Origin of the sequence: Enhydrobacter sp. (assembly GCA_025808875.1) — a bacterium.
GTDB lineage: Bacteria > Pseudomonadota > Alphaproteobacteria > Reyranellales > Reyranellaceae > Reyranella.
In genome coordinates this window covers 4,665,779-4,778,391 of the sequence record CP075528.1, presented here as the reverse complement: position 1 = coordinate 4,778,391, position 112,613 = coordinate 4,665,779, and the positions used below count along the sequence as shown (strand labels likewise).

Genomic DNA, 112,613 nt, shown 5'->3' with positions numbered 1-112,613 from the left:
TCTCGATGCCTTGTGGCAAATGCTCGGTTTCTTCCTGGGCTGGATGAAGGCACCGGGCCGCGGCCGGGCACTGGGCGTCGGCGAGGTCAAGTTCACGGGGATGATCGTGCCCACCGTCAAGAAGCTGACCTATCACGTACATCTCAAGCGGGTGATCCTGCGCAAGCTGGTGCTTGGGATCGCCGACGGTTTCGTGCACGCCGACGGCACGCCGGTCTTCGAAGTGACCGGTCTCAAGGTCGGGCTTTTTCAGGACGGCTCGGTTTCAGCGGCGGCGGTGGGCTGACATGAAGCGTGTCGTCGTCACCGGCCTCGGCGTGGTCTCCTCGATCGGCAACAATGCCGCCGAGGTCACGCAAGCGCTGAAGGATGGAAAGTCGGGCATCGAGTTCGTACCGCAATACAAGGAGCTCGGCTTTCGCAGCCAGGTGGCTGGCACCATCAAGCTCAATCCCGAGGAACTGATCGACCGCCGCCTGATGCGTTTCATGGGCAATGGCGCGGCCTACGCCTACCTTGCGATGAAGGAGGCGATCGCCGATTCGGGCCTGAGCGACTCTGAAATCTCCAATCCGCGCACCGGCGTGGTCGCGGGTTCCGGCGGGCCAACCACCGGCGCGATCGTGCAGGCGGCCATCACCACCAAGGAGAAGGGCCCCAAGCGGGTCGGTCCGTTTCAGGTGCCGCGCGCCATGTCGAGCACGGTCTCCGCGAATCTGGCGACGGCCTACAAGATCAAAGGCCTTTCCTATTCGATCAGCTCGGCCTGCTCGACGTCGGCGCATTGCATCGGCAATGCCGTCGAATGCATCCAGCTCGGCAAGGTGGACCGCATGTTCGCGGGCGGCGGCGAGGAGCTCGACTGGACGCTGTCGGTGTTGTTCGACGCCATGGGAGCCATGTCGTCGGGCTACAACGACGCACCGCAACGCGCGAGCCGGGCCTACGACAAAGACAGAGATGGGTTCGTGATCTCCGGGGGCGGCGGCATAGTGGTCCTCGAGGATCTCGACGTGGCGCGTGCGCGGGGAGCGAAGATCTATGCCGAGGTGATCGGCTATGGCGCGACCTCGGATGGCGCCGATATGGTGGCGCCCTCGGGCGAGGGCGCGATCCGCTGCATGAAGCTCGCCATGGAAGGCTTTCCCGGTGCGGCCCGTCGCAACGCCCCGGTCGACTACATCAATACCCACGGGACCTCGACGCCTGTGGGCGACATCACCGAACTCGACGCCATACGCGCCGCCTTCGGTGATAGACTTCCTACCGTGAGCTCGACCAAGTCATTGACCGGTCACAGCCAGGGCGCCACCGGCGCCCACGAGGCGATCTATTCGCTGCTCATGCTGAAGCACGACTTCGTCGCGCCTTCGATCAATATCGAAAACCTCGATCCAGGCGCCGAAGGCTATCCCATCGCGCGCCAACGAATCGATGCGGCGGGCCTGCAGACGGTGATGTCGAACAGCTTCGGATTTGGCGGCACCAACGCCTGCCTGTTGTTTTCGCGCTACGACAACTGAGAGGGGCCGATGTCGGACGACCGTTCCCTCTCCGCCGCTCCCGATGCCTCCGGCAGCGGCGGTGGCGCATCGACTGAGCCTCCCAGTGCGCCGGTTTCGAAGCCCGCCGAGATCACGTCCGTGCCGAGGCTGATGGCCGGCAAGCGCGGCTTGATCATGGGCGTCGCCAACGAGCGGTCGATCGCGTGGGGTATCGCGCGGGCACTGCATGCCGCCGGCGCCGAAATGGCCTTCACCTATCAAGGCGCCGCCTTCGGCAAGCGCGTACTGCCGATGGTCGAGAAGCTCGGCGCGCGGATCGTCGAGGAGGCCGACGTCGACGACGAGCCCAGTCTCGACCGTCTGTTCGACCGCCTGAAGAAGGAGTGGGGCCAACTCGACTTCGTGGTCCATGCCATCGCTTATTCGGACAAGGAAGAGCTGAAGGGCCGCTACGTCGACACGACCAAGGCGAATTTCCAGAAAAGCCTCACCATCTCCTGTTATTCCTTCACCGAGATCGCACGGCGGGCGCTTCCGCTCATGGCCGACGGTGGCAGCCTGCTGACGCTGACCTACGAGGGCGCCGTGCGGGTGATGCCGTCCTACAACGTCATGGGTGTCGCCAAGGCCGCGCTCGAGGCGAGCGTCCGCTACCTCGCCGCCGATCTCGGTCCGCAGGGCGTGCGCGTGAACGCGATCTCCGCCGGCCCGATGCGCACGCTCGCGGGGGCGGTGATCGGCAGCGCGCGCTATGTCTACCGGCTGTCACGCGAGGCCTCGCCGCTGCGCCGCAACGTCGAACTCACCGACGTGGGCGGCGCGGCACTTTACTATCTTTCGGATCTCAGCGCCGGCGTAACGGGCACTGTGCACTACGTCGATGCTGGTTATCATGCGATGGGCATGCCGCCTTCTGGTGTCGGCGGCAACGGCGACGACAACGGCCAGTAGCGGCTCAGCCGATCACGATATCCAGGGTCGCGGCGAGGGCGCCGGCTTCGATGCCCGGCGCCGGCCGCAGCACCATTTCCACACGCTCGAGCTGCCTGGGATCGCGGGCGATTTCGCGAAAGATGAAATCCCGTTCGTTCTGCGCCTCCCCTGCGACGTAGAACTGAGTCGTGAGACCCCGCCCGGCGGCAGGCATCACCTTGACATGAATATGGGGTGCCCGGCCGGGATACGCGACGGGCTTGAGCGTCCGAAAGCCGTAACCGCCGTCCGACCGGGTCAGCACGCGCCCGAATCCCTGGAACGCCGCATCACGCCGCTCGCGACCGCGCTGGCGCGGGTGATCGTAAATGCCCTGCGCATCGCACTGCCAAATCTCGACACGCGCGCCCGACAACGGCCGCCCGCCGACATCCAGCACGCGACCATCCAGATGGATCACCGTTCCCATCGCGCTCGCCTGATGTCCTCGCACCTGGACGAGATCGTTGTCCGTGTCGATGGGAAGGACCGTCGGGTAGAATGGCCCCTCGGTCTGCGACGGCGTCGCCGCGAGGCCGGCAGCCGTGGCGCCCATGCCGGGGAGCGTCGCGGCAACAGCGCCAAGCAGCAACGCGCGGCGCGAGGGGATCAACGGGGGCATCGACGTACTTGCCCGAACAAAAACGGCGGCCGTGTGGCCGCCGTCCTCGTTACGCCGTCGCAGCCTACTCGCCGGCCGCGGGCGCTGCCGCTTCTTCCCGCGGTTTGTTTGAAATGTCCTCGCCGGTTTGCTGGTCGACCGCCTTCATGCTGAGGCGGACCTTGCCACGGTCGTCGACGCCCAGGACCTTGACCTTGACCTGGTCGCCCTCCTTGATGACGTCGGTCACCTTGGCGACCCGGCGCGGCGCCAGTTCAGAGATGTGGACGAGGCCATCGCGGGCGCCGAGGAAGTTGACGAAGGCGCCGAATTCGACGGTCTTCACCACCTTGCCGTTGTAGATCACGCCCACCTCGGGTTCGGCCACTATGCCCTTGATCCAGTCGATGGCGGCCTGGCCCTGCTTGGCGTCGACTGCGGCGACCTTGATGGTGCCATCGTCCTCGATGTCGATCTTGGTGCCCGTGGTCTCGGTGATCTCGCGGATCACCTTGCCGCCCGTGCCGATCACTTCGCGGATCTTGTCCTTCGGGATCGTGAATTGGGTGATGCGCGGCGCGTTCTGGCTCACCGCGTCGCGCGCGCCGCCCAGGCCCTTGGCCATTTCGCCCAGGATGTGGATACGACCGTCCTTCGCCTGCGCCAGCGCCACTCTCATGATCTCTTCGTTGATCGAGGTGATCTTGAGATCCATCTGCAGCGAGGTGATACCCTTCTCGGAGCCGGCCACCTTGAAATCCATGTCGCCCAAGTGATCCTCGTCACCCAGGATGTCGGAGAGGACGGCGAAGCGGTCGCCTTCCTTGATGAGGCCCATGGCGATGCCCGCGACGGGACGCTCCATCGGCACGCCAGCGTCCATCAGCGACAGCGAGCCGCCGCAGACCGAGGCCATCGAGGACGAGCCGTTCGACTCGGTGATCTCCGACACGATGCGGATCGTGTAGGGGAACTTGTCCTTGCCGGGCAGCAGCGGGCGAATCGCGCGCCACGCCAGCTTGCCATGGCCGATCTCGCGGCGCCCCGGCGAGCCCATGCGGCGCACCTCGCCGACGGCGTACGGAGGCATGTTGTAGTGGAGCATGAAGGCTTCGCGATACTCGCCCTCGAGTGCGTCGATGATCTGCTCGTCCTGGCCGGTGCCGAGCGTGGCAACGACCAGCGCCTGTGTCTCGCCGCGGGTGAACAGTGCCGAGCCGTGCGCACGCGGCAGGACGCCGACCTCGGCCACGATCGGACGCACCGTCTTGGTGTCGCGCCCGTCGATGCGCCGACCAGTGTCGAGGATCGCGCCACGTACCACGTCGGCCTCGAGGTTGCCGAAGGCGTCGCCGAACACGGCGAGCTCGTCGTCCTTGCCCTCGAACAGCTTCCTGGCCTCGTCCTTCACCGCCGAAATCTTCTGCTGGCGGGCCTGCTTCACGGTCTCGGCGTAGGCCTCGACCATCTTGCTGCGTATTTCGACCTTGAGCTTGTCAGCCACGGTCCTGGCCGCCGCCGGCGGCTCGGTGAGCGGCAGCGGATCCTTGGCCGCGTGCTCGGCCAGCGCGATAATCGCCTCGATCACCGGCTGGAAGGAGCGATGACCCTCCATCACGGCCGACAGCATCACGTCCTCGCCAAGTTCCTTGGCCTCGGACTCGACCATCAGCACGCCTTCCTGGGTTCCGGCAACGACGAGGTCGAGGTCGCTCTTCTCGATCTGCTCCAGGGTCGGATTGACCACGAACTTGCCATCGACGTGGCCGACGCGTGCCGCGCCGATCGGACCCATGAACGGGCACCCCGAGATGGTGAGCGCCGCCGACGTCGCGACCATCGAGACGATGTCGGGATCGTTCTCCATATCGTGCGCCAGAACGGTGATCACGACCAGCGTCTCGTTGCGGTAGCCTTCGGCGAACAGCGGACGAATCGGACGATCGATCAGGCGCGAGGTCAGCGTCTCCTTCTCCGAGGGACGACCTTCGCGCTTGAAGAAGCCGCCGGGAATCTTGCCGGCGGCGAACGCCTTCTCCTGATAATTCACCGTCAGCGGGAAGAAATCGAGGCCGGCCTTCGGCTTCTTGTCATAGACCACGGTGGCCAGCACCGTGGTGCCGCCGTAAGTCGCCAACACCGCGCCGTCCGCCTGGCGCGCGATCTTTCCGGTCTCCAACACCAGCTTGCGGCCGGCCCAGTCGATCTCCTTGCGGAACACCTTGAACATATCGGACATATCCATCTTCCTTTCCTGCACGGCCGCACGCCCCCGTTTGGCGACAGCCGCCCACCGGCGCCCTTGCGCCGGCAGGACCGGGATAGGCCTTTGCAACAGCCCCTGCCTTCCCGGCTACTGCGATGTCGCGACGGCCGGCCGAACTCACGGGGACCGGACGACGCGACGCGAAACGGCCCTGTCCTGCGGACAGGGCCGGTGGCTCAACGACGCAGACCCAGACGTTCGATCAATGTCTCGTAACGCTTGGAGTCCCTTGCCTTGAGATAGTCGAGCAGACGACGGCGCTGACCGACGAGCTTCAGCAGGCCGCGGCGCGAGTGATGATCCTTCGCGTGGCCCTTGAAGTGCTCGGTGAGGTTGGTGATGCGCTCGCTCAGGATCGCGACTTGCACTTCGGGAGAGCCGGTGTCGCCATTCCCCTGAGCATACGCACTGATCAGCTCCGCCTTGCGCGCGGCTGTGATCGACATCGGTCATCTCCATAGACTTCAAAGGTTGAAGACGCGCACCGGCCTGACGGCGGAACCGTCGGAACGTGCCAGCGCCACCAACGTGGCCTCGTGCACTGCGCGAACCATCGCGCCCGACGGCGGTGCGTCCCTGGGCAAGAGCACCGGCTGGCCTTGGCGCAGCCGATCCGCTTGGGCTCCCGTCAGGGCCAGCGCCGGGATGTCGTCCAGCGCGGTCGCAACGGGGGCCAAGACCCCAAAGAGCGCGGGAATATGCCCGAGGGTCTCCAGTTTGGAAAGCGAAATGGCCCCGTCTTCCCGGAAGGGTCCGCAGACGGTGCGGCGCAACGCCGCGAGACACCCGACGGTGCCAAGCGCACGCGCCATGTCTCGCCCTAACGCCCTGATATATGTGCCTTTTCCGCAAGCAACCACGAATTCGGCATGGTCCGGATCGGGGCGGCCGACCAATTCGAGCCGCTCGACGAGTACCCGGCGTGGAGCAAGCACAACTTCCTGACCCGAACGGGCCAGATCGTACGCTCGCCGTCCCGCGACCTTGAGCGCCGAGAAGGCTGGCGGAAGCTGCTCGATCTCTCCGGTGAAGGCCGACAATACCGACCGGACAGCGTCGTCCGACGGCCGTGCGGCGCTGATCCCCACCACCTCGCCTTCGGCATCGTCGGTCGAGCGCGCCTCGCCGAAGCGCAGCATGAAGCGATACTCCTTTCGGCCGTCCATCACGAACGGCACGGTCTTCGTCGCCTCACCAAGCGCGACCGGCAGGACGCCGCTTGCCAATGGATCGAGCGTCCCGCCGTGCCCGGCCTTCTGGGCGCCGAAAGCGCGGCGCACGCGGCCCACCGCCTGCGTCGAACCCACGCCGATCGGCTTGTCGAGAACGACCCAGCCATCAACCTTCTCGCCCTTTCGTCTGCGCGCCATGCGGCCCCTTTAGGCCGACAATTCGATATGCGCCAGCGCGGCCTTGAGGCAGTGTGGCGCCCATGGAGCGGGGGAGTTGGTCGGATCGCACTCAGCGATCCGCATTGTTCGGGCTTTTCTTCGTCTCGGGCGCGGCGGCGCTGATCTATCAGACGGCTTGGCATCGCCTTCTCGGCCTGTTCGCCGGAGCAGACACGATCGCCGCCGCTCTTGTCGTCGGTGCGTTCCTGCTGGGCCTCGGCGTCGGCAGCCTGGCTGCCGGCCTGTATGCCGATCGGCTGACGCGGCGGGCGGCACTGCTCGCCTTTGCCTTGTGCGAGGTCGGCATCGCCATCTTCGCCGTCGCCAGTCCCTGGCTGTACTACGACGTCATCTATCGCGAACTGTTGCCGCTGTCGTCATCGCGCGGCGTCATCTTCGCGATCGTGTTCGCGGGGCTGCTCTGGCCGACGTTCCTGATGGGTTGCTCGCTGCCCTTTCTGTCAAAAGCGATCGTCACGCAGATCTCGGGGTCGGCGCAGCTCATTGGCTGGCTCTATGGCCTCAATACGCTGGGCGCGGGCGTCGGCGCCTTCGTCGGTGGCTGGTTCCTGATCGGTACCATCGGCTTCGACAAGGCCGTCCATGTCGCTGCCGCGCTCAACCTGCTCGTCGCGGCGGGGGGCGTTGCACTCGCCCATACGGTCGACATGGCCGACGCCGCACCACACACTCGCCGGTCGACCCAGGTTCCAACGACCGATGCCGTGGTCTGGCGATGGTCGATCCTGGTGTTCATCAGCGGCTTCCTGATCGTGGCGCTACAGATCGTCTGGTATCGACTGATCGGCGTTCTGCTGCAGTCCAACGGCTACAGCTTCTCGCTGGTTCTGGCGATCTTCCTGCTGGGTGACGCGATCGGCCTGCTGGTGGGCTCCAAGGTCATCGATCGCATCGCCGATCCACGCCGGTTCTTCTTCCTCATGCAGGGTTGGGCGACCGCGCTGGCGCTGACCGGAGCGTGGTTCGTCTATCTCGCCATCGGTGCGGGAATTCTGCCGTCGAGTTTCGTCGACCGCGACATCATGGGGCCGAACACAGCCGATCCAGCCCTCATCGTCCTTCTTCTGGCCGTCGTCGTGCTTCCGGGCTCGTTCATCATGGGGTTCTCCTTCCCGGTCGTTCAGAAAGCCGTGCAGCGCGATCTCGAACGGCTCGGCAGCAGAGTGGGGTTGGTGCAACTCGCCAACATCGTGGGCAACAGCGCGGGTAGCCTGGTTGCGGGGTTGCTGCTGCTCGACATCGTCGGCACCGCGGGCACCTTGAAGCTGTTGGTCGCGATCGGCCTCGCCTTCGCCGCCCTGCAGATCGTCGGTGCGCGCTGGCGCAGCGTCGCCTACGTGCCGGCGGCGTTGCTCGTAGCGGGACTGGCGGCATTCCCCGACGGCGAGACGTTCTGGCGACGTCTGCATGGCGTCACCACGGAGAGGACGATCATCGCGGAGGACAAGACGGGTCTCAGCGTGCTGAAAATGTCCGACACCGACAGCGGGCGCCTCTACATCCAGGGACACTCCCAGAGCCGGCTGCCGTTCGACACCGTTCATGTCTTCCTGGGCGCGATCGGTCCGCTCGCGCATCCGGCGCCGCGGCGCGTGCTCGTCATCGGTTCGGGCACCGGCGGGACCCCCTACGCCGCGGGCCTTCATCCGCAAACCGAGCGCGTCAAGGTCATCGAGATCGTGGCACCGGTGATCGACACGCTTCGCGCCTACGTCGGGGCGGGCGGACATTCCGGGATCGATTCGTTGTTGACCAATCCCAAGTTCGAGGTCGTGGTGGCCGACGGCAGACATGCGCTGTCGCTCGACTCGTCGCTCTACGACGTGATCGAGGCCGACGCGATCCTGCCAAAGACGGCGTTGTCGGGCCTGCTCAACTCGCAGCAGTTCTTCGAACAGGTTCGCGGCCGCCTGGCTCCCGGTGGCATCTATGTCCAGTGGGCGCCGACCGAGCGCTCGGTCGAGACTTTCCGATCGGTGTTTCCCTACGTGACCATGGTGCATCCCGCGCTGCTCGGCAGCGACCGGCCGCTTCCGTACGATCGCGATCGGATCCTACGCCTGCTGGCGCGACCCGAGATCGACGCCCATCTGCAGGCAGCACGCGTCGACCGTGTCGAACTGCGCCAGTGGTTCTTCGACAAGAAGGTCGAACCGCTCAACGCCGGACGCATCGCGCCCGCGCGCGCGCCAAACACCGACTTCTTTCCGCGCGACGAGTACTACCTCAATCGTCCTTGATGTCGCGCGCCACGTCTGGGCGGCGCAGCAGGGCGCCGACCCGGTCGGCCTCGTCGAAGGTCTTGTCGAGCTCGAATCTGATTTCCGGTGCATAGCGCAACCCGGCGCGCTCGCCGACACGCGCCCGGAACCACGGCGCGGCACGGCGCATCGCCGCCACGAGGCGCGCTTCATCCTGGCCGCCCAACGGCATGACGAAAGCGACGGCGTTGCGCAGATCCGGGCTGACATCGACGGAGGTGACGGTGATGGACGCGCCCCGCAGGTCGGGGTCGCGCATGTTGCCGCGCTCGAGAAGTTCGGCGAGCAGGTGCCGCAACTCCTCGCCGACCCGCAATTGGCGCTGGCTATGACCGCGACCCTCGCGATCGACGGAGCGACGCCTCGACATGACCCAGCTTTCCCTGCAACGAGAAGTCCGGTCGACTCCTACAGGGTCGGCCGGACTTCCTCGACTTCGAAGCATTCGATCACGTCGCCGACCTTGATGTCGTCGTAGTTCTCGAACGCCATTCCACACTCGTAGCCGTTCTGCACCTCGCGGACCTCGTCCTTGAATCGACGGAGAGTCTTGAGCGTACCCTCATGGATGACCACATTGTCGCGCAACAGCCGGACCTTGGCGCCGCGCTTGACCAAGCCTTCCGTGATCATGCAGCCGGCGACATTGCCGACCTTGGTGATGCGAAAGACCTCGCGGATCTGCGCATTGCCGAGGAACGTCTCCTTGTAGGTCGGCTCGAGCAGGCCGACCATGAGCTGCTGGATGTCCTCGGTGACCTTGTAGATGATGCTGTAGTAGCGGATGTCGATCTTGTCGCGCTTGGCGATCTCGCGTGCCTGCGCGTTGGCGCGCACGTTGAAGCCGATGATGAGCGCGCCGGATGCCTTGGCCAGAGTAAGGTCGGCTTCGCTGATGCCACCGACGCCGTTGTAGATCACCCGCGTCGTGACCTTGTCGGTCGACAGACGCGATATGGCGCCGGCGAGCGCCTCGGCCGAGCCCTGCACGTCGGCCTTGATCAGGACAGGCAGCTCCTTGGCGGTACCCTCGCGAATGCCCTTGATCATCTCCTCGAGAGTGCCGCGTCCGCCGGCAGCCCGGGCAAGCTGGGCCTGCCGATCCCGGCGGGCGCGGAATTCGGCGATTTCGCGAGCTCGCGCCTCGTTCTCGACGACGTGGAACTCGTCGCCCGCCTGTGGCGTGCCGTCAAGACCCAGGATCTCGACCGGGAACGCGGGGCCGGCGGCCTCGACATTGTTGCCGCGATCATCGACCAGGCGGCGCACGCGTCCCCATACCGCGCCGGCGACCAGCACGTCACCGACCCGAAGAGTGCCCTTTTGGACCAGCACGGTCGCGACCGAGCCCCGGCCGGGTTCCAGCTTGGCCTCCACCACGACGCCGTCGGCAGAACGGTCAGGGTTCGCCTTGAGCTCCAGCACTTCGGCCTGCAGCAGGATGGCTTCCTCGAGCTTGTCGAGATTCGTCTTCTTCGTGGCCGAGACCTCGATCGACTGGATTTCGCCGCCGAGCTGCTCGACCTGCACTTCGTATTGAAGCAGCTCAGTGCGAACCTTGTTGGGGTCGGCGCCGGCCTTGTCGACCTTGTTGATGGCGACGATCATCGGCACGTTGGCCGCCTTGGCGTGGGCGATCGCTTCCTGTGTCTGCGGCATGACGCCGTCATCTGCCGCCACCACCAGCACCACGATATCGGTAACCTTGGCGCCGCGCGCGCGCATCGCCGTGAAGGCTTCGTGGCCGGGCGTGTCGAGGAACGTGATCTTCTGGCTCGACGGCAACGTCACCTGGTAGGCACCGATGTGCTGGGTGATTCCACCGGCTTCGTGCGCGGCCACGTCGGTCTCGCGCAACGCGTCGAGCAACGACGTCTTGCCATGATCGACATGGCCCATGATGGTGACCACCGGTGGCCGCGGCTGCATCGATTCCGGCGCGTCGACCGCATCGGTGAGGCCGGTTTCGACATCGCCCTCGGCAACGCGCTTGGGGCGATGGCCCATTTCGGTCACGACCAGCTCGGCCGTATCGGCGTCGATCGCCTGGTTGATCGTCGCCATCACACCCATGCGCATCAACGCCTTGATCACGTCGGCGCCGCGCTCGGACATGCGCGCCGCCAGATCCTGGACCGTGATCGATTCGGGAATGGTGACCTCGCGATAGACCTTCTGCTGCGGGGCATCGTAGGCATTCTCGCGACGCCGGTCGCGCTCGAGGCGACGACGAGCCTGCGCCACGGACCGGCTGCGGAACTCGTTCTCGCCCTCGACGGCACGGGTGACGTCGATCTTGTCGGAGCGGCGTTTCGGTGCCTCGCGACGCGTGCCTGGCGGCTGCGGCAGGCGCTTGTTGACCGGCGTCCGCTGCAATGGCTGCAGGGGCGGTCGCGGCCGCTGCGGCGCGCTGATCGGTCTCGGCGCGATCCCTGGTGCGTCAGCGGATCGGCGAACATCGGGGGTCGATGCACCGACGCCGCCTGTGTTGATCTCCTGGGCCTGCCGAGCCATTGGCGTTTGCGGTGCACCGGCCGCCTGATCGAGGCGACGCTGAACTTGCGCCTCTGCCTTGCGCTTGACCTCGTCCTCGGTGCGCTTGCGAGCCTCTTCCTCGGCCAGCCGCTTCTTGTGTTCCTCGTCAGCCTTGCGCCGCGCTTCCTCCTCGGAGGCGCGACGGACAGCCTCCTCGGCAGCCCGCTGCCGTGCCAGCTCCGCGTCGCGGTTGGCCCCTTCCAGAGCGCGCTCGCGGGCCTTCTTCTCTTCCTCCGTCAGCGTACGCAGGACGATGCCGCCACGCCCTGTCTCGCCCGTCGAACGGGCGGGAGCGGGGCGGGCCGCAGCGGGCGCGGCGGAAGTGCCGCCCGCGCCGAGTTTCAGGGTTCGGCCCGACGACGCAGCTGGCGCGGGCTCGGGCGCCGCAACCGGCGCCGGCGATGCCGGCGCAGCCGCAGTGCCCGGCCTCTTGATCGGCTTCTTGACCTCGACCGTCACCGACCGCGTACGGCCATGCGAGAATTTTTGCCGAACCTGCGTCTCGCCGCCCTTGGCCGCAGCCGCGGCCGAACGGGTCGAGGTCGACAGCGTCAGCGGCTTGGTCGGCTTGCTCTGTTCTTTCTGTTCCGTCATGTCGACTGTTGTCCTTGCTCCACACCGGCCCGTCAACCGGCGCCATTGTGGCGATATCGGCACCAACGTGCCGCGCCGCCCTTGATCCGCTCAATGAACCTGCCGGCTGCATCGTCGCGCGCCACCGCCACATAGACGGCCCGTTCGCGGCCGAACACGCCGCCCAGCGCCCCCTCGTCGCCGAGCCGCGCAACCGGAATGCCCTTCACCGACAGCTTGGCCACGCCGTCTCCTGCAGCCTGCTCGGGCAGCACCAGAAGCCCCACCTCGCCCTGCGCCATCATCTCCTCGACCTTCACGAAGCCTGAAACCGCGCGACCGGCCCGCCTCGCCCGCGCGAGATCGGCCAATGTCCGGCCGAGCATCAGGCGCTCGACTCGCTCGGCGAGGTCGGCCGGCGCGCTGACCGCTGCACGGGCGGATCTGGCGAAGAGGTTCTTCGCCACGGCGCGTTCGACCAGCTGCCGTTCGGCTCCCACCCACATACCACGGCCGGGCAACTGCCGTCCGAGATCGGGCACCACCTCGCGGTCGGGACCGACCACGAAGCGCACCATCGCTTCCGGCGGTGCCTCCGCGCCGGTCACGATGCAGGTTCGCCGCACGCCAGACGGCGGGGGCGAGAGATGGGGTTCCTGCATGGGTGTGACAAGGATCAAGGAAGAATGTCTCCCCTCAGGCCTTGGCCGTTTCGGCAGGTTCGCTCTGCTCCACGAACCAGTGCTCGCGGGCCTTCATGATGATGGCATTGGCGGTTTCCGCGTCCATCGCGCTCTCGCCCACGATCTCACGCAACTCATCGGAGGCGAGGTCGGCGAGGTCGTCGAGGGTTTTCACCCCCTTGTCGCCAAGTGCCACCAGCATTGCGAGGTCCAGTCCTTCGACCGAGCGCAGTTCCTCGGCAACTCCCAACGCTTCGAGCCGAGAAGCCAGTTCCGCGTCGCGCCTTTCGATGAACTCGCGGGCACGACGCTGCAGCTCCGTGGCAATGTCCTCGTCGAAACCCTCGACCCGCGTCAACTCCTCGATCGGAACATCGGCGACGTCCTCGACCGTGGCGTAGCCCTCGGCCACCAGAAGATGGGCAATCACGTCGTCGACATCGAGCGATGCCTTGAAGAGCTCGGTCCGCTCGCGGGTCTCCTTCTGGCGACGTTCGCTTTCCTCGGCCTCGGTCATGATATCGATCTCCCAGCCGGTGAGCTGGGAGGCGAGCTTGACGTTCTGGCCGCGACGGCCGATCGCCAGGCTGAGCTGATCGTCCGGCACGACGACCTCGGCCTTGTTCTTCTCCTCGTCCATCAACACCTTGCTGACCTCGGCCGGCGCCAGGGCGTTGACGATGAAGTTGGCAGTGTCGGCCGACCACGGAATGATATCGACCTTCTCGCCCTGCAGCTCCTGCACGACGGCCTGCACACGGCTGCCGCGCATGCCGACGCAAGCGCCGATCGGGTCGATCGAGCTGTCGTGAGACAGCACCGCGATCTTGGCCCGACTGCCGGGATCGCGGGCTACCGCCTTGATCTCGATGATACTGTCGTAGATCTCCGGCACCTCCTGGGTGAAGAGCTTGGCCATGAACTGCGGATGGCTGCGCGACAGGAAAATCTGCGGACCGCGCGGCTCCTCGCGCACGTCGAAGATGTAGGCGCGCACCCGGTCGTTCACGCGCAGACTCTCGCGCGGGATCGTCTCGTCGCGGCGGATGACGCCCTCGGCGCGCTGCAGGTCGATGGTGATGTTGCCGTAATCGACGCGCTTGACGACGCCCGACACGATCTCGCCGACACGGTCCTTGAATTCCTCGTACTGCCGCTTGCGTTCGCTCTCGCGCATGCGCTGAGTGATGACCTGCTTGGCGGTCTGCGCGGCGACGCGGCCGAAATCGATCGGCGGCAGTTCATCGGTGAGGAAGTCTCCGACCTGGGCTTCCGGGTTGCGCCGCTGGGCCTCGACGAGCGCCACCTGGACGTTCTCGTTCTCGATCGGATCGGCGACCTGCATGTAGCGCAGAAGCTTGATCTCTCCGGTCTTGCGGTCGATCTCGGCACGGATGTCGTGCTCCAGCCCGTACTTGGCGCGGCCGGCCTTCTGGATGGCCTGCTCCATCGCCTCGAGCACCTCCTCGCGTTCGATGCCTTTCTCGCGGGCCACCATGTCGGCGACCTGGAGCATCTCCAGACGCGGAATGTCGGCGGTCGTTGCCATGTCTGTCGTCCTCTCGTTCAGTGTGCTTGAGCCGCGCCGTCCTGCGCGCGGCGATGTTCTTCGATCAATCGGTCGGTCATTTCGAGCTTGGCGCGGGTAACGGCAGCAAGCGGCAGGCTGGTTTCCCGGCCGTCCTCGAGCCGCAGCTTCACCGCTTCGTGCTCCAGCCCCAACAATGTTCCCTTGAAGCGTCGCTGTCCGTCGATAGGCTGGCCGACCTCGACGCGGGCGATGTGGCCGGCCCAGCGGACGTAATCCCGGGGCCGGGTCAGCGGTCGGTCGATGCCGGGCGAACTCACCTCGAGCGTATAGGCACCCGGAATCGGATCCTCGACGTCCAGCACGGCCGACAGCGCGCGCGACACCGTTGCGCAATCCTCGACGTCCATCGACCGACCGTCTGCCGGCTCGATCATGATCTGCAATATGCCGCCGCCCCGACTCATCGCGACGCGAACCAATTCGTACCCCATGCCGGAGATGGTTGGGGCGACGATGTCTTCGATCCGATGCAGCAAGTCCGTCACGTCCAGGACCAAACTTCGTGTTACGGCGCGCGAAACGGCACAAACAAAAAGAGCGGGTTTTCGGCCCACTCTTCTTCTTTGGTTCGTCCCGCGAACCCGATGAGGATGGCGCGGGTATAGGCGGCTTGGCGCCAACTAGCAAGAGATTCCGCAATCTCTCACGATGGCCGAAAACCGCCAGTTCCCGGCAAGGGGCCGTGCGAAAATGGCAGCCGGAGGAGCGATGCGGCTGGGCTATCACGGTTGGTGGGTTGTCTTTTGCGCCTTTGTCATTGCCCTCTACGGGTGGGGGCTGGGCTTCTATGGATTGAGCCTATATCTGGTAGCCTTGCAAAAGGACCATGGCTGGTCCCCCGCCACTATTTCGGCTGCCATCACCTTCTATTACGTCGCCGGCGCCTTCATGGTCATGCAGGTCGGCGACCTGATCCAGAAGCGGGGCGCCCGGGTCGTCGTTTTCGTCGGCTCTGCCTGCCTCGGCCTCGGCGTCCTCAGCCTGACGGTTATCGACCGGCCGTGGCAACTCTACCTCGCCATGATGCTGATGATTCCGGGCTGGGCGGCAATGGGCGGCGGGGCGATCAACACGATTGTCGCCCAGTGGTTCAGCCGCCGACGCGGGTGGGCCGCCAGCCTTGCCCTCAACGGCGCCACCTGCGGCGGCCTGCTGTTTGCGCCGGCCTATGCCTGGGCCATCGACACGCTTGGCTTCCAGCATGCGACAGTCGTCGCCGTCGCGGTCGTTCTCCTGACCCTGTGGCCGCTTGCCGGCGTCATCCTGAGGCCGCGCCGTGCAGGCGAACACGACTTCGGCGACGAGATGGCAAGTGTTGCGGAACCGACCGGCGAGCCGATGACGCGGCGCGCGTTGCTCGCCCATCCACGCTATCTCACAATGGTCGGAGCGTTTTCCCTCGGTCTGCTCGCGCAGATCAGCTTCATCGCCCACCAGGTTGCCTTCCTCGAACCGAACCTCGGCCTCAAGGCGGCCGGTTGGGTCGTCAGCGTCACGGCATTGTCCGCCCTGATCGGCCGCGTCCTGGTCGGACTTGTCATAGACAAGGTGGATCGGCGACGGGCCAGCGCAGTGGTCTTCGGTGTGCAGGCCATCTCGATGGCTGTATTGCTGGGCAGCGAGTCGGTCGCCGGCCTCTATATCGGCTGCATCCTGTTCGGCTTCGGTGTCGGCAACCTGATCACCTTGCCGGGGCTCATCGTCCAGCAGGAGTTCCCGCGCCGCGACTTCGCACGGGCGGTGAGCCTGAACGTGGCGATCACTCAATTGGCCGCGGCGACAGGGCCGACGATCCTCGGCGCACTCCGCGAACTGTCGGGCGACTATCGCAGCTCGCTGATGGCGTGCCTCATACTGCAAGCAGTGGCGGCGCTACTCGTCCTCGTTCGACCGGGGCGGCGGCAAGGCGACGCCTGAGACGGAGGAAGACCGGCTTGTGGCCGGCAAGCATCTTCTGCTCGTAGCGCGTCGGCGGCCAATCCGCCGGCCGCTCGCGCCAGTCGGCCGGGCGCTCGGCCAGCCATTCGAACGCCTCGTGCAGGCAGGCGTGTTCCACCATCCAGGCGAGATAGTCCTGATCGTCGGTGGCGAGTCTGAGTTCGGCGCCGGGCTTCATGAGACGTGCCAGCGTGTCGAGCGTCGCGCGTTGCACGAACCGGCGCTTGCGATGACGGACCTTGGGCCACGGATCTGGGAAGAGCACGAAGACGCGCGACAAGGATCGCTCGGGCAGAGCCGCCAGGACGAGCCGGGCATCGTCGGTGAAAAGTCGTATGTTGGCTACGCCGGCACGCTCGATGTGAGAGAGACACTTCGCAACACCGTTGATGAAGGGTTCGCATCCGATCAAGCCGGCATCTGGATTTTGCTCGGCCTGCCACACCAGATGCTCGCCGGCGCCAAAGCCCACCTCGAGCCAAATCCCGAGGGGAGGCACGCGACCGAACAGATGCTCGAGATCGAGCTCTTGCGGCGGAGCAGGCAGCTTGAGTTCGAGGCGGGGCAACAACGTGCCGAGCAGGGATTCCTGCCACGCCCGCAGCTTCTTGCCCCGACGACGACCGTAAAGCGTGCGTCGACGGGCTTCGGTCATCGCCGCGCTTACATCACGACGTCGATCAGGTACGGGCCCCTGGTCGACATTGCATAGGTGAGCTGCTTGTTCAGTTCGTCGAGATCGTGCGCTTTCGCTCCCGGCACCCCCATTCCCTTCGCCAGCATCGTGAACTCGAGAGTGGGACGGTCGAGAGTGAGCATGTCGATCGCACGGGGCCCCGGATTGGCCGCACCGACATCGGCAAGTTGGCTGTAGAGGATCTTGTAGTTGCGATTCGAAAAAATCAGGACGCAGACGTCGAGATTCTCGCGCGCCATGGTCCACAGCGCCTGGATCGTGTACATCGACGAACCATCGCCGATCATGCAGATGACCTTGCGGTCGGGACAGGCCACTGCAGCACCGACTGCGACCGGCGCGCCGAAGCCGATCGAGCCGCCCATGTTGTTCAGCCAATCGTGCGGCGGTGCGCCGACGCTGAATGGGAAGAACCCGCGGCCGGTAGTCACCGATTCGTCGATGACGATGGAGCCCTCCGGCATCGCCGCGCCCAGCGCCTGGCCGAGGCCATCGAGGGTGAACTTGCCGGTCGGCCGCGCCGGGCGATTGGCCGGGGCGACGTCCGGCTTTTCATTCATCGCGTCGAGTTCGGCAGCCAATGCCTCGAGCGATCCGATCGGATCACCGTCGACCGCGCAAAGCGTGCTGACGTCGCAACCCTCCGGCACCAGCACGGACGGCTTGCCAGGATAGGCGAAGAATGCCGCCGGCGCCTTTGCGCCACACAGCACCATATGTTTGGTGCCCTTCAACATCTCGAGAGCTGTTTCGACGACGAAGTGCAGCCGCAGGACGGGCACGCGGCCAGCGCCACGCTCGATGCGCGCCGTGCCGCCGGCGGCTTGCACCTTGCAGCCCGTCTTGGCAGCAATCTTGCCGGCGAGTTCCAGTCCCCGCGCGCGCAACGATCGACCTCCCAAGAAAAGCATGGCCGAGGCACCGCCTGATTTCAGTGCCCGCGCCGCCGCGACGACGGTGTCGTTGGACGGCTTTTGCGGTAGCGGCGTCTCGGGCGTGTCGGCGACCCCATCGGCCTCGGTCCAGGCCGTGTCGGCGGGAAGGATCAGCGTCGCGATCTGGCCGGGCGCCACACGCGCCGCCTGGATGGCGGCGGCACCGTCCTTGGCCACGGTCTTGGCGGTCGGCGAAGTCCTGACCCAATGCGAAAAAGGCTTCGCGATCCCCTCGATGTCGGCGGTCAGCGGCGTATCGTACTTGATGTGATACAGGGCATGCTCACCGACGATATTGACGATGCCGGAGCCCGCCTTCTTGGCGTTGTGCAGGTTCGCCGCCGCATTCGCCAATCCCGGACCAAGATGCAGCAAGGTCGAGGCAGGCTTGTCGGTCATGCGGTAGTAGCCGTCGGCCGCGCCGCTGCACACGCCCTCGAACAGACCCAGGACGCAACGCATGCCTTCGACTCTGTCGAGCGCGCCGACAAAATGCATTTCGGATGTACCGGGATTGGCGAAGCAAACCTCGACGCCACCCTTGACCAAAGTCCGCACCAAGCTTTCCGCACCGTTCATCGACGCCCTCCGTCACACCCGGCCATTGCGCAGGCCGGCACCCTAGGCGGTTGGGGATCGGCAAACCATTGCGATTGTTGGCAAATCTCTATGCGCAGATGTTCATTCTTTATTCTCAATCGTTTGTTCGGTATTGTTCGATGAAAATCTGAGGAAATTCTCGATGAGCCACTCGGTCCCCTCCGACAGCTCGCCATTCGAACCTTGCTTTCTGGTTGCTCCCGAACTGGTCTTGTTCGATCGCAGTGACCTTCCGATCTACGTGACGCCCGACGGCAAGTGGGGTGACGCCGGCCTGGACCAGACCGATCATGGCATTGCCCTCGACTGCCTGTTCGGCGAGTCGGGCACAGTTCACATATTGGCGGCGCCGAGTTCCACTATCGCAATCGATCTCCCGGCCGCCGACAACGATCCGCTCGTCGAACTCGACGCGATCGTCGATGGCGTCATCCTGCCGACATGCGAAGTCCCGCTGGACGATTTCGCATGCGCACCGCTCAACATTGCCGAAAGCGAAGGCGGCAATCCACTCGTCGTCATACTGCACGATCAATGGGGCTGGGATCCAGGCACGACCGACTGGGCGATGGATCTTCACAGCTAAACCTCGCGAGAGCGAATATCGCGGACCCGTCGGGCCGGGGCGGGTAGTATTCGACGATCAAGGGGGGACTCGTGTCCAATCAAGCTACTTAACCATCCCGAGATCTTCGATGCGCCCGACATGGAGTACGCACGACAGATCATCCTCACGGCGGAAGGGTCGACGACCGACGAACGCTGGACGACCGAAACGCCCTACGTTGCCGACCTGATCGGCGGTGCTGTCGATGTCAGGCGCGACACGCTCCCCATCGACTATGGCTGCGGAATAGATCGCCTCGCTCGCGAGCTCATAGGGCGACATGGCTGCCAAGTCCTCGGGGTCGACATCAGCGCGCGCATGCGCGCCTTGGCCGTCGACTACGTGCAGTCTGACCGCTTCTTCACCTGTGCGCCCGAAATGCTCGACGCCCTTGTCGCTCGCGGACTGCGCGCCGATGCCGCGATCTCCATCTGAGTGTTGCAGCACTGTCTCGAACCCGTTACCGACATTTCGCTCATGAATCGGGCATTGTCGCCGGACGGCAAGCTGTTCGTGCTGAACAATATCTATCGTGCCGTGCCGACCAAGGGGCAAGCCCGGGTCAACGACGGCATCGACATCAAGGCGCTGCTGCAGGAGCATTTCGTCCTGGAGCGCGAGGGCAGGCCCGCCGAATCGATCACGCCACGCGACTTGCGCGACATCATCTTCTGGGCGTCGTTTGGCCAACGCCGCTGATGCCGCTCAGCGCGCGTCCCCGAGTTCGAGCCGCACGAGGTTCACCCAGTAGGCTGCGCCTGTCGTCAGGATGGCGTCGTTGAAGTCGTAGAGCGGCGTGTGAACGTGATGACAGCCGCCTTCTTCGGTGCCGCCATTGCCAATCATGACGTAGGCGCCCGGCTTCTTCTCCAGCATGAAGGCGAAGTCTTCCGCGCCAGTAATGGGTGGCGTGTCGGGATCGACGTTCTCGCGGCCCACGGTCAACGCCGCCGCCTCGACCGCCAAGGTCGTCTGCTCGGGCGAATTGATGAGCGGCGGATAGCGGCGGAAGTACTTATAGTCGGCCTCGCAATCGCCCGCCTGCGCCAGCCCTGCCGCGACCTCGCCCAGCCGGCGCTCGAGCAGGTTGCGCACCTCGGCGGTGTAGCTGCGCGCCGTGCCCCGCACCAGCACGTCGGACGGAATGACGTTGGGCGAGCCGAACGTGCCGGCGTGGATATGGCCGACGCTCAGCACGGCAGTTTGTGTCGGTGGCACGTTGCGGCCCACGATGCCCTGCGTTGCGAGCATGAACTGCGCGGCAACCATGGTCGGATCGGTGCCGCGATGGGGCATGGCGCCGTGGCCGCCGGTGCCCTTGAACGTGACCTGCCAGGAATCCGACGCCGCCAGCATCGGGCCGGGACGTATGGCGAAGCGGCCGGTCGGCAGACCTGGCATGTTGTGCATGCCGTAGACGGCATCGCAGTTGAAGCGCTCGAACAGCCCTTCTTCGATCATCACGCGCGCCCCGCCTTCGCCTTCCTCGGCGGGCTGGAAGATGAAATGCACCGTGCCGGCGAAATCGGGCTTCTTCGCCAGATGGCGGGCGGCGCCCAGCAGCATGGCCGTGTGCCCGTCGTGCCCGCAGGCATGCATCTTGTTGGCGTGCACCGACGCGTGGGCGAACTCGTTCTTCTCCTGCAAATGCAGCGCATCCATGTCGGCGCGCAGGCCGATCGTCTTCTGACCCGGCCGATTGCCCTTGAGCGTTCCCACCACGCCGGTTCTGGCGAGGCCACGATGGATCTCAATGCCCCAAGACTGCAGCTTGTCGGCCACGATCTGCGACGTGCGCTGCTCCTCGAAAGCCGTTTCGGGATGACGATGGATATCTCGGCGGATCGCCGTGAGTTCGCTGACCTGGTCGGCCAGCAGGTCTGGGGTGCAGTGGGTCATGTCGACAGACTAGCGACCCTCAGTTCAAAGGAAAACACACCCAAAAGAAAACGGCGAAGCCGGTGTTACCCGACTTCGCCGCTTCATACGTCCCCGAAAGAGCGCTCGTCACGCTCTTCCCGAGGGGCGCGGCCAACCGCGATCCCGTGAAGGACCACGAAGGGCCAGTGGAGTTGCGAAATCCCCGTTCGCCACCACCATCCTCGGGTGCGGGCCGTCCAGGCGCCCGGACTTCCGCAACGAATCCCCGGCTGCTTTTTCCTGCCAGCACTCTCCCTCGCGAAGGGCGTGCGCCGTCCCGTCGGACGAGTTCGCAGGGCACTCCGAAGACCCTTCAGCGGCTTTCGCCACCGCGAGGAGCCTTCCGGCCCCCCTCCACGTGATGCGACCACCACGCTTCGTGAGACGAACATTCCGCCTCGCCCCGCAAGCTCGCAAGTTCGGTTTTGCCGGACTTTCGGTGGATTGGCTGCATAACGAGGATCGAATCCCGACACCACAAGGGAGGGTGGCGCCGGGGGCCCCGACGCGCTAAATCCGCGCCCGCGATGATTCTCTTTCCCGCCATCGATCTGAAGGACGGCAAGTGCGTGCGCTTGCTGCGCGGCGACATGGCCCGTGCGACCGTCTTCAACGACAGTCCCGCGGCGCAAGCCAAGGTCTTCGCCACCGCCGGCTGCGAATGGCTGCATCTCGTCGATCTCAATGGAGCGGTCGAAGGCCATCCCGTCAATCGCGATGCCGTCGCCGAGATCCTGAATTCGGTCGATGTGCCGACGCAACTCGGTGGCGGCATCCGCACCATCGAGAACATCGCGCGCTGGTTCGAGGCGGGTGTGAAGCGCGTCATCTTGGGCACGGTGGCTGTGAAGGAGCCGGGGCTCGTGAAGGCCGCATGCCGACAGTGGCCGGGGCAGATCGCTGTCGGCATCGATGCCCGCGACGGCATCGTCGCCGTCGATGGCTGGACCAAGCAGAGCACGATGCGCGCCCTCGATCTCGCGCTACGATTCGAGGACGCTGGCGTGGCTGCCATCATCTACACCGATATCGACCGCGACGGCGCGATGGGGGGGGTCAATGTCGATGCCACAGTGACCCTGGCCCAGCACTTGACGACACCCGTCATAGCCTCTGGTGGCGTAAGCTCGCTCGACGACCTGCGGGAGCTGAGGCCCGCGGAGGAGTTCGGCATCGTCGGAGCCATCGTCGGCCGGGCCCTCTACGACGGCCGCGTGACGGTACCCGATGCGATCCGGGTCTTGAGGGGGGATTGAGCCAGCCATGCTCAAAATTCGCATCATTCCCTGCCTCGACGTGAAGGACGGCCGCTCGGTGAAAGGAGTGCAGTTCGTCGACCTTCGCGATGCCGGCGATCCGGTCGAGCAGGCGCGCGCCTATGATGCCGCCGGGGCCGACGAGCTCACCTTCCTCGACATCACGGCGAGCCACGAGAACCGCGACACCATTTTCGATGTCGTCACTCGCACCGCGGACCAGTGCTTCATGCCGCTCACCGTCGGCGGCGGTGTGCGCACCATCGAGGATATCCGCAAGCTGCTACTGGCCGGAGCCGACAAGGTGTCCATCAATTCGGCCGCCGTCACCCGGCCGGACTTCGTCCGCGAGGCCGCCCAGAAGTACGGTGACCAGTGCATCGTGGTCTCGATCGATGCGCGCCAGACTGCGCCCTGCCGGTGGGAGGTCTTTACCCATGGTGGGCGCAAGGGCACGGGGCTCGATGCGATCGATTGGGCGCGACGCATGACGGACCACGGCGCCGGCGAGATCCTGCTGACCTCGATGGATCGGGATGGCACCAAGTCGGGCTTCGACCTCGAGTTGACCCGTGCAGTCTCGGATGCGGTTGCGGTGCCTGTCATCGCCTCCGGAGGTGTCGGCTCGCTCGATCACCTGGTCGACGGCGTCTTGAAGGGCGGCGCTTCGGCCGTGTTGGCTGCTTCGATCTTCCATTTCGGTGAATTCACCATCGCCCAAGCCAAGGAACATTTGGCGCGGGCCGGCGTCCCGATTCGTCAAGTCTCGCGCAAAGCCTGATATTGCGATAGTATTCGACGAGACGCCCGACCAAGAGGCGCCAGAGGTTCCCCTCCCCATGGCCAAGAAGAAGAAAGCCAAGAAGAAGGCGCTGAGAATGCAGCGCGGCACCGCTCTCAGCGGCGCCCATGAGCACGTCCTCGACCGACTGTACGTCGTGATCAACAGTCGCAAGGGTGCCGATCCGGACACTTCCTACACGGCACGACTGTTCAGCCGCGGCCGGGCGCAGATCGCCAAGAAACTTGGAGAGGAGGCGGTGGAGACGCTGATTGAGGGCATCAAGGGCGACCGTCCCAAGCTCGTGGGCGAAAGCGCCGACATGCTCTACCATCTGCTGACCCTGTGGGCGGCCAGCGGTGTCAAGCCCGCTGCCGTCTGGACTGAGCTTGCGCACCGCGAAGGCTTGTCGGGACTTGTCGAGAAGGCGGCGCGCAAACACAAATGAAGGCGGCCATGTCGCCTTATGATCGCAACAACGTCTTCGCCCGCATCCTGCGTGGCGAGGCGCCTTGCCGGAGGCGCTACGAAGACGAGTTTGTGCTGGCGTTCGACGACATCAACCCGAAGGCGCCGGTTCACGTGCTGATCATTCCCAAAGGTGAATATGTTTCGATCGCCGACTTCACTGCCAACGCGCCCGCCGACATGATCGTCGGCTTCTGGAAAGCGGTCGTGAAGCTCGCCCGCGAGCTCGGCATCGAGAGCGGGTTTCGGGTCGTCTCGAATCATGGCAGGGATGGCGGACAGGTCGTCTTTCATTTCCACGTTCATCTCGTCGGGGGCCGGGCCCGGGTATGATCGCGCGCCGCCTGCTCGCGCTTGTCGTCGCATTCGTCGTCGCGTGGCCGGCGGCGGCCCAGCATGAATGGTATGCCTCGGGCAGCAAGGAGCGCTCGGTCCGCTTCAGTGGCGCCGAGGGTGTGGCACTGTCGGGCACCCTGCTTCTGCCCGCGGTCAGCGAAATCCAGCGCGTGCCGGGCGTTGTCCTGATAGCCGGCAGCGGGCCGACCGATCGCAATGGAAACAATCCGCTGGTCCATACGCGCATCGACACGCTGAAACTCGTCGCCGAGCGGCTGGCGCAAGCGCGCATCGCCACGCTGCGCTATGACAAGCGCGGCATCGGAGCCTCGACGCCGACACCACGCACACTCGAAGAGCAGGAACGCTTCTTCACATGGCAGAACTTGGTGGGCGACGTGCAGGCGGCACAAGCCGAGTTGCTGCAGCACGACGAGATCAAACCCTATGCGACGGCGTTGCTCGGCCACAGCGAAGGCGGCGACTTGGCGCTCGCCGCCGCAGGCACCGCGCGCATCCGTCCCCATGCGATCGTTCTCGCCTCGACGCCGGGCCTGACGCTCGAGGAAATCATCCGTCGCCAGTTGGCGCGCAGCCACCCCACGCTCGTTCCGGCGGCCGATCTCGCAATGGCGGCGATTCGAGCGACGGGGCGGGTGCCGGCCGACGTCCCGCCCGAGCTTACCCGACTCTTTCCTGCCTATGTCGGACCCTACTTGAAAGGGGCGTTGGCGTTCGATCCAGCCCAGGCGCTGGCGGTTCTCGACATCGCCTGTCTCCTGGTCCACGGTGCAGCCGACAAACAGGTGGTGCCTCTCGGCGACATCCAGCCGCTGCTCGACGTGCTCGCCAAGCGCAAGGCTCCGGGTGAAGTCATGATCGCACCCGGCGTCAGCCACAATCTGAAGCGCGTATTCGGACCGACCGACCCCGGTTTCTCGGGCCCACTGGCCCCTTCTGTCGCCGACAAGATCGCCACGTGGCTGGTGTCCGTGCTGGGCGCTTGATCGGCCGCGGAAGCGGGTCGATCATCGCCGGCGAAGGGGAGGATGGCGACATGGCAGTGGCGGTGCGTCCGTTGGCGGGAGCGGTCGGTGTGGAGATCTCGGGTGTCGATCTCAGTCGACTGGACGAGGCAACCTTCGCCGCCATCGAGCAAGCATGGCATCGACATTCCGTCATCCTGTTACGCGGGCAGACGCTCAGCGACGAGGACCTGCTCGCCTTCAGTCGACGCTTCGGCGAGTTGGATCCGCCGCCCAATCAGGAGCGCGGCCGCATCAGCCCGCCGGACTATCCCGACATCTATGTGGTTTCCAACGTGCTGGACGCCCGGGGCGACCCGATCGGCGCGCTCGGTGCGGGCGAAGCCGTCTGGCACACGGACATGAGCTATCTCGACCTGCCGCCGGATGCGTCGATGCTCTATGCGCTGGAAATTCCGCGCACGGGCGGCAACACTTGGTTCTGCGGCATGCAGGCCGCCTGCGACGCGCTGCCGGCGGACCTGCGTCGCAAGATCGAGGGGCGGCGCATAAAGCACGACGGCACTTACAATTCCGGCGGTTACTTGCGCAAAGGTGTGACACCGACCGACGATCCTCTGGCGGCGCCGGGCGCCTGGCATCCCGCCATCCTCCGGCACCCGGCCAACGGGCGGCCAACCCTCTATCTCGGCCGGCGGCGCAACTCCTACATCGAGGGATATTCGCCCATCGACTCCGATGCCGTGCTCGACGCGCTGTGGGCGCACGCCACGCAGCCGGAGTTCCTGTACGAACATGTCTGGCGACTGGGCGATCTCGTGATGTGGGACAACCGTTCGACCATGCATCGGCGCGATCCCTTCGATGCCGCCGCACGGCGCGTCATGCATCGGACCCAGATCAAGGGCCGCAGCAAACCCCTCGCCTTCGCTGCTTGACGCGAACGACTCGACAAAGAGGAAACGCCATGCGACGGCAAAAGAAATTCTATGCTTGGGGCTACGCCGACGAGGACCTCTCACCCGAGGAGATCAAGCCCTGGGAAGCCGAGATCGCCCAGCGCTATGGCATCGACAGTTTCGACGTCACCCCACCACCCAAGGCGGACGAGATCTCCCTGCGTGCGCCGCGCGTCGACATTCCTTCCGCGCTGCAGACGATCGTACGCAACGATCACCTGACACGGCTGGAGCACAGCTATGGCAAGGCGGGCTTCGACACGACACGCATGTTCATGCGGTCGGTGCCGAATCCGCCCGACGCAGTGGCATTCCCGGAGAACGAGCAGGACGTCGTGCGTGTCCTCGAATGGTGCGACAGGATCGGCGCCAAGGCGATCCCCTATGGCGGCGGCTCGTCGGTGGTGAAGGGAATCGAGCCCGCTGCGTCGTTCGACAAGGCCGTAACGATCTCGATGCGCCACATGGACAAAGTCCTGGAGGTCGACGACGTGAGTCAGGCGGCGCGCATTCAGGGCGGCATTTACGGTCCGGCGATCGAGGACCATCTGCGCGCCTCACCTCTCACGATGCGTCACTACATGCAGGCCTACCGCTGCTCCACGCTCGGCGGCTGGATCGCGACACGCTCGGGCGGTCACTACGCCACGCTTTACACGCACATCGACGACTTCGTTGAGAGCACGCGCGTGGTCACACCGGCCGGAACGCTCGAGACGCGGCGGCTGCCGGGCTCCGGCGCCGGCCCCAGCCCCGACCGCCTGTTCATCGGCTCGGAAGGCATTCTCGGCATCATCACCGAGGCCTGGGTGCGGTTGCGTGCGAAGCCAACCTTCCGCGCCTCCGCCTCGGTGCGGTTCAAGGACTTCTTCGCCGGCGCCGATGCGGTGCGGAGCATCACCCAGGCCGGACTCTATCCCGCCAACTGCCGATTGCTCGAAGCGCGCGAGGCACTGCCCGGCATTCCGTGGAGCAGCGAGGAAGCCGTGCTCGTTCTCGCCTTCGAATCGGCCGACCATCCGCTCGACGCCTGGATGAAGCGGGCGCTGGAACTCTGCGCCGAGCATGGCGGCGTTGCCGATCCCGGCGGCGGCGACGACGAGAACGCCCACCGCAGCGGCGCCGCCGGCGCCTGGCGCAACCGCTTCATCCGCGCGCCGCACTACAGTGAACACGCGGTCGCTCGCGGCATCCTTTCCTCGACCTTCGAGACGTCGATGACATGGGAGCGCATGCGCGACTTCCACGGCAAGGTCACGGCGATCGCCCGGGACACAATCAAGCGCGTGACCGGCCGCGACGGCACGGTCACCTGCCGATTTACCCACGTCTATCCGGACGGGCCGTGCCTCTACTTCACCTTCGGCGGCATGCTCGACAAGCGAAAGCAGCTCGAGCAGTTCATGGAGGTGCTGAGCACCTGCACGGCCGCGACCGTCGAACATGGCGGCACGACCACGCATCATCATGCGGTTGGCCGTTTTCACCGGCCGTTTTACGATCGGCAGCGGCCGGAACTCTTCGCGCGGGCATTGCGGGGCGCCAAGCGCGAACTCGATCCGAAGGGATTGATGAATCCCGGTGTGCTGATCGACGCCTGACTCGGGCGTCATGCCGCAGTGGTGATGCGATAAGACGTACCTCGCGCGAATGAGAGGTCGTCTGCCCGGGCATTTGCCGCTAGGAACAAGCGCGCACCATGCCGATTCGCCACACCTTCTATCACCCCGACCGGCTCGTCGTTGGCGTCGCCACGGGAGAAGTGACGCTGATCGATATCGTCGGCTTCGCGCGCGCCATCGCCGAAGCGGGCCTTGTCCACTATCGCAAGATTCTGGATGTGATCGAGGCGCGACCGGCATTTACCGAGGCCGAGCTGAAAGCCTTCGCACAGTACGCCCGCGAGTACCCGGTTCCTGGCAAAAGAGGCGCGTTGGCCTTCGTCGTCGGCGGGAATCGCGGCGGGTTTGCGCAACTCTTCGCCAGCATCGAAATCGCCGGCCGGCCGGCCCAGCTCTTCCGCAGCATCCACGAGGCACGCAAGTGGCTCGCGGAGAATCCGCCCGACGACTGAGTCACGCCGCCATCGCCGCGCGCGGCTGCGGACGGCGGTAGGAGAGCGCCTCGGCGACGTGCAGCCGACGTACTGAATCCGAACCGTCGAGATCGGCCAAGGTGCGCGCGACGCGCAAGGTGCGATGCCAGGCGCGGGCCGACAGGCCGAGGCGCTCGGCGGCGCGCGCGAGCAGCGCACGGCCCTCGGCGTCGGGCTCGGCGATGGCGGCGAGCAGGCTGCCGTCGGTGTCGGCGTTGCAGCGCGGCTTGGCCCAGCCGCGGGCGAAGTCGCTCAACAGGCCGGCGGTCGGCTCGGGCTCGATCTCAGTGAGCTTGCCTTTGGCGTCGAGCTCCTTCAGCCGCTCGCGCTGCACGGCGCGCGCGGCGGCGACGCGCGCAGCGACGTCGGCGGAGCTCTCGGCCGGCGGCGGCAGGGCGAGATCGGCGGCGTCGACCCGCGGCACGTCGATGCAGAGATCGATACGGTCGAGCAATGGGCCCGACAGTTTGCCCTGGTAGTCGAGGCCGCAGCGCGGCGCGCGGCCGCAGCCCTGCCCCGGCTCCATCAGATGGCCGCAGCGGCAGGGGTTCATCGCTGCAACGAGTTGGAAGCGCGCGGGATAGGTGACGTGGGCGTTGGCGCGCGCCACGCTCACGCGGCCACTTTCCAGAGGCTGACGCAGCGCCTCGAGTGTGGCCCGGCTAAACTCCGGCAATTCGTCCAGGAAGAGTACGCCATGGTGCGCGAGCGAGACCTCTCCCGGCCGGGCACGGGAGCCGCCGCCGATCAGCGCCTGCAACGTGGCCGAATGGTGTGGATCGCGGAATGCCCGGCGGCGGTTGAGCCTGCCGTCGCCAAGGTCGCCCGCCAATGATCGCACCATCGTTGCTTCCAATGCCTCTTCGGCCTCCAACTGCGGCAGAAGGCCGGGCAGGCGCGAAGCCAGCATCGACTTGCCCGAGCCCGGTGGGCCGATCATCAGAAGGTTGTGGCCTCCCGCCGCCGCCACCTCGAGGACGCGTTTGGCGGTTTCCTGGCCTTTGACCTCCGCCAGATCGGGGTAGCTCGGCGTCCCCTCGGCGAGCCGCGCTTCCGGAGGTGACAGCATCTGCTGACCGCGCAGGTGATTGATCAGGGCCAACAGTGAGGGCGCAGCGACGACCCCGGGCCGCTCCTCGTCGTTGGCGGCCTTGTCGAGCCCGCCCCACGCCGCTTCGCCACCGCAGGATGCCGGGCAAATCAGGCCGCGGCCGGCCGCATTGGCCGCGATCGCTGCCGGCAGCGCCCCTGGAACGCGGCTCAGCGAGCCGTCGAGCGCCAGTTCACCCAGCACGACGTAGCCTGCAATACTTTCCTTGGCGATCACGCCCATGGCAGCAAGCAGACCAAGCGCGATGGGCAGATCGTAGTGACTTCCCTCCTTGACGAGATCGGCGGGCGACAAATTCACGCTCACGCGCTGTGGTGGCAACGCCAATCCGAGCGCGCGAAGTGCCGCCCGAACGCGCTCCCTGCTTTCGCCGACCGCCTTGTCGGCGAGGCCCACCATGGCGAAGGCGAGCTGGCCAGGGGCGATCATCACCTGGACGTCGACCGGCACGACATCGATGCCCTGAAACGCCACCGTCCGCACTCGCGCCTGCATGTCTTGCTCCGCTCTCGGTCGGAGAACAACTAGAGAACTTCATAGATATATGTAAAGCACGCGAAAGTTGTAGTTGGTTTCAGCGTCCCTAGCCTTGATGAAGGTGGCAGGCGACGGCACGGCCGTCACCCAACTCGCGCATCGGTGGATCGGCGCTACGACAAACGTCCATCGCCTTGGGACAGCGCGTATGGAACCGGCAGCCAGGCGGCGGACGCATGGCCGAAGGCACCTCGCCCGGGATGATCTGCTGCGGCCGGCTCGCCTCGATCTCCGGATCGGGGATCGGGATCGCCGCCAGCAGCGCTTGGGTATAGGGGTGCAGCGGATCCTTGTAGAGCTGGTCGCGGGTGGCGATTTCGACGATGCGGCCGAGATACATCACCGCGACGCGATGGCTGATATGGCGCACCACGGCGAGATCGTGGGCGATGAAGATGTAAGTCAGGCCCAATCGTTCCTGCAACTCCTGGAACAAATTCACGACCTGCGCCTGGATCGAGACGTCGAGTGCCGATACGGGTTCGTCGCAGACGATGAGCGACGGCTCGAGCGCCAGTGCGCGGGCAATGCCGATCCTCTGGCGCTGGCCGCCCGAGAATTCGTGCGGGTAGCGGTCGGCCATGTCGGGCAGCAGCCCGACCATGTCGAGCAGGCGCGCCACCCGGTCGCGGTAAGCCGCGCGATCGCCGGCCAGGCCGTGCACCTCGAGCGGTTCGCCGACGATCTCCGACACCTTCATGCGCGGATTGAGCGAGCCGAAAGGGTCCTGGTAGACCATCTGCAGCCGCCGTCGAATCGGTCTCATGCGACCGCGATCATGGGCAGAGATATCCTCGCCCTCGAAGACCACCTTGCCGGAGGTGATGTCGAGCATTCTGAGCACGGCAAGGCCCGTGGTGCTCTTGCCGCAGCCGGACTCGCCAACGAGGCCCAGCGTCTCGCCCCGGCGCACCTTGAACGAAACGCCGTCCACCGCCTTCACCGAACCGACCTGCTTGCGCAACACCGCACCGGCCATGACCGGGAAATGGACCTTCAGATCCTCGACCTCGAGGACGAAATCAGACGCTGAGCCGGTCATGGAAATGGCAAGCTGAAAGATGGTCGGGTGCGCTCTGAACGAGCTGAGGCCGCGTGACGCGGCAGATGTCGGCGGCACGGCTGCAGCGCGGCGCGAAGGAGCAGCCCGGCGGCAGCCGGGCGAGATTGGGCGGTTGGCCCTCGATCGGCACCAACCGGGCACCGGCCGCCTGGTCGAGGCGCGGCACCGAGGCCATCAGCCCGATCGTGTAGGGGTGGCGGGGACGGGCATAGATTTCGCGCGCCGGCCCGGCCTCGACGATGCGGCCGCCATACATCACGCAGACCCGGTCGGCATAGCGCGCCACGACGCCCAGATCGTGCGTGATCAGGATCAGCGCGGAGTTGGCAGCGCGCGTCAGCTCCTTCAGGAGCGCCAGGATCTGCGCCTGCACCGTGACATCGAGCGCCGTGGTGGGCTCGTCGGCGATGATGAGCTGCGGCTCGCAGGCGAGCGCCATGGCGATCATGGCGCGCTGGCGCATGCCGCCGGAGAACTGGTGCGGGTAGGATTTGATACGGCTCCTGGCATCCGGCATGCGGACACGGCCGAGAAGTTCGACCGCCTTGTCCATGGCGGCCGCCCACGGCGTCTTGCGATGCAGGTTGATCGGCTCGGCGATCTGCAAGCCGACCGTCAGCGACGGGTTCAACGAGCTCATCGGCTCCTGGAAGATCATCGCGATGCGATTGCCGCGGATGTCGCGGATGGCCCGGTCGTCGAGCTTCAGCAGGTCGCGGCCGTCGAACACCACCTCGCCGGACACGATCCGGCCCGGCGGATTGGGGATCAGGCGCAGCACCGACATTGCCGTGACGCTCTTGCCCGAGCCCGACTCACCGACAATGGCGAGCGTCTCGCCCGCCGCAAGGTCGAAGGAAACGTCGTCGACCGCCTTGACGGTGCCGCGCTCGGTGCGGAACTCGGTCGACAGATGGCGGACGCTGAGCAGGGGCGCGCCCATCAGGCGCGCCCCCGATACGCATGAATTCTACTCATCGGGCAATGCTCAGTAGCCCATCTTCTTCTTGAGGTCCTGGTCGACCCACAGGCGCGAGTAGATGGGGCCGGGACGCACCGCGCCGGCACGCAGCTCGCCCTGGTAGTTCTTCACCCACGGCCACCATGCCGTGTAGATGTACGGCGTGGGCAGCCAGATGTAGGGCGCCTTGTCGAGGATCTCGACCGTCATCTCGCGCAGCATCTTCTGCCGCTCGCCCTCGTCGCGCGTCGCGTAGACCTTGTCCATGCGCGCGTCGTAGGCCGCCTCGGACCAGCCCGACGGATTCCACTGCTGCCCCGTGGTGAAGCTCTTGCGGATGGTCGTGGTCGGATTGGTATGGCCGTTGTTCATCATGTAGCCGACGGCCAGCGTCCGCGAAGTCATGGCGCTCAGGAAGGCGCCATACTCCATGGGCTGGATCTCCATCTTGACGCCGACCTGCTCGAGGTAGGCGGCGACCAGCGGCAGCAGGTCCATGTGGTCGGGGCTGCAGGAGCAGACCTGGACCTTGAAACTGAAGCCGTTGGGATGGCCGGCCTCGGCGAGCAGCTTCTTGGCCTTGGCCGGATCGTACTTGTAGAGTTCCTGCACCGACGGGGGCATCTCGTTCAGCGGCTGGAAATAGCCGACATAGTCGGGATGCATCGGATAGGCGAAGAGCTCGGCATTGCCGCCATAGTACTCCTTGACGATCTCCTGCTTGTTGACCGCCATGTTGAGCGCGCGCCGGACGCGCACGTCCTTGAACGGGCTGTCGACGTCGACGCGGAACGACAGGAACGTGCCGCTCATGTTGAGCCAGCGGTTCCACTTGAGCTGCGGCGCGCTCTTCTTGAGCGACTCCACGTTCTGCCAGCGGATCGCCTCCAGCATGTCGAGCTTGCCGGTGCGCAGCGCGGTGATGAAAGTCGCCTCGTCCTTGATCGTGCGATAGACGATCTTGTCGACGAACGGCAGCTTGTATTCCTGGCCGGCGATCTTTTCCTTGTCCCAGTAGTCGGGATTCTTGGTGTAGGTGTTGGAGTTTCCGGCGACGAAGTCCGTCAACATGTACGGCCCGGTGCCGTTGACGTTCTTCCAGTTGCCCGCGCCCGCCTCGACGACTTCCTTGGGATAGATGCCCGAGAAGTAGCCGTAGCCGAAGCGGTAGTCCCATTCGGCGAAGTAGTCCTTGAATTCGAAGACCACCGTGTGCTTGTCGGTGGCCGAGACCTTGGCGACGTGGTCGAAGTAGCCCTTGATCTTGCGCGGGCTGTTGTCGAGGCGGTTGTAGACGTAGACCACGTCGTCGGCGACGAACTCGCGCTTCTGCATGACGCCGGGCTTCTCGGGCCACATGATGCCCTTGCGCAGCTTGATCTCGACGCGCAGCGGGTTGTCCTTCCACTCCCAGCTCTCGGCCAGCTCGCCGCGAATCGCGTCGGATGGCAGCCACGCGTCGGCGATGAAGGGATGCTTGCCGCCGGCCTTCACGCTCTTGGACAGGTCGGCCACGAACAATTGCTCGTAGACCAGGCCGGTGTCGTGGTTGTGCTTCCAGTTGAAGTCGTGGGCGTCCCACGACAGTGCGGAAAGCGTGACGTAGACTGTGCCGATCTCCAGCGTGCCGCCGTACTTCGGTTTCTCGCCGTTGTCCGCGACGGCGGCTCCGGTCGACGCCAAGGCCATGGCGCCGCCGAGTAGTGCTGCCTTGAAGTGCTTCATGCCGTTTCTCCCTCTCTCTTGACCTTGCTTCCTAGCGGCCGCCGCGCATGCGCGGATCGAGCATGTCGCGCAGCGCGTCGCCGTACACGTTGATCGCGTAGACCACGACGGTGATGCAGAGACCGGGCGCCAGGGCGAGCCATGGCGCCATGTACATGAAGGAACGCCCCGAGCCCGACAGCATGCCGCCCCAGGTCGGCGCCGGCGGCGGCACGCCCAGACCCAGGAAAGCAAGGCCGGCCTCGACCAGGATCACCGCGCCGACGCGGGTGGTGAACAGCACGATGACGGGCGCCATGACGTTGGGCAGGATGTGACGCCAGAGGATGCGGGGCATCGACGCGCCGGTCGACTGCGCGGCGTGCACATAGGCGTTTTCGCGCACCGACAGCACTGCGCCACGGATGATGCGGCTGCCGCCGATGCCGTAGAGCAGGCCAAGCAGGAAGATCACCGGCCACATGCCCGGCCCGACGACCGACACGACGACGATCAGAATCACCAGGTCCGGAAAGCTCATCCAGGCGTCGACGAAGCGCTGCATCACCATGTCGAACTTGCCGCCGACGTAGCCCGAAACGATGCCGATCGCGATCGAGATGACGGTCGCAAGGGCGGCCGCCGACAAGCCTATGATCACGGAAATCTGCGCGCCGTAGAGGCAGCGCGAGAAGACGTCCCGGCCAAGATTGTCGGTGCCGAACCAGAATTTCGCGCTTGGCGGCTTCAGCCGGTTGACCGGGCTGATCTGGTTGAAGCCGTAGGGCGCCAGGAGATCGGCGAAGATTCCGCAGAACAGGAAGAGCAGGCAGATGACGAACCCGAAGGCGCCGAGGGGCTTCTCGCGGAAGAGCTTGCCCAACGAGCGCAGCAAGCTCGCCTGGGCTGACGGTGGGGGAACGCTGGCTTCGGCAATGACGGCCATCAGCGATACCTCACCTTGGGATCGAGCAGGCCATAGCTGAGATCGACCAGCAGGTTGATCAGCACCACGGTGACACCGACGATCAGGAACACGCCGGTTATGATGGGATAGTCGCGTTGGCTGACGGCCTCGAGCAGCAGCAGTCCCATGCCCGGGATGACGAAGATCTGCTCCAGAATTACAGTTCCGCCGACCAGCACCGGCGCCTGGAGGCCGACCAGCGTGACGACGGGAATGAGCGCGTTGCGCAGGGCGTGGCGCAGGATGGTCGTGCGACTCGCCAGGCCCTTGGCAAGTGCGGTGCGGATGTAGTCCTGCCGCATCACTTCGAGCATCATGGTGCGCGTGAGCCGCATCACGACGGCCGAGAAGGCCTTGCCCAGGATCAGGGCGGGGATCGCCATCTGCAGCATGTGGCCCCACGGATCCTGCGTGAAGGGCACCAACTTGACGTCGGGCGACCAGCCCCACCAGATCGCCGGGAACACCATGACCAGCGTGCCCACCCAGAAGCCCGGCAGCGCCAGCGCCAGGATCGAGAACGACCGTGCGACATAGTCGCCGACCGTGTCCTGCGCGACGGCGGAGTAGACGCCGATCGGGATGCCGACGATCAGGGCGACGATCAATGCCATGAGGCCGAGTTCGAAGGTCAAAGGCAGGCGATGAAGGATCTCCTCCATCACGGAAGTGCTCTGCCACAGCGACAGGCCGAGGCTGCCCTCGAACAACAGCGCCCCGATCCACTTGAAGTACTGGCTGAACATCGGCTGGTCGAGGCCGAGCGCCGCCTCGAGTTGCTCGCGACTCTTCTTGCCGGCCGAGATGTCGTGACTCGACAGCATCAGGTCGATGATGTCGCCCGGGATGAGGCGAACGGTGATGAAGACGATGAGGCTGGCGAAAAACAGCGTCGGGATCAGCGCGAGCAGTCGGCGAATGATGTAGGCCTGCATGTCAGTCGGCCGCCGCCGGTTCGAGACGCTGCGCGGTCATGGCCGCGATCATATGATCGCGCGACGTCTCGAGTACCGTGCGGGCGATGCGCTCGGCGCCGGCGGCGTCGCCGGCCTTGATCGCCCGCAGGAGGTCGCTCCAGAAACGGGCCGATTGCTGGCGGCGGGCGCGCGTGTTGAGGTCGAGCGGCGTTTCGGCCCAGGCCATGCGCCACAGCGCCCGGCTGGTCAGTTCCTCCAGCATGCGCAGCAGCGGCCGGTTGCCGCTGTAGCGTGCGATCAGGTGCTGGGCGTCGCCGGCAATGGTGGCGTACTCGCGCGGGCTGCTGTCTCGCGTCTCGGCCAGCCGGCGGAGCCGCGTCACCCGCTCGGCAAGCGGATCGATCAGCGCGGGCACCGCCTGCTCGGTGGCCTGGCGTGCCGCCAGGCCGAACAGCACCGCGCGCACGCTGAACAGCGCGGCGAGGTCGGCCGGATCGAAGGCGCGCACCCGGGCACCATGGCGTGGCACGATCTCGACGAAACCGCGCCGCTCCAGCATGCGGAACGCCTCGCGCACCGGCCCTCGGCTGACGGCGTAGAGTTCGGCGAACTCTTCTTCTTTCAGGCGGATACCCGGCGGGTACTCGCCGTTCATGATGCGATGGCCGAGATGGTCAGCGATCTGCTGCGGCAGTGTCAGGGCGCAGATCGGCGGGCCATCGGACTCCGGGCGCTCGACACCAACGGGCTCCGATCGACTCGATGCACGCGCCAACCGACGCGCCTTTGCCATGATGGCTGGCGACCCGTCCACACTCTCCTCCCGACAGGCGCTCTTGTCGGCGCCCCCTCGCGACAGGCATTTGCGAACGCAGCCGGAAAACTGTCAACAAAAAACAAACAGCACGCCGTTCAGGAGCCAATAATGGCATCCTCGATCGTCGCTAGGTCAGCGTGACGTCTCCAGATGCCCAGGCGAAACCGTGCCGGCGTGCTGCTTGAAACGTGCAAGCGACGTTCGGCGACGGACGCATCGATCGAGCAGCCGAGCAGGACCGCCGGCTCGATTGGGGTCGCGCCTTCGATCACAGGCGCGCCGGCCCGCAAGGCCCCCAGACGCAGGACGGCGAGCAGCGGCGATTCGCCAGCTGGAATCGGAAACGAAGCGCCTCCTGGTCCGTATCCCTGCGCGATCAGCCAGGACGCAACCGCCCCGCTTTGCCGCCACGCCTGGGCATTGGTTAAGCGGCTCCATTCATTGCCCGCGCGATGCGGCAGCAGCGGAGCCGTCGGCGCCTTCTCGGCCCGGTCCCTGAGCAGATCGATGACGAGGTCGACCATCGCGCAAGGGCCTTACTTGTCGAGGGCGTGGAGGAGCGACTTGGCGAGCAGTGCGTCCAGTCGGGCATTTGGATGGCCGTCGTGCGGTATGGCGTAGAGGTGCCAGTCGCGCGATTCCTTGCCGATGATCTGGCGCACCGAAACCATCTTCATGCCGAGCGCCTTGATCGATTCGAAGGTCGGCAGATGGTCGAGATCGTTGGCGCCCGGCACGACTTCGTCGGGCCACTGGTAGATGAGCACCAGAGGCGCCTTGTAGCGTTCTTCGACGAGTTCCTTCAGCCGCGCCAGCAGGGCCACGTAGAGGTCGGTCTGCTCGCGCTGCAGCGAAGCGCCCATCGCGCGCGCCACCCAGCCCACCCGGCTGCGCGCCAGATAGGCGGCACCGGCCACCGGATTGGTCAGGCGATGCTCGAGGAAGCTGCCGGTGTGCCGCACGCGCCCATCCTCCTCGAGAACGTAGCGCGGCGACAGGGTAAGCCACCCGCCATCGCCGGTGACGCGCATCAGCTGATCGGGAATGATCCAGGTGATCACCGCCTCGACCTTGCCGACGACGTGCGCATCGTAGAGGCCGGCCTCCATGGCGCGGACGAGATGATTGGGCCCGTAGCCAAGCACGCCGAGATTGACGACGTGCGACTTCGTCCGCAGTCCCTGCGCGAACTGAGACGGCAACGTCTCGTCATCGGCCAGTCCCTCGCCGAAGACGAAGGAATCACCGATGAACAAGTAGGTCGGCGCCTGCGGCACCGATCCCGGCGTCCGGCGCGCGCCGGAAGGTTCGATCGTGTAGGTCTGATGGAAGACCGTCTTGTCGCCGAAGGTCGCCAGCACCTCCACGGACGTATCGGGCTTCGGCCGATAGCCGACGACCGAGTCGTAGGGACTCCATTGGGCGGGCTTGTTGACCTTGACGACCGCGAAATTCCTGGGTGGCACGTCAATCAGGCCGAAGGCGACTTCGAAGCCCGTCAAGCCGACCAGCAGGGAAGCCAGCACGAGCGATGAATTGCGCCAAGCCGTCGAGCGGAACAACACCACGCCTGCCAGCGCGAAGACCGCGCCAACCGCCAGGCCGACCGCCAGGGGAAACCAATAGACGGCGGCGACGAAGGCCAGGACGAGGCCGCCGGCGACGATCGCCGTGGTCATCCGTCCGCGCGGACGAGTCATGGCGGTTCCATAGCAATATCGACGCGGATGTGAAATCGTGGAGTTCGAAGCGAGGTCAGTGCCGATGTCGTTCGCCGCGTGGCCGCTGGCCCCGGGACCGGCGCCCGAACACGGCCAGCACACGTCGGAGATTCTGCGGGAGCCGGACTACGAGGAGGCCGAAATCGCGAGGTTGCGGGCGGCAGGCGCCATCGCCTGACGAACCTCCGGCCTTGCACCTCGGCCCGCCACGGGCGGACAATTCCTCCAAGCAGACAAACAGGAGGGCGCCATGAAGGTCGGGATGGCCATGAACATGCTCTACGAGCAGGGGAAGCCCGATGTCGCGGTCGTACACGAGCACTTTCAGCTCGGCGACCTGGTCGAGCCGCTCGGCTTCGACTCGTTGTGGGCGCTCGAGCATCATTTCACGGGCTACGCGATGTCGCCCGCGCCGACGCAGCTGCTGGCCTATTTCGCCGGACGCACCAGGCGCATCCAGCTCGGCACCGCGGTGATCGTACTGCCGTGGCACGACCCGATCCGCGTCGCCGAGCAGATCGCGCTGCTCGATATCATGTGCGGCGGGCGCTGCCTGTTCGGCTTCGGCCGCGGCGCCGCCAGCACGGAGTACGAGGGCTTCCGCATTCCCATGGGCGAAGCGCGCCCGCGCTTCGTCGAGGCGGCACAGATCGTGGTCAAGGCGCTCAGCCAGGAGGTGTTCGAGCACGAGGGCGAGTTCTTCAGGATCCCGCGCATGTCGATCCGGCCGCGGCCGATCTCCCATCCCGAGCGACGCTTCTACGCGAGCTCCGTCAGCCCCGAATCGGCCGAAGTCATCGCCAAGCTCGGCTTCGGCATGCTGTTGATCATGCAGAACGAGTGGAGCAAGTGCCGCGAGGACATCGACAAGTTCCAGACGATGTCGGTCGCCGCCGGCTTCGCAGCCAAGGCACCGATCATCCTGACCAACATCTCGTGCGCCGAGAGCCGCGAGGAGGCGCAGGAACGGGCCTTCAAGTACCTTGGCCGAAAGTGGCAGTCGATCGACGACCACTATCATTTCTCCGACGGCCACCTTGCGTCGGTCAAAGGCTACGAGGCCTACGGCAAGACGGCGAAGACCTACGCCAAGCTCAAGGATCCGGCCAACCTCAAGAAGGCGACCGATTTCTACGTCTCCATCCAGATCGTCGGCACACCGGACGACTGCCTGCAGCAACTCGGCCAGCTCCGGCAGATCACCGGCATGGACCATCTCGTCGCGGAGTTCTCCTTCGGCAACCTGCCGCATCACGAATCGGAAAGGAACATGCGCCTCTTCGCCGACCGGTGCCTGCCGACGCTTCAGCGGGATGCGGCGTTCGCCGCTTCGCCGGCGGCGAGTGCGCCGCAACGTCGCCGCGCCGCCGGCGAAGGCATCTTCGCGCCGGCCTAGAGTCGGGCGGCCCGCGCAAGCGCATCGTGGCGAGCGCCGTGGCTCCCGGCGGGACCGTCCGCGGTGCGTCCACTCCCCGAGGACCGGTCGGAGGCCGATGGCATGGGCCTCCGAGGCGATTCGTCCACGAATTCTCGCTGTCCACGGAGTCCACCGAGTCCACTCGTCCACAGGCCGATGTCTCATCGATGTCTCACCGGGTGAGACATGACAAGCAATTGATCTGACTGGATATTCTCCTGAATGTCTCACGGAGACATGCGGCCCCCCGGGCGGCATGTGTGCCGGAAAGTCCGCAAAGGCCGGAAATTATCTGTCTCCCCGGACGATGCGAACCTCGCCGGCAAAGACCCTAAGCGAACCGCTTGCTCATGTGGACGGTGATGCCGAGGCCCGGTGTCTCCTCTTCGCGGTCGATCGTGTAGCCCAGCCCGAGATAGAGCCGGACGTTCGCCTCGAAGCGCTGGTTGGTATAGAGCCGCACCTCGCGGTAGCCGGCGGCGCGCGCCACGGACTCCGCATGCGCCAGCAGCGCGCGGCCGATGCCCTGGCCGTGGCGGCCGGACGCCACGGCGACGTTTTCGACCAGCAGGTGGTCGGAGCGATCGATGGTCTCGATCAGGCCGACGAACTCGCCGTCCGCCATCGCCATGTCGATGCGGTTCAGCCTCACGGCCGTGTCGTAGTTGACCGTCATGGGTTTGGGCTCGCGCCCGATCACGGGCACCCACTTGGCGTAGGCGTCGCGCGTCAGGGCGCGGACGGCGGCCGCGTCGGCGGCCACCGCCCGTCTCAGGGTGAACATGGCGGCTAGGCGACGGCGAGACCCGTCGTCTCGTCGACGCCGGTCTTGAGGTTGATGCACTGCACCGCCGCGCCCGACGCGCCCTTGCCGAGATTGTCGAGCGAGGCGATGGCGAGCACGTTGCCGTCGGCGTCGTTGCCGTAGACCGCGAGCTCCATCGTGTTGGTGTCGATCAGCCGGTCGGCCCGCAGGAACCGGTCGCGCTCCAGCCACTTGCGGTCGGCGAGCGGCCGCACCGGCACGAAGGTCTCGCCGGCGTAGTAGTCGGCGAGCACACCTTGCACGTCCTTGGCGGTGACCTGCCGGCTGGTGATGTCGCGGGTGATCGGCACGGTCACCAGCATGCCCTGGGCATAGTGGCCGACCGACGGCACGAACAGCGGCGCGTGGCTGAGGCCGGAGTACTTCTTCATCTCCGGCACGTGCTTGTGCGTGAGCTCCAGCCCATAGAGGCCGAACGGCTCGACGCCTTCCTTCTCGTGCACGGCGATCAGCTCCTTGCCGCCGCCGGTGTAGCCCGAGACGCCGAACACGGCAGGCGTCGAATCGGCGCGCACGATGCCGGCATCGACCAGCGGCCTGAGAATGGCGATGGCGCCGGTCGGGTAGCAGCCGGGATTGGAGATGCGGTTGGAGTCCCTGAGCTTCTGGCGATGCGACTTGGTCATCTCGGGAAAGCCGTAGGTCCAGCCGTCGGCGACACGATGCGCGGTCGAGGCGTCGATGACCACGGTGTCGGCGTTGCCCAGCGCGGCCACCAACTCCTTGGCGGCGGCGTCGGGCAGGCAGAGCACGGCGATGTCGGCAGCCCTGGCGATCTCGGCGCGCTTGCCGAGATCCTTGCGGTCGGCCAGCGGCAGCTCGAGCAATTCGATGTCGGGCCGATCCTTCAGCCGGTCCAGGATCTGCAGCCCGGTCGTGCCGTGCTGGCCGTCGATGAACACCTTGGTCTTGTTGCTGGTCATGGTCTTCTCTCTCGCAAACTAAGGGCCTTGGGGGACTGGCCGACTGGAGAAGAAGGTTGGAATGGGAAGCCGCTCACCCTCTCCAGCGGCTTCACGAAACGACGCGCTTTTACGCGCGCGTGTCTTGGCGCCGCTTGGAAAAGCGGCGGCGTCGCGACCGGAGGAGGGCGAACGGCTTCATCGCGGCGGCATATTTCATCCGACAGGCACGATGTCAAGGTATAGGCTCGAAAATCCACAGTGGGAGCCGCCGCATGACCCAGTCCGCCCATCCGGAAGGCCTGTCGATGCTGGAGAAGCGCCGGATCGAGGCCGAGATCCTGAAGGAGGTCTATCTGACCCTGAAGGAAAGCCATGGCGAGGCGGTGGCCCGGAAGACCATCGCCGAATCCGTGCGGCGTTCGGCGATCGAACAGGCCAGGGCCTTCGCCGCGGCGGCCCCCGGCGGCACCTCGCTCGAGGCCTTCGAGGACGTGATGCCGCTGTGGACCAAGGGAGGCGCCCTGGAGATCGAGATCAAGGAACGCGGCGAGGACGTCTTCGCCTTCAACGTCACGCGCTGCCGCTATGCCGAGACCTATCGCGCCATGGGCCTCGGCGAGATCGGCCATCTTCTGTCCTGCAATCGCGACGGCGCCTTCTGCGAAGGCTACGATCCCAAACTCAAGCTCGAACGCACCCAGACCATCATGCAGGGAGCGAGCCACTGCGACTTCCGCTACACCTACGAGCGGTGACGGCCGCCCCTCAATTGGTGAATTCGGCGACGACGACGTGGCCCTCCTTCGCCGGAAAGGTGCGAACCGGAATGGTCTCGTTGTTGAACACGGCCACCACCGTGCGTGGCGCGGCGTCGAAGGTCAGACGGCCAGTCGACGCTCCCGGCACACCGTCATTGATTCCGGGCGGCAACTTGCCGTCGAGCGAGAACTTGTCTCGACCGACTCCGAAATAGCCACGCGGACGGCTCATGAGGACGACGGCGCCCGCTCCATCGTCGTTCCTGCCCAAAGGTACCGGCCGCAGGTGCACCAGCTCGCTCGATCGCAAGAAGGGCGAGCGGTAGATGTGCGTGGTTGGCCACCCCTCCATGCGCAGCACGAACTCGTAATGTGCCTCCGACTTGCCGATGAACGGCCCCCAGACGCCGTCGGCGCCGGTGACCTTGCGATGCGCCGGCTGCGGTCCGCGGCGCTCGCCGGTCTTGGGATCGACGTCGTGAATCTCCACCTCGGCGCCCGCCATCGGCAAATTGGTGTACACGCCTCCCGCCATGCCGGTGACGCGACCGTTGAGCACCGGCAGCGGTTCCGCGGCAATGAACAGCGTCGGTGCCGGCTTGCCCAGGATGAACTCGAACTGCGCGGCAAAGGCCAGCTTGTGGAAGGCGACCTCGCGGTGGTCGAGGCCTTCCAGGACGATGTTCTTCGCGCCGCGCAGCTCGGCGGCGTCGTAGCTCACGCCTGTCGGCTTGCCCGGGGCGCCGACGAACCGGCCGTCGGGCTGGGCGTACTTGTCGTTGTTGTCCGACCGGATAGCCATCATCTCGACGCCCGGGACGCGATCGTCGACACCGGCATTGAGGCCCTTGAGAAACGGCGCGGCGCCGTTGAACTCGCTGCCCGGCAGCAAGACGTCGGAATCGACGATACCCTTGTTGGGCGTTCCGCACAGAACGGCATGACTCACACCGGCCGCGCCATCGCCGTTCTTGAGGTAGTTTCGAACCGCGTTGCCGCCGCGGGACGAGGCGATCAGCGCGACTTTGCGCTGCCCGCTGGATTTATGCGCATGGGCCACGAAGGCCGCGAGTTCTCGGAGCTGGTCATCGCTCGACGAGCGGTTGGCCTGTGGCTTGGAATCGTCGCTACGGGCGACCGGATTGACGAAGTCGATGGCGAACAGCCGATCGCGTCCCAGCCCGCACGATTCGAAGCGCCAAAGATTGTTGATCCACAGCGCCGACGAATCGCCGTTGCCGTGGACGAAGACGATGGGTGGCGAGGCCGTGTCGGCAGAAGTACGCTGCGTCTGGCTGAACACGGTCGGCGCCCACAAGGACAGCCCTCCCGCCAGCACGGCGCGTCGTCCCGGACGCCAGACCGTCATCGAGTGCTCCCCCGAGGAATGTGCTGCCATGTTGGCAAATGTCGGGCTCGGACGCTACGCTGACCCGATGCCCCTCTGCTACGTCGACAGTCCAGTCGGGCGCCTCGCCCTCGAGGCCGACGGCGACGCCCTGACCGGCGTGCGCTGGGCGGCTGCAGGCGAACGCGCCCGCGACACGGTCAAGACGTCCTTGCTGCGCGAGGCCGAACGTCAGCTCCAGCGCTATTTTCGCGGTCGCCTCGAGCGGTTCGATCTGCCGCTTGCCGCGCGCGGAACGGACTTCCAGCGGCGTGTCTGGGCGATGATGCGCGACATTCCCTTTGGGGAAACCGCGACCTATGGCGGCCTCGCCATGGCGTTGAATTCGGGACCGCGCGCCGTCGGCATGGCCTGCGGCCGCAATCCCATCCCCATCGTCGTGCCCTGCCATCGCGTGCTGGGCAGCGGCGGCACCGCCGGTGGCTTCTCCGGCGGTCGAGGACTGCCGACGAAGCGGCAACTTCTGGCCATCGAGGGCGTCGTCCTGCAGTAGCCTCGTTGCGTCGCTGGGCGGTGACGGCTAGGGAGACCGGATGCGCGTGCTGATCACACGGCCGGAACGCGAAGCGGCGGTGCTCGCCTCGGCACTCGCCGAACGCGGATACACGCCGGTCGTCGCGCCGCTGTTCCAGCTCCATATCCTGCGGCCGCCCGAGGATTTCGCCGCCGCGCTTGCGGCCTGTCAGGCGATTCTCGTCACCAGCGCCAACGGTGCGCGTGCGCTCGCCGAGGCGACCGACCAGAGAAGCAAGCCCATCCTGGCGGTCGGCGACACCACGGCGGCGACGGCGGAAGGCCTCGGCTTCAGCTCGGTCGTCTCCGCCGATGGCGACGCGGCCGCGTTGACGGCACTGGTGCACGAACATCTGGATCCCGCCAGGGGCCCGCTGCTTCACGTATCGGGGGTCGATGTCGCCGGCGAACTCGCTCCAGACGGTTTCGAGACGCGCCACTTTGCCCTCTACGAGGCGCGTGAGGCCGAAATATTGCCGGAGTCGGCGCGCGCAGCGCTCGAGGCCCGCGCCGTGGAGGCGGTGACGTTCTTCTCGCGGCGCGCATCGGCCGCCTTCGCCAGACTGGTCGACAGTGCCGGGCTGACGGAAGCCTGTCGGGCCACCACCGCCGTGGCCATCAGTCGGGCTGCCGCCGAACCCTTGCGGACGCTGCCGTTCAGGGCAACCGTCGTCGCCGACCGCCCGACTCGCCAGGCCGTGCTCGACGAGATCGACCGCCTGGCCACTGCCGTCGTACAAGGATCCGACACCATGAGCGACCCCGCCTCTCCACCGTCCTCGGCGCCGTCCATGCCGCCCGTGCAGGCTCGACGGGGCCTCGGCTGGCTGGGCGCCTTCCTGACCGGGCTCGTCGCCGCCGTCGTTGTGTTGGCCGGGGCTCTCGTGTCGCTGCCCTACTGGCCGGAGGAAGCGCGCACCCTGTGGCGCGGGGCGACGGCTGCCCCGGTGCCGCCGACGCCCGTGCCCGACGCGACCGGCGCCATCGATGCCGCCAGGCGTGAACTCGGCCAGCGCCTCGACGACCTCGACCGCCGCGTCCGAGCCGTCGCCGCCACGGCGGCTCAGGCCGACCGGCCCATTGCAAGCGATCCCTCGATCGCCGACTTGCGCGCGCGCGTCGACGCGCTCGAGAAGCGGCCGGCGCCTGAGGCTGTCCCCGTCCCAACCGCCCCTGCCGGAGGCGAGACCGACAAGGACGTTGCCGCCCTGAAGGCGGAATTCGACCGTCTGAGCGCCGCGCTCGCCACCCTCGACCGAGTCGTGGCCGAGCAGAAGGGGGCGATCGGCAAAGCGCAGGCCGCCGCGGGCGCGACCGATGCCGGCATCCAGAATGCCGTAGCCGCGGCCCGCGCGTCGGCCTTGATCGGCGTCGCGGCCCGCCTCAATGCGGCTCTCGAAGCCGGCCTGCCCTTTGCTTCCGGCTTGGCGTTGCTCGAGCCGCTCGTGAAGGGCGACGCGAAACTCACCGAGGCGGTTGCCGCTCTGCAGCCGCTGGCGACGACGGGCGTGGCGTCACGCGCGGTTCTGGCGGCGGATTTTCCTGCCGTCGCGAAGGCGGTGTTGGCCGAGGACGTCGCCGACGATTCCTTCGGCGAGCGCGTGCTGAGCAAGATCCGCGGCATCGTCTCGCTGCGCCGCGTCGGCGCCGATGTCGAGGGCGACACCGCCGAAGCGAAGCTGGCGCGCGCCGAGGCGGCGCTCGACGCCGGCGATGTCGCCAAGGCGGTCGGGTTGGTGAAGACGTTGCCGCCACAGCCCGGCCGCGCCGCGGCATCGTGGCTTTTGCGTGCCGAAGCCCATCTCGCCGCGCGCGGAGCGGTCGACCAGATCGCGGCGGCCGCGGTCGCCCAACTCGCCGCGGCGCGCTGACCGATGAAGACGACACTGCGCCTCTTTCTCTGGTTCGCCGTGGCCGCCGTCGCCATGGTCGCGGCGGCCTGGCTCGCCGATCGGCCGGGAACGGTGACGGCCGAGTGGCACGGTTGGCGGCTCGATACGAGCGTCGGCGTCGTGTTGATCGCCGTCTTGCTGATGATCCTTTCGGGTATCGTCCTGTGGTTGCTCTATCGCTGGATCGTTGGCGCACCGGGCGCGTTGCTCGAGGGCTGGGGAGAGAGCCGGCGGCGGCGCGGCTACCGAGAGCTGACACAGGGCCTCGCGGCCGTTGCCGCCGGCGACGGCGCAGAGGCCCAGAAGCACGCCCGCAAGGCCGAGCAGCTCCTGTCCGAGCCGCCGCTGACCCTGCTGCTCTCCGCGCAGGCCGCCCAGCTCGCGGGAGACCGCGACGGCGCCAGGCGCGCCTTCACCGCCATGCTCGAGGACGAGCAGACGACCTTCCTCGGCCTGCGCGGCCTGATCGCCCAGGCGTTGCGCGATGGCGACCAGGCGAAAGCGCTCGAGTGCGCCGAGCGCGCCTTTCGCCTGCGGCCGCAAACGCCGTGGGTGGTCCATTCGCTGTTCGACATGCAGGCGCAGGTCGGGCAATGGAAGGCCGCGCAGGAAACGCTCGACGCGGGGCTGCGCACCAGGGTCGTCACGCAGGACAAGGGGCGCACCTTGAAGGCGCTGCTGCTGGTCGAGCGTAGCCGCGCCGCCGAGCGCGACGGCCACGACGCCGACGCGCTGGCGTTGGCGCGCGATGCTTTCGCGCTGGCGCCCGAGCGCATCGCCGTGACGCAACGTCTCGCCGAGATGCAGATCAAGAAGAACGATTCCAGGCACGCGCTCAAGACTCTCGAGCGCGGCTGGGCGTTGGCGCCCCATCCCGATCTCGCGGCACTCTACCTGAAGGCGGCGGGTGAAGCCGATCCGCTCAAGCGCATTGCCGTCGTGCGCCGATTGACCTCGCACAAACCCGACGACCTCGAAAGTCATCTCGCGCTCGCCCAGGCCTCGCTGGAGGCGGGCCTGTGGGGCGAAGCACGGCGCTATCTGGAGACAGCCGGAGGAGCGCATCCGCCGGTTCGCGTCTGCCGCCTCATGGCGGAGGTCGAGGAGCGCGCGCAGTCGGACCAGGCGAAGATCCACGAGTGGCTCGCAAAGGCCGCCGAGGCGCCGGCCGACCGCAGCTGGCGCTGCGCTGCCTGCGGCGCGCATCACGAGACCTGGCGCTCGGTGTGCGAAAGCTGCGGCGCCTTCGGCACCCTGCACTGGCGTGCGCCGGGAACCTATGGCCAGGTTCTGCCGCCGCAGACGCAGGCGGCGTTGGCGCTCGCGCACGACACGGCAAGTTGATCGGGGGAAGACAATGTTCGAGACCACACTGGCGGGAAGCCTGCCCAAGCCCTCGTGGCTCGCCACGCCCAACGTCCTGTGGGCGCCCTGGACTCTGACCGGCGCGCCATTGCAGGAAGCCAAGGAGGATGCGACCGCGCTCGCCATCCGTCGCCAGGAAGAAGCCGGCATCGACATCGTGAGCGACGGCGAGCAGGCGCGGCAGCATTTCGTGCACGGCTTCCTGGCCGAGGTCGACGGCGTCGACTTCGACAAGAAGGTGCGCATGGGCATCCGCAACAACCGCTACGAGGCGGATTGTCCGACCGTCACCGCGCCGCTCAAGCGTCGCAGGTTCGTGCACGAGCGCGAGGCGCGCGTGGCGCGCGCCACCACGGCGCGCAAGCTCAAGTTCACCCTGCCGGGTCCGATGACCCTCATCGACACCTTGGCCGACGGCCACTATGGCGACCGCGTGCAGATGGCCTTCGCCTTCGCCGAACTCCTGAACCAGGAAGCGAAGGATCTGGAGAGTCTCGGTGTCGATGTCATCCAGTTCGACGAACCGGCTTTCAACGTCTATCTCAGGGAGACCGTCGATTGGGGCGTGCCGGCACTGGAGAAGGCGGCGGAAGGGCTGAAGTGCACGACCGCCGTGCACATCTGCTACGGCTACGGCATCGAGGCCAACATCAAGTGGAAGGAGACGCTGGGCGAGAGCTGGCGCCAGTACGAGGAAACCTTCCCCGCGCTCGATCGCAGCAGCATCCAGCAGGTCTCTCTCGAGTGCCGCAACAGCCATGTCCCGCCGGAGCTGATGAAGTTGCTCAAGACCAAGACGGTGCTGGTCGGTGCGATCGACGTCGCGTCGGAAAAGATCGACACGCCGGAGGAAGTTGCGGAGACGCTGAAGCTCGCGACCAGGTTCGTCGACGCTGAAAGAATCCAGGCCTGCACCAATTGCGGCATGGCACCGATGACGCTCGCCGTCGCCTACGGTAAACTGCGAACCTTGGCCGAGGGAGCCGCTTTGGCGCGCAAGACCCTCTAGCCACAGGAGGGTGATGGCCACCGAATCCGACGCGGGCGACGAACCGCTTCTCCACCGGTTGGTCGATTCGGTGGCCTTCCTGGTGCGTCGGCACTTCGTGTTCTGGATCATCGCCCTGCCGATGGCGAGCTTCGCCGCCGCACTCGCATATCTGCTCGAGACCCATCAGCAGTACGCGGCGTATCGTGGACATTGGAGTTGGGATCTCCTGTTCGCGTTGATCTATGCGATGTTCCTGGATCGCTGGCTCAAGGAGGCCCTGCTCGACGGCGCCGGCGACTGTGACGAAGTCGATAATCTGCGCCGCTCGCTGATCGCGCTGCCTTTCCTCGGTGTCGCCGCATCGATGTTCGTGCTGGCAACGGCGCTCGGGCTGTTCCGTATCGAAGGCATCGTCGACTCGCTCGAGCGCTGGCAGGTGCCGCACGGCCTGTCGCTGATCGTCGGCTCGGCATTGAGCTGGCTGCCGCATGTCGCCATCTGGGCCTTCGCCCTGTCTTGTTTCGCCCTGATGCTGCCGGCGATGTCGGCGGCCGAGACGGTCGGGCCGCGCGACGCCCGGCCGGGGTGCGTATTCAGGCTGATCCTCGGTCTCGCGCTTGCATCACTGCTCGCCTACTGGATGACGCGCTGGGGTCTCGATCTGCTGCCGAAGAAGCCGTGGGCGGAAGCGGCCATGGCCGGCGCCTGGCGCCTGTTCGATTGCCTGCTGCTCGCGCTCGGTGGCCATGTGCTGGCGATGCTCTGGCAGCGGCAGAGCGGTTGGCAGCAACCCGAGCCGGAGGAGCGACCTTTTCGCGGCCTCTATCGCGCTCCCGGCAGGCGGGCCCGCAGGGCGTAGAGCAGCTCCAGTGCGTCGCGCGGCGTCAATTCGTCCGGATTGACGGTCGCCAGCGCCTTCTCGATCTCCGATTGTTCGCCCCTGGACGTACCGCCGGCAGGGCGCGGCGGCGCGGCCGCGAACAGCGGCAGGTCGTCGGCGAGTCGCGTCACCGCGCCCGACTGCTCGCCTTTCTCCAAGGCCGCCAGCACTTGCTCGGCACGCGCCACGACGGCCGGCGGCAGACCGGCAAGCTGGGCGACATGGATGCCGTAGGAGCGGTCGGCGGCGCCGGGTGCGACTTCATGCAGGAACACGACCTCGTTCTGCCACTCCTTGACTCGCATCGTGTGCGGCGCGAGCGCCGCCAGCCGCTCTCGGAGCGCCCCCAGCTCATGGAAGTGCGTGGCGAACAGCGCGCGGCACTTGTTGACATCGTGCAGGTGCTCGAGCGTGGCCCAGGCAATGGAGAGTCCATCGAAAGTCGCGGTGCCACGCCCGATCTCGTCGAGGATCACCAGGCTTCGCGCCGTCGCCTGGTTGAGGATGGCCGCCGTTTCGACCATCTCGACCATGAAAGTGGAGCGGCCGCGCGCCAGGTCGTCGGCAGCGCCGACCCGGCTGAACAATCGATCGACAATGCCGATCGTCGCCCGCCGCGCCGGCACGAACGAGCCGGCCTGCGCCAGCACGGCGATCAGGGCGTTCTGGCGCAGGAAGGTCGACTTTCCGGCCATGTTCGGACCGGTCAACAGCCAGAGGCGACACTCGGCACCGAGCTCGCAATCGTTGGGCACGAAGCCCGCCCCGGTCTGGCGCACGAGCGCGGCCTCGACCACCGGATGGCGGCCGCCCTCGATGGTGAAGGACTGGTCGTCGGTGAGTGCCGGGCGCGCATAGGCGCTCGACGCCGCGAGCTCGGCGAGCGCCGCCGCGACATCCAGCGCGGCCATTGCCCGGCCAGCCGCAGCGATCGCGGCCGACGCCGCGACGACCTCGTCCGTCAAGACGTCGAAGAGCGCCAGTTCGAGTGCCAGCGCCTGGTCGGCAGCGCGGCCGATGCGGGTCTCGAGATCGGCCAGCTCGGCCGTGCCGTAGCGCGTCGCATTCGACATCGACTGCCGCCGCGTGAAGCCGAGTGCCCCGATGTCGAGCCTGTCGGCGTGCGCGGCCGTCACTTCGATGTGGTAGCCGATCATGTTGTTGTGCCGGATCTTGAGCGACGGCACGCCGCTCGCCGCCCGGTACTTCGCCTCGAGCGCCGCCACGGTCTTGCGGCTGTCGTCACGCAGGGTGCGCTGCTCGTCGAGCTCGGCGCGGTAGCCGGTGCGGATGAAACCTCCGTCGCGCGCGAACAGCGGCGGCTCGTCGGCGAGCGCCGCGGCGAGCGAATCGATCAACGTGCGATGGCCGGACGACGCCGCGACGATCCCGGCCAAGGGTGCCGGCGGTGGCGCCAGAGCCTCCGGCTCGGCGCCGAGAACGATCGCCAGCGCCTCGGCCGAGTCGAGGCCGTCGCGCAGGGCGGCCAGATCGCGCGGCCCGCCGCGGCCCACCGACAGCCGCTGGAGCGCGCGCTCGACGTCGGGCGTGCGCCTCAGCGCCTCGCGCACTTTCTCGCGCAGCGCCGGCCGCTCGACGAAGAGCTGCACGAGGTCGAGACGGCGCTCGATCTCGGCGCGGTCGGTCAGCGGCGCGGCAAGACGCTCGGCCAGCAGGCGCGCGCCCGGACCGGTCAGGGTGCGGTCGACGGTGGCGAGCAGGCTGCCCTCGCGCCGGCCGTCGAGGCTCTTCACCAGCTCGAGGTTGCGCCGGGTCGCCGGGTCGATCTCCATCGTTCCGTCGGCACGCTCGCGGCGCGGCGGCGACAGCGCGGGACGCTTGCCGGCCTGCGTCAGCTCGACATAGTCGAGCAACGCACCGCAGGCCGCGACCTCGGCGCGCGAGAAGCTGCCGAAGCTCTCCAGCGCCGCGACGTTGAATTGCGCCTGCAGCCGCTTGCGCGCGTTGTCGCTGTCGAAACGCGCCGAGGGCAGCGGTGTCAACACGGCGTTCCACTCGGCCAGCGTCGTCTTCACCGATTCGCGTTGCAGCAGACGATCTGACACCAGCAGTTCGCCGGGCGCGAGTCGCGCCAGCGTCGGGGCGAGTTGGCCCACCTGCAGCGGTTGGGTGGCGAAGTCCGCCGTCGACAGATCGAGCCACGCCAAGGCCAGGTCGCCCTGCGCCTCAGCGAGCGCAGCGAGATAGTTGTGGCTGCGCGAATCGAGCAACGAGTCTTCGGTGAGCGTGCCCGGCGTGATGACGCGCACGACAGCGCGCTCGACCACCGACTTGGCGCCGCGCTTCCTGGCGTCGGCCGGATCCTCGACCTGCTCGCACACCGCGACCTTGAAGCCCTGCCGGATCAGCCGCGACAGATAGGCCTCGTGGCTGTGCACCGGCACGCCGCACATCCTGATGTCTTCGCCGAGATGCTGGCCGCGCTTGGTGAGCGCGATGTCGAGCGCCGCCGACGCCTTCACCGCGTCGTCGAAGAACAGCTCGTAGAAATCGCCCATCCGGTAGAACAGCAGATGATCGGGATGCGCCGCCTTGATCGCCAGGTATTGGCGCATCATGGGCGTGGCATCGGCAGGGATCGTCTGGTGGGAGCTGTCGGGCAAGTCTCGGCTTAACATGGGAGGTCGCACCGTCGCCACGAGAGGTGATTCACGCTTTCAACAGGCCGGCGGTTTCCTCGACGAGGTCCATCAACGCCGGCACCCCTTGCTGGACGCGGCTCGCGAAGTTCGCGGGCTTGCGCGCCAGCCGTTCGACGCCCGCGACGGCGCCCTTTTCGTTGAGCAGCCAGACGCGGTTGAGCGCAAACAAGGTCTGCGCCAGGCAGGCGGCCGAGCGGAAGGTGCAGCCGGCGACATAGACAGGATCGTCCTTGGCGCGGCCGTGCGCGGCGTTCTCCAGGGCAAAGCGTGCCTCCCAGAAGAAAGCGCGGATCAGCGCCTCCGCCAGCGCGTCGGGATAGGGATCGCACTGCCGCCTGAGCGGCGCCATCACCTGGTCGGGATCCCACAGCACGCGGCAGAGCGCCACTTCGCCCATGTAGATCGACGACACGAAGGCGTGCGGATGGCCGGGCTGGTAGACGCGCTCGACACGGCCGGCGCGACAGTCATCGAGCACGGCGCGAACCTTGCCGAGGTCGCGATAGAGCAGGTCGACGCGCTTGCCTTCGACCGTCAGCCAGGCCCCGCCGTTGACCCACGGCCCCCATTCGCCGATCGCCGTCACCGAGGATGTTGCAGGCCCCGGTAAGAGAGTGATCGCCTTGGCAAGGCGGCCGACGTCGATCGGCTGCTCGGGCTCGTAATAGAGGCCGATGTCGTAGTCGGACTCCGGCGATGCCTCGCCGCGCGCCCGCGAACCGCCCAGCACGATGGCGCGCACGCCCATGACGCCGCCGATGGCGCGGACCAGACGGTTCAGCAGGGTTTCGTCGTTCGTGTCTTGCATCTGCCCAAATCTACAGCTGCGTTGCAGCGCGACATGCGACCGGCTCGCAAGCTGCGCCGCCTTGATCGCCAGGTATTGGCGCATCATGGGCGTGGCATCGGCAGGGATCGAGGCGTGCGAACTGTCGGGCACTGGGGTCACTCGCGTGCGCTCCCCTCTAGCACGGTCCGGATGTCGCCGGTTGGGGGTGGATTGGGGGAATTGCACAGCGGTTGCAATGAAAATCCCAAGTGCCATAGTGGGCAACTACCCAAGGGGAGGAATTAGGTGCTCAGGCTCTCGGTCCTCACGCTGGTGTTCATCGCGCTCTCGACACTTGCTTCAGCGAATACCGCCCGTCCTGCCAAGCCGGGCGAAAGTTGCGCGTCGCTGTACGGTGCCTGCACGACCCAGTGCTCGGCCGTCAAGCAGAGCAAGGGGCAGCAGGCCTGCAACTCGGACTGTCTGGACAACCGCGCGACGTGCCAAAAGACGGGCAGTTGGTTCATGCCCAAGACCAAGGTCCGCATCAACAAGCTGCCGCCGCAATAAAGCGCCTTCCACGCGCCGTCAGTCGTCGACCAGTGTCGTGAGCGACGACAAGCCGGCATGCATCGCCCGTTCGACGCGCGCCGCATAGCTGACCAGACGCTCAACGCCTGCCGTCGCCCTCTTCTCGTTGAGTGGATTTGGAGCGGCTCAACGCAAACAGCGTCTGGTTGAAGCAGGCGACACAGCGGAAGGCACAACCCGCGACGTAGGGGGCATCGTCGCGGCCTCGCCCATGACGCGCGTTCTCGACGGCAAATCTCGTTTCCCAGAAGAAACGACGGATCAACGCCTCGCCCGACGCTGCCCAGGGTCCCGATCAGACGATCGAGAGCGGCTTCGTCGTTCGATTCCTGCATGGCGCGGTATCGAGATCTGCGTTTCTGCGTTGCAGCGCGGCATGCTGCGGCCAGCCAAGCTGGCACGGAACGGCGAATGCCGCCAATATGCGCCATCTGTCGGGGAGTGAAACGATGTCGAGCAAGAGCTCGGAAGCGATGGTCAACGAGATGGGCGACCTCGACGGCGACAGCCTGCGCATGCACCGCAGCGGCCGGCCGGGCAAGATCGAGATCATCGCCACCAAGCCGCTGGTCACCCAGCGCGATCTGGCGCTCGCCTACTCGCCGGGCGTCGCCGCTCCCTGCCTGGAGATCGCCAAGGATCCCGCCACCGCCTACGACTATACCGCCAAGGGCAATCTGGTCGCCGTGATCTCCAACGGCACCGCCGTTCTCGGCCTGGGCGACCTCGGTGCACTCGGCGGCAAGCCGGTGATGGAGGGCAAGGCCGTCCTGTTCAAGCGCTTCGCCGACGTCGACTGCATCGACCTCGAGGTCGACACCAGGGACGTCGACGAGTTCGTCAACTGCGTGCGCTTTCTCGGGCCCACCTTCGGCGGCATCAACCTCGAGGACATCAAGGCACCGGAGTGCTTCATCATCGAGCAGCGCCTGCGCGAAGCCATGGACATTCCGATCTTCCATGACGACCAGCACGGCACCGCCATCGTCTCGGCCGCCGGCCTGATCAACGCCCTGCACCTCACCGGCCGCAACATCAAGGACGTCAAGATGGTGGTGAACGGCGCCGGCGCGGCGTCGATCGCCTGCATCGAGCTCGTCAAGGCGATGGGACTGCCGCACGAGAACGCCATTCTCTGCGACACCAAGGGCGTGATCTGGCAGGGCCGCACCGAGGGCATGAACCAGTGGAAGAGCGCCCATGCCGTGCGCACCAAGGCGCGCTCGCTCAAGGAGGCGATGGAGGGCGCCGACGTCTTCTTCGGCCTCTCGGTCAAGGGTGCCGTCACCAAGGACATGGTGCGCTCGATGGCCGCCCAGCCGATCATCTTCGCCATGGCAAATCCCGACCCGGAGATCACGCCCGAGGACGTGCGCTCGGTGCGCGCCGACGCCATCATCGCCACCGGCCGCAGCGACTACGCCAACCAGATCAACAACGTGCTGGGCTTCCCCTACATCTTTCGCGGCGCACTCGACGTGCGTGCCCGCACCATCAACGAAGAGATGAAGATCGCCGCCGCCGAGGCGCTGGCCAAGCTCGCCCGCGAGGACGTGCCGGACGAGGTCGATCGCGCCTATTCCGGCCGCCGGCTGCGTTATGGGCCCGACTACGTCGTGCCGGTGCCGTTCGATCCGCGGCTGATCTCGGCGGTGTCCGCCGCCGTGGCACAGGCAGCGATGGATTCGGGCGTGGCGCGCAAGCCGATCGCCAACATGGCGGAATACCGCCGCGAGCTGTCGGGTCGCCTCGACCCGACAAGCCATTGGCTGCAGAGCCTGTTCGACCAGGTGAAGGCCAATCCGCAGCGCATCGTCTTCGCCGAGGGCGAGGAAGAACGCACCATCCGCGCCGCCGTCGTGTTCCGCGACAACGGCTATGGCACGCCGGTGCTGATCGGCCGCGAGGAGCAGGTGCGCGAGACCATGAAGCAGCTCGGCATCACCGACACCAACGGGCTGGAGATCCACAACGCGCGTCTCAGCACGCGCAACACGCCCTACACCGACCTGGTCTACAAGCGCCTGCAACGCGACGGCTATTTGCGTCGCGACGTCCAGCGCATGGTCAATCAGGGCCGCAACGTGTTCGGCGCCTGCATGGTCGCCATGGGCGACGCCGCCGGCATGGTGACCGGCCTCACGCGGCGCTTTCCCGAGTGCTACGCCGACATCAAGCGCGTGATCGACACCGAGCCCAACAAGGTGCCGATCGGTCATTCGATCGTCGTGTCGCGGCACGGCACGGTGTTCCTGGCCGACACCTCGATCAACGAGACGCCGTCGCCCGAGCAGCTCGCCACCATCGCCAAGCAGATGGCGGGCAACGCCCGCACCATGGGCCACGAGCCGCGGGTTGCGTTCCTGTCGTTCTCCAATTTCGGCAGCCGCGAGATCGAGCGCATCGACCGCATCCGCAAGGCAATCCGCATCCTCGATGCCGAGGAGGTCGACTTCGAATACGATGGCGAGATGCAGGCCGACATGGCGCTCGATTACGACCTGCTGCGCGAGACCTATCCGTTCTGCCGCCTGACCGGTGCGGCCAACGTGCTGATCATGCCGGGCCTGCATTCAGCCCACATCTCCTCGCGGCTCCTGCAGCGGCTGGGCGGCGTGACCGTGATCGGGCCGGTGATCGACGGGCTGAAGAAGCCGATGCAGATCGTGCAGATGGGCGCCACGGTGAGCGACCTGGTCAACCACGCGGCTCTCGCCGCCTACGGCGCTCTCAACGGACGGAGGTAACGATGGCCGATCTCGTCATTCGCGGCGCCACCATCGTCGACGGCCTGGGCAACGATCCCCGCCGGGCCGATATCGCGGTCAAGGACGGCCGGATCTCGGCCATCGGCGACATCCGGGACAGGGGAACGGAAACCGTCGACGCCGGAGGACTCGTTCTGTCGCCCGGCATCGTCGACGTGCACACCCACTACGACGCGCAGGTGACGTGGGACGCCACGCTTTCACCCTCGCCGTCGCTCGGCGTGACGACGGCCGTGATGGGCAATTGCGGCTTTGGCATCGTACCGGCTCCCCAGGCAGCGCGCGACCTCGTCATCCGCAATCTATCGGTCGTCGAGGGCATGGATCTGGACGCCCTCCGCACCGGCATCGCCTGGGATTTCGAAAGCTTCGGCGACTACATGGCGATGCTGCGCCGCCGCGCGCCGTACGCCAACGTCGCGGTGCTGGCCGGCCATTCGACGATTCGCACGGCCGTGATGGGCGAGGCGGCCTCACAGCGCAAGGAAGCGACACCGGCGGAGCTGGCCAGGATGAAGGCCATGGTGGCCGACGCCATGGCCCACGGCGCGATCGGGCTCGGCGCCTCCTACTCGCTCAATCACTCGGGATACGGCGGAGTGCCCATGCCCTCGACCATCGCGCCGATGTCGGAGCTCGACGAGTTGGTGGGCGCGATGGGGCCTCGCGGCAAGGGCGTGATCGCCATCGCCTCGGGCGTGAAGACACCGCAGGAATTGGAGCCGATGGCCGCCAAGTGGGGCCGGCCGTTCTTCCAGGGCACCGGCATGGCGATGTTCAACGAGCAGGAGCCCCAGCGCGCGATCGGCATCTTCGACGCCTGCGCTGCCGCGTTGCGCCGCGGCAACGGCCTCTATATCCAGATTCCCTGCCAGCCGTTGTCGTTCGACTTCACCATGGCGAATGCCTACCCGTTCTACAGCCACTCGGCTTTCGACCCGATCAAGGCCTACACGCCCGAGCAGCTCGAGCCCGTGTTCCGCGACGCCTCATGGCGCCAGCAGTTCCGGGAAAACGCGCGCAAGCCGCGGCCCGGCATGATCTTCCAGGGCAACTGGGAGCGGGTGATGGTCGCGGCCACGCACAAGCCTGCCAATGCCCGCTACACCAATCGCTACCTGCACGAGATCGCCGCCGCGGAGCACCGTGATCCGCTCGACGTCATGCTCGACCTCGCACTCGACGAGAACCTCGAGACGGCGTTCCTCGGCCGCTTCCTGAATGTCGGCGACGATGGCGTGGCGCGGTTGCTGAAGCACGAGGCCGGCGTGGTGGCGCTCTCCGATGCCGGGGCCCATCTCATCTACATGTGCGATGCGGGCTTCGGCCTGCATTTCCTGGCGCGCTGGGTGCGCGAGCGCGGCGACTTCGACCTCGCCGAGGGTATCCGGCGCCTCACCAGCCATCCCGCCGATCTCTATGGCATCCCCGACCGCGGCCGCATCGCCGTCGGCGCCCACGCCGACCTGCTGCTGTTCGATCCGGCGACAGTCGGCGTCTCGCCGGCGGAACGGTTGGCCGATCTGCCGGGCGGCGGGCGTCGGACCATCCGCCGCCCGCTCGGCGTGCATGGCGTGTTCTGCAACGGCGTGAAGACGTTCGACGGCAAGGACTACGTCCGGCATGCCAGGGGGCCGGGCCGGGTGCTCGATCGCTTCAACGCCTCGCACGGCCGACACACGCTCGCCGCGGCGGCACAATAGGCATCCTCGGGGTTACTTCACCCCGAGCACCTTGAGCTGGTGACGGCGGCCGTCGCGCGCCGCCCAGGAGATCGATTGGCCGACGCCAAGTCCGATCAAGGCGGCACCGACGGGGGTCATGACCGAGAGCCGATGTTCATCGAGGCTCTCGTCCACCGGATAGACCAGCGTGAAGGTGCGCCGCTGGCCGTCGTCCTGCTCGAAGGTCACGGTCGACCCCATGCGCACGACATCGGCCGGCACCGCGGCATCGTCCACGATCTTGGCGCGATCCATCTCCGACAACAGTTCCTGCGCCACCTCGGGCAGGCGTTGCAGCGAGGCGTTGGCGAGATCGGTCAGCCGCTCGTAGTCGGCGTTGCTCACGATGATGTGGGGAGCCGTTCGGCTCCGGACGACGTCACGCATGGGGAAACCCCTCGAGACCTTGACAAACGAATAGGAGTGAAAGCGCGCCCTGGAAACTCTTCGGGCACAACGACCAAGAGGTCTTGTGTCCAAAGATAGGCGCGCTGGGCCTGGGTTTCAACCCGGCCCGAAACGGTCACATCGCCGGCTTGCCGATACCGCCACGGGCTCGGCGGGCGAGATAAGTCTGCAAATGGGCGTAGGCGAGTCGCAGATTGGGCGTGGCGATTCCCGCTTTCTTCGCGCGGGCGATCATGTCGCCGACCACATGGTCGGCCTCGACCATGGACCCTTTTTCCAGATCGTGGAGCATCGAAGCAGCGAAGCGCGAACCCTTCTGCGTGAGATACGAACGCACGTTCTGCATGCCCTTCTCGCCCGGATCGCAGCCGGCCGCCGCGGCCGTCCTGCGGCATTCGTCGACGGTCTCGAGAACGATCGTCTGGCCCTCGTCCGCCTCGAGGATATCGCCGGACGTGCCGCGCATCAGGCAGCACATCGCCGCCAGCGTGCAGAGCATGATCCACTTGTCCCACAGATCCTGGACGATGTTCTGATGCAGGCCGCCGTCGATGCCCGCCTGCTTGATCGCGGCATCGAGTGCGACCAGCGCGGCACGCGGCGCCTTGCCATCGCGCTCGCCGAACGAGACGGCCGCGAACGGACTGGTATGCAGCACGTGGCCCTCGGGTGAGAGGGCGACCCCGATGCGCGCCAGCCCGCCGGCGACCGTAGCGGCGCCGAACCTCGCATCGAGCACGTCGAGATGGCGCATGCCGTTCAGCAACGGAACGACCGTCGTGCCGCCGCCGACGGCCGGCGCGATCGCCTCGATCGCCGAGTCGAGATCGTAGGCCTTGCAGGTCAGCAGGACGACGTCGTACGGGCCGCCCTCGGCGCCGCCTCGCGCAGTCTTCACCTTCTGCGTTATGTCGCCTTTCCTGCTCTTGATGACGAGGCCGTCGCGTTGCAGCGTCTCGCCCCTCGCCGGACGGACCAGGAAAGTGACGTCGGCGGCGGCGCTCTGCTGCAGCCTTCCGCCGACATAGCCGCCGATCGCGCCGGCGCCCAGGATGAGAATCTTCACGCGCTCTCTCCCTGCTTGAGACCGCCGCGACCACGGCGCGTCTCGTAGGTTTGCAGATGGGCATAGGCGAAGCGCAGGTTGGGCGCAGCGATGCCGGCCTTTCGTGCGCGGGCGAGCATGTCGCCGACGATCTGCGGACCCTCCGCCCGGCCGCCCTTCTCCATGTCGCCGAGGATCGAGGCGACGGTCTTGGCGCCCTTGGCCGTCAGTGTTGCCTTGAGATTGGCGATTACCTTGTCGCTCGGCGGATAGCCTTCGGCGGCCGCGACCCTGCGGCTTTCCTCCAGCGTCTCGAGCATCAGCGCCGCGCCGTCCTCGCTGGCGACGATGTCGCCGACATTGCCCCGCATGGCCGCGCACATGCCGGCGATGGTCGCCAGCATGACCCACTTGTCCCAGAGATCCTGGTTGATGTTCGGGTTGAGGCCGCCGTCGATCCCGGCCTTCTTGCAGGCCGCGTCCAGCGCCACCAACGCCGGCCGCGCCGGCGTGCCGTCGCGCTCGCCGAACGACACGCCCGACGGCCCGCTGTGGAGGATTTCGCCGTTGGGGCCCAGCATGCCGGAAATGCGCGCCAACCCCCCGGCCACACGCTCCGCGCCGAACCTGGCGTCGAGCGTGGCGAAGTGGATGTGGCCGTTCAGCATCGGCACGATGACGGTATCTCGGCCGACCGCCGGCGCGATCGACTCCATCGCCGAATCGAGGTCGTAGCCCTTGCAGGCCAGCACCACGACGTCATAAGGACCGCCCTCGCCGCCGCCGGTCACGACCTTGACCGGGACGACCGCGTCGCCCTTCGGACTCTTGACCACCAGGCCTTCGCGCCGCACCTTCTCGGCACGCTTCTCGCGCAGCAGGAAGGTGACGTCGACGCCGGCCTGGTGCAGGCGAGCGCCCCAGTAGCCGCCAACGGCACCGGCCCCCAGGATCAGTATCTTCACTTTGCCTTGCTCCTCTCGGCGACCCAGTCGGCGAGCCAGCTCGCCAGATCGTCGGTCTGGTGATGGACGTGATCGAGATCGGCGCCCGCCCGCTTCACGCTTTCCTCGGTGCGGATCCACACGGTCCGCATGCCCATGTCGGCCGCCGGCCGGAGATTGACGGAGATGTCGTCGGCCATGCAGGCGCGGGCCGGATCGACACCGTGCTTGACCACCAGCTTGTCGTAGATCGCCTGATGGGGTTTCGGCCAGTAGTCGCCGGCGACGATGTCGAAGATCGCCTCGAAATGGTGTGCCACGCCGAGACGCTCCATCACCCGTTCGGCGTGCGGCACGTCCCCCGCGGTGAAGATGATCTTGCGGCCGGGCAACGCCGCCAGCGCTTGGTCGAGTGCCGGGCTCGCCTCGACGGGCGAGTAGTCGATGTCGTGGACGTAGTCGAGATAGTGCCTCGGGTCGACGCCATGCAGGGTCATCATTCCGCGCATCGACGTGCCGTGATCGCGCCAGTATTGCTTCTGGACGCGCCGCGCCTCCTCGACATCGCATTTCAGCCAGTCGGCGATGTAGCGGCCGATTCGCACGTCGACCTGGGCGAACAGGTTGCAGCGCGCCGGATAGAGCGTGTTGTCGAGGTCGAACAGCCAGACGTCCGGGTCGTGCTTTGGCGGCGGCATGTGGGTGAATTAGCGACCGGCCGTGCGCTTGTCGAGCCGGCCGCCTATAACCGTCGGCGATGGATGCGCTGACGATCGTGCTGTTGCTGCTGGTCGGCCTGCTCGCCGCAGCCCTGCTCGTGGTGCTGCTCCGGCGCGGCCGTGCGCGCGAGGCCGAGGCAGTGCGCCAGCAGCTCGAACTCGCGCTCAGCCAGCAGGCCGAGACCGTTCAGCGGGTCGAACGTTCGCTGCGCGAGCAGGAGCAGGCCCTGGCCAAGGTCATCCACGACCGGCTCGAACGCAGCGAGCAGACCACCACGCAGGTCGTCACCGACCTGCGCGAGCGGCTGGTCCGCATCGACGAGGCGCAGCGCAAGATCGGCGAGCTGTCCACGCAAGTCGTCAGTCTTCAGGAAGTGCTGTCGAACAAGCAGGCGCGCGGGGCCTTCGGCGAGGTTCAGCTCGCCGATCTCGTTCAGAGCGCGCTGCCGCCGCAGGCCTACGAGTTCCAGTACACGCTATCCAACGGCACGCGCGTCGACTGCCTCCTGAAGCTGCCCAATCCGCCGGGCTCGATCGCCATCGACGCCAAGTTCCCGCTCGAGAGCTACCGCCTGCTGCGCTCGGTGCCGGCGGGCGATGCGGCGGCGCTGGCGTCCGCACAGCGCGCCTTCCAGCAGGCGATGCGCAAGCATATCGGCGACATCCGCGACAAGTACATCCTCGGCACCGGCGAGACCGCCGAATCGGCGCTGATGTTCCTGCCCTCCGAAGCGGTCTATGCCGAGCTGCACGCCAACTTCCCGGGCATCGTCGACGATTCCTACAAGGCCCGGGTCTGGATCGTGTCGCCCACCACGATGATGGCGACGCTCAACACGGTGCGGGCCGTGCTGAAGGACGTCCAGATGCGCCAGCGGGCCGACGAGGTTCAGAAGCTGGTGGGGCTGATGCTGGGCGACGTGCGGCGCCTGGAAGAGCGCGTCGACAACCTGAAGCGCCACTTTTCCCAAACCGAGAAGGATCTGCGCGACATCGATACGTCGACCTCGCAGATCGTTCGTCGCGGCGAACGCATTCAGGGCTTCGATCTCGGCGAGAAGCCCGAAACCCTGCCGCCCGGCGGTTAGTTCAACCCCACGGTCCGTTGCGGCGAGCGGTACGGGGCACCGAACCGCCGGCGCGCGGTGCGGCGGCCGGCGGGGCGGCGTAGGCCGGCGGGGCATGGCCGCCCACCATCGCCTGCAGGCGCGCCACGCGCTCCTCCATCGAGGGATGGGTCGAGAACAGGCCGGCGAGCCCGCCGGCCGACAGCGGGTTGGCAATGTAGAGATGTGCCGTCGCCGGACTGGCCTCGGCCGTCGGATTGGCGATCTGCTGCGTGCCCGCATGAATACGCCGCAATGCCGAGGCGAGCCACAGCGGCTGGCCGCAGATCGCCGCCCCTTCGCGGTCGGCCTCGAACTCGCGACTCCGGCTGATCGCCATCTGCACCATGCTCGCCGCGAGCGGCGCCAGGATCATCGCGCCGATGGCAACGATCGGATTGACCATCGGCCGGCCATCCCCGCCGCGACTGCCGCCGAACAGGCCGCCAAAGGTGGCAAGCATGCCGATGGCACCGGACAGCGTGGCGGCGATGGTCATGGTGAGCGTATCTCGATTCTTCACGTGCGCCAGCTCGTGCGCCATCACGCCGGCGATCTCCTCGCGGCTGAGATGGCGCAGCAGGCCGGTGGTGGCGGCGACGGCCGCATGTTCGGGATCGCGCCCCGTCGCGAAGGCGTTGGGCTGCTCCTCGTCGATGACGTAGACGCGCGGCATGGGCAGGCCGGCGCGCTGCGCCAGGCCCTGGACGATGCCGTAGAACTCCGGCGAGTCGCCTGGCCCGATCTCGTGCGCGTTGGCCATGCGCAACACCATGCGATCGCTGTTCCAGTAGGCGAAGAGGTTCATGCCCAGCGCCACGACGAGGGCAATGATCAAGCCGCCCGAGCCTCCCAGGAGGTAGCCGACGACCAGGAAAAAGCCGGTGAGCCCCGCCAGAAGCAGGGCGGTGCGAAAGTAGTTCATGCCGGGAAGATGGCTTCAAACTGTGGCGAATCAAGGCGGGGGGCGGCATCATGGGCCCATGGTCGACCCCTTGAAACCCACATCGTCCGAGCCAGCGGACGGCGGCGCCACCCCGCCCGCCGCCAAACCGGCATTCCCCAAGCCGGCACCCTCCGAGAGGGTCGAGGAGATCGGCGGTCCGCCCGGCCCCGAGCCGACCCGCTACGGAGACTGGCAATTCAACGGCAAGGTGACCGACTTCTGATGCGCCCCAGCGAGATCTTTCACCGCGACTTCAAGGCCGCGCCCTGGTGGTGGGAAGCGTGGACACCCAACAATGCGCTGAGCCAGGAGCCGCCGGCGCGGACCGACGTGGCGATCGTCGGTTCGGGCTATGGCGGGCTCGCCACCGCGCTCGAGCTGCGCCGCAGCGGCGTCGACGCCGTCGTGCTGGAACGCGGCGACTTCGGCGTCGGCGCCTCGACGCGCAACGGCGGCATGATCTCGGGCGGCGTCAACATGGGCAAGGGTCTCGGCGGCAAGAACCAGGCAGCCGAGGAATTCGAACGAGACAAGGCCAAGTTCCTCGGTGCGGGCGCCGATTCGCTCTCCGTCCTGGAGGACATCCTCGCACGCGAGAAGATCGAGTGCGGCCTGATCCGCAAGGGCCGCTTCGTCGGCGCCTGGACGCCCAGGCACTATCGCGAGCAGGCCGCCAAGGTCGAGATGTTCAACAAGTACGCCGACGCCGGCGCGGCGATGGTGCCGCGTGAACGTCAGCGCGAATACATCGCCTCCGACTACTACTTCGGCGGCATGTATGCCGAGCGGTCGGGCCATCTCCACCCGGCGCTCTACTACAAGGGCCTGCTCGAGGCCGCCCACCGCGCCGGCGCGGTGCTCTGCGCGGGCGTCGAGGCCGAGCGCTTCGAAAGAACCGCAAACGGCTGGCGTGTCCTCACCACGAAGGGGCCGGTCCTGGCCCGCGAGGTCGTGGTTGCCACCAACGGCTACACGGGCGACCTCACGCCCCGGCTCAAGCGCCGGGTGGTGCCCGTGGCCAGCCACATCATCGCCACCGAAGAGCTTCCGGAGCATGCGAGCAAGCTCATCCCGGAGCTGCGCTCGATCGCCGACACCAAGCGGGTGCTGACCTACTACCGGCCCTCGCCCGATGGCAGGCGCCTGATCTTCGGCGGTCGTGCCCGCTTCACCGCGGCGCCACCCGAGGTGAGCGCGCCCGCCCTCTACCGCTACATGATCGACCGCTTTCCGCAGCTCGAGGGCATCCGCATCACCCATGCCTGGACAGGCAACGTCGCCTTCGCGCTCGACTACATGCCGCACATGGGTCTGGACGAAGGCATGCACTACCTGCTCGCCTGCAACGGCAACGGCGTTGCCATGATGACCTATCTCGGCACGCAGACGGCCCGCAAGATCGCGGGCGGCACCAACGCCCCGATCAATCCGCTGGACGGTCGTGATTTTCCCGAGCACGCCCTCTACAACGGCGATCCCTGGTTCCTGCCGATGATCGGCGCCTGGTACCGCACCCGCGACTGGATCGACCGCCGGCTGGCGGCCTGATGACGACCTTGCCCGTCACGCTGGAAGACGTGCGCATGGCCGCTGCACGGATCGGCGGCGCGGTGGTGCATACGCCGTGTCTCAAGAGCGAGACCCTGTCGCGCATCGTGCAGGCCGAGGTCTGGGTCAAGTTCGAGAACCTGCAGTTCACCGCCTCGTTCAAGGAGCGCGGCGCGCTCAACACGCTGCTGCAGCTCTCCGAGGCCGAATGCAAACGCGGCGTGATCGCCATGTCGGCCGGCAACCACGCGCAGGGCGTGGCCTATCACGCCGGCCGGCTCGGCATCCCCGCCACCATCGTGATGCCCGCCTTCACGCCCAACGTTAAGGTCAGGCACACCAGGAGCCACGGCGCGCGCGTCGTGCTGCACGGCGACACACTGGCCGAGTCCGCCGGCGAAGCCCATCGCATCGCCGAGGCCGAGCGACTGGTCTTCGTCCATCCCTACGACGATCCGCGCATCATCGCGGGCCAGGGCACCGCGGCGCTGGAGATGCTGCAGGACGTGCCCGAACTCGACACGCTGGTGGTCCCGGTCGGTGGCGGCGGCATGATCGCCGGATGCGCCGTCGCCGCGCGCGCCCTGAAGCCGGACCTCAAGGTGATCGGCGCCGAAGCTGCCGGCTACTCGGCGATGCGCCAACTGCTCGGCAACGAGCCGGTGACCGCGGGCGGCGACACCATCGCCGAAGGCATCGCCGTGCGCGACATCGGCAAGCTGCCGCTCATCATCGCCCGTGCGTTGCTCGACCGCGTCGTCTCGGTCGACGAGGTGGCGATCGAGCGTGCCATCTCGCTTTTCCTCGAGGTCGAGAAAACCGTGGCCGAAGGTGCCGGGGCGACCGGACTTGCCGCCATGCTTGGCTACTCCGACCTGTTCAGGGGCCGCAAGGTCGGGCTGGTGTTGACCGGCGGCAACATCGACACCCGTCTGCTCGCGTCGGTGCTGCTGCGCGGCCTGGTGCGCGACGGCCGCATCGTGCGGCTCAGGCTGATGATCGGCGACGCGCCCGGCCAGCTCGGTCGGGTCGCCGGCGTGATCGGCAAGGCGGGCGGCAACATCGTCGAGGTCCAGCACCAGCGGCTATTCGGCGGCGTGGTCGCCAAGGCCACCGAACTCGACGTCACGCTCGAGACCCGCGACCGCGGCCATGTCAGCGAGCTGGTCGCGGCGCTGCAGGCCGAAGGCTTCAAGGTGCGGGTGCTGGAGGGCATCGACGCCTAGCTTCGGCGCCAGCCGAAACAACGGCGCCGCCTGGATCGGCAGATTGGCACCCCAGGAGGTTGCCCATGACCGTCACCGTCTTCATCCGTTACCAGCTCGATCCCTTCAAGCGCGACGCCTTCGAGGCCTACGCGAAGCGCTGGCTCACCATCATTCCCAGGTGCGGCGGCAATCTATTGGGCTATTGGATGCCGCATGAGGGCACCAACAACATCGCCTGGGGGCTGATCGCCTTCGAGAGCCTCGCGGCCTACGAGGCCTATCGTGCCCGGCTGAGGAGCGATTCCGAGGGTGCCGCCAACTTCAAAATGGCCGAGGAGCAGAAATTCATCCTGGCCGAGGAGCGAACGTTCCTGAGTCCCGTCGCCTAAAGGGCGCGCTTGATATCGGTCAGCGTGAAGTCCTTGCCCTTGAACAGCAACGGCAGGCCCAGGACCTTCGCCAAGGCGTAGGCGCAGCAGTCGCCGAAATTCAGGGCGGCGCGGTGCCGGCCCCTGCCATACCGGCGAAACGCGTCGCGAGCGGCGGCAACATGGCTGGCGTCGAAAGCCACGATCGCAAGACCGAGGTTCGAGACGATGGTGTCCAGCTCGCGCAATCCGCGCTCGCCTCGGCGCGTTTCGACAACCATGGACGCTTCAACCAGGTTCGGTGCACCCAGTCTCGGGTCGTCGGTCGAAAGGACGGCTTCCATGAAACCGGCGTGGCCCTCCTCCTCGAAGGAAATCGCGAGAAGTGCCGACGTATCGACGACGATCAATCGAAATGGCCCTTGTCGTTGTAGCCCAGGATCTCGTCTTCGCTTGCGATGGAAAGGACCGGCAATGCCTTGATGCGCTTCACGGCGGCCTCGATCGCCTTCATTCGCCGGCTTCGATCCTTCCCGGCGTCGAGCTCCTTGAGCTTGCTGTCGGCGAGTTCGAGCACCGTCGCCGTCATGCTCTTGCCGAGCAGCCGGGAAACGCGGCGCAACTTGCGCTCCGCCTCTGCGCTCTTGATGCTGACACCCATGGCTATCCGCCAAATTCTAGAATTACTTTATATAGTCTAGAAAGTGGGTGCTTACAACGCACAACGCCAGGGTCTATAGACCCGGCCATGTCCGTCGCCCCCACCTATGTCCCGTCACCCACGCCCGACCTGGCGCCGATCAAGCGGGCGCTGATCTCCGTCTCGGACAAGACCGGCCTGGTCGAGCTCGGCAAGGCGCTGGCGGCGCACGGCGTGGCGATCCTGTCGACCGGCGGCTCGGCCAAGAGCCTGCGCGACGCGGGGGTCGAGGTGATCGAGGTCAGCGACCACACGGGTTTCCCCGAGATCATGGACGGCCGCGTGAAGACGCTGCAGCCCTCGATCCACGGTGGCATCCTGGCGCGGCGCACCGATGCGGGCCACGCCAAGGCGCTGGCCGACCACAAGATCGCGCCCATCGATCTCGTCGTGTCGAACCTCTATCCGTTCGAGGCCACCGTGGCGCGCGGCGCCGACTTCGCGACCTGCGTCGAGAACATCGACATCGGCGGCCCGGCCCTGATCCGCGCCTCGGCGAAGAACCACGATTTCGTGACCATCGTCGTCGATCCGTCGGACTACGACGCGGTGCTGGCGGAGCTCGAGGCCAACAAGGGCGCCACCTCGCTCGCGCTGCGCCGCAAGCTCGCGGCCAAGGCCTATGCGCGTACCGCGTCCTACGATTCCGCGATCGCCACCTGGCTAGCACGAGAGCAGGGCGACGCCTTCCCCGAGCGGCTCACGATCGCCGCCGAGCGCGTGCAGACCCTGCGCTACGGCGAGAACCCGCACCAGAAGGCGGCGTTCTACAGTGACGGCAGCAGGCGGCCGGGCGTCGCCACGGCGCGCGTCGTCCAGGGCAAGGAGCTCTCCTACAACAACATCGGCGACACCGAGGCGGCCTACGAGTGCGTCGCCGAGTTCAAGCAGCCGGCGGTCGTCGTCATCAAGCACGCCAATCCCTGCGGCGTGGCGATCGGCAAGGACCAGTACGACGCTTATCTCAAGGCCTATGCCTGCGATCCGGTGTCGATCTTCGGCGGCATCGTCGCCGTCAACACCACGCTCGAGGCGCGAACGGCCGAGGATCTCGCCAAGCTCTTCCTTGAGGTCGTGATCGCACCCGACGCCACGCCCGAGGCGCTGGAAGTCTTCGCCAAGAGGAAGAACGTGCGCGTGCTGCTGGCCGGCACTCTGCCCGACCCGCGGACGGCCGGCATGACCTTGAGGAGCGTGGCTGGCGGCTATCTTTTCCAGACGCGCGACAACGGCCATGTGCGCCGCGAGGATCTCAAGGTCGTCACCAAGCGCGCGCCGACGCCGAAAGAGATCGACGACATGCTGTTCGCCTTCACCGTGTGCAAGCACGTCAAGAGCAACGCCATCGTCTATGCCAAGGACGGCGCCACGGTGGGCGTCGGCGCCGGCCAGATGAACCGGCGCGACAGCTCGCGCATCGCCGCCATCCGCGCCGCCGAATCGGGCGAGCTCGCCAAGCTGGCGCAAAGCCCGGCGATCGGCAGCGTCGTCGCCTCCGACGCCTTCTTCCCGTTCGCCGACGGCCTGCTCGCCGCGGCCGAGGCGGGCGCCACGGCGGTGATCCAGCCCGGCGGCTCGATGCGCGACAAGGAAGTGATCGAGGCCGCCGACGAGAAGGGCCTCGCCATGGTCTTCACCGGGATGCGCCACTTCCGGCACTAGCCGGTGCGCGACTCTCCGTCGTCGCGATCCAGATCCCGGCGAACACGGCGACCAGGCCGATCACGAGGTTGAGCGTGATGGGCTCGCCCACCAGAGGGGCGGCGAGCAGCGCCGCGGCAATCGGATTGACCGTCATGGCGTTGGCGACGCGCGTCGGCGAGGCGCGCTGCAGCGCCATCACCCACAGAATGAAGGCGAGCGCGCCGCCAGCGACGCCGAGATAGAGGCCGGCCAGCCACTGCGCCGGCCCGAAGCCTGCAAGGTCCGCGACGCTGCCGGTCAGCAGGCCGGCGATCGCCAGGACGGCAGCGCCGGACCCCATGCCGAGAGCAAGAAAGCCCAAGGCGCTCGAGCGCGTGATGAAGGGCCGCGACCAGACATTGTAGAAGGCCATGCAGAGCACGGCGCCGGTCATGATCAGCTCGCCGCGCCACGCTCCCTCGGGCGCATCGCCAAGACCGGTCGCCAGGGCCGCCAGCACACCCGACATGGCGATGGCGACACCGGCGATCTTGCGGCCCGTCATCTTCTCCAAGCCGAGCAATGCGCCCACGATCATGGTCAGCAGCGGCAAGGTCGATAGCGCGAGGCTGGCGCGCGCCGCCGTCGTGTAGCCCATGGCGATGTTGTAGAGGATGAAGAACAGGCCGAAGAAGCAGACGCCGAGCGCGATCACGCCGGGCCAGTCCGGGCGTTGCGGCCACTTCACGCCGAGCAGCAGCGCCACCGGCAGCACGCACAGAAAGCCGATGCCCCAGCGCAGGATGGCGAGCGTCAGCGGATCGGCGTTGCCGACCAGATAGCGCGTCACGGCAGCGGCGGTGCCGCCGAGGCTGCTCGATGCCACAGCGATCAGGACTCCCATCCATTCGCTCATTGCGTCAATGTCCGGCGAGCGCGCCGTTGCAGCAACTACCTGGCAGGTACAGATGGACTTCCCGTCGAGACTTCGCGACTGGCGACGCAAACGCGGATGGTCGCAGCTCGAGCTCGCGCATCGCGCCGAGATCTCGCAGCGGCATCTCAGCTTCCTCGAACTGGGCCGCGCCGCCGCCAGCCGCGACATGGTCCTGCGGCTCGCCGCGGCGCTCGACGTGCCGCTGCGTCAGCACAATGCGCTGCTGATCGCCGCCGGCTTCGCGCCGGTATGGCACGAGACCGATCTCGCCGCGCCCGAAATGGCCGACGTGCGCACCGCGCTGGACCATATGCTCGCCCAGCAGGAGCCGTTTCCCGCCGTCGTCGTCGACCGTCGCTGGAACCTCCTCGAGGCCAACGATGGCGCGGTGCGGCTGGTCGAGTTCCTGGTCGGCAAGCTCGCGCCCGGCGCGAAGGTCAACCTCGCCGACGCGCTGGTCGCGCCCGACGTGCTGCGGCCCTATCTGCTGAACTGGGCCGAGGTCGTGCGCTATTTCATCCGCAGCGTCGAAGCCGACGCGGCAGCCGACGGCCAGGCCGAGACGGCCGCGCTGCTCGACCGGCTGCTCGCCTACGACGGCGTGCGGCCATTGCTGAGCGCTGCACTGACAGAGACGGGCGGACCGATCCTGCCCATGCACTTTCGCAAGGGCGACGTCGCACTGAAGCTGATCACCACCATCGCCACGCTCGGCACGCCGCGCGATATCACCGCACAGGAACTTCGGATCGAATGCTTCTTCCCGGCCGACGAGCCGACAGTGGAGGTGTTGCGGAGCTGGGCTACGCTCAACGCACCTTGATCCGCTTTGCCGCCACCTGGGCCTTGCTGCGCGCCTCTTTCACGGTGCGTCCCGTCGCCGTGACCACGGCCATGCGGCGATGGCCGCGCACCTCGGGCTTGCCGAAGAGGCGCACCGACGTCCCCGGAGCCGCCAGCGCCTTGTCGACGCCGACGTAGGTCGGATCGTCGAGATCGCCTTCCGCCAGGATGGGTACCGAGGCGCCCGGGCGGCAGGCGATCTCGGGGATCGGCAGGCCGAGGATGGCGCGCACATGCAGTTCCATCTCGCTCATGTTCTGCGACGCCAGTGTCACGAGCCCCGTGTCGTGCGGCCGGGGCGACAGCTCGGAGAACCACACCCGGTCACCCTTGACGAACAGCTCGACGCCGAAGATGCCGCGACCCTTGCGGCCGCACAGCTCGTTCACCACCTTGCGGGCGATGTCGCGCGCCTGCCTGAGCGCCTTCTTCGACATCGGATGGGGTTGCCAGCTCTCGCGATAGTCGCCGTCGATCTGGATGTGGCCGATCGGCTCGCAATAGGCGAAGCCCCTGGCGTGCCGGATGGTGAGCTGGGTGATCTCGTAGTCGAACTTGATCGCCCCCTCGACGATCACCATGCCGGTCGCGGCCCGGCTGCCCTCCATGGCGTGCCGCCAGCTCCGGGCGAGGTCGGCAGGCTTGCGCGCCACGCTCTGGCCGTGGCCCGACGAGGACATGGTGGGCTTGATGAAGCAGGGAAAGCCCACGGCATTCGCCCCGTGCTCCAGCTCCGCGAGGCTCGAGGCGAAGCGGTAGGACGAGGTCGGCAGTTTGAGCTTCTCGGCCGCCAGCTGGCGGATGCCGCGGCGGTCCATCGTCAGCCGCGCAGCCCGCGCGGTCGGGATGACGGTCCATCCCTCCTTCTCGAGGTCGACCAGCGTGTCGGTCGCGATCGCCTCGATCTCGGGCACGATGAAATGCGGCTTCTCCCGCTCGATGACCCGTCGCAATGCCGCGCCGTCGCGCATATCGAAGACATGGGCGCGATTGGCGACCAGCATGGCCGGCGCATTGGCGTAGCGGTCGCAGGCGATGACCTCGAGGCCGAGCCTCATCGCCTCGATGACGACTTCCTTGCCGAGCTCGCCCGAGCCCAGCATCAGCAGCCTGACGGACGACGGCTTGAAGGGAGTGCCGAATTTCTTCATGTGCTTGCGATCCCGACTCGAAAGGCTTGCGGCAGGACGGAAACCTCGAGCGGCAGGCGTCCGACCGTCTCGCCGTCGAGATCGACCAGCGTCTCGACCTCGGAGTCGAAGGCGAGGCGGCGCGCACCGCGACTGAGCGCCACCTGCGGATGGCGAACATGATCGCCGCTATAGACCTTGGGCAGGATCGACAGCAGCACCGTCGCGGCCGAGACGCCGCCGACCTCGATCATGTCGAGCATGCCGTCGTCGAAGCGGGCGCCGGGCACCAGCCGCATGCCGCCGCCGCCGTTCTCGGTATTGCCGATCAAGGCGGTGAAGACGCGGCGCCGTTCGGGCGCCTTGTCGTCGATGGAGATCGTGACATCGCGCTCCTGATAGCCCAGCGTCACGACGGGCGTCATCAGGAGATAGGCGATCTCCCCCAGCTTCTTCAGCCAGCGTGACCGCGACGTTCGATGGCTGATCGTGGCGGCGCTGCCGATGGCGACGATGAGATAGCCGAAGCGGTCGACCGGCCGGCCGTCGAGCCCGACACATCGCACGCGCATCAGGTCCATGGCCCGCACGCGCGTGCTCGCCGCCGCATCGTAGGCGCGCTGCGCCGGCTTCAACAGGTCCAGCGCCCGGCAGAGCTCGTTGGCGGTGCCGGCCGGTACGGGACACAGGACCGCGTCTTCCGCCAGCAGGCGGCCCGACGGATCGAGCAGCCCGTTCAGGGTTTCGTTCGCCGTGCCGTCGCCGCCCACCGCCACGAACCGGCGCGCACCCTGCGCCAGGGCGGCGCGTGCGAGTTCCGTGGCATGGCCGGGCGCCGCAGTGAAGCGTGCCTCGAACGGACCGACGCGCGCGCGAAGCTCCGCTTCGATGGCCGGCCAGCGCCGCGCCGCACCCCCTTTGTTCGCCGCCGGATTGACGATGACGACGGGCTTCACAGCCGCGGCACCACTTGATCGGCGAGCAAGCGAAAGCTTTCCCGGCTGAGCGGCGCGCACATCAGGTAGTTCAGACCGATCTCTTCCTCGAGGGCGGCGATGCGATCGATCACGGCCTGCGGCGTGCCGTGGAGAATGACGTCGTCGACGTAGTGGTCGACGGGATCCTTGCCGCCGTAGCTGCGCGTCGTCTGCAGCGCCTTCTGGTGCTGCGGGCCGGCATAGGCGTCGACGAGCCACCGCGCGCCGCGCCGCGCCACCTCGCGCGCCTCCCCCATCGTCGGCGCCAGCGCGACCAGCCGCGCCATCGGGATGTCGCGCCCGACATCCGAGAAGCCGGCCGCCGTCAATCGCTCGGCATATCGCCGGCGCTTGGCGCCGAGCTCCGTCATCGAGGCATGCGGATCCATCAGAATGGAAAAGCCGCGGCTTGCCGCCCAATCGATCGCGGACTCGGACGTCGCCGCCATCCATACGGGTGGGTGAGGCCGTTGCAGCGGTTTCGGCAGAACCTCGATGCCTTCGAAGGCAAAATGCTTGCCGCTGAAATCGAGGCGCTCCGCCGTCCACGCCTTCAGGACGATGTCGACGGCCTCGCGAAAGCGCTCCGCGCTCTCCGACGGCGGCACGCCGAACGCCGCGAACTCGCTGGGCGCGAAGCCTCGGCCCGCGCCCCAATTGACGCGGCCGTTCGACAAGACATCGAGCAGCGCCACTTCCTCCGCCAGACGCAGCGGGTGGTAGAGCGCGGCGAGCGAGACGGCAGTGCCGATGCGCAATCGCTTGGTACGCGCCGCGGCAAGCGTGCCAAGCATGTGCACCGACGGGCAGACGCTGAAGGTGGTGAAATGATGCTCCGCCAGCCAGACCGCATCGAAGCCGCCCCTGTCCATGATCTCGATACGCTCCAGTGCCCTGCGGTAGACATCGTCCAGAGGGCCATGCCGCCCGGGCCAGCTGAAGAACTGGAGCACGCCGATCTTCATGCCCTCACCCAGCCTGCCGTTCGAGTGGGCCTGCCGGCATAGGCATCGCGCCGCCGCGCCGGAAACTCCCGGCTGCAGATGTCGTGGCAGCTCCGAAGTGCCCCGACAAAGACGCGGGAAATAGCAGGACGCGCCCTCGGGCGCCTCAACCCCTTGTGCCAATCCAATGCAACAAAGCCCGCCGAGAGCATGTCCGCACTCTACAGCCGGTCGCGCCCATCACCTATCCGGGACGACCGAGTCAGGCGGATGCCGACGCCACAATTCCCGAGCGAAGGACACTAATGCATGGCCATACGAATCGTCTTGCTCGAGACGCCCGGCGACTGTCCGAGATGCAATTGAAAGTCTGGTGCAGTGCAACCACATGCCTGTTGCAGCGCAAACGATCGAGGGTGTCACAAGTGGCGGGTCGTCTGACGGTTCTGGCCGGGGCGGTATTTGTCGGCCTTTCAATGGCTTCGGGGGGCTGGGCCCAGGGCGGGCCGCCAGCCATGCCCGTCACCGTATCGGAACCACTCGCCAAACGGGTCACCCAGTGGGACGAGTACTCGGGCAAGTTCGAGGCGGTCGCCGTCGTCGAGGTGCGCGCCCGTGTTTCGGGCTTCATCGACAAGCAGCATTTCAGGGATGGTCAGTGGGTGAAGGCGGGTGACCCGCTGTTCACCATCGACAAGCGTCCGTATGAGATCGCCGTCGAGCAGGCGGCGGCCGAAGTGGCCCGCACGAAGGCGCAAGTCGAACTCACCGAAACAACGGTCGAGCGCGGCGCCTCGCTCATCAAGTCACGCACGATCACCGACCAGGAATACGACCAGCGCAGGGCCAATCTCGACATCGCGCGCGCCCAGCTCAAGGCGGCAGAGGCCGGCTTGCGCAATGCACAGCTCAACCTCGAATGGACGGAGGTGACGGCCCCCCTGACCGGTCGTCTGTCCGACCGCAAGGTCGATCCGGGCAACCTGATCCAGGGCGGCCAGCAGGGCGCGACGCTGCTCGCCACCATCGTGCAAATGGATCCCATCCACTTCGTGTTCGACGTTTCCGAGGCCGACCACCTGCGCTACACGCGCCTGGCGGCAGCGGGCGGCATGCCCGACGGCGCCGTCCCGGTGCGCATTCGCCTGGCCGATGAGTCCGGGTGGGATCGAACGGGCAAGGTCGACTTCACCGACAACGCACTGTCCGCACGCTCGGGAACGCTGCGCACGCGCGCCATCCTCGACAACAAGCAGGGTCTGCTGACGCCGGGCCTGTTCGCCCGCATCCAGCTCTTTGGCGGCGAGTACGACGCCCTGCTGATCCCCGATTCGGCCGTAATCGCCGACCAGGCGGGCAAGATCGTCTTCGTCATCGCCGAGGGCGGCGTCGTACAGGCGAGGCCCCTGACGTTGGGGCCGATCGTCGAAGGGCTGCGCGTGGTGCGCGAGGGCCTCGCCCCGACCGACAAGGTGGTGTTGGACGGGCTCGCCAATCCCATGGTCAGGCCCGGCGCCAAGGTGGTGCCGCAAAAGGGCGATATCGCCGCCACGGGCGGCTGAACGCATGCGCTTCTCGCACTTCTTCATCGACCGGCCGATCTTCGCGTCGGTCCTGTCGCTCATCATCCTGATCGTCGGCGTGATCGCCCAGCGCACGCTGCCGGTCACCGAATATCCCGAGATCGCGCCGCCGACGGTCAACATCACCGCGACCTATCCCGGCGCCTCGGCCGAAGTAATCGCGCAAACCGTCGCCACGCCGATCGAGCTCGAGGTCAACGGCGTCGACGACATGCTCTATATCGAGTCGCAATCGACCGGCGACGGGCGGCTCTCCATCAACGTCGTGTTCAAACCCGGCGTCGACATCGACCAGGCGCAAGTGCTCGTGCAGAACCGCGTCGCCGTCGCCCAGCCGCGCCTGCCCGAGGAGGTCCAGCGTCTCGGCATCGTCGTGCGCAAGGCCTCGCCCGACTTCATCATGGTCGTGCACATGGTCTCGCCGGACGGCAGCCGCGACCAGCAATACATCTCCAACTATGCCTCGTTGTACGTGAAGGACGTGCTGAGCCGGGTCGAGGGCGTCGGCAACGTCATCGTGTTCGGCGCGCGCGACTATTCCATGCGGATCTGGCTCGATCCCGCGCGGGTGGCCTCGCGCAACATGACGGCGGGCGAGGTCATGCTGGCGCTGCGCGCCGCCAACCTGCAGGTGGCGGCCGGCGCCATCAACCAGGCGCCGGCGGTGTCGCCCGGCGGGTTCACGCTGACGGTTCAGACGCTTGGCCGCCTGACCACGGTCGAGGAATTCGGCAACATCGTTCTGCGTGCCGAGGCGAACGGCTCGGTGACGCGTTTGCGCGACGTGGCGCGCGTCGAGCTGGGCGCGCAGGACTACACGCTCAACGCATACCTCAACAACAAGACGGCGACGGCGCTCGGCATCTTCCAGCGGCCGGGCTCCAACGCGCTCGCGACGTCCGACGGCGTGATCAGGGCGATGGAAGGGCTGAAGCGATCCTTCCCGCCGGGCGTCGACTACGACATCGTCTACAATCCGACCGAGTTCATCCAGGCGTCGGTCGACGCGGTGATCCATACGCTCTTCGAGGCGTTGGTACTGGTCGTGATCGTGGTGATCCTGTTCCTGCAGACCTGGCGGGCCGCGATCATCCCCCTGCTCGCCATCCCGGTGTCACTGATCGGCGCGTTCGCCGTGATGGAGGCGGCCGGGGTCTCGTTCAACACCCTGTCGCTGTTCGGCCTGGTATTGGCGATCGGCATCGTGGTCGACGATGCCATCGTCGTGGTCGAGAACGTCGAGCGTTACCTGACGCAGGGCATGTCGCCCAAGGAGGCCGCGCACAGGACGATGGACGAGGTCGGCGGCGCCCTGATCGCCATTTCGCTGGTGCTGATCGCCGTGTTCCTGCCGACCGCCTTCATCACCGGCCTGCAGGGCTCGTTCTACAAGCAGTTCGCCATCACCATTGCGGCCTCGACGGCGATATCGGCCTTCGTGTCCCTGACCCTGTCGCCGGCAATGGCCGCCGTGCTGCTGAAGACCCATGCCTTGTCTCCGGTGGAGCACGTCCGGCCGACGGCGGCCGACCGGCTGTTCGCGCCGGTGCGCTGGTTCTTTCGCCAGTTCAATCGCGGCTTCGAGGCGCTGTCCGACTTCTATGGCCGCGCCACGGCGCGTCTGATCCGCATGTCTCTGATCGTGCTGGCGATCTATGGCGGTCTGGTCTTCCTGGCCGGCCAGCGCCTCGTGGCGACTCCGACCGGCCTGATCCCGCAGCTCGACCGGTCCTACCTGATCGCGGCGATGCAATTGCCGCCCGGCTCGACCCTGGAACGCGCCGACAAGCTGGTGCGCCAGGCTTCGGACATGATCCTCTCGACCCCCGGCGTGAAGGACGCCGTGGCCTTCGTCGGCTTCGACGGCGCGACCTTCACCAACGCACCCAATACCGGCGTCATCTTCGTGACCTTGAGGCCCTTCGAGGAAAGGCTGAGGCAGGGCCTCGGAACCGACGGCATCCTGGCCGAGCTGCGCGGCAAGATGTTCTCCCTGCGGGAAGCCTTCGTGTTCGTGCTCGAGCCGCCCTCCGTGCCGGGCATCGGCACCGGCGGCGGCCTCAAGGGCTACGTGCAGGATCGCGCGGCGCGCGGCCTGCCGGCGCTGGAAGGCGCCACCTGGGCGCTGGCGGGCGCGGCGGGGCAGACGCCGGGCCTCACCCAGGCGTTCACCTTGTTCAGCACGCGCACGCCACAGATCTGGGCCGAGATCGACCGCACCAAGGCGGAGCAGCTCGGTGTACCGATCGCGCGCGTGTTCGAGACGCTGTCGGTCTACATGGGCTCGGGCTACGTCAACGACTTCAACCTGCTCGGCCGCACCTATCGCGTGACCGCCCAGGCCGACAATCCCTACCGGCTCACCCTGCGCGACGTCGCCAATCTCAAGACGCGCAGCGTCAGCGGCGAGATGGTGCCGATCGGATCCGTCGCCACTTTCAGCGACACCACAGGCCCCTATCGCGTGGCGCGCTACAATCTATACCCCGCCGCCGAAGTGCAGGTCGCACTTCAGCGCGGGTTTTCGTCCGGCCAGGGCATCGCCGCCATGGAGAGCCTGACGGAAAGGGTCCTGCCCTCCGGCTTCGGCTTCGAATGGACCGAGATCGCGCTTCAGGAGAAGCTGGCCGGCGACACGGCCGTGATCGCCTTCGGCCTTGCCGTCGTCTTCGTCTTCCTCCTGCTCGCGGCGCTCTACGAAAGCTGGCTGCTGCCGCTCGCCGTCATCCTGATCGTGCCGATGTGCATCCTGGCCGCCATGATCGGGGTCAACCTGCGCGGCCTGGATCGCAACATCCTGGTCGAGATCGGCCTGGTGGTGCTGGTCGGTCTCGCGGCGAAGAACGCAATCCTGATCGTCGAATTCGCCAAGCAGGCGCACGAAGCCGGCATGAGCCGTTACGATGCCGCCGTCTCCGCGGCCCGCACGCGGCTGCGGCCGATCCTGATGACCTCGCTTGCCTTCATCCTCGGCGTGGTACCCTTGGTGCTGAGCACGGGAGCGGGCGCCGAGATGCGCCAGTCGCTGGGCACGGCGGTATTCTCCGGCATGCTCGGCGTCACGCTGTTCGGCCTCGTCTTTACCCCGGTGTTCTACGTGATCTCCGTCGGACTCGCGGAGCTGCGGTTCAAGTGGCGCAGGAAGGATATCGAGCTGCCGCGCGACCTGACGTGAGTCTCAACGTCTCGCGGCATTCAGAATCTCGATGAGATTCTCGCCGAAGCGGTCCCAGGCGAGTTCGCGATCGTGGAATCGTCGAGCCGACCGACAGAGCGCCACATACCGGGCGCGATCCGACACGCAGTCGCTCAACACGTCGGCATATGCTTCCGGCGGACTGTCGGGCGGCAACAGGTAGCCGGACATTCCGGCTCGCACGACGGTGGGAATGCCGCCGACGGCGCAGCTCAGCGACGGGATGCCATAGGCCGCCGCCTCGCTGAACGCTATCCCGTAATTCTCGACGCGCGACGGCATGAACAGCAGGTCGGATTCGGCCAGCAGCCACTCCAGCCGGCGACTTTGGGCGGGGTCGCTCTTGCGGAGCGGGCCGTGGCTTCGCGCAAAGGCCGGCAATTCCTGGGGAACCGTGCCGATACCGACGATGTCGAGCGTCAGGCGCTGGCCCCGGCGACGGGCGACCTCGCAGGCCGCCACGACGATGTCGCCGCCCTTGCGATGCCATTCGCGGCCGACGAACAGGACACGCAACGGATCGAGCGCCCGCGAGGCAATCGCCGCCTCGACGGCGTGGAGCGAGGGCACGCTGATGTTGGCGCCGTAGGGCAGCACATGCACCTTGGCGGGATCGGCGCCGTAGTCCTCGATGGCGCTGCGCGCGGCGAAGTGCGACGGATAGACCGCCGCCGCGCACGTCGCCAGGGCGCGTGCCTCCTGGGCATGCGCCTGTCGGAGGTAGGTAGCGGCGCAATTGCGGTACTCGTCGTAGGCTTCCACGACATTGGCGAAAGTGGCGTCGGCGGAGAAGACCTTGGGCAGGCCAGCATCGACGAAGCAAGTCGCCGTGGAACTGGGCGAGAACAGGACGTCGGCGTCCGCCAACCTGCTCTCGACCTGAGTCGCGAAGGACTTCAGCAGGAATGGCTCGCGATCGGGGTGGTAGGTCCGGCCGCGCAATCGGTGCAACAGAAACCGGGGCGCGAAGGCGGCGCGAATCCGCCGGTCGAGCGGAAAGAGGCGCGACACGCCGGCTCTCTTCTCGAGCTGACCGAGCATGAAGTAGGGATGGCCGGACCTGACGGTGATGTCGTCGGCACGATACTCGTACGCATACGCGATATTCATGAACAACCCAACGCTATGGCCTGCGCCTCGCGGAAGGTTGGAACCGATCTGCGGCGGTGTTGTGCCCGGCCACCAAGCTCACGGAATTGTCACCGGCCGACCGGGCTCGCCCGCCGCACGCGATACAGATCGAAGCGACGGATGCATGCCGCCTGCGAAGCGCGTCATCCGGAGGCGATCGCCCGGCGACAGACGGTCGAGCGTGCCGCGGAGCTTCCTGAAGAAGGCGCCGAGATCGCGCCTCCTCCCGCTATCGCACCCGAAGAGCCGACGTCCGCCCGATTTACCGGGCGGCGCGGGACACCCAGCGGGCGACATTGCGGACGAGATCGGCCATCGCCGCGCTGCGCAACTGGTGAGCGCGGCGGACCGCGGCGTCGCGAGCCAGATCGAGCGAGGGTGAACGAGTCGCGTGCATGAGAACCTCCAATGATTGAAAGTTACTTAATTCCGCGCATGCCGCTTTTTAATCCATTGCTATTGACGCACACCTGTGAATTTTGTTCACTAATAGAGCGTGATCGAACATGCGAGCGAAATGGCGGCCTTCGTCAGGGTCGTCGATGCCAAGGGCTTCTCGGCGGCCGCACCGTCGCTCGGGCTGACGCCGTCGGCCGTCAGCAAGCTGGTGACCCGGCTCGAGACCCGGCTCGGCGTGCGCCTGCTGCAGCGGACCACCCGCGCGATCCATCTGACCGCCGAAGGCCAGGTGTTCTATGCCGCGGCACGGCGCATCGTCGGCGAGATCGAGCAGCTCGAATCGGAGATCAGCGACCAGCGCGGAACGCCCCACGGGCCCTTGCGCGTCACGACCTCGCTCGCGTTTTCAACCCATCGTCTGGCGCCCATCATCGGCGAGTTCCTCGAGAGCTACCCGGCGGTCCAACTCGAGCTGATCCCGACCGATCGCGTGGTCGATCTGGTCGAGGAAGGAATCGACGTCGCCATCCGGGTCGGCAGGATGCCAGACACCAGCTTCATGGCGCGCAAGATCGGCGACGACATCCGGCTGATCTGCGCCGCGCCGAGCTACATCGCCCGGCGCGGCATGCCCCGGCGGCCCGAGGAGCTGACACGCCACGAATGCATCAACCGCGAACGGCTCTACCTCAATCGATGGGCGTTCCGCGTCGACGGACAGATCCGCGAGATCGAGGTCGGCGGGCGCATCACCGTCAACGAGGGCGAGGCCCAGATGCGGCTGGCGCTGCAGGGCCTGGGGATCGTACGGCTGACCCGCCTCACGGTCGCCGATTCGATCAGGCGCGGCGAGCTCATCCCGCTGCTGGAGGAATTCTCGGCCGAGGAACCCGTGCCGATTCATGCGGTGTATCCGCATCGGCGGCACCTCGCCCCAAAGGTGACGGCCTTCGTCAATTTCGTCATCGAGAAGTTTTCGCCGCCGCCCTGGGAGCTATAGTGGCGGCAACCAGAGAGGACCCATGCCCGACGCCATAGACGACCTGTTCCGCCGTTTCGGCAAGGCCTTCAACAAGGCCGATGTCGAGGAGATCGCCGCCTGCGTCACCGACGACTTCGAGTGGCGTCTCAGCGCCGGAGGCGCGCCGTCCGGCCGCGTGCTGAAGGGCAAGGAAGGCCTCCGGCGCCACTTCGCCGACAAGAGCCGGGCGCATCGCGAGGCGCGCTACTCGGAAGCGCGCATCCATCGCGCGGGCGACAAGCTGTTCGGCACCTTCCGCGTCACCGGCATCGACGCCGACGGCAAGCCGTTCGACCGCTATGGCATCGATCTCTACGAGGTGCGCGACGGCAAGATCGCGCTCAAGGACAGCTATCTCAAGGCCGACTGAGGTGAACGACACCGTCCTGTGGGAGATCGACCGGCGCGGCGTCGCCTCGGTCACGCTCAACCGGCCGCAGGTCAACAACGCCTACAACGGTGACCTCATCGCCGGCCTGCATGTGGCAATGGATGCGCTGGGCCGCGAACGCAATTTGCGGATCGTCGTGCTGCGCGGGCGCGGCAGGCACTTCCAGGCCGGCGCCGATCTCGCCTGGATCAGCGCCGTCGCCAAGCAGTCGCCGCAGGAGAACGAGGCGGTGAGCCGGCTGACGGCCGAGGCGATCCGCCGTCTCGACACCTGTCCGGTGCCGACACTGGCCCTGATCCAGGGCGGCTGCTTCGGCGGCGGCACCGGCATCGCGGCGGCCTGCGACGTCGTGGTGGCGAGCGAGGACGCGATCTTCTCCATCGCCGAGACGCGCTGGGGCCTGATGGCCGGCATCATCCTGCCGCAGCTCTGCCAGGCGATGGGCCTGCGCCAGGCGCGGCGCTATGCGCTGACCGGCGAGCGCTTCGGCGCCGAGGAAGCGCGACGGCTGGGGCTGGTGCACGAGGTCTGCCCGACCGGCGGCCTCGAGGAAGCCGGCACCAAGATCGTCGAGGCGGTGCTGATGAACGCGCCGCGCGCCACGACGGCGACCAAGCTGCGCTCGCTTGCGTCGGCACGCGCCTTCGTCGATGACGGCGAGCTGCGCGACCTGATCGACGAGCACGCCCGCACGCGCCAGCAGGACGAGGCGACCGAGGGCCTGGCGAGCTTCAGGGAGAAGCGGAAGCCCGGCTGGTATCCGGGCTAATCGAGGCCCTCGAACAGCGCCGTCGAGAGATAGCGCTCGGCGAAATCGGGCACGATCACGATCACACGCTTGCCGGCGTTCTCCGGCCGCGCTCCGACCGCCAGCGCAGCCGCAATCGCCGCGCCGCCGGAAATGCCGATGGGAATGCCTTCCATCGCGGCCATGTCGCGGGCGTTCCTGAAGGCGTCGGCATTGGCCACCTTGACCACCTCGTCGATCACCTTGCGGTCGAGGACGTCGGGCACGAAGCCCGCGCCGATGCCCTGGATGGGATGCGGCGAGTGCTGTCCGCCCGAGAGCACGGGGCTCGCTTCGGGCTCGACGGCGACGACCCTGGCCGACGGCAGGCGCTGCTTCAGGACGTGGCCGACGCCGGTGACCGTGCCGCCGGTGCCGACGCCGGCCACGAAGACATCGAGCTTGCCGCCAGTATCCTTCAGGATCTCCTCGGCCGTGGTGCGCACGTGCACGGCCGGGTTGGCCGGATTCTGGAACTGCTGCGGCATGAAGCTGTCGGGCACTTCCTTCAGGAGTTCCTCGGCGCGCGCGATCGAGCCCTTCATGCCTTTCTCGCGCGGCGTGAGTTCCAGCCGCGCGCCCAGGAAGCGCAGCATCTTGCGTCGCTCGATCGACATCGAATCGGGCATCGTGAAGATCACCTTGTAGCCGCGCGCGGCGGCGACGAAGGCGAGCCCGATGCCGGTATTGCCCGACGTCGGCTCGATGATCGTCGAGACGCCGGGCTTGATCTTGCCGGCCTTCTCGGCGGCATCGATCATCGCCACGCCGATGCGATCCTTGACCGACGACATCGGATTGAAGAATTCGAGCTTGGCGAGGATTTCGGCCTTGATGCCGTCGCGCGCCGGCAGGCGGTTGAGGCGCACGAGCGGCGTGGCGCCCATGGTCTCGGTGATGTCGCCGTAGATGCGGCCGCGGAACTCGGCGGCCGGACTCTCCTTGGGCATCACCACTCCTCTTCTCGACGACCGTCTTCCACCGTCACTCCGCCGCCTGCCTTTGCGCGCTGCGGTCCGGTGTCAGGCTGTAGGTCGTGAACTGGCGGTTGAGCGCCGGCATCGGGCAGGCCTCGAGATGGCCCTCGCCCGGCCGCATCAGGATCATCGCCGTCGTCGCGACCATCGCGCCGCGATTGTTGGGGCGCGGCGGGCGGCACACCGACCACGGCGAAGCGTAGTCGTCGAAGAAGGCCTGCCGCAGGTCTTCCAGCGTGAGCTTGCCGCGCGCGGACGAAAGCCGGTTGCGCACGCGCTTGTCGCGATAGATCGAGCAGGGCGTCTCGGCAAGACCGGTATCCGTCACCTTGGCCCGCGCGACGTCGGAGATCCAGTGATTGGCGTGCACGTAGAGACCGCGATCGGGCGCCAGCCAGAAGGTCTCGTCGGGCGCGCATTCGAAGCCGAAGGCCTCGCCCCCGCAATGGCTCACCGCCATGTGGTTCGAACCGAGTCGGGGCGTCGAGAAGACGGTGCGCACCGCCTCGGCGAGGTAGCCGCTCTCCAGCACCTTGCGGCGGATGAAGGGCAACGGCACGCCCGGGCCGCGCCGATAGTCGCGGTCGCATTCGAGCGCGTTCGCCGTCAAGCCGATGCCGGCCGAATTGAGGCCCGAGCGCGCCAATCCTCCCGCCTCGGTGAAGGTCAGGATGTCCGGCCCGTCGTCGCGGCGGATGCGCAGCACCACGCCCGTCTCGGCGCATTCGGCACGCCAGTCCCAGTTCTGGCCGTGCAGCAGCACGCCGTCGGCGCTCGCCTCGGGCAGCGCCAGCGCCGCGGTGCAGCCGTCGGGAGTCGAACGCTCGGCCTCCTTGCGGGCACCGACCACCATCTCGGTGCGCGCGTTCATCAGCACCACGCCGGCGAACGGCTCGCCCGATCCCTCGGCGATGCCGCGCATCTCCTCGACGTAGGCCGGATCGAACGTCTCGATCATCGGCACCATGGCGTCGGCCCGGCGCTCCAGTTCTCTCCAATCGACACCGTTCTTCAGAAGCGACTCGGCATACATCTTGATGCCGCGCCCGATGCGCCCGGGGACCGCCTTGCCATGGCTGCGCCCGCGCTCGCGCGGACCGCCCCGGAGGTCGATCAGGGGAAAGGGCGCATAGGCGGTCATGGGTGCCCCAGCAGTGCCTGGCGGAAACGGTCCTTGAGATGGGCGCCGTCCTGCGGCGGCATGACGAACTCGAGCTTCTCGACCATCACCTTGACGAGCCGGAAGACCGGCCCCTTTGCGGTGCGGACGTCGCCGACGAGCCGCGCCACCTCGCCGGCCTCGCGCACGGTGGCGCTGTCGGCGATGCCGCAGCCCCTGGCGATCATGGCGAGGTCGGCGCCGGCGCCCGAGTCGGTCGGGCCGGCGTTGCGCGGGCTGGTGTGGGTCGCCTGATTGCCGGTTTCGCCGAACTTCTCGTTGTCGAGCACGACGATGGCGAGATTGTCCGGCTGCTGCGACGCCACGGTGGCGAGCGAGCCCAGGCTCATCAGCATGTCGCCGTCGCCGGTGATCACCAGCACGCGTTTCTTGGGCTGCGCCATGGCGAGGCCGAGGCCCATCGGCACCGGCGCACCCATCGAGCCCCACAGCGGCATGTTGAGCGGCCGGTCGCCCGCGTCCGTGACGTCCCAGTTCGACGAACCGAGGCCGGCGATCACCAGCAGATCGTCGTCGGCGCCCTCGAGGATTTTCTTGACCAGCGGCCGGCGCTGCAAGGTTGCCTTGTTCATCCTGCTTCTTCCCGCGCTATTTCTTTCCGAACGCCTTGATGCCGAGCAGCTTCTGGCGCAGCAGCACGGCGACCGCCTGACCGCCGTTGAAGGCCGAGCGTGCGGCGGCGTCGACGGTCGCCTTCACCTCGTCGGGCCTGTCGACCGAATAGAGCAGCACGCCCATCGCCTCGAGCACCCTGGGCGTCGCCTGCCCCATGGGGTACTGCCAGGAATTGAACTCGCCATAGTCGCCGCGCATGGTGATCAGGGTCAGGAACGGAAAGCGCAGCGTCCTGGTCATGCCCATCAGGTTGATGGTGTTGCCGACGCCCGAGCTCTGCATCAGCAGCACCGCGCGCTGGCCGCCCAGCCACGCGCCGGCGGCGAGCGGAATGCCCTCCTCTTCGGTGGTCAGCGCCAGGGTGCGGATCGAGTTCGACTTCTGGCAGAGCTCGATCAGCCGGGAATGGCCGGCGTCGGGCACATGGAAGACCTGCCTGATGTCGTGATCCTGGAAGACCTCGAAGATCTGGTCCTTCCACTCGGCGGTTTTCAGCTCGACGTTCATTGGCCTTCCACTAGAACGGTTTCAGCACCACGAGGAACACGATAGCGATCATGAGCACGGTCGGCACCTCGTTCCACCAGCGATAATAGTTGGCTGGTCTGGCGTTTCGGTCTGCCTCGAAATCCTTGCGCCATCGGCCGTAGAGGTGATGGACGGCGGTGAGGCCGATCGCCAGGCCGAACTTCGCCTGCCACCAGCCGACATGCCACCATTCGCCCTGCCAGGCGAGCGCCAGGCCGAAGATCCAGACCAGGATCATCGCCGGGTTCATGATGCCGCGCAGCAGCCGGCGCTCCATCACCTTGAAGGTCTCGCTCTGGACCGAGCCCTTCTCGGCATCGGCGTGGTAGACGAAGAGCCGGGGCAGGTAGAGCAGGCCCGCCATCCAGGCGATGACGGCGACGACGTGCAACGCCTTCAGGATCTCGTAGGCCATCAGGCCGCCCGCACCAGATCGGCGAGGCCGCGGATGAATGCCGGATGCGTGCCGACCGTGGGCACGCGGACATATGTCGTCACGCCGGCCTGCTCGGCGAGATGCCGATACTCGATGTCGAGCTCGACCAGTGTTTCCGAATGTTCCGACACGAACGACAGGGGATAGAGCACGACCCCGACCTTGTCCCGCCCGGCGCGGCGAATTTCATCGTCGGTCGACGGCCCGATCCATTTCAGCGGCCCGACGCGGCTTTGATAGCACACGACATGGTCCACGCCGCCGAGACCGGCAACGATGGCCTGCGCCGTCTCCTCGACCTGCTTCTGGTAGGGATCGCCCGCCCTGATCACCTTCTCCGGAAGCCCGTGGGCGGAGAACAGCACGCGCCGCGGGCCGCTCCCCGCTGCTGCCAGACCCTGTTTCACGAGGTCGACCGAGGCGGCGATGAAACCGGCATCCGTCGGATAGGACCGAATCTCGCGCGTCGTCGCGTCGAGGCGACCGATCGAGGCCTTCCACGCGGCGAAGGACGACGCGGTGGTCGTGGTCGAGAATTGCGGGTAGAGCGGCAACAAGACGATGCGGTCGGGCGCGAACTGGCGGACCTGCTGCACGACCTCGTCGGTCATCGGATGCCAGTACCGCATGCAGACGAACGCCCGCCATCGATGGTCGCGGCCCAGCGCCTCCTCGAGCGCGCGGGCCTGGGCCTCGGTCTGGCCGAGGATCGGCGAACCTCCGCCGATCTGCGCGTAGATCTTCCTCGCTTTCGGCGTCCGGCGCCAGGCGATGAACCGTGCCAGCGGCAGGCGTATCCATGCCGGCAACCCGAGAATGGCGGGATCACTGAACAGATTGCGCAGGAACGGCCGAACCGCATCGAGAGAATCCGGCCCGCCGAGGTTGAACAGAACGACGGCGACCTTCACGACGGCATCCAGGACCGCACGGTCTCGACCAGCTGCGCGACATGGTCTGGCGGCGTCTCGGGCACGACGCCATGACCGAGATTGAACACGAAGGAACCGTGACCGAGCTTGTCGAGGATACGCCTGGCCTCGCGCTCGAGAGCCGATCCGCCGACGACCAGCATCTGCGGATCGAGATTGCCCTGGATGCAGATGTGCGGCTGCAATTCCTTCGCTGCCCAGTGGGCGCCGATACCGGTGTCGATCGACAGCGCGGTGAAGGCATCGGGTCGGCGGTACATCAGCGCGGCGGGCCCCACTCCCCGGGGAAAGGCGATGATCGGCACCTTGGGATGACGCGCCCTCAGACCGTGAGCGATTCGCACCATTGGCTCCAGCGACCAGCCGAAGAGCTGCTCTTCCGGTAGCACACCCGCCCAGGAATCGAAGAGCTGCACGGCGTCGGCGCCCGCCTCGACCTGGAGCGCAAGATGATCGACGACTGCATCGACCAACAGGTCGATCAGAAGACCGAACGAATCGGGATGCCGATAGGCCCAGCCCTTGGTCCGGGCAAAGTCGCGGCTGCCACCTCCTTCGATCATGTAGCAGGCGAGGGTAAACGGTGCGCCGGCGAAGCCCAGCAGCGCGGTCTCCGTCGGCAGAGCCTTCCGGACCTCGCGAATCGCGCGGTAGACGGGATCGAGATGCTCCGGCAGCCGGCCACGTGACAGTTTGCCGAACTGGACCGGGTCGGTCAGCGCCTCGAGCTTCGGTCCCTCTCCCTCGGCGAACCACACTTTCTGGCCCAGCGCATCCGGCACGACCAGGATGTCGGAGAAGATGATCGCCGCATCCAGAGCGAAACGGCGAATGGGCTGCAAGGTGACCTCGACGGCCTTGTCGGGCGTATAGCAGAATTCGAGAAAGGACCGGGTCGTCGCACGGATGGCGCGGTATTCCGGCAGATAGCGTCCAGCCTGCCGCATCAGCCAGATCGGCGGCGTCGGAAATCGTGTCCCCGCTAGCGTTGTCAGGAACTTGCCGGTCGTCACTCTCTTTCCCTCATGCTTTCCTCTTACTCTTTCATAAAAGGTTGTAGGAGTCGTAGAGGGTGCGGAACGTGGGGATGCGCCCAATTAGACGTTCCTCCCCAATCCCTTGTGGATCGGAGGAGTGCGATTCTTGGGCCTTGTATACGGCTGTTCGCGATTCGCAGACCATTCCGCCGGGCTTTTCCAGAGCGGACAGGACTCTGGACGGCAGTGGCGAGTCGGGTCTCGTTCGGTCGACGGGAGCGTCGGAAGCGGTATTGTCCCCGCGTTGCCCGCGGATCGCCGCCATTTCTCCCCCGCGGGCTGTGGGGTAAGTTGAGGCGTGGCCAATCGCAATTTTCATATTCATCTCGTCTCGGATTCGACCGGCGAGACCGTGCAGAGCGTGGCACGTGCCTGTCTCGTGCAATACGAGGGCGTCTTCGTGCAGGAGCACGTCTGGTCGCTGGTTCGCACCAAGGGGCAGATGGAAAAAGTCATGCAGGCGGTCGAGCGCGACCGCGGGCCCGTCCTCTACACCCTGGTCGACCCCGAATTGCGCGACCTGGTGCGCGATCATTGCCGCCGGCTGCAGCTTCCCTGCGTCGGCGTGCTCGATCAGGTCATGAGCGTGCTGGCCGTCCATTTTCATTCCAAGAGCGAGCAATGGCCGGGCCGTCAGCACCAGCTCGACGAAGGCTACTTCGACCGCATCGACGCGATGCACTATACGCTGGCGCACGACGACGGCCAGTCGACCCACGATCTCGAGGACGCCGACGTTGTCCTCGTCGGACCTTCCCGCACGTCGAAGACGCCGACCTGCGTCTATCTCGCCAACCGCGGCGTGCGCGCGGCCAATGTTCCGCTGGTGCCGGCGGTACCGCCGCCGTCCGAGCTCGAAGCCGCGAAGCGGCCCCTGATCGTCGGGTTGATCACCGATCCGGAACGCCTGGTCCAGATCCGAGTCAATCGGCTGCGGCTCCTGCAACAGGACACCGAAACCGAATACACCGACATGGAACGCGTGCAGGGCGAGATCCAGGAAGCGCGTCGTCTCTATGCGCGGCGCAAATGGGCCACCATCGACGTCACGCGCCGCTCGATCGAGGAAACGGCGGCGACCATTCTGCAGATGTTGGCGACGCGCCGGGAGCAGAGACTTCAGGCCGGGGAGGCGTCCCCGCAGGGCTGAGGGAGGGAAGCGATGCTCGTTCGTTGGTTGGTCGGAGTTCTCGTCGTGCTGTCGCCCGCGACCGGTCTTGCGATGGACCGCATCGAGATCACGCGGGGCGCCGACGACATCGTCTACGGCAATTGCGTGCCGAGCCTCGATGTCGAAAACAATACCCTCGACATCATCGACTACCTCCAGGTCGATCTGGTGCTCGCCTTGCGCGACGGGCGGGAACGTCTGGTCGAGCTGAGGTCGGCCTATCGCGACGGCATTCTCCATCCGATCGGGGCTGGCGGTCGGGCAACGCTGCGCCAGCATCTCGACATGTCGAGGGCCCTGGGTGTGTCCTGCAGTGACGTGACGGCGCGCCGTGTCGTGCGAATGGTGTGCGAAGCGGAAGGCGGAAAGTCGTGCGTGACGTCGATGTCGGTCCGGCCGTGAACGCCGGCTGCGAATAAGGCCGCGGCGCCTACTCCGCCGCCTTGGGCAACGGCTCGAAGCGGGCGTCGAAGTCGCGGATCGACTGCTCGACCGTCTCGGTGACCTGCTTGAGCTTGGCCTGGCTCAGCACCTTGAGGCCGAACAGATCCTTCACGTAGAACACGTCGACGGCGCGCTCGCCGTAGGTCGTGATGTGCGCCGAGGCGATCTGCAGGTTGAGCCGCGTCAGCGCGCGCGTGACGACGTGCAGGAAGCCCGGCCGGTCGCGGCCGTTGACCTCGATCACGGTGAAGGTGTCGGACGCGTTGTTGTCGACCAGAACGCGCGGCTGCACGGTGAAGACGCGATCGCTCCTGGGCCACTGGCTCTTCTGGCTGTCGAGCTCGCGGGCGATGTCGAGGCGGTTGGACAGCGAGAGCTCGACCCGGGCGGCCAGCCGCGCCAGGCGCTGCGGGCCGTCGAACGGCTTGCCCTCGAGATCCTGCAGCGAGAACGTGTCGAGCGCCATGCCGTTGGCGAGGGTGAAGATCTTGGCGTCGACGATGTTGGCGCCGCTGATCGCCATGGCGCCGGCGAGCCGGGCGAACAGGCCGTGCGTGTCGAGCGTGTAGATCGTGACGTCGGTCACCGAGCGCTGGACATCGACGCGATGCTCGATGGCGAGCGGCTGGTGGTCGCGCTCGGCGCGCCGCACCAGCTCGGCCTGGCGCGCCAGCGTGTCGGGATCGAACGACAGCCAATACGGGGCATAGCCGCGCGAGAAATGCTCTTCCTTTTCGACCTCGGTCCAGCCGGCGAGTCTCCTGGCGACCTCGGCCTGCACCGCCTTGACCCGCTCCTGGCGCGCGCCGGCCAGCGTGCCGCCCGACAGCACCTGCTCCGCCGCGTAGTAGAGCTGACGCAGCAAGGCCGCCTTCCAGCCGTTCCACACGTTGGGACCGACGGCGCGGATGTCGCACACCGTCAGGACCAGCAGGAGACGCAGCCGCTCGGGCGACTGCACCAGGGCGGCGAAGCTTTCGATGGTCTTGGGGTCCATGAGATCGCGCTGGAAGGCCGTCGCCGACATGGCGAGGTGATAGCGCACCAGCCACGCCACGGTTTCGGTTTCGGCCGCGCTGAGGCCGAGCCGCGGGCCGAGCTGCAGGGCGACGTCGGCGCCGAGCACCGAGTGGTCGCCGCCGCGGCCCTTGGCGATGTCGTGCAGCAGCACGGCGAGATAGAGGGCCGGCCGCGACAGGATCTTGTGCACCACGTCGGAGGCGAGCGGGTGGTCTTCCTTCAGCTCGCCCGATTCGATGCGCGCCAGGATGCCGATGGCGCGGATCGTGTGCTCGTCGACCGTGTAGGTGTGATACATGTCGTGCTGCGTCTGCGCCACGACACGGCCGAAGTCGGGCACGAAGCGGCCGAACACGCCGGCCTCGTTGAGACGTCGCAGCGTCGTCTCCGGATCGTGCCGCGAGGTCAGCATCTCCATGAACAGGCGGTTGGCCTCGGGGTCGGAACGCAAGCGGTCGACCAGGCGGATGTGCTGGGTGATGAGCCTGAGACTCGCCGGATGGATGTCGAGCCCGTTCTGCTGCGCCACATGAAAGAGCCGCAGGATCGCCACGGGATCCTTCTCGAACTGGTCGGGCTGGGCGACGCCGAGCCGTTCGCCGTCGAGTCGGAAGCCGCCGAGCTGGCGCGGCCTGAGCGTCTGCCACAGCGCGGCGAGCTTGGGCTTGCGCCGGCGGCTGTCCTCCAGCGCGGCGACGAAGATGCGTGTGAGGTCGCCGACCGTCTTGGCATGAAGATAGTAGTGCTTCATGAAGCGCTCGACGCCGCGGCTGCCCGGCCGATCCTGGTAGAGCAGGCGCGTGGCGATCTCGCGCTGCAGGTCGAACGACACGCGATCGTCGGTGCGGCCGGTCAGGTAGTGGATGTGGCAGCGCACCGTCGAGAGGAATCGCTCGGCCCTCTCGAAGTGACGCGCCTCCTCGCGCGTCAGCACGCCCTTGGCGACCAGCTCGCCGGGCTCGGTGACGCGGTAGAGATACTTGGCGATCCAGAACAGCAGGTGCAGGTCGCGCAGCCCGCCCTTGCCCTCCTTGACGTTGGGCTCGACGACATAGCGTGAGTCGCCCATGCGCTGATGGCGCTGGTCGCGCTCGGTGAGCTTGGCCTCGACGAAGTCGCGCCCGTCGCCGGCGAGGAAGCGCTGGGCGAAGCCGCGCACGAGCTCGTCGAACAGCTCGCGATCGCCCCACAGGTAGCGCGCCTCGAGCAGCGCCGTGCGGATCGTGTGGTCGCGCTCGCCGTAGCGCAGGCTCTCGTCGACCGTGCGGGTGGCGTGGCCGACCTTCAGCCCGAGATCCCACAAGAGGTAGAGCATGAACTCGACGATCTGCTCGCCCCTTGGCGTCTGCTTGTAGGGGCGCAGGAACAGCAGGTCGATGTCGGAGAGCGGCGCCAGCTCGCCGCGGCCGAAGCCACCCGTCGCCACCACGCTCAGGCGCTCGGCCGCGCTGGGGTTGGCCGCGGGATAGGCGCGCTGGTCGGCGAAATCGAAGATGACCCGCACGATCTGGTCCATCAGGAACGAGGTGGCCGCCAGCACCGCCGGCCCGTCGTTGCGCAGCGGGCCGGGCTCCTCGAAGCGGCGGCGGATCTCGGCCCGGCCCTTGGCCAGGGCGACGCGCAGCAGGGCGAGCACCTGCGGCCGGGGAATATCCGAGCCGGCCGGCCGGTCCTCGACCAGCGCGGCCAAGGCCTCCTCCAGCGCGCGCCGCCTTATGACGGCGCGGCGTTCGGGAATTCGGTCGTAGGCTTTGGCCATCGAGGGGCGATACTACAGCCGGAGACGCCGGTAAAATAGGAAGCCATGCCCCAGCCGACCACCATTGCCGTCTTCACCAAGAACCGGGTCAATCCCGCCTACGTCGCGGCCCGGCTGGCCGCCGACCGGGTGGCGGCGGAGGCGGGCGCGCGGACCGTGCACTATGTCCCCGAGACGCCCGACGACGTCGGCCAGCAGAAGGCCCTGGTCAGGCAGGCCCTGGCCGACAAGGTCGACGCCGTCCTGCTCAACCCGGCCGACGACGTGGCGCTGCAGGACGATCTCGCCGCCCTGGCGATGGCCGGCATCCCGGTGGCGCTGTTCATCAACCGCATGAAGGGCAAGGCGGTTACCTTCGTTGGCGCCGACGACCACGCCATCGGGGCGCGGGCGGCGACGGCCCTCATCGAGGGGCTGGGTGGCGAGGGCCGCATCGTCGGGCTCGAGGGCAAGCCGTCGGTGCCGACCAGCCGGGCGCGCGTGCAGGGGCTGCGCGATGCGCTCGCCAAGGTCCCCGGGGTCGAGCTTCTCGACCTCGCGGTCGGCGATCTGTTGCAGGTGCCGGCCCGGTCGGCCATGGCCGCGCTGCTGGCCCGGCACGACCGGATCGACGGCGTGTGGGCGGCCAACGACCTGATGGCCTTGGGTGCGCTCGACGCAATGGCCGATGTCGGCCGCACGGCGAAGGTGGTCGGCATCAACGCCCTGCCCGCCGCCATCGACTGCATCGAGCGCGGCACGATGCTGGCGAGCGTGGATTTCAGCGCCTTCACCATCGCCGCGGTGGCGACCCGGGCGATGCTGCGCCATCTGCGCGGCGAGAGTGTGCCGGCCGAGATCATGACCCCGGCGGCGCTGGTCGACCGCACCAACTGCGCGGCATGGAAGCTGCCGTTCGAACGACGGCCGCTGCCGGTGTGGGAAGAGATCGTCGCATGAGGCTGTCGGGCGTCGCGCTGCTGGGCGCGGTCTTGACGCTCGGCGCCATCTCGGCGCACGGACAACCGGCGCGGCCGCCAGCGGGAACGGGCATCGATCTCAACAGCGCAAGCCGCGACGAGCTGATGGTGCTCGACGGTATCGGCGAGGTGCGCGCCGAGGCGATCATCCGCGCCCGCCCGTTCAAGGCGAAGGGCGAGCTGGTCGAGCGTCGCCTCATCCCCGAGGCGCTCTACGACAGGATCGCCGACAAGGTGACCGTGCGTGCCGCCGCGGCTCCCGCGCCGGCGCCCCCTCCGGCTCCCGCCCAGAAACGGCGCTGATGCCGGACGACACGATCTACGCGCTCGCCACGCCCGCGCCGTCGCGCGCGGCGCCGGGCGCGATCTCCGTGATCCGCCTCAGCGGCCCGCGCGCGGCCGATGCCCTGCTCTTCCTCACTGAGCCGCACGCCTTCCGGCGCGGCCATTCGGCGCGCGATCCCGCGCTGCCCGAGCCGCGCCACATGGCCTTGCGCACCGTGATCGATCCGATGACGGCCGAGGAGATCGATCGCGGCCTGGTCGTGTGGTTCGAGGCACCGCGCAGCGAGACCGGCGAGATGATGGCCGAGCTGCATCTGCACGGCGGGCGCGCAGTGGTGAACGGCGCGCTGGCGGCGATCCAGAAGCTCGGCTTCTGTCGCCTCGCCGAGCCGGGCGAGTTCACGCGCCGCGCCTTCGAGCACGGCAAGCTCGACCTCACCGAGGCCGAGGCGATCGCCGACCTGGTCGCCGCCGAGACCGACCAGCAGCGCAGGCAGGCGCTGCAGCAGATGGACGGCGCGCTGCACCGCCTCTACGAGGATTGGCGCACGCTCGGTTTGCGTGCGCTCGCGCATCTCGAGGCGGCCATCGATTTTCCCGACGAGGATCTGCCGCCTGGCCTCGGCGCCGAAGTGAGCCAAGGCATCCGCCGGCTGCAGGACGAGATCGCAGCCCACCTCGAGGACAAGCGCGGCGAGCGGCTGCGCGACGGGCTGCACATCGTCCTCATCGGCCCGCCCAACGCTGGCAAGTCGTCGCTGCTCAACCTTCTGGCGCGGCGCGAGGCGGCGATCGTGTCGGAGACCGCCGGCACGACGCGCGACGTGATCGAGGTGCATCTCGATCTCGGCGGCTGGCCGGTGGTGCTGGCCGACACGGCAGGCCTGCGCGAGTCGGTCGATGCGATCGAGCGGGAGGGCGTGCGCCGCGCCCGCGCCCGCGCCGCCGAGGCCGATCTGCGCCTGCTGGTTCTCGACGCGACCGGCGACTGGAAGAGCGAGAGGGCGACCCTCACCCGGGCGACCGAGCGCTGGGACGCCACGCACGACATCGTCGTCGCCAACAAGACCGATCTCGCGTCGATCGACGGCGTCGGTGTGGTCGCCCTCTCCGCCAGGACCGGCGCCGGACTGCCCGAGCTGCTGGCACGCATCGAGCGCTCGGCGGGCGGCCTGATGGAAGCGAGCGGCCCGCCGCCGCTCACCCGCGCCCGTCACCGCGAGGCGCTGATGGAAGCGCAGGCCGCGCTCGGCCGCGCCCTGCAGGCGCCGGAGATCGCCCTCGCCGCCGAAGATTTGCGGCTCGCCATGCGCGCCATCGGCCGCATCACCGGCACGGTGCGCATCGATGAATTGCTGGACGTGATCTTCCGCGACTTCTGCATCGGGAAGTAAGCGGCATTAGGTAGCAAACACACTTAAGACGATAGCCCCAAGCGGCGCGGGTCTCGGTGATGATGCAGATTAGGAATGGCGCGGTTGCTCGGCCTTCCACTTCTCCAGCCGCACAAGGCCCCAGTTAGAGCCATAGCGGCCGGCGGTTCGCTGCCACGACGTCAAAGGAGCGAGCATTTCCGGGGGGAAGTTTCTGGCGCGCAGTTCGTCGTTGCGCGCCTCGATGTCGACCAGCCGCTTGCAAGGCGGCTCGTTCTGTTCGATCAACAGACGCTCCGCTCTCAGTTCGCGCAAGGCCTCTTCGGTTCGTGGCGCTCTTTCAATCTTGGCGGCCAGTCCAATGAACCGCTTGCACAGTTCGTTATGGAGATCGTGCTTCTTGTCGGGCATCCAGACTATATCGAGGATCGCCCAAAGGCCGACGAATGCAGTGATGAACACCGCTAGAGATTGGAATTCAGCGACGACAACGAAAAATGCACTGCTGCCAGCGAGCACCGTCACGACACGAAATGCATTGCGCCACGCCCCGTAGAATACCGTCAGCTTCTCATGGTAGCGTCGGCATCTATGGGCCGCGAAATCCAGATCGTAGAAGCCGCCTTCTAGGTCTTCTCGTCTTCGTTCTTCCTTGGCGGCCTCGGTCGGTCCCAATCCGTCACGTTGTCCGGCTTCTTGCGTTCCCATACTTGGCCCTCTTCGATCTTCCGAATGGGTTCGCGCGGCTTTTCGGGCGGAATGTCCCTAGGCTTGCCTTGGTCCTTGTCTTTAGCCACCGCTCGCTTCCTCCCCGCTACTTGCGGGTGAAGCGGACAACGCTGATGCACGCGAGTCAAGCCGCCCCGGGTTGGGGGCCTGATTGTTTCAGGAAAAGGGACCTAAGCGGCTCGCTTTTTGCGGCCGAACACACGGCGACGGCGCTGCGGTTTTCCACCGATGCGCCGCAACTTACCCCTGCTCGTCGAGATATCCTTGAGCGAGGTCGGCGGGCCGGCAAACGCGCCTTGCAGCATCTTCTTGCGGAGCTGGTCGGTTTCGTCGGCGTCACGCCGTCGTGGCATGCTCGGGAGGATACCGTGACTGAGAACGTCAAGGCGAGGCGGCCGAGCATTCTGGACGCATCGCGCCCGAATTCCTTAAGGACGCTTCGGTCAGCCTTCCAAAAGAAGCTGGATGTTTCTGATTACGCCGACTTTTTCGATGAACTCCATGGCGAGTCCGATAGAGCTACCGTGATCTTGGCGGCAGCACATCTGGACGATCTGTTAATGTTTCGGATCGCCGACAGTCGACCATTTGACGTTTCATTCGAGCGCGACTTCCCATGGATCTTCCGCATGGACGGGCCAATGAGCAGTTTTTCGCGCCGGATGGAGATTGCCTGTCTGTTCAGTGCGATCGATGACGAGACCTATCAGCAACTCGATATCATCCGGGAGCTTAGGAACATCTGCGCACATACGCGCGATCCTGTGCGCTTCACAGACCAAGCGATCCACAACTACGCAATTCGGCTTTTCGAGCCGCCGATTGGGTTTTTGAGCAAGGATGCTGCAAGGACCAACCTCAAGACGGCGTTCATCATCGAAGCATTACTGATCGCCGTCGCGGTGTCTCACGGCTCCCGCGACGAAGCGCGGGCGTCGGTCAGCGAGGCCTACGCGATGGCCTCGGCTGAACTCACTCCATAGACAAGAACGCATCGCGGAGGTTCGGGTAGCCTGGGTGTGTTTGCTACCCAATGCTTGAAGTGAGTGGCATTAGGTAGCAAAGGCACCTAGCCGTCTTCTTCTCCCCAGGCGCCTTCCGAGTGCAGCCATTGCTCTGCATCACGCTGGGTATCGAAGTTTCGGCTTTCGTCGCCGAAATCTGACTCTATGACAGCTTCAAACTTACCATTCGGAAGTGGGCGGACACGCCCAACACGCACCGGCGACATTGTCAACTCCTGAACTGACGGCTTATCACTGACCCTAGACGTGGGCGCTCGTTCAGGGCGGGTCAAGGCAAGTATTCGCGCGCAATTGTCGGCGCGGGAGTCGCCACTTCCCCGGCCAAGTGCTGCGGTCGTAGGTCACGACGGGATCGCGTTGACGGCCGAGGCTGCTGCGTATGTCCTAGTGCGATTCACTCTGATATCTTGAGTGTATGGGAACAGGACAATCCTCAAGACACAAAGAGCGAGTTCGAGCGCCTGGCCGAGCTTGAGCGTCAGCTGCGCGAGCAGGTCCGCGTTCAGCGCGCGCGATAGGCTTTTGCGCGACGAGGTTCACCAGCGGAGTCCATGACCAGGATCATCCTCACCCGCCACGGCCATGTCGACGGCATCAAGCCCAAGCGCTTCCGCGGGCGCGCCGAGCTCGCGCTGACGGAGCTGGGGCAGCGCCAGGCCGATGCGGTGGCGGCGCGCATCGCCGCAACCTCGAAACCGGCCGCGGTCTACACGTCGGGCATGCAGCGCTGCGTCGCGACGGGCGCGAGGATCGCGGCCGCGTGCGGCGTCAGCGCGAGCGTGGTCGATGGCTTGATGGATCTCGACTACGGCAAGTGGCAGATGCGCGTGCAGGACGAGGTGAAGGCCGAGCAGCCCGAGCTCTATCGCCTATGGCACGTGGCGCCGCAGCTCATGCGCTTCCCGGATGGCGAATCGCTGCAGGATCTGGTGGCGCGCACGTCGGACGCTTTGCGCTTCGTGCTGGCGCGCCATCCGAAGGAGACCGTCGTGCTGGTCGGCCATGACAGCGTCAACCGCGCCCTGCTGCTGCAGCTCCTCGACCAGCCGCTGTCGGCCTACTGGAAGCTCGCCCAGGACCCGTGCTGCCTGAACGAGATCGAGGTCGAGGGCGACCGGGTCGAGGTCGGGCGGATCAACGACACGGCGGGGGTGCCCGCGACCTAGGATCCTTTGGACGAAAGGCGAAGCATTGCCACGTCCGGGCCTGCGGCAGTTTTGGCGATTTTGGCAGTTTTGGCAGGCACCCCCGGATACCTCCCTCGATGTCCCAGTGAGACATTTGGTGGAATATCAAATGATATCAATGGGTTGGCGTGTCTCGCCGGGTGAGACACCGGTGAGACATCGGCCCGTGGATGAGTGGACACTGTGGACTCGGGTGGACGGCGAGGATTCGTGGACGAATCGCCTCGGATGCCCGTGGCATCGGCATCCGAGCCGTCCACCCGGTGTGGACTGGGCGAGAACGGCCGCCCGCCCTTGACCCGGCCGCCGCCTTCCCCGACTTAAGCGTCCGCGATGCCGGGTTTTTCCTATGACGTGATCGTGGTGGGCGGCGGCCATGCCGGCTGCGAGGCGGCGGCCGCGTCGGCGCGCCTTGGCGCGCGCACGCTGCTGCTCACCCATCGCCTCGATACGATCGGGGAAATGTCCTGCAATCCGGCGATCGGGGGGCTCGGCAAGGGCCATCTGGTGCGCGAGATCGATGCGCTCGACGGTGTCATGGGGCGGGCCATCGACCGGGCGGGCATCCAGTTCCGCACCCTCAATCTTTCCAAGGGACCCGCCGTGCGCGGTCCGCGCGCCCAGGCCGATCGCCAGCTCTACCGCCAGGCCGTGCAGGAGCTGCTGGCGGCGCAGGCCGGCCTCGAGATCCGGGGCGAGGCGGTGGCCGATATTCTGCTCGATGCGCGCGGCGCGTGTATCGGCGTGCTCACGGAGAGCGGCGTCGAGATTGCCGCGGGGCGGGTCGTGCTGACCACGGGCACGTTCCTCCGAGGCCTGATTCATCTGGGTGAAATGACGATCCCGGCCGGGCGCGCGCGCGGCCAGCGCGACGGCGTGCCAGCCGATCTCGCGGCCGATGCGGTCGAGGCGCCGTCGACGGCGCTCGCGCAAAAGTTGCATACTCTCGGCTTCGCGCTGGGGCGGCTCAAGACCGGCACGCCGGCGCGGCTCGACGGCCGCACCATCGACTACGCCTCGCTCGAGCGCCAGGACGGCGACGATCCGCCGGTGCCCTTCTCGTACCTGACGGACAGGATCACGACGCCGCAGATCGCCTGCCACATCACGTCGACGACGGCGACGACGCACGACATCATCCGCGCCAACCTGCACCGCGCGCCGATGTATTCCGGCCAGATCGAAAGCGTGGGGCCACGCTATTGCCCGTCGATCGAGGACAAGGTCGTCCGTTTCGGCCAGCGTGAGCGGCACCAGATCTTCCTCGAGCCCGAGGGGCTGGACGATCCGACCGTGTATCCCAACGGCATTTCGACCTCCCTGCCGCGCGAGGTGCAGCTCGCCCTGCTGCAGACCATCCCGGGTCTGGAGCGGGCAGCCATGCTGCGGCCGGGGTATGCCATCGAATACGATCATATCGACCCGCGGGAGCTTCATCCGACCCTGGAAACGCGGCGGGTGCCGGGTCTCTACATGGCCGGCCAGATCAACGGCACGACCGGGTACGAGGAAGCGGCCGCGCAAGGGCTGATCGCGGGGCTGAATGCCGCCTTGGCGGCGGCCGGATCGGCGCCCTTCACCGTCGACCGCGCCGACGGCTATCTCGGTGTTTTGATTGACGATTTGGTCAGCCTGGGCGTGACCGAGCCCTACCGTATGTTCACCTCCCGGGCGGAGTACCGGCTGTGGCTGCGGGCCGACAATGCCGATCAGCGGCTGACACCTCTGGGCCTCGCGACCGGCTGCATCGGCAGCCGGCGCGCCGAGATGTTCCACGTGAAACAATCGCGGTTGGCGGCGGCGCGGCGGCTGGCAACGGATCTCAAGGCGACACCCAGCGCCCTGGCCAGGCGCGGGGTCTCGATCAACCAGGACGGCGTGCCGCGCTCTGCCTTGGAATTGCTGGCCTATCCGGACATCGATTGGCCGCGTCTGGCGGCCCTATGGCCGGAACTGGCTACTATCCCTGGTGATATCGTCGAACAACTGACCATTGATGCCCGCTATGAGGGGTATCTGGGGCGTCAACGTCAGGATATCGCCGCCTACCGCCGGGACGAGGCGCTGGCGCTGCCGGCGGACCTCGACTATGCGGCCATCGGCAGCCTGAGCAATGAGGTTCGCCAAAAGCTGCAGAGCCACAAGCCGGCGACCCTCGGCCAGGCCGCTCGGATCTCGGGGGTTACGCCGGCTGCCCTGGTTGCGCTCCTGAAGCACGTCCGCCGCCGGGCCGCCTGATGCGCGGGATTGGGCTCGATGTTCCACGTGGAACGATCGACCAGCTCGAGGCCATGGTCGAGACCCTGGCCAAGTGGCAGAAGGCCATCAATCTGGTCAGCCGGAGCACCCTCGACGATGCCTGGAGCCGGCATGTCGTGGATTCGGCGCAAGTGGCATCGCATATTCCCTCCGACGCCAGATCCCTGGTCGATCTCGGCAGCGGCGCCGGCTTCCCCGGCCTGGTTCTCGCCGCCATCCGGCCCGACCTCGACGTCACACTGATCGAATCGGATGCCCGCAAGGCCGCCTATCTGGGCGAAGCCGCGCGGCGCATGGGCCTGGCGAAGCCGCCCAGGATCGTTGTCGGCCGGATCGAGACGGCGCCGCCGGCCAACGCCGACGTCGTGACCGCGCGCGCCCTGGCCCCGCTCGGCCAGCTTCTCGGCTGGGCCGCGCCGCACCGCTCCGCACGCGCTATTTGCCTTTTCCACAAGGGCAAAGACTGGCAGGCCGAGTTGACCGAGGCCCTCGCGGACTGGGAAATAGACGCCCAACCCCTCCCCAGCGTGACGGACCGTGACGGCGTCCTCCTCAGAATCGATCGCTACCGGCCCAAGGATCTTCGCGATCGCCAACCAGAAGGGCGGCGTCGGTAAGACCACGACCGCCATCAACCTCGCCACCGCGCTGGCGGCGGTCGGCGAGAAGGTCCTGCTGATCGATCTCGATCCCCAGGGCAACGCCTCGACCGGTCTGGGCATCGCGCGCAACGAGCGTTCGCCCGGCTCCTATGAATTCCTGCTCGGCCTGTCGCCGCTCGACGACTGCGTCAGGCCCTCGCAGATCCCCGGCCTCTCCGTGATGCCGGCAAATGTCTCGCTCGCCGGCGCCGAGATCGAGCTGATCGACATGGAGCGCCGCGAGCATCGCCTCGCCGATGCGCTGGCGAGCGGCGACGGCGCGGCGCGGCAGCGATGGGACACCATCCTCGTCGACTGTCCGCCATCGCTGGGCCTGGTGACGCTCAACGCGTTGGTCGCCGTCGATGCCGTGCTGGTGCCGCTGCAAGCCGAGTTCCTGGCGCTCGAGGGCATCGGCGCACTCGGCAACACCGTGGAGAGGATCAGGAAACGTCTCAACCCCAAGTTGCACATCGCCGGCGTCGTGCTGACCATGGTCGATCGCCGCATGACGCTCAGCCAGCAGGTCGAGGCCGATGTACGCGCCCATTTCGGCGATCTCGTCTTCGGCACCACCATCCCGCGCAACGTGCGCATCGCCGAAGCGCCGTCGCACGGCTTGCCGGTGCTGATCTACGACAATGCCTGCGCCGGCGCGCAGGCCTACATCCTGCTGGCGAGCGAGTTCATTCGCCGCCGGCGCACCGCCGCGGAAGCGGCCAATCGACAAGCTCCCGCAACAGGTTCGCCATGAGTCAGCCGTCATGAGTCAGCCTCCCAGGCCGCGCGGTCTTGGCCGCGGTCTCTCCGCCCTGCTCGGCGACGAAGACGTCGCCGCCGCCGTGGCGCCGGTGCCCGCCCCGCCGCGCGCTGAGGCCGCGCCGCCCTCGCGGCCCGCCTCGCGTGCCCCGATGAGCTTGCCGATCACCCACCTGCGCGCCGGCCGCTACCAGCCGCGTACGACGTTCGACAATCTCGATTCGCTGGTCGACTCGGTTCGCCAGCATGGGTTGCTCCAGCCCATTCTCGTGCGGCCGCTGCCGGGCGAGGCGAGCGCCTACGAAATCGTCGCCGGCGAGCGCCGCTGGCGCGCCGCGCAGAAGGCGCAATTGCACGAGGTTCCCGTCGTGTTGCGCAGCCTCGACGACTTCGAGGCCCTGCAGCTCGCCCTGGTCGAGAACCTTCAGCGCGCCGACCTGACGGCGATCGACGAGGCCAAGGGCTACCATCGCCTGCACACGGAGTTCGGGCAAACCCAGGAGGAGATCGCCGCGAGGGTCGGCAAGAGCCGGCCGCATGTCGCCAATGTCATGCGCCTGCTCGACCTTCCGCCTGGCGTGCAGGACATGATCCAGCGCGGCGACCTGACGTTCGGTCACGGCCGTGCGTTGCTCGCCTTTCCCGATCCCGCCGCGACGGCCGAGCGGGCGATCAAGGACAAGCTCAGCGTCCGCGATCTCGAACGGCTGGCGGCAGAGGAGAAGAAGCCGTCGGTGGCAAAGGGCCCGCGCAAGGCCCCGGCGGGCGCCAAGACCGCCGACACCCGCGCGCTCGAAAAGCGCATCGAGGAAGCGCTCGGCCTGAAGGCCAGCCTTTCCCTGAAGGGCGCCGGCGAACAAAGCCTGCTCACCCTCGAGATCCGCGACTTCGATCAGCTCGACACGGTGGTGGAGCGCCTGACGCGGCGGTGACGGGATGACGGTTTTCGGCTGACCGTCTACGCGTCGTCGAGTTCGGCGCCGACGCGGCGCCACTCGGCCTGCAGCGGCCCGACATCGTCAGCCTGCCCGGACTGTTCCAGCACGGCCGCGAGGTCGCCGAGCCGCAAGGCGCCGGCGGCGCGCGCCGCGCCCTTCAGCTTGTGAGCGAGCTCGCGCAGTTCCCTGGCGTCGTTCCGGGCCGCCGCGATCTCTTCGACCAGCCTTGTGCCGGCTTGCCGGAACCGCCCCAGCACTCGGGCGATCGCCGTCGGACTGCCGCCAAACATCTCGGCAATGATCGACCGATCGATGGCGGGCCCTTCGGCAGACGACCGCTCGGGCACCGGCGCGTCGCCGGCTGGCGCGGCCATCCAGCGCGCCAGTGCGTTGCGCAGGCGGTCGAGGGTCAGCGGCTTGGTGAGATAGTCGTCCATGCCGGCGGCGATGCAGCGCTCGGCCTCGCCCTTCAGCGCGTTCGCCGTCAGGGCAAGGATGGGCGTGCGCCGCCCTCCCGGCCGCCCGCCCTCCTCGGCGCGGATGTGACGCGTGAGCTCGAAGCCGTCCATGTCGGGCATATGGATGTCGGTCAGGATCAGCGCGTAGTCGCGCTGGCGCCAGAGATTCAGGGCCTCCAGGCCGTTGGCCGCGGTGTCCAGCTCGGCTCCCAGGACCTCGAACTGTTCCGCCAGCACGTCGAGATTGACCTCGTAGTCGTCCACGGCGAGCACGCGCAGGCCGCCGGCGGGTAGCGCCATCGGCTCGGTGCGCACGAGCGGCGCCGGCGCTTCGGTCATCCGCCTCATTCTCAGTGTCACCGTGAAGGTCGATCCCTTGCCGGGCGCGCTCTCGACGGCGACGTCCCCGCCCATCAGCTGGGCCAGTCGCCGCACGATCGAGAGGCCGAGGCCCGTGCCGCCATAGCGACGGGTCGTGGAACTGTCGGCCTGTGAGAATGGCTGGAAGAGGCGGGCCTGCTGGACGGCATCCATGCCGATGCCGGTGTCTCTGACCGACAGCGCCAGAGTGACGGTCCGTGCGTCGACCGCGAGCGGCCGGGCGCGAACCGTGATGGCGCCCTCGTCGGTGAACTTGACGGCGTTTCCGATCAGGTTGAACAGGATCTGCCGCAGCCGAGTCACGTCCGCCAACACCGCGTCGGGCGTGTCCGGCTCGACGGCGGCATTGATCTCGAGCCCCTTCGCCTCGACCTGCACCGACAGCGTCTCGACGGTGCCCTCGATCACCGCGCGCAGGGAGCATGGCGCCTCCTCGAGCTCCATGTGGCCCGCCTCGATCTTCGAGAAGTCGAGCACGTCGTCGATGATGCGCAACAGCGCGGCCGACGAGCTGCGCACCATGCGGACCAGGCGCTTCTGCCGGTCGTTCAACGGCTCGCGCTCGAGCAGCTCCGCCGTGCCGACGACGCCGTTCATCGGCGTGCGGATCTCGTGGCTCATCGTGGCGAGGAAGGTCGACTTCGCCTGGTTGGCCGCCTGCGCCTCGTCGCGGGCGCGCTCGAGTTCCTCCTGCTGTTCCTTGAGTTCCGTGATGTCGCGATAGGTCAGCAGGATCTCGCCGTTCTCCAGCCGGTGCGCCTTGAATTCGACGATGCGCCCGGACGCCGTGCGCCGGATGTAGGAGCTGTCCTGGCCGCGGCGGGCCAGTTCCATGCTGTGGTCGACGACCGCCTGCTCCTCCGCGGTGGCGAAATCGCCCCTCTGCTTCTGGAAGGCGCGGATATCTGCGCTGCGGACGCCGACATGGGCGATCTCGGCGGGCACGCCGAGCAGGTGGCGCACGCGATCGCTGTCGATCGCCCACCGCTCCTCGTGGTCGAGCAGCATCACGCCGTCGGCCATGTTGTCGAGCACCATCTGCAGGCGATCGCGCGCACGGGTGGCGGCCTGCTCGCTCTCGCGCAGCTCCGTGACATCGCGATAGATCGCGATCAGCCGGCCATCCGGGATCGGCTGGAAATTGAACTCGACGATGCGCCCCGATGCGGTGCGCCGCTCGTAGCGATTGCCACCGGGCTTCAGCATCGCCTCGGCGCGTTCCTTCACCATGCGATCGACATCGGCCTCGGTCGGTGCCGGCCCGAAATCGCCGCGCCGCGCCTGGTAGCGCAGGATGTCGTAGCCCGAAGCGCCGGGATAGCCGACATCGGGCGGCAGGCGCTGGAAGGCGACGAGCTGGCGATTGGTGAAGCGCCAGGTGAAGTCGGCGTCGAACATCATCACGCCGTCGGACATGTTGTCGAGGACGGTCTGCAGTGTGAGGCGCGTGCTCTCGGACTCCGCTTGCGCGGCCTTGATGCGCTCCTCCTGCTCCACGATGTCGGTGATGTCGCGATGGATGGTGAGGACGCGCCCGTCGGCGAGGCGTCGATAGGTGACCTCGACGGTGCGGCCGATGACGGTGCGCCGCCGCTCGGGAGGCTGATCGGCCTGGTTGAAACGGGCCACGCGGCTGGCGATCCAGCCATCGAGCCCGCCGGGCAGCTGCTCGATCGGACCATAGTCGCCGCGCATCGCACGGTAACGGACGATGTCCGAGAAGGTGGGCAAGGTGGCGAGCAACTGATCGGAGATGTCGTGCAGCCGGGCCATGGCGCGGTTCTGGTAGACCCACCGCCCGTCCGATTCGTAGAGCAGGACGCCGTCGGTCATGTTGTCGAAGACGGACTGCAGCACGGATCGCGACTGGGTTGCCTCCTTTTCACGCCGCTTCAATTCGGAAATGTCGATGACCGTGGTGACGGTTCCCCCGCGCGCGGTGCGGCGGGCTTGGCCGCGCATCCACAGATCGGGGCCGGCGCGATACTCCGACGTCCCGCCCGTGGTGTAGAGCGCGATCGCCGCATCGATGAAGGTCTGCTCGCCATCCGCCTGGGTCAGGGCGACGGGGGCATCGAAGGCGATGGCATGCATGGCCTGCCGGAAGTCGGCCCCCGGCGTCGTCGCCGCCGGAAGGTTCTGGACCAGAGCGCGATACGCCTGGTTGCTCATCACCAGCCGGTCGCCGGCATCCCACAGGGCTGTGGCGATCGGCAGGCTGTCGAGTGCGTCGTTCAGTGTGTCGCGGGCGGCGCGGGCGTCCGCTTCCGCCGCGGCATGGCGGCGCGCCAGGTCCTCGTTGGCGATGGTCAGCGCCACCTGCTCGCGCTGGGCGCGATACTGCGGCCGGTTCTGCAGCATGAGCGCGAGCAGATAGACCATCACGCCCGCGGCCATGGCGTAGGACAACTCGTCGCCGACCCGCACGAGGCCGATCGCCACCAGGATCAGGGAAAGGCCGGCGAAGCCGACATAGCTTCGCTGCTCGTAGAGCCGGCCCGGCGCCAGCGCGGCGGAGACCATCAGCGCGGCGACGACAACGATCCGTTCCTGAGGAAAGGGCAATTCGACCAGCAAGGCACCGCCGCCGCCATAGGACAATCCCGTCAGGGTCGAACACGTGATGTAGAGGCGCCGCCAACCCTCGATGGAGCGGGCATGAGGGTCGGCCTGGTAGAGGCGGGCCAGGCCGAGAAATCCGGCCATCGCGATCGCATGCAGCGCCAAGGGAAGAAGGATCATCCAGGCCGGCGCGGAGCCGCCATAGACCAGGGCGAGGATCAGCCACAGCAGCAGCGACATCACTCGCAGCGCGACGTTCCCGGTCATCAACCGGTCCGTCATGACTCGCTCGATACGTTCCTGATCGGGCTGGACGGCGGTATTCGCCGGATCGCTCATGTCTACATCGTCTACCCCTCGTGTTTCCCGTTGGTAACGCGAGGCGACGGAAATGTTTCGTGGGTTACGCGAGAACGCCCGAAGCGGTCGTCCGTGGCAGCGCGAAACACACGAAACCAAACGCCAGCACGACGCAATCTCGACGAAACGGCCGGCCTCTAGAAAGGCCGCACAGGCAGAGGCGCTCCGGCGCCGCACAACAAGCCAACGAGGAGATACCGATGCGCGCCACGACCAGCCAGCCGCTGAACCCGGTTCTGAAGAACATGATGATCCTGTTCGGCTCGGGCGTCGTCGCGGCGCTGCTCAGCACCAACGTCTACGGCGCCACCTTGGCGCTCGACGAGCCGGCGTCGCCCGCCCCCGTGATCGCGAGCGCCCCCGCCAAGGCCGACGACGTGGCGGCGGCTGCGGCGCTGCGCGCCATGCTGTCGGGCCAGCGTCAGCTCATGGGCACGGTCCCGGTCGACAATAGCCGGCGCTGATCGCTCGAAACCCCTTCCCATCGCCGGTCCACACCGCCGGCGTTCCAAGACCGGTTCCCTCCCATCCACCGGTCGCCAGCGGCGCCCCCTGTCGGGGCGTCGTTGTGCATCTGGCTACATCGACCCGGTTTCGGTTGTGCGCTGCAACGTCTGGTCGCTGGCAGAACGAGCGGCTAGGTTAGGATGCGATGATTCGGTCCAAAGACACCCGCCCCCACGTGATCGTCGTCGAGGACGAGCAGTTCCAGCGCGAGACCCTGGTCGACTTCCTGGGCGACAACGGCTACCGGGCCTCGGGCGTGGAGTCGGGAGCTGCGCTGCGCAAGCTGGTCGAGAAGGATCCGCCCGCCCTCGTGCTGCTCGATCTGCGCCTGCCGGGCGGCGAGGACGGCTTCTCGCTGGCGCGGTTCCTGCGCGAGCGCAGCCGCAAGGTCGGCATCATCATGGTGACGGCCAGCGGCGATACCGTCGACCAGGTGGTCGGATTGGAAACCGGCGCCGACGACTATGTCGCCAAACCCTATGAAACGCGCGCCCTCCTGGCCCGCATGAAAGCGGTGTTGCGACGGGCGGGTGGCGCGGCGGCCGCCACCCCGACGGAACGGATTCGCATGGGCAAGTGCCTGCTCGACATCGAGGCGCGCCGGATGTCGACCCTCGACGGCGAGGAAATCCCGCTGCGAGCGGGTGAATTCGAGCTCCTCAAGATCTTTGCCGAGAATCCCAATCGGCCTCTCAGTCGCGATTGGCTGCTGGAGACCACCAGCCATCGTGAAATGGAGGCCTTCGATCGTGCCATCGACATCCGCATCTTGCGCATCCGACGCAAGATCGAGGTCGATCCCGCCCATCCGACGTCGATTCGTACCGTGCGAGGCGCCGGGTACATGTTCGTCCCGCCAGAAGACTGACGCACCTGCAACCGCCCCAAGGCTCTCGCGTTAGCGCCTTCATGGCCAGCGAGACCCTCCATGAAGATCCTGAGCTGCTCGGGCCCGACATCGTCGACCAGCACCGCGCCATCGTCTCCCTGATGGAGGAGTTGGAGGCGGTGGATTGGTACAATCAGCGCGCCAAGGCAGCCCAGGACGCCGAGCTGCGCGCCCTGCTCGAGCACAATCGCGACGAAGAGAAGGAACATGCCGCGATGGCGCTGGAGTGGCTCCGCCGTCGCGATCCCGCTCTCGACGAGCACCTCCGCACCTATCTTTTCACGACCGCCCCGGTCACCGAGATCGAGCACGCCGCCGAAGCTGACGGCGGGGAGCGTGAGCCGGCGCCGGACGGCAGCCTCGGCATCGGCAGTCTGCGCGGGGTGAAGCCATGAGCCATCTCTTTCGCGAGAAGGCTCCGATCACGCCGGCCGGCTGGGCCGAGATCGAGAAGGAGGCGAAGCGGACCTTGCATGCCCTGCTCGCCGCCCGCCGTGTCGTCGATTTTCGGGGACCGCTGGGCTGGGCCGCCTCGGATGTCGAGCTCGGCCGGGCCGACCCGATCGCCTCGCCGCCCGGCGGCACCGAGATGCAGGCACGCTTGCGCCGCATCCAGCCTCTGGTCGAACTGCGCATCCCCTTCGAGGTCGGCCGCGCCGAACTCGACGCCATCGATCGCGGGGCGCGCGATCCCGATCTCGATGCGGTGACGGCCGCCGCGCGCGCGATCGCCATCGCCGAGGACCGTTCGGTGTTCCACGGCTACGATGCCGCGCAGATCGTCGGCGTGTGCCAGGCGAGCGTGGACAGGAGCGTGGCGCTCGGGTCGAGTCACGGCGATTATCCGAGCGCCGTCGCGAACGCCCTGACCCGGCTGCGCGACGAGGGTGTCGAAGGCCCTTTCTCGGTCGTGCTGAGCGAAGCGCTCCACAAGGACCTCGCCTCGCGCACCGACGGCGGCTATCCGATCCTCAACCATGTCAAGCGCCTGGTCGAGGGCGACATCGTCTCGGCGGCCGGCCTGGAAGGCGGGCTGGTGATCTCCCAGCGCGGTGGCGACTTCGAGCTGACGGTCGGCCAGGACTTCTCGATCGGCTATTTCGATCACGACCGCGATCGCGTGCGCCTCTACATCGAGGAGAGCTTCACCTTCCTTGTCCTGACCGAGCAGGCCGCGATTCCCCTCTCACCGACCGCGCGAGCCTGAAGCACAGGCGGCGCGCGATCGTCTGGTCGGGCAGTCCGGTGCTCTTGCACTCGATCTCGGCCTTGAGGATCTCCTGCAGGGCCGCGTTGAGCCGGCCGAGCGGCCAGCTTCGCAGGTGCCGCTCGAAACGCTGGCGCACCGGGCCGCCGCGCGGCAGGCCGCGTGCCTTGAACATCGCTGCTTCGAAACTGCTACCCTTGGCATGCGCCGAGACCAGGTCGAGCTGGTCGACATGGCGCTGGACGGCCCGCACCAGCTGGACGGCGTTGCCGCCCTCGGCGAACACCCGGTCGAGCGCGCGATCGAGCATGGCGACATTGCCGTCGAAGGTGGCGGCGATCACGTCGTCGATGCCGATGGCGGCGGTATCGCCTAGCACGGCGACGGCATCGTCGAGCGTGATCGTCCGGTCGCCGTCGCCGGCCTTGTAGAGCATCAGCTTGTCGATCTCGCTGCGGGTCTGGCCGCGGTCGCCGCCCAGCCTCTCGACGATCCAGTCGAGCGCGTCGGCATCGACCACCAGGCCCTGGCTGCGCGCGGCACTTTCCACCAGCCCCTGCAGCGCCTCGTCGGAATCCATGTAGCAGGGCATGGCGGCGAGGCAGGCCTCCGCCTCGGCCAGGCTGCGCAGGCCCGAGCGCGGCGTGAGATTGCCGCCTTCCAGCACGACCAGCGCGTCGCCCGCGGTCGCCGCCACCAGATTCTCGAGCGCCGCCACCGCCTCTTCGCCTGCCGGACGCACGCGGATCACCCGCCGCCCGCCCATCAGCGACATCGCCGAGAATTCATCGGCCAGCCGCGCCGGGTCGTTCTTCAAGGCGTCGCCGCCGATATCGACGACCCGGAACGGATCCTTGAGATCCTCGCACACCGACCGGGCGAGCCGCGCGGCGCGCTCAGCGACCAGCCCGTCGTCGTTGCCGTAGACGACCACGGCGCGAATCCGGGGATCCGGCTTCTTCAGGAAGGCTTCGGCCTGGCGCGGCTCGATCTTCACGGGGTCGTCACAGCACGACGTTGACGATCCGGTTGGGCACGACGATCACACGCTTGGGGGCCTTGCCGTCGAGGGCGCGCACGATCTCGGGCAGCGCCAGCGCCGTCCTCTCGGCCATGTCCTTCGGCGCATCCTTCGCGAGTTGAATCGTGGCGCGCAGCTTGCCGTTGGCCTGTACGGCGATGGTCACCGTGTCGTCGATCAGCAACGCCGGTTCCGCCACCGGCCAGGGCGCGTCGGCGAGCAGCGTCTTGTGGCCCAGCGCCTGCCACAGCTCCTCGGCGAGATGCGGCGTCATCGGGCCTATCAGGCGCACGAAGATCTCGAGCGCCTCGCGCGACGCCCATTTCGCCGGGGCGTCCGCGGCCTCGAACCCGCCGATCGTGTTGGCGAGCTCGTAGAGGCGTGCCACCGCCTTGTTGAAGTGGAACGCCTCGATATCCATCGAGACGCCGGCGATGGTCTTGTGCGCGGCGCGGCGCAGCTCGTTCGCGGCATCGCCGAACGCGGCGGGCCGGGCGGCGCCGGCGGCCGGCAGATCCGTCATCGCCTCGCTGGCGATGCGATGCAGCCGCTGCTGGAAGCGCCAGGCGCCGGTGACGCCCGCCTCGGTCCATTCGAGGTCGCGCTCGGGCGGGCTGTCCGACAGCATGAACCAGCGTGCCGTGTCGGCACCGTAGTCGCGGATGATCTGATCCGGATCGACGACGTTCTTCTTCGACTTGGACATCTTCTCCGACCGGCCGACCTCGACGGGCGACTTGTCCGAGATCCGCACGACCTTGCCGTCGATGCGCTCGATTTCCTCAGGCAACAACCATGTGCCGTCGGCGGCGCGGTAGGTCTCGTGACAGACCATGCCCTGCGTGAAGAGGCCGTCGAACGGTTCGTCGCGGCTGGTCATCTGCACCTCGCGCATGGCGCGGGTCCAAAAGCGCGAATAGAGCAGATGCAGGATCGCGTGCTCGACCCCGCCGATATACTGGTCGACCGGCATCCAGTAGTGATTCTCCTCGCGGTCGAACGGCGCGGTTTCGAGGCGCGGTGAGGTAAAGCGGTCGAAGTACCAGCTCGAATCGATGAAGGTGTCGAACGTGTCGGTCTCGCGCCGGCCGGGCTTGCCGCATTTCGGGCAGGCGACGTGCTTCCAGGTCGGATGGCGGTCGAGCGGATTGCCCGGCCGATCGAATTCGACATCGTCGGGCAATCTGACCGGCAGATCCTTCTCCGGCACCGGCACGACGCCGCAACTCTCGCAGTGTATCGCCGGGATCGGGCAGCCCCAGTAGCGCTGGCGCGACACCAGCCAGTCGCGCAGGCGATATTGCGTCGTGCCCGTGCCGACGCCGAGCTCTTCCAGCCGCGCGATGACGCGGGCCTTGGCCTCCTCGACGCCGAGCCCGTTCAGGAAGTCCGAATTCACGATGACGCCATCGTCGATGAAGGGCGCGGCCTGGATGTCGATCTTTTCCTTCGCGTCGGTCGGCGCCACGACCTGCAGGATCGGCAGGCCATACTTGCGCGCGAACTCGTGGTCGCGTTCATCGTGGCCGGGGCAGCCGAAGATCGCGCCGGTGCCGTACTCCATCAGCACGAAGTTGGCGGCATAGACCGGCAGGGTCTTACCGGGGATCAGCGGATGCCTGGCAAGCAGCGGCAGCCTGTAGCCCTGCTTCTCGGCGGTCTCGAGCTCGGCCGCGGCGGTGCCGGTCTTGCGGCATTCGGCGATGAAGCGCTGCAGCCCCTCGTCTTTGTCGGCAAGCCCGGCGACGACGGGATGTTCGGCCGACAGCGCCATGAACGACGCACCGAACAGCGTGTCGGGACGGGTCGTGAAGATTTCCAGTTTGCCGCGGTTTGCGCCCGAGGCATCCGTCAACTCGAAGAACAGGCGCGCGCCACGGCTCCTGCCGATCCAGTTGGCCTGCATCAGGCGCACCTTCTCCGGCCAGCGGTCGAGCGTGTCGAGCCTGCTCAGCAGTTCATCGGCGAAGTGCGTGATCTTGAGGTTCCACTGCGTCAGCTTGCGGCGCTCGACGACGGCGCCGGTGCGCCAGCCCTTGCCCTCGATCACCTGCTCGTTGGCCAGCACCGTATTGTCGACCGGATCCCAGTTGACCCAGGCCTCCTTGCGGTAGGCGAGGCCGGCCTTCCAGAAGTCGAGAAACATCTTCTGCTGGTGACCGTAATATTCGGGATCGCAGGTCGCGAGCTCGCGGCTCCAGTCGAGCGACAAGCCCATCGACTTGAGCTGGGCCTTCATGGCGGAGATGTTCTCGTAGGTCCATTTCTTGGGATGGACCTTCTTCTCCATCGCCGCGTTCTCGGCTGGCAGGCCAAACGCATCCCAGCCCATGGGGTGGAGGACGTTGAACCCTCTGGCGCGCTTGTAGCGGGCGATCACGTCGCCCTGCGTGTAGTTGCGCACGTGACCCATGTGGATGCGTCCCGACGGATAGGGAAACATTTCGAGCACGTAGTATTTCGGCTTGCCGCGATCCATCGTGGCGCGGAAGGTCTGCCGCTCGTCCCAGACCTTCTGCCACCTGGCTTCGGTCTCGCGGAAATTGTAGCGCGGGGCTTGCGACGCAGCGGACGACACGGCTGGCTCCAGACTCGACGGAAGTCGCAGCGGATGCCCGCTGCCACCGCGCACGTCAAGGGCCTCGGACGGTTTCGCGCCTCACCGACCGAAAGGCGACTAGCGGCCCTGGGCGATCCGCAGCTGACGCGCGCGAGTGAGGATCGCGTCCTCGATCTCGGTGTTGGTGCGCGGATCGACCTGGGCGTCGACCCAAGCGCCGCCGCGCGGTGAGGTCTGCTGCTTGAAGACCGAGACCCGCACGCCGTCCGCCCGCAATTCGCGGTCGAGGATGGTGATCTGGACCTTGATCCGCTCGTTGGGTGATTCGGCCGGCGTGTACCAGTCGGTGATGATCACCCCGCCGAAGGGATCGGCGGAGATCAGTGGAATGAAATTGATGGTGTCGAGGCTGGCCCGCCACAGGAAGGCATTGACGGCGACACCCGGGCCTTCATCGATCCGCTTCTCGGAGCGCGAGCCGAGCAGGCCGCCCGGGCCGAACAGGCTGCCCGTTTCCTGGTTGCGCCCGCCAATGCCGGCGGTGATGTCTCGCCGACTGCGGTCCCCGGAGGGCCCGGTCCTGGTCTCCTCGAGGCCGTCGCCTCCGCAGGCTGTTGCCAGGCAACCCGCCAGAGACACCACGACTATGGACCGAAACATTGTTGGCCGACCCGGCATGCTTACCTTTGGTACTTTCGTGCCCACCATTCGAGCGCATCGGTCAACGTTGCGGGAGACCCCTTGCGCCGGACGCGGGACCTTAGGCGCCGGACTTGCCGACTGCAAGCGCATGAACACAGGGAATTTATATGGTTGCTTGTGGGAACTAAATATTAGTTTCTTATAGCTACTTATTCGCTCGCCTTGATCAGTCGCTGAGCGCGGCTCGGCAAAATGTGACAAAGACGCCACAGGTTGGCGGAGAATCGTGCAACGCCGCGACCGTTTCTTGACCCCCGTTCGAACCCCATGGTTTTATGCGCCAGCCGTATTGGCGGGGGCAGTGCGTGGCTGCGTTCAGGCTTCCACATCCGCCGGTCGGACAGGCCTTTTGGTACGTACCAGTTTCTGATCAACGAGAGAGGGAGAATGATGAAAAAGCTTCTACTGGGTTCGACCGCCTTGGTCGCCGGTGGGCTGTTGGCCGCCCCGGCCATGGCCGCCGATCCGATCAAGATCGGCGTGGGCGGTTACTACCAATTCTACGCCATCGCC

107 protein-coding genes (2 of these 107 running past the window's edge) are annotated in these 112,613 nt (G+C 66.9%); 55 read left to right on the top strand and 52 right to left on the bottom strand.

The annotated features are described in order from the left end of the window. The 3 genes in view from fabA to KIT25_23735 are tightly spaced (at most 9 nt apart) and all read left to right on the top strand, a layout consistent with a single transcriptional unit that may run on beyond the window. A protein-coding gene (gene fabA, locus KIT25_23745; GenBank protein UYN94992.1) for a 3-hydroxyacyl-[acyl-carrier-protein] dehydratase FabA crosses the window boundary here: on the top strand, positions 1-286 show its 3' portion. Its footprint begins 248 nt before the window's first position; 286 of the gene's 534 nt are visible here — the last part of the coding sequence; the start codon falls outside the window, past its left edge; its stop codon occupies positions 284-286. Position 287: 1 nt separating this feature from the next. Continuing rightward, positions 288-1,523: a beta-ketoacyl-ACP synthase I gene (gene fabB, locus KIT25_23740; protein ID UYN94991.1), complete on the top strand. Its 1,236-nt coding sequence runs from the start codon at positions 288-290 to the stop codon at positions 1,521-1,523. Between the two features lie 9 nt (positions 1,524-1,532). Then, positions 1,533-2,456 (top strand): SDR family oxidoreductase, encoded by a 924-nt coding sequence (locus KIT25_23735; GenBank protein UYN94990.1) that lies wholly within the window; start codon positions 1,533-1,535, stop codon positions 2,454-2,456. Positions 2,457-2,460: 4 nt separating this feature from the next. Here KIT25_23735 and KIT25_23730 read toward each other — a convergent pair whose 3' ends face one another. The 4 genes from KIT25_23730 to truB form a co-directional block, all read right to left on the bottom strand. After that, positions 2,461-3,099 (bottom strand): hypothetical protein, encoded by a 639-nt coding sequence (locus KIT25_23730; protein UYN94989.1) that lies wholly within the window; start codon positions 3,097-3,099, stop codon positions 2,461-2,463. Positions 3,100-3,163: 64 nt separating this feature from the next. Further along, positions 3,164-5,308, bottom strand: coding sequence for a polyribonucleotide nucleotidyltransferase (pnp, locus tag KIT25_23725; GenBank protein UYN98044.1), 2,145 nt, complete (start codon positions 5,306-5,308; stop codon positions 3,164-3,166). A 212-nt stretch (positions 5,309-5,520) separates the two neighbouring features. Beyond that, on the bottom strand, positions 5,521-5,790 hold the full coding sequence (gene rpsO, locus KIT25_23720; GenBank protein ID UYN94988.1) for a 30S ribosomal protein S15: 270 nt from the start codon (positions 5,788-5,790) through the stop codon (positions 5,521-5,523). 18 nt (positions 5,791-5,808) lie between these two features. Continuing rightward, complete coding sequence (gene truB, locus KIT25_23715; protein ID UYN94987.1) at positions 5,809-6,714, bottom strand: tRNA pseudouridine(55) synthase TruB; 906 nt, start codon at positions 6,712-6,714, stop codon at positions 5,809-5,811. A gap of 104 nt (positions 6,715-6,818) precedes the next feature. Here truB and KIT25_23710 point away from each other — a divergent pair, with 104 nt between their 5' ends. After that, positions 6,819-8,996 (top strand): hypothetical protein, encoded by a 2,178-nt coding sequence (locus KIT25_23710; protein UYN94986.1) that lies wholly within the window; start codon positions 6,819-6,821, stop codon positions 8,994-8,996. On the opposite strand, the gene rbfA is transcribed toward KIT25_23710, so the two are convergent. Genes rbfA through rimP form a run of 5 tightly spaced genes read right to left on the bottom strand, consistent with a single transcriptional unit; the run spans position 8,983 to position 14,884 of the window. Then, a complete protein-coding gene (rbfA, locus tag KIT25_23705; protein UYN94985.1) occupies positions 8,983-9,387 on the bottom strand; it encodes a 30S ribosome-binding factor RbfA in 405 nt (134 codons plus the stop codon). The genes KIT25_23710 and rbfA overlap by 14 nt on opposite strands. A gap of 38 nt (positions 9,388-9,425) precedes the next feature. Continuing rightward, entirely contained in the window at positions 9,426-12,146 is a 2,721-nt protein-coding gene (gene infB / locus KIT25_23700) for a translation initiation factor IF-2 (GenBank protein ID UYN94984.1), read from the bottom strand. 32 nt (positions 12,147-12,178) lie between these two features. Further along, positions 12,179-12,787 carry an RNA-binding protein gene (locus tag KIT25_23695; GenBank protein UYN94983.1) on the bottom strand — a complete coding sequence of 203 codons (609 nt, stop codon included), beginning with the start codon at positions 12,785-12,787 and terminating at the stop codon, positions 12,179-12,181. 34 nt (positions 12,788-12,821) lie between these two features. Beyond that, positions 12,822-14,357: a transcription termination/antitermination protein NusA gene (gene nusA, locus KIT25_23690; protein ID UYN94982.1), complete on the bottom strand. Its 1,536-nt coding sequence runs from the start codon at positions 14,355-14,357 to the stop codon at positions 12,822-12,824. 17 nt (positions 14,358-14,374) lie between these two features. Beyond that, positions 14,375-14,884 (bottom strand): ribosome maturation factor RimP, encoded by a 510-nt coding sequence (rimP, locus tag KIT25_23685; protein ID UYN94981.1) that lies wholly within the window; start codon positions 14,882-14,884, stop codon positions 14,375-14,377. Between the two features lie 223 nt (positions 14,885-15,107). On the opposite strand from rimP, the gene KIT25_23680 reads away from it, so the two are divergent. Further along, the gene (locus tag KIT25_23680) at positions 15,108-16,316 is read left to right on the top strand and encodes an MFS transporter (GenBank protein UYN94980.1); all 1,209 of its coding nucleotides are present in this window, start codon (positions 15,108-15,110) and stop codon (positions 16,314-16,316) included. On the opposite strand, the gene trmB is transcribed toward KIT25_23680, so the two are convergent. Both trmB and KIT25_23670 read right to left on the bottom strand, forming a co-directional pair. Continuing rightward, complete coding sequence (gene trmB, locus KIT25_23675) at positions 16,249-16,992, bottom strand: tRNA (guanosine(46)-N7)-methyltransferase TrmB (protein ID UYN94979.1); 744 nt, start codon at positions 16,990-16,992, stop codon at positions 16,249-16,251. The genes KIT25_23680 and trmB overlap by 68 nt on opposite strands. Before the next feature lie 8 nt (positions 16,993-17,000). Further along, a complete protein-coding gene (locus KIT25_23670) occupies positions 17,001-18,548 on the bottom strand; it encodes an acetolactate synthase large subunit (GenBank protein UYN94978.1) in 1,548 nt (515 codons plus the stop codon). A 163-nt stretch (positions 18,549-18,711) separates the two neighbouring features. Here KIT25_23670 and KIT25_23665 point away from each other — a divergent pair, with 163 nt between their 5' ends. The 3 genes from KIT25_23665 (at position 18,712) to KIT25_23655 (ending at position 19,875) form a co-directional block, all read left to right on the top strand. Beyond that, positions 18,712-19,155 carry a hypothetical protein gene (locus KIT25_23665; protein ID UYN94977.1) on the top strand — a complete coding sequence of 148 codons (444 nt, stop codon included), beginning with the start codon at positions 18,712-18,714 and terminating at the stop codon, positions 19,153-19,155. Positions 19,156-19,275: 120 nt separating this feature from the next. After that, on the top strand, positions 19,276-19,611 hold the full coding sequence (locus tag KIT25_23660) for a class I SAM-dependent methyltransferase (protein ID UYN94976.1): 336 nt from the start codon (positions 19,276-19,278) through the stop codon (positions 19,609-19,611). Between the two features lie 42 nt (positions 19,612-19,653). Then, positions 19,654-19,875, top strand: coding sequence for a hypothetical protein (locus tag KIT25_23655; GenBank protein UYN94975.1), 222 nt, complete (start codon positions 19,654-19,656; stop codon positions 19,873-19,875). 6 nt (positions 19,876-19,881) lie between these two features. Here the strand turns inward: KIT25_23655 and KIT25_23650 are convergent, their stop codons facing one another. Continuing rightward, positions 19,882-21,075 carry an amidohydrolase gene (locus KIT25_23650; GenBank protein ID UYN94974.1) on the bottom strand — a complete coding sequence of 398 codons (1,194 nt, stop codon included), beginning with the start codon at positions 21,073-21,075 and terminating at the stop codon, positions 19,882-19,884. Positions 21,076-21,623: 548 nt separating this feature from the next. Here KIT25_23650 and hisA point away from each other — a divergent pair. The 8 genes from hisA (at position 21,624) to KIT25_23610 (ending at position 27,956) form a co-directional block, all read left to right on the top strand. Next, positions 21,624-22,352: a 1-(5-phosphoribosyl)-5-[(5-phosphoribosylamino)methylideneamino]imidazole-4-carboxamide isomerase gene (hisA, locus tag KIT25_23645; GenBank protein UYN94973.1), complete on the top strand. Its 729-nt coding sequence runs from the start codon at positions 21,624-21,626 to the stop codon at positions 22,350-22,352. A gap of 7 nt (positions 22,353-22,359) precedes the next feature. Next, positions 22,360-23,133: an imidazole glycerol phosphate synthase subunit HisF gene (gene hisF / locus KIT25_23640; protein UYN94972.1), complete on the top strand. Its 774-nt coding sequence runs from the start codon at positions 22,360-22,362 to the stop codon at positions 23,131-23,133. 58 nt (positions 23,134-23,191) lie between these two features. After that, complete coding sequence (locus KIT25_23635) at positions 23,192-23,581, top strand: phosphoribosyl-ATP diphosphatase (protein ID UYN94971.1); 390 nt, start codon at positions 23,192-23,194, stop codon at positions 23,579-23,581. Next, complete coding sequence (locus KIT25_23630) at positions 23,578-23,934, top strand: HIT domain-containing protein (GenBank protein UYN94970.1); 357 nt, start codon at positions 23,578-23,580, stop codon at positions 23,932-23,934. Before KIT25_23635 ends, KIT25_23630 begins: the two co-directional genes overlap by 4 nt. Continuing rightward, entirely contained in the window at positions 23,931-24,944 is a 1,014-nt protein-coding gene (locus KIT25_23625) for an alpha/beta fold hydrolase (protein UYN94969.1), read from the top strand. The genes KIT25_23630 and KIT25_23625 overlap by 4 nt, the downstream gene beginning before the upstream one ends. Before the next feature lie 50 nt (positions 24,945-24,994). Then, positions 24,995-25,861: a TauD/TfdA family dioxygenase gene (locus KIT25_23620; GenBank protein ID UYN94968.1), complete on the top strand. Its 867-nt coding sequence runs from the start codon at positions 24,995-24,997 to the stop codon at positions 25,859-25,861. A 29-nt stretch (positions 25,862-25,890) separates the two neighbouring features. After that, positions 25,891-27,483, top strand: coding sequence for an FAD-binding oxidoreductase (locus KIT25_23615; protein UYN94967.1), 1,593 nt, complete (start codon positions 25,891-25,893; stop codon positions 27,481-27,483). A 161-nt stretch (positions 27,484-27,644) separates the two neighbouring features. Beyond that, positions 27,645-27,956, top strand: coding sequence for a hypothetical protein (locus tag KIT25_23610; protein ID UYN94966.1), 312 nt, complete (start codon positions 27,645-27,647; stop codon positions 27,954-27,956). A 1-nt stretch (position 27,957) separates the two neighbouring features. On the opposite strand, the gene KIT25_23605 is transcribed toward KIT25_23610, so the two are convergent. From KIT25_23605 to KIT25_23565, 9 genes are all read right to left on the bottom strand, one after another. After that, complete coding sequence (locus KIT25_23605) at positions 27,958-29,583, bottom strand: YifB family Mg chelatase-like AAA ATPase (GenBank protein UYN94965.1); 1,626 nt, start codon at positions 29,581-29,583, stop codon at positions 27,958-27,960. 88 nt (positions 29,584-29,671) lie between these two features. Then, on the bottom strand, positions 29,672-30,667 hold the full coding sequence (locus KIT25_23600) for an ATP-binding cassette domain-containing protein (GenBank protein ID UYN94964.1): 996 nt from the start codon (positions 30,665-30,667) through the stop codon (positions 29,672-29,674). Beyond that, positions 30,648-31,631, bottom strand: coding sequence for an ABC transporter ATP-binding protein (locus KIT25_23595; GenBank protein ID UYN94963.1), 984 nt, complete (start codon positions 31,629-31,631; stop codon positions 30,648-30,650). The genes KIT25_23600 and KIT25_23595 overlap by 20 nt, the downstream gene beginning before the upstream one ends. A 45-nt stretch (positions 31,632-31,676) precedes the next feature. Continuing rightward, positions 31,677-33,374, bottom strand: a complete 1,698-nt coding sequence (locus tag KIT25_23590) for an ABC transporter substrate-binding protein (protein UYN94962.1) — start codon at positions 33,372-33,374, stop codon at positions 31,677-31,679. Positions 33,375-33,405: 31 nt separating this feature from the next. Then, positions 33,406-34,299 (bottom strand): ABC transporter permease, encoded by an 894-nt coding sequence (locus KIT25_23585; protein UYN94961.1) that lies wholly within the window; start codon positions 34,297-34,299, stop codon positions 33,406-33,408. Then, complete coding sequence (locus tag KIT25_23580) at positions 34,299-35,255, bottom strand: ABC transporter permease (GenBank protein ID UYN94960.1); 957 nt, start codon at positions 35,253-35,255, stop codon at positions 34,299-34,301. The genes KIT25_23585 and KIT25_23580 overlap by 1 nt, the downstream gene beginning before the upstream one ends. 1 nt (position 35,256) lies before the next feature. Next, positions 35,257-36,030, bottom strand: coding sequence for a GntR family transcriptional regulator (locus KIT25_23575; GenBank protein ID UYN94959.1), 774 nt, complete (start codon positions 36,028-36,030; stop codon positions 35,257-35,259). Between the two features lie 119 nt (positions 36,031-36,149). Then, on the bottom strand, positions 36,150-36,578 hold the full coding sequence (locus KIT25_23570; GenBank protein ID UYN94958.1) for a hypothetical protein: 429 nt from the start codon (positions 36,576-36,578) through the stop codon (positions 36,150-36,152). A 12-nt stretch (positions 36,579-36,590) separates the two neighbouring features. Next, the gene (locus tag KIT25_23565; GenBank protein ID UYN94957.1) at positions 36,591-37,754 is read right to left on the bottom strand and encodes a hypothetical protein; all 1,164 of its coding nucleotides are present in this window, start codon (positions 37,752-37,754) and stop codon (positions 36,591-36,593) included. Positions 37,755-37,791: 37 nt separating this feature from the next. Here KIT25_23565 and KIT25_23560 point away from each other — a divergent pair, with 37 nt between their 5' ends. Further along, on the top strand, positions 37,792-37,953 hold the full coding sequence (locus KIT25_23560) for a hypothetical protein (GenBank protein UYN94956.1): 162 nt from the start codon (positions 37,792-37,794) through the stop codon (positions 37,951-37,953). Between the two features lie 72 nt (positions 37,954-38,025). Continuing rightward, the gene (locus KIT25_23555) at positions 38,026-39,171 is read left to right on the top strand and encodes an LLM class flavin-dependent oxidoreductase (protein UYN94955.1); all 1,146 of its coding nucleotides are present in this window, start codon (positions 38,026-38,028) and stop codon (positions 39,169-39,171) included. Positions 39,172-39,523: 352 nt separating this feature from the next. Here the strand turns inward: KIT25_23555 and KIT25_23550 are convergent, their stop codons facing one another. After that, positions 39,524-39,976 (bottom strand): GNAT family N-acetyltransferase, encoded by a 453-nt coding sequence (locus KIT25_23550; GenBank protein UYN94954.1) that lies wholly within the window; start codon positions 39,974-39,976, stop codon positions 39,524-39,526. A gap of 5 nt (positions 39,977-39,981) precedes the next feature. Continuing rightward, positions 39,982-40,941, bottom strand: a complete 960-nt coding sequence (gene argC, locus KIT25_23545; GenBank protein UYN94953.1) for an N-acetyl-gamma-glutamyl-phosphate reductase — start codon at positions 40,939-40,941, stop codon at positions 39,982-39,984. A gap of 254 nt (positions 40,942-41,195) precedes the next feature. On the opposite strand from argC, the gene KIT25_23540 reads away from it, so the two are divergent. Further along, positions 41,196-41,678 carry an L-2-amino-thiazoline-4-carboxylic acid hydrolase gene (locus KIT25_23540; GenBank protein ID UYN94952.1) on the top strand — a complete coding sequence of 161 codons (483 nt, stop codon included), beginning with the start codon at positions 41,196-41,198 and terminating at the stop codon, positions 41,676-41,678. Positions 41,679-41,688: 10 nt separating this feature from the next. On the opposite strand, the gene KIT25_23535 is transcribed toward KIT25_23540, so the two are convergent. Beyond that, positions 41,689-43,050: an alpha/beta fold hydrolase gene (locus KIT25_23535; protein UYN94951.1), complete on the bottom strand. Its 1,362-nt coding sequence runs from the start codon at positions 43,048-43,050 to the stop codon at positions 41,689-41,691. A gap of 67 nt (positions 43,051-43,117) precedes the next feature. Between KIT25_23535 and KIT25_23530 the strand changes: the two genes are divergently transcribed. Genes KIT25_23530 through KIT25_23510 form a run of 5 tightly spaced genes read left to right on the top strand, consistent with a single transcriptional unit; the run spans position 43,118 to position 48,709 of the window. Beyond that, complete coding sequence (locus tag KIT25_23530) at positions 43,118-43,582, top strand: methylated-DNA--[protein]-cysteine S-methyltransferase (GenBank protein UYN94950.1); 465 nt, start codon at positions 43,118-43,120, stop codon at positions 43,580-43,582. 40 nt (positions 43,583-43,622) lie between these two features. Further along, the gene (locus KIT25_23525) at positions 43,623-45,473 is read left to right on the top strand and encodes a uroporphyrinogen-III synthase (protein ID UYN94949.1); all 1,851 of its coding nucleotides are present in this window, start codon (positions 43,623-43,625) and stop codon (positions 45,471-45,473) included. A gap of 3 nt (positions 45,474-45,476) precedes the next feature. Then, positions 45,477-46,838, top strand: coding sequence for a heme biosynthesis protein HemY (locus KIT25_23520; protein ID UYN94948.1), 1,362 nt, complete (start codon positions 45,477-45,479; stop codon positions 46,836-46,838). After that, a complete protein-coding gene (locus tag KIT25_23515) occupies positions 46,774-47,868 on the top strand; it encodes a methionine synthase (GenBank protein UYN94947.1) in 1,095 nt (364 codons plus the stop codon). Before KIT25_23520 ends, KIT25_23515 begins: the two co-directional genes overlap by 65 nt. A gap of 13 nt (positions 47,869-47,881) precedes the next feature. Continuing rightward, the gene (locus KIT25_23510; protein ID UYN94946.1) at positions 47,882-48,709 is read left to right on the top strand and encodes a hypothetical protein; all 828 of its coding nucleotides are present in this window, start codon (positions 47,882-47,884) and stop codon (positions 48,707-48,709) included. Here the strand turns inward: KIT25_23510 and mutS are convergent. Both mutS and KIT25_23500 read right to left on the bottom strand, forming a co-directional pair. Continuing rightward, complete coding sequence (gene mutS / locus KIT25_23505; GenBank protein ID UYN94945.1) at positions 48,673-51,369, bottom strand: DNA mismatch repair protein MutS; 2,697 nt, start codon at positions 51,367-51,369, stop codon at positions 48,673-48,675. The genes KIT25_23510 and mutS overlap by 37 nt on opposite strands. 31 nt (positions 51,370-51,400) lie before the next feature. Continuing rightward, on the bottom strand, positions 51,401-52,201 hold the full coding sequence (locus KIT25_23500) for a nucleotidyltransferase domain-containing protein (GenBank protein UYN94944.1): 801 nt from the start codon (positions 52,199-52,201) through the stop codon (positions 51,401-51,403). A gap of 267 nt (positions 52,202-52,468) precedes the next feature. Here KIT25_23500 and KIT25_23495 point away from each other — a divergent pair, with 267 nt between their 5' ends. The 3 genes from KIT25_23495 (at position 52,469) to KIT25_23485 (ending at position 57,224) form a co-directional block, all read left to right on the top strand. Next, positions 52,469-52,732 (top strand): hypothetical protein, encoded by a 264-nt coding sequence (locus tag KIT25_23495; protein ID UYN94943.1) that lies wholly within the window; start codon positions 52,469-52,471, stop codon positions 52,730-52,732. Positions 52,733-53,238: 506 nt separating this feature from the next. Further along, on the top strand, positions 53,239-55,500 hold the full coding sequence (locus KIT25_23490) for an NADP-dependent malic enzyme (GenBank protein UYN98043.1): 2,262 nt from the start codon (positions 53,239-53,241) through the stop codon (positions 55,498-55,500). A 2-nt stretch (positions 55,501-55,502) separates the two neighbouring features. Then, entirely contained in the window at positions 55,503-57,224 is a 1,722-nt protein-coding gene (locus KIT25_23485) for an amidohydrolase family protein (protein ID UYN94942.1), read from the top strand. Between the two features lie 12 nt (positions 57,225-57,236). Here the strand turns inward: KIT25_23485 and rnk are convergent, their stop codons facing one another. The 4 genes from rnk to KIT25_23465 all read right to left on the bottom strand — a co-directional run bounded on the left by rnk (position 57,237) and on the right by KIT25_23465 (position 60,340). After that, the gene (gene rnk / locus KIT25_23480; GenBank protein UYN94941.1) at positions 57,237-57,632 is read right to left on the bottom strand and encodes a nucleoside diphosphate kinase regulator; all 396 of its coding nucleotides are present in this window, start codon (positions 57,630-57,632) and stop codon (positions 57,237-57,239) included. A 136-nt stretch (positions 57,633-57,768) separates the two neighbouring features. Continuing rightward, the gene (locus tag KIT25_23475) at positions 57,769-58,719 is read right to left on the bottom strand and encodes a ketopantoate reductase family protein (GenBank protein ID UYN94940.1); all 951 of its coding nucleotides are present in this window, start codon (positions 58,717-58,719) and stop codon (positions 57,769-57,771) included. Further along, positions 58,716-59,663, bottom strand: coding sequence for a ketopantoate reductase family protein (locus tag KIT25_23470; GenBank protein UYN94939.1), 948 nt, complete (start codon positions 59,661-59,663; stop codon positions 58,716-58,718). Before KIT25_23470 ends, KIT25_23475 begins: the two co-directional genes overlap by 4 nt. Then, positions 59,660-60,340 carry a pyrimidine 5'-nucleotidase gene (locus KIT25_23465; protein UYN94938.1) on the bottom strand — a complete coding sequence of 227 codons (681 nt, stop codon included), beginning with the start codon at positions 60,338-60,340 and terminating at the stop codon, positions 59,660-59,662. The genes KIT25_23470 and KIT25_23465 overlap by 4 nt, the downstream gene beginning before the upstream one ends. 59 nt (positions 60,341-60,399) lie before the next feature. Between KIT25_23465 and rmuC the strand changes: the two genes are divergently transcribed. After that, positions 60,400-61,449: a DNA recombination protein RmuC gene (rmuC, locus tag KIT25_23460; protein ID UYN94937.1), complete on the top strand. Its 1,050-nt coding sequence runs from the start codon at positions 60,400-60,402 to the stop codon at positions 61,447-61,449. Position 61,450: 1 nt separating this feature from the next. On the opposite strand, the gene htpX is transcribed toward rmuC, so the two are convergent. After that, entirely contained in the window at positions 61,451-62,392 is a 942-nt protein-coding gene (gene htpX, locus KIT25_23455; protein UYN94936.1) for a zinc metalloprotease HtpX, read from the bottom strand. A gap of 58 nt (positions 62,393-62,450) precedes the next feature. Between htpX and KIT25_23450 the strand changes: the two genes are divergently transcribed. The 4 genes from KIT25_23450 to KIT25_23435 all read left to right on the top strand — a co-directional run bounded on the left by KIT25_23450 (position 62,451) and on the right by KIT25_23435 (position 65,558). After that, positions 62,451-62,636 (top strand): DUF1674 domain-containing protein, encoded by a 186-nt coding sequence (locus KIT25_23450; GenBank protein ID UYN94935.1) that lies wholly within the window; start codon positions 62,451-62,453, stop codon positions 62,634-62,636. Next, a complete protein-coding gene (locus tag KIT25_23445) occupies positions 62,636-63,961 on the top strand; it encodes an FAD-binding oxidoreductase (GenBank protein ID UYN94934.1) in 1,326 nt (441 codons plus the stop codon). The genes KIT25_23450 and KIT25_23445 overlap by 1 nt, the downstream gene beginning before the upstream one ends. Next, positions 63,961-65,187 carry a threonine ammonia-lyase gene (locus KIT25_23440; protein ID UYN94933.1) on the top strand — a complete coding sequence of 409 codons (1,227 nt, stop codon included), beginning with the start codon at positions 63,961-63,963 and terminating at the stop codon, positions 65,185-65,187. Before KIT25_23445 ends, KIT25_23440 begins: the two co-directional genes overlap by 1 nt. Before the next feature lie 65 nt (positions 65,188-65,252). Next, positions 65,253-65,558 (top strand): NIPSNAP family protein, encoded by a 306-nt coding sequence (locus KIT25_23435; GenBank protein ID UYN94932.1) that lies wholly within the window; start codon positions 65,253-65,255, stop codon positions 65,556-65,558. Here KIT25_23435 and KIT25_23430 read toward each other — a convergent pair. Further along, positions 65,555-65,947 carry a type II toxin-antitoxin system VapC family toxin gene (locus tag KIT25_23430; GenBank protein ID UYN94931.1) on the bottom strand — a complete coding sequence of 131 codons (393 nt, stop codon included), beginning with the start codon at positions 65,945-65,947 and terminating at the stop codon, positions 65,555-65,557. The two genes, KIT25_23435 and KIT25_23430, sit on opposite strands and share 4 nt — an antisense overlap. Continuing rightward, positions 65,944-66,198 carry a type II toxin-antitoxin system VapB family antitoxin gene (locus tag KIT25_23425; GenBank protein ID UYN94930.1) on the bottom strand — a complete coding sequence of 85 codons (255 nt, stop codon included), beginning with the start codon at positions 66,196-66,198 and terminating at the stop codon, positions 65,944-65,946. The genes KIT25_23430 and KIT25_23425 overlap by 4 nt, the downstream gene beginning before the upstream one ends. A gap of 87 nt (positions 66,199-66,285) precedes the next feature. Here KIT25_23425 and purH point away from each other — a divergent pair, with 87 nt between their 5' ends. Further along, entirely contained in the window at positions 66,286-67,899 is a 1,614-nt protein-coding gene (purH, locus tag KIT25_23420; GenBank protein ID UYN94929.1) for a bifunctional phosphoribosylaminoimidazolecarboxamide formyltransferase/IMP cyclohydrolase, read from the top strand. Here purH and KIT25_23415 read toward each other — a convergent pair. Beyond that, positions 67,871-68,776, bottom strand: a complete 906-nt coding sequence (locus tag KIT25_23415; protein ID UYN94928.1) for a DMT family transporter — start codon at positions 68,774-68,776, stop codon at positions 67,871-67,873. The two genes, purH and KIT25_23415, sit on opposite strands and share 29 nt — an antisense overlap. A gap of 52 nt (positions 68,777-68,828) precedes the next feature. Here KIT25_23415 and KIT25_23410 point away from each other — a divergent pair, with 52 nt between their 5' ends. Continuing rightward, the gene (locus KIT25_23410; GenBank protein UYN98042.1) at positions 68,829-69,620 is read left to right on the top strand and encodes a helix-turn-helix domain-containing protein; all 792 of its coding nucleotides are present in this window, start codon (positions 68,829-68,831) and stop codon (positions 69,618-69,620) included. On the opposite strand, the gene purT is transcribed toward KIT25_23410, so the two are convergent. Genes purT through KIT25_23395 form a run of 3 tightly spaced genes read right to left on the bottom strand, consistent with a single transcriptional unit; the run spans position 69,607 to position 72,712 of the window. Then, positions 69,607-70,791: a formate-dependent phosphoribosylglycinamide formyltransferase gene (purT, locus tag KIT25_23405; protein ID UYN94927.1), complete on the bottom strand. Its 1,185-nt coding sequence runs from the start codon at positions 70,789-70,791 to the stop codon at positions 69,607-69,609. The two genes, KIT25_23410 and purT, sit on opposite strands and share 14 nt — an antisense overlap. Next, positions 70,788-71,726, bottom strand: coding sequence for a diacylglycerol kinase family lipid kinase (locus KIT25_23400; GenBank protein UYN94926.1), 939 nt, complete (start codon positions 71,724-71,726; stop codon positions 70,788-70,790). The genes purT and KIT25_23400 overlap by 4 nt, the downstream gene beginning before the upstream one ends. Next, entirely contained in the window at positions 71,723-72,712 is a 990-nt protein-coding gene (locus KIT25_23395) for an LLM class flavin-dependent oxidoreductase (protein UYN94925.1), read from the bottom strand. Before KIT25_23395 ends, KIT25_23400 begins: the two co-directional genes overlap by 4 nt. 494 nt (positions 72,713-73,206) lie before the next feature. Here KIT25_23395 and KIT25_23390 point away from each other — a divergent pair, with 494 nt between their 5' ends. Then, on the top strand, positions 73,207-74,253 hold the full coding sequence (locus KIT25_23390) for an efflux RND transporter periplasmic adaptor subunit (protein UYN94924.1): 1,047 nt from the start codon (positions 73,207-73,209) through the stop codon (positions 74,251-74,253). Positions 74,254-74,257: 4 nt separating this feature from the next. After that, entirely contained in the window at positions 74,258-77,449 is a 3,192-nt protein-coding gene (locus KIT25_23385) for a multidrug efflux RND transporter permease subunit (protein UYN94923.1), read from the top strand. A 3-nt stretch (positions 77,450-77,452) separates the two neighbouring features. Here the strand turns inward: KIT25_23385 and KIT25_23380 are convergent, their stop codons facing one another. Continuing rightward, on the bottom strand, positions 77,453-78,580 hold the full coding sequence (locus tag KIT25_23380; GenBank protein ID UYN94922.1) for a glycosyltransferase family 4 protein: 1,128 nt from the start codon (positions 78,578-78,580) through the stop codon (positions 77,453-77,455). Positions 78,581-79,118: 538 nt separating this feature from the next. On the opposite strand from KIT25_23380, the gene KIT25_23375 reads away from it, so the two are divergent. Genes KIT25_23375 through KIT25_23365 form a run of 3 tightly spaced genes read left to right on the top strand, consistent with a single transcriptional unit; the run spans position 79,119 to position 81,181 of the window. Then, positions 79,119-80,000 (top strand): LysR family transcriptional regulator, encoded by an 882-nt coding sequence (locus KIT25_23375; GenBank protein ID UYN94921.1) that lies wholly within the window; start codon positions 79,119-79,121, stop codon positions 79,998-80,000. 22 nt (positions 80,001-80,022) lie between these two features. After that, positions 80,023-80,391 carry a nuclear transport factor 2 family protein gene (locus tag KIT25_23370; protein ID UYN94920.1) on the top strand — a complete coding sequence of 123 codons (369 nt, stop codon included), beginning with the start codon at positions 80,023-80,025 and terminating at the stop codon, positions 80,389-80,391. Position 80,392: 1 nt separating this feature from the next. Continuing rightward, complete coding sequence (locus tag KIT25_23365) at positions 80,393-81,181, top strand: enoyl-CoA hydratase/isomerase family protein (GenBank protein ID UYN94919.1); 789 nt, start codon at positions 80,393-80,395, stop codon at positions 81,179-81,181. On the opposite strand, the gene cysK is transcribed toward KIT25_23365, so the two are convergent. From cysK to hemE, 7 genes are read right to left on the bottom strand one after another with little or no spacing between them, the layout of a single operon-like run. Next, the gene (gene cysK, locus KIT25_23360) at positions 81,178-82,149 is read right to left on the bottom strand and encodes a cysteine synthase A (protein ID UYN94918.1); all 972 of its coding nucleotides are present in this window, start codon (positions 82,147-82,149) and stop codon (positions 81,178-81,180) included. The genes KIT25_23365 and cysK overlap by 4 nt on opposite strands. A 34-nt stretch (positions 82,150-82,183) precedes the next feature. After that, positions 82,184-83,317, bottom strand: coding sequence for an acyl-CoA--6-aminopenicillanic acid acyltransferase (locus tag KIT25_23355; protein UYN94917.1), 1,134 nt, complete (start codon positions 83,315-83,317; stop codon positions 82,184-82,186). Next, the gene (locus KIT25_23350) at positions 83,314-83,928 is read right to left on the bottom strand and encodes an aldehyde dehydrogenase (GenBank protein UYN94916.1); all 615 of its coding nucleotides are present in this window, start codon (positions 83,926-83,928) and stop codon (positions 83,314-83,316) included. Before KIT25_23350 ends, KIT25_23355 begins: the two co-directional genes overlap by 4 nt. A gap of 16 nt (positions 83,929-83,944) precedes the next feature. Further along, positions 83,945-84,478, bottom strand: coding sequence for a phosphonopyruvate decarboxylase (locus tag KIT25_23345; GenBank protein ID UYN94915.1), 534 nt, complete (start codon positions 84,476-84,478; stop codon positions 83,945-83,947). Between the two features lie 10 nt (positions 84,479-84,488). Next, positions 84,489-84,914: a protoporphyrinogen oxidase HemJ gene (gene hemJ / locus KIT25_23340; protein ID UYN94914.1), complete on the bottom strand. Its 426-nt coding sequence runs from the start codon at positions 84,912-84,914 to the stop codon at positions 84,489-84,491. Beyond that, a complete protein-coding gene (hemH, locus tag KIT25_23335) occupies positions 84,914-85,858 on the bottom strand; it encodes a ferrochelatase (protein ID UYN98041.1) in 945 nt (314 codons plus the stop codon). Before hemH ends, hemJ begins: the two co-directional genes overlap by 1 nt. After that, complete coding sequence (hemE, locus tag KIT25_23330; protein UYN94913.1) at positions 85,843-86,880, bottom strand: uroporphyrinogen decarboxylase; 1,038 nt, start codon at positions 86,878-86,880, stop codon at positions 85,843-85,845. The genes hemH and hemE overlap by 16 nt, the downstream gene beginning before the upstream one ends. A gap of 322 nt (positions 86,881-87,202) precedes the next feature. Between hemE and KIT25_23325 the strand changes: the two genes are divergently transcribed. Together KIT25_23325 and KIT25_23320 are read left to right on the top strand one after the other, a co-directional pair. Beyond that, complete coding sequence (locus KIT25_23325; protein ID UYN94912.1) at positions 87,203-88,054, top strand: kinase/pyrophosphorylase; 852 nt, start codon at positions 87,203-87,205, stop codon at positions 88,052-88,054. 12 nt (positions 88,055-88,066) lie between these two features. After that, positions 88,067-88,477, top strand: a complete 411-nt coding sequence (locus KIT25_23320; protein ID UYN94911.1) for a hypothetical protein — start codon at positions 88,067-88,069, stop codon at positions 88,475-88,477. Positions 88,478-88,505: 28 nt separating this feature from the next. Here KIT25_23320 and KIT25_23315 read toward each other — a convergent pair whose 3' ends face one another. Further along, a complete protein-coding gene (locus KIT25_23315; protein ID UYN94910.1) occupies positions 88,506-91,298 on the bottom strand; it encodes a [protein-PII] uridylyltransferase in 2,793 nt (930 codons plus the stop codon). 45 nt (positions 91,299-91,343) lie between these two features. Here KIT25_23315 and KIT25_23310 point away from each other — a divergent pair, with 45 nt between their 5' ends. The 3 genes from KIT25_23310 to mnmE are packed head-to-tail and all read left to right on the top strand — an operon-like array spanning position 91,344 to position 93,936. Further along, the gene (locus KIT25_23310) at positions 91,344-92,237 is read left to right on the top strand and encodes a sugar ABC transporter substrate-binding protein (GenBank protein UYN94909.1); all 894 of its coding nucleotides are present in this window, start codon (positions 91,344-91,346) and stop codon (positions 92,235-92,237) included. Beyond that, positions 92,234-92,560: a helix-hairpin-helix domain-containing protein gene (locus KIT25_23305; protein ID UYN94908.1), complete on the top strand. Its 327-nt coding sequence runs from the start codon at positions 92,234-92,236 to the stop codon at positions 92,558-92,560. Before KIT25_23310 ends, KIT25_23305 begins: the two co-directional genes overlap by 4 nt. Next, on the top strand, positions 92,560-93,936 hold the full coding sequence (mnmE, locus tag KIT25_23300) for a tRNA uridine-5-carboxymethylaminomethyl(34) synthesis GTPase MnmE (GenBank protein ID UYN94907.1): 1,377 nt from the start codon (positions 92,560-92,562) through the stop codon (positions 93,934-93,936). Before KIT25_23305 ends, mnmE begins: the two co-directional genes overlap by 1 nt. A gap of 69 nt (positions 93,937-94,005) precedes the next feature. Here mnmE and KIT25_23295 read toward each other — a convergent pair whose 3' ends face one another. Continuing rightward, on the bottom strand, positions 94,006-94,623 hold the full coding sequence (locus KIT25_23295; protein UYN94906.1) for a hypothetical protein: 618 nt from the start codon (positions 94,621-94,623) through the stop codon (positions 94,006-94,008). Positions 94,624-94,625: 2 nt separating this feature from the next. On the opposite strand from KIT25_23295, the gene KIT25_23290 reads away from it, so the two are divergent. Further along, positions 94,626-95,627, top strand: coding sequence for a hypothetical protein (locus tag KIT25_23290; GenBank protein UYN94905.1), 1,002 nt, complete (start codon positions 94,626-94,628; stop codon positions 95,625-95,627). A gap of 86 nt (positions 95,628-95,713) precedes the next feature. On the opposite strand, the gene KIT25_23285 is transcribed toward KIT25_23290, so the two are convergent. After that, a complete protein-coding gene (locus KIT25_23285; GenBank protein UYN94904.1) occupies positions 95,714-95,875 on the bottom strand; it encodes a hypothetical protein in 162 nt (53 codons plus the stop codon). Between the two features lie 345 nt (positions 95,876-96,220). On the opposite strand from KIT25_23285, the gene KIT25_23280 reads away from it, so the two are divergent. The 5 genes from KIT25_23280 to KIT25_23260 all read left to right on the top strand — a co-directional run bounded on the left by KIT25_23280 (position 96,221) and on the right by KIT25_23260 (position 101,447). After that, the gene (locus KIT25_23280; protein ID UYN94903.1) at positions 96,221-96,835 is read left to right on the top strand and encodes a histidine phosphatase family protein; all 615 of its coding nucleotides are present in this window, start codon (positions 96,221-96,223) and stop codon (positions 96,833-96,835) included. A 354-nt stretch (positions 96,836-97,189) separates the two neighbouring features. Further along, positions 97,190-99,094: a tRNA uridine-5-carboxymethylaminomethyl(34) synthesis enzyme MnmG gene (gene mnmG / locus KIT25_23275; protein UYN94902.1), complete on the top strand. Its 1,905-nt coding sequence runs from the start codon at positions 97,190-97,192 to the stop codon at positions 99,092-99,094. Continuing rightward, positions 99,094-99,732 (top strand): 16S rRNA (guanine(527)-N(7))-methyltransferase RsmG, encoded by a 639-nt coding sequence (gene rsmG / locus KIT25_23270; GenBank protein UYN94901.1) that lies wholly within the window; start codon positions 99,094-99,096, stop codon positions 99,730-99,732. Before mnmG ends, rsmG begins: the two co-directional genes overlap by 1 nt. Beyond that, positions 99,677-100,510, top strand: a complete 834-nt coding sequence (locus KIT25_23265; protein UYN98040.1) for a ParA family protein — start codon at positions 99,677-99,679, stop codon at positions 100,508-100,510. Before rsmG ends, KIT25_23265 begins: the two co-directional genes overlap by 56 nt. A gap of 10 nt (positions 100,511-100,520) precedes the next feature. Further along, complete coding sequence (locus tag KIT25_23260; protein UYN94900.1) at positions 100,521-101,447, top strand: ParB/RepB/Spo0J family partition protein; 927 nt, start codon at positions 100,521-100,523, stop codon at positions 101,445-101,447. Positions 101,448-101,473: 26 nt separating this feature from the next. Here KIT25_23260 and KIT25_23255 read toward each other — a convergent pair whose 3' ends face one another. Beyond that, on the bottom strand, positions 101,474-105,193 hold the full coding sequence (locus KIT25_23255) for a PAS-domain containing protein (GenBank protein ID UYN94899.1): 3,720 nt from the start codon (positions 105,191-105,193) through the stop codon (positions 101,474-101,476). A gap of 221 nt (positions 105,194-105,414) precedes the next feature. Here KIT25_23255 and KIT25_23250 point away from each other — a divergent pair, with 221 nt between their 5' ends. The 4 genes from KIT25_23250 to KIT25_23235 all read left to right on the top strand — a co-directional run bounded on the left by KIT25_23250 (position 105,415) and on the right by KIT25_23235 (position 107,817). Next, positions 105,415-105,678, top strand: a complete 264-nt coding sequence (locus KIT25_23250) for a hypothetical protein (GenBank protein ID UYN94898.1) — start codon at positions 105,415-105,417, stop codon at positions 105,676-105,678. A gap of 188 nt (positions 105,679-105,866) precedes the next feature. Next, complete coding sequence (locus KIT25_23245) at positions 105,867-106,589, top strand: response regulator (protein ID UYN94897.1); 723 nt, start codon at positions 105,867-105,869, stop codon at positions 106,587-106,589. 41 nt (positions 106,590-106,630) lie between these two features. After that, positions 106,631-107,005, top strand: a complete 375-nt coding sequence (locus KIT25_23240) for a ferritin (GenBank protein ID UYN94896.1) — start codon at positions 106,631-106,633, stop codon at positions 107,003-107,005. Next, positions 107,002-107,817: a bacteriocin family protein gene (locus KIT25_23235; protein ID UYN94895.1), complete on the top strand. Its 816-nt coding sequence runs from the start codon at positions 107,002-107,004 to the stop codon at positions 107,815-107,817. Before KIT25_23240 ends, KIT25_23235 begins: the two co-directional genes overlap by 4 nt. Here the strand turns inward: KIT25_23235 and KIT25_23230 are convergent. The 3 genes from KIT25_23230 to KIT25_23220 all read right to left on the bottom strand — a co-directional run bounded on the left by KIT25_23230 (position 107,756) and on the right by KIT25_23220 (position 112,058). Beyond that, the gene (locus KIT25_23230; protein UYN94894.1) at positions 107,756-108,814 is read right to left on the bottom strand and encodes a DNA polymerase III subunit delta; all 1,059 of its coding nucleotides are present in this window, start codon (positions 108,812-108,814) and stop codon (positions 107,756-107,758) included. The two genes, KIT25_23235 and KIT25_23230, sit on opposite strands and share 62 nt — an antisense overlap. A 7-nt stretch (positions 108,815-108,821) precedes the next feature. Next, on the bottom strand, positions 108,822-111,416 hold the full coding sequence (gene leuS / locus KIT25_23225; GenBank protein ID UYN94893.1) for a leucine--tRNA ligase: 2,595 nt from the start codon (positions 111,414-111,416) through the stop codon (positions 108,822-108,824). 99 nt (positions 111,417-111,515) lie between these two features. Continuing rightward, positions 111,516-112,058, bottom strand: coding sequence for a DUF3576 domain-containing protein (locus tag KIT25_23220; GenBank protein UYN94892.1), 543 nt, complete (start codon positions 112,056-112,058; stop codon positions 111,516-111,518). 429 nt (positions 112,059-112,487) lie between these two features. Here KIT25_23220 and KIT25_23215 point away from each other — a divergent pair, with 429 nt between their 5' ends. Further along, positions 112,488-112,613: the start of a porin gene (locus tag KIT25_23215; protein UYN94891.1), read on the top strand. Its footprint extends 1,236 nt past the window's final position; only the first 126 of its 1,362 coding nucleotides appear in the window; it begins with the start codon at positions 112,488-112,490; its stop codon lies off the right edge, out of view.

What these genes read in the sequence shown, in the direction of transcription:
- cysK (UYN94918.1), bottom strand. Translation starts at nt 82,149, where the DNA reads ATGCCCAAGGAGAGTCCGGCCGCCGAGTTCCGCGGCCGCATCTACGGC.
- KIT25_23260 (UYN94900.1), top strand. Translation starts at nt 100,521, where the DNA reads ATGAGTCAGCCTCCCAGGCCGCGCGGTCTTGGCCGCGGTCTCTCCGCC.
- KIT25_23250 (UYN94898.1), top strand. Translation starts at nt 105,415, where the DNA reads ATGCGCGCCACGACCAGCCAGCCGCTGAACCCGGTTCTGAAGAACATG.
- KIT25_23550 (UYN94954.1), bottom strand. Translation starts at nt 39,976, where the DNA reads ATGTTCACCCTGAGACGGGCGGTGGCCGCCGACGCGGCCGCCGTCCGC.
- purH (UYN94929.1), top strand. Translation starts at nt 66,286, where the DNA reads ATGTCCGTCGCCCCCACCTATGTCCCGTCACCCACGCCCGACCTGGCG.
- KIT25_23220 (UYN94892.1), bottom strand. Translation starts at nt 112,058, where the DNA reads ATGTTTCGGTCCATAGTCGTGGTGTCTCTGGCGGGTTGCCTGGCAACA.
- KIT25_23515 (UYN94947.1), top strand. Translation starts at nt 46,774, where the DNA reads ATGGCCAGGTTCTGCCGCCGCAGACGCAGGCGGCGTTGGCGCTCGCGC.
- rnk (UYN94941.1), bottom strand. Translation starts at nt 57,632, where the DNA reads ATGCGTGACGTCGTCCGGAGCCGAACGGCTCCCCACATCATCGTGAGC.
- KIT25_23355 (UYN94917.1), bottom strand. Translation starts at nt 83,317, where the DNA reads ATGACCGCCTATGCGCCCTTTCCCCTGATCGACCTCCGGGGCGGTCCG.
- KIT25_23375 (UYN94921.1), top strand. Translation starts at nt 79,119, where the DNA reads ATGGCGGCCTTCGTCAGGGTCGTCGATGCCAAGGGCTTCTCGGCGGCC.
- KIT25_23600 (UYN94964.1), bottom strand. Translation starts at nt 30,667, where the DNA reads ATGACCGGCTCAGCGTCTGATTTCGTCCTCGAGGTCGAGGATCTGAAG.
- KIT25_23665 (UYN94977.1), top strand. Translation starts at nt 18,712, where the DNA reads ATGAGCCACTCGGTCCCCTCCGACAGCTCGCCATTCGAACCTTGCTTT.
- KIT25_23395 (UYN94925.1), bottom strand. Translation starts at nt 72,712, where the DNA reads ATGAAGATCGGCGTGCTCCAGTTCTTCAGCTGGCCCGGGCGGCATGGC.
- KIT25_23295 (UYN94906.1), bottom strand. Translation starts at nt 94,623, where the DNA reads ATGGGAACGCAAGAAGCCGGACAACGTGACGGATTGGGACCGACCGAG.
- truB (UYN94987.1), bottom strand. Translation starts at nt 6,714, where the DNA reads ATGGCGCGCAGACGAAAGGGCGAGAAGGTTGATGGCTGGGTCGTTCTC.
- htpX (UYN94936.1), bottom strand. Translation starts at nt 62,392, where the DNA reads ATGAACTACTTTCGCACCGCCCTGCTTCTGGCGGGGCTCACCGGCTTT.
- KIT25_23280 (UYN94903.1), top strand. Translation starts at nt 96,221, where the DNA reads ATGACCAGGATCATCCTCACCCGCCACGGCCATGTCGACGGCATCAAG.
- KIT25_23615 (UYN94967.1), top strand. Translation starts at nt 25,891, where the DNA reads ATGCGACGGCAAAAGAAATTCTATGCTTGGGGCTACGCCGACGAGGAC.
- KIT25_23680 (UYN94980.1), top strand. Translation starts at nt 15,108, where the DNA reads ATGCGGCTGGGCTATCACGGTTGGTGGGTTGTCTTTTGCGCCTTTGTC.
- KIT25_23315 (UYN94910.1), bottom strand. Translation starts at nt 91,298, where the DNA reads ATGGCCAAAGCCTACGACCGAATTCCCGAACGCCGCGCCGTCATAAGG.
- KIT25_23390 (UYN94924.1), top strand. Translation starts at nt 73,207, where the DNA reads ATGCCCGTCACCGTATCGGAACCACTCGCCAAACGGGTCACCCAGTGG.
- KIT25_23240 (UYN94896.1), top strand. Translation starts at nt 106,631, where the DNA reads ATGGCCAGCGAGACCCTCCATGAAGATCCTGAGCTGCTCGGGCCCGAC.
- KIT25_23730 (UYN94989.1), bottom strand. Translation starts at nt 3,099, where the DNA reads ATGCCCCCGTTGATCCCCTCGCGCCGCGCGTTGCTGCTTGGCGCTGTT.
- KIT25_23565 (UYN94957.1), bottom strand. Translation starts at nt 37,754, where the DNA reads ATGACTCGTCCGCGCGGACGGATGACCACGGCGATCGTCGCCGGCGGC.
- infB (UYN94984.1), bottom strand. Translation starts at nt 12,146, where the DNA reads ATGACGGAACAGAAAGAACAGAGCAAGCCGACCAAGCCGCTGACGCTG.
- rsmG (UYN94901.1), top strand. Translation starts at nt 99,094, where the DNA reads ATGCGCGGGATTGGGCTCGATGTTCCACGTGGAACGATCGACCAGCTC.
- KIT25_23595 (UYN94963.1), bottom strand. Translation starts at nt 31,631, where the DNA reads ATGGGCGCGCCCCTGCTCAGCGTCCGCCATCTGTCGACCGAGTTCCGC.
- KIT25_23255 (UYN94899.1), bottom strand. Translation starts at nt 105,193, where the DNA reads ATGAGCGATCCGGCGAATACCGCCGTCCAGCCCGATCAGGAACGTATC.
- KIT25_23525 (UYN94949.1), top strand. Translation starts at nt 43,623, where the DNA reads ATGCGCGTGCTGATCACACGGCCGGAACGCGAAGCGGCGGTGCTCGCC.
- trmB (UYN94979.1), bottom strand. Translation starts at nt 16,992, where the DNA reads ATGACCGAAGCCCGTCGACGCACGCTTTACGGTCGTCGTCGGGGCAAG.
- KIT25_23415 (UYN94928.1), bottom strand. Translation starts at nt 68,776, where the DNA reads ATGAGCGAATGGATGGGAGTCCTGATCGCTGTGGCATCGAGCAGCCTC.
- rmuC (UYN94937.1), top strand. Translation starts at nt 60,400, where the DNA reads ATGGATGCGCTGACGATCGTGCTGTTGCTGCTGGTCGGCCTGCTCGCC.
- KIT25_23500 (UYN94944.1), bottom strand. Translation starts at nt 52,201, where the DNA reads ATGCAAGACACGAACGACGAAACCCTGCTGAACCGTCTGGTCCGCGCC.
- KIT25_23435 (UYN94932.1), top strand. Translation starts at nt 65,253, where the DNA reads ATGACCGTCACCGTCTTCATCCGTTACCAGCTCGATCCCTTCAAGCGC.
- KIT25_23305 (UYN94908.1), top strand. Translation starts at nt 92,234, where the DNA reads ATGAGGCTGTCGGGCGTCGCGCTGCTGGGCGCGGTCTTGACGCTCGGC.
- purT (UYN94927.1), bottom strand. Translation starts at nt 70,791, where the DNA reads ATGAAGAAATTCGGCACTCCCTTCAAGCCGTCGTCCGTCAGGCTGCTG.
- argC (UYN94953.1), bottom strand. Translation starts at nt 40,941, where the DNA reads ATGACCAGCAACAAGACCAAGGTGTTCATCGACGGCCAGCACGGCACG.
- KIT25_23735 (UYN94990.1), top strand. Translation starts at nt 1,533, where the DNA reads ATGTCGGACGACCGTTCCCTCTCCGCCGCTCCCGATGCCTCCGGCAGC.
- KIT25_23575 (UYN94959.1), bottom strand. Translation starts at nt 36,030, where the DNA reads ATGGCAAAGGCGCGTCGGTTGGCGCGTGCATCGAGTCGATCGGAGCCC.
- KIT25_23385 (UYN94923.1), top strand. Translation starts at nt 74,258, where the DNA reads ATGCGCTTCTCGCACTTCTTCATCGACCGGCCGATCTTCGCGTCGGTC.
- KIT25_23410 (UYN98042.1), top strand. Translation starts at nt 68,829, where the DNA reads ATGGACTTCCCGTCGAGACTTCGCGACTGGCGACGCAAACGCGGATGG.
- KIT25_23670 (UYN94978.1), bottom strand. Translation starts at nt 18,548, where the DNA reads ATGAACGGTGCGGAAAGCTTGGTGCGGACTTTGGTCAAGGGTGGCGTC.
- KIT25_23570 (UYN94958.1), bottom strand. Translation starts at nt 36,578, where the DNA reads ATGGTCGACCTCGTCATCGATCTGCTCAGGGACCGGGCCGAGAAGGCG.
- KIT25_23440 (UYN94933.1), top strand. Translation starts at nt 63,961, where the DNA reads ATGACGACCTTGCCCGTCACGCTGGAAGACGTGCGCATGGCCGCTGCA.
- rbfA (UYN94985.1), bottom strand. Translation starts at nt 9,387, where the DNA reads ATGTCGAGGCGTCGCTCCGTCGATCGCGAGGGTCGCGGTCATAGCCAG.
- KIT25_23310 (UYN94909.1), top strand. Translation starts at nt 91,344, where the DNA reads ATGCCCCAGCCGACCACCATTGCCGTCTTCACCAAGAACCGGGTCAAT.
- KIT25_23380 (UYN94922.1), bottom strand. Translation starts at nt 78,580, where the DNA reads ATGAATATCGCGTATGCGTACGAGTATCGTGCCGACGACATCACCGTC.
- KIT25_23490 (UYN98043.1), top strand. Translation starts at nt 53,239, where the DNA reads ATGGGCGACCTCGACGGCGACAGCCTGCGCATGCACCGCAGCGGCCGG.
- fabB (UYN94991.1), top strand. Translation starts at nt 288, where the DNA reads ATGAAGCGTGTCGTCGTCACCGGCCTCGGCGTGGTCTCCTCGATCGGC.
- hisA (UYN94973.1), top strand. Translation starts at nt 21,624, where the DNA reads ATGATTCTCTTTCCCGCCATCGATCTGAAGGACGGCAAGTGCGTGCGC.
- KIT25_23580 (UYN94960.1), bottom strand. Translation starts at nt 35,255, where the DNA reads ATGCAGGCCTACATCATTCGCCGACTGCTCGCGCTGATCCCGACGCTG.
- KIT25_23540 (UYN94952.1), top strand. Translation starts at nt 41,196, where the DNA reads ATGACCCAGTCCGCCCATCCGGAAGGCCTGTCGATGCTGGAGAAGCGC.
- KIT25_23585 (UYN94961.1), bottom strand. Translation starts at nt 34,299, where the DNA reads ATGGCCGTCATTGCCGAAGCCAGCGTTCCCCCACCGTCAGCCCAGGCG.
- mutS (UYN94945.1), bottom strand. Translation starts at nt 51,369, where the DNA reads ATGTTAAGCCGAGACTTGCCCGACAGCTCCCACCAGACGATCCCTGCC.
- KIT25_23285 (UYN94904.1), bottom strand. Translation starts at nt 95,875, where the DNA reads ATGTCGCCGGTGCGTGTTGGGCGTGTCCGCCCACTTCCGAATGGTAAG.
- hisF (UYN94972.1), top strand. Translation starts at nt 22,360, where the DNA reads ATGCTCAAAATTCGCATCATTCCCTGCCTCGACGTGAAGGACGGCCGC.
- KIT25_23695 (UYN94983.1), bottom strand. Translation starts at nt 12,787, where the DNA reads ATGCAGGAACCCCATCTCTCGCCCCCGCCGTCTGGCGTGCGGCGAACC.
- KIT25_23655 (UYN94975.1), top strand. Translation starts at nt 19,654, where the DNA reads ATGAATCGGGCATTGTCGCCGGACGGCAAGCTGTTCGTGCTGAACAAT.
- KIT25_23425 (UYN94930.1), bottom strand. Translation starts at nt 66,198, where the DNA reads ATGGGTGTCAGCATCAAGAGCGCAGAGGCGGAGCGCAAGTTGCGCCGC.
- KIT25_23510 (UYN94946.1), top strand. Translation starts at nt 47,882, where the DNA reads ATGGCCACCGAATCCGACGCGGGCGACGAACCGCTTCTCCACCGGTTG.
- KIT25_23530 (UYN94950.1), top strand. Translation starts at nt 43,118, where the DNA reads ATGCCCCTCTGCTACGTCGACAGTCCAGTCGGGCGCCTCGCCCTCGAG.
- KIT25_23235 (UYN94895.1), top strand. Translation starts at nt 107,002, where the DNA reads ATGAGCCATCTCTTTCGCGAGAAGGCTCCGATCACGCCGGCCGGCTGG.
- rpsO (UYN94988.1), bottom strand. Translation starts at nt 5,790, where the DNA reads ATGTCGATCACAGCCGCGCGCAAGGCGGAGCTGATCAGTGCGTATGCT.
- pnp (UYN98044.1), bottom strand. Translation starts at nt 5,308, where the DNA reads ATGTTCAAGGTGTTCCGCAAGGAGATCGACTGGGCCGGCCGCAAGCTG.
- KIT25_23320 (UYN94911.1), top strand. Translation starts at nt 88,067, where the DNA reads ATGCTCGTTCGTTGGTTGGTCGGAGTTCTCGTCGTGCTGTCGCCCGCG.
- KIT25_23465 (UYN94938.1), bottom strand. Translation starts at nt 60,340, where the DNA reads ATGCCGCCGCCAAAGCACGACCCGGACGTCTGGCTGTTCGACCTCGAC.
- KIT25_23520 (UYN94948.1), top strand. Translation starts at nt 45,477, where the DNA reads ATGAAGACGACACTGCGCCTCTTTCTCTGGTTCGCCGTGGCCGCCGTC.
- KIT25_23445 (UYN94934.1), top strand. Translation starts at nt 62,636, where the DNA reads ATGCGCCCCAGCGAGATCTTTCACCGCGACTTCAAGGCCGCGCCCTGG.
- KIT25_23620 (UYN94968.1), top strand. Translation starts at nt 24,995, where the DNA reads ATGGCAGTGGCGGTGCGTCCGTTGGCGGGAGCGGTCGGTGTGGAGATC.
- mnmE (UYN94907.1), top strand. Translation starts at nt 92,560, where the DNA reads ATGCCGGACGACACGATCTACGCGCTCGCCACGCCCGCGCCGTCGCGC.
- KIT25_23485 (UYN94942.1), top strand. Translation starts at nt 55,503, where the DNA reads ATGGCCGATCTCGTCATTCGCGGCGCCACCATCGTCGACGGCCTGGGC.
- KIT25_23245 (UYN94897.1), top strand. Translation starts at nt 105,867, where the DNA reads ATGATTCGGTCCAAAGACACCCGCCCCCACGTGATCGTCGTCGAGGAC.
- KIT25_23535 (UYN94951.1), bottom strand. Translation starts at nt 43,050, where the DNA reads ATGACGGTCTGGCGTCCGGGACGACGCGCCGTGCTGGCGGGAGGGCTG.
- KIT25_23650 (UYN94974.1), bottom strand. Translation starts at nt 21,075, where the DNA reads ATGACCCACTGCACCCCAGACCTGCTGGCCGACCAGGTCAGCGAACTC.
- KIT25_23350 (UYN94916.1), bottom strand. Translation starts at nt 83,928, where the DNA reads ATGAACAAGGCAACCTTGCAGCGCCGGCCGCTGGTCAAGAAAATCCTC.
- KIT25_23370 (UYN94920.1), top strand. Translation starts at nt 80,023, where the DNA reads ATGCCCGACGCCATAGACGACCTGTTCCGCCGTTTCGGCAAGGCCTTC.
- KIT25_23635 (UYN94971.1), top strand. Translation starts at nt 23,192, where the DNA reads ATGGCCAAGAAGAAGAAAGCCAAGAAGAAGGCGCTGAGAATGCAGCGC.
- hemJ (UYN94914.1), bottom strand. Translation starts at nt 84,914, where the DNA reads ATGGCCTACGAGATCCTGAAGGCGTTGCACGTCGTCGCCGTCATCGCC.
- KIT25_23555 (UYN94955.1), top strand. Translation starts at nt 38,026, where the DNA reads ATGAAGGTCGGGATGGCCATGAACATGCTCTACGAGCAGGGGAAGCCC.
- KIT25_23345 (UYN94915.1), bottom strand. Translation starts at nt 84,478, where the DNA reads ATGAACGTCGAGCTGAAAACCGCCGAGTGGAAGGACCAGATCTTCGAG.
- KIT25_23660 (UYN94976.1), top strand. Translation starts at nt 19,276, where the DNA reads ATGGAGTACGCACGACAGATCATCCTCACGGCGGAAGGGTCGACGACC.
- KIT25_23590 (UYN94962.1), bottom strand. Translation starts at nt 33,374, where the DNA reads ATGAAGCACTTCAAGGCAGCACTACTCGGCGGCGCCATGGCCTTGGCG.
- nusA (UYN94982.1), bottom strand. Translation starts at nt 14,357, where the DNA reads ATGGCAACGACCGCCGACATTCCGCGTCTGGAGATGCTCCAGGTCGCC.
- mnmG (UYN94902.1), top strand. Translation starts at nt 97,190, where the DNA reads ATGCCGGGTTTTTCCTATGACGTGATCGTGGTGGGCGGCGGCCATGCC.
- KIT25_23625 (UYN94969.1), top strand. Translation starts at nt 23,931, where the DNA reads ATGATCGCGCGCCGCCTGCTCGCGCTTGTCGTCGCATTCGTCGTCGCG.
- KIT25_23450 (UYN94935.1), top strand. Translation starts at nt 62,451, where the DNA reads ATGGTCGACCCCTTGAAACCCACATCGTCCGAGCCAGCGGACGGCGGC.
- KIT25_23605 (UYN94965.1), bottom strand. Translation starts at nt 29,583, where the DNA reads ATGCAGGCGCGAGTGCGGACGGTGGCGTTTCAGGGCATCGATGTCGTG.
- KIT25_23630 (UYN94970.1), top strand. Translation starts at nt 23,578, where the DNA reads ATGAAGGCGGCCATGTCGCCTTATGATCGCAACAACGTCTTCGCCCGC.